The 101,739-nt window shown below is 41.5% G+C and carries 86 protein-coding genes, 1 tRNA gene, 1 other RNA gene and 1 riboswitch (1 of these 89 cut by a window edge); of the genes, 39 read left to right on the top strand and 49 right to left on the bottom strand.

Translation table 11 applies throughout. The features are described 5' to 3' along the window. Positions 1-43: 43 nt before the first annotated feature. Positions 44-610, top strand: a complete 567-nt coding sequence (locus G3T18_RS23680; RefSeq protein WP_224413060.1) for a Uma2 family endonuclease — start codon at positions 44-46, stop codon at positions 608-610. 24 nt (positions 611-634) lie between these two features. Here the strand turns inward: G3T18_RS23680 and ffs are convergent. Then, positions 635-731: signal recognition particle sRNA small type (ffs, locus tag G3T18_RS23675), an RNA gene on the bottom strand. Positions 732-1,148: 417 nt separating this feature from the next. Between ffs and G3T18_RS23670 the strand changes: the two genes are divergently transcribed. Continuing rightward, positions 1,149-1,787: a PFE-CTERM domain-containing protein gene (locus tag G3T18_RS23670; protein ID WP_224413059.1), complete on the top strand. Its 639-nt coding sequence runs from the start codon at positions 1,149-1,151 to the stop codon at positions 1,785-1,787. A 71-nt stretch (positions 1,788-1,858) separates the two neighbouring features. Here the strand turns inward: G3T18_RS23670 and G3T18_RS23665 are convergent, their stop codons facing one another. Then, positions 1,859-2,125, bottom strand: coding sequence for a YciI family protein (locus tag G3T18_RS23665; protein ID WP_224413058.1), 267 nt, complete (start codon positions 2,123-2,125; stop codon positions 1,859-1,861). Positions 2,126-2,381: 256 nt separating this feature from the next. On the opposite strand from G3T18_RS23665, the gene G3T18_RS23660 reads away from it, so the two are divergent. The 3 genes from G3T18_RS23660 to G3T18_RS23650 all read left to right on the top strand — a co-directional run bounded on the left by G3T18_RS23660 (position 2,382) and on the right by G3T18_RS23650 (position 6,137). Next, positions 2,382-3,995 carry a leucine-rich repeat domain-containing protein gene (locus G3T18_RS23660; protein WP_224413057.1) on the top strand — a complete coding sequence of 538 codons (1,614 nt, stop codon included), beginning with the start codon at positions 2,382-2,384 and terminating at the stop codon, positions 3,993-3,995. A gap of 171 nt (positions 3,996-4,166) precedes the next feature. After that, a complete protein-coding gene (locus G3T18_RS23655) occupies positions 4,167-5,273 on the top strand; it encodes a leucine-rich repeat domain-containing protein (RefSeq protein ID WP_224413056.1) in 1,107 nt (368 codons plus the stop codon). Between the two features lie 279 nt (positions 5,274-5,552). Then, on the top strand, positions 5,553-6,137 hold the full coding sequence (locus G3T18_RS23650; protein ID WP_224413055.1) for a 2'-5' RNA ligase family protein: 585 nt from the start codon (positions 5,553-5,555) through the stop codon (positions 6,135-6,137). A 47-nt stretch (positions 6,138-6,184) separates the two neighbouring features. Here G3T18_RS23650 and sppA read toward each other — a convergent pair whose 3' ends face one another. From sppA to G3T18_RS23610, 8 genes are all read right to left on the bottom strand, one after another. Then, positions 6,185-7,978: a signal peptide peptidase SppA gene (sppA, locus tag G3T18_RS23645; protein WP_224413054.1), complete on the bottom strand. Its 1,794-nt coding sequence runs from the start codon at positions 7,976-7,978 to the stop codon at positions 6,185-6,187. A 90-nt stretch (positions 7,979-8,068) separates the two neighbouring features. Continuing rightward, on the bottom strand, positions 8,069-9,097 hold the full coding sequence (fni, locus tag G3T18_RS23640; protein WP_224413053.1) for a type 2 isopentenyl-diphosphate Delta-isomerase: 1,029 nt from the start codon (positions 9,095-9,097) through the stop codon (positions 8,069-8,071). Positions 9,098-9,161: 64 nt separating this feature from the next. Continuing rightward, on the bottom strand, positions 9,162-9,701 hold the full coding sequence (pyrR, locus tag G3T18_RS23635; RefSeq protein ID WP_224413052.1) for a bifunctional pyr operon transcriptional regulator/uracil phosphoribosyltransferase PyrR: 540 nt from the start codon (positions 9,699-9,701) through the stop codon (positions 9,162-9,164). Between the two features lie 163 nt (positions 9,702-9,864). After that, positions 9,865-10,452 carry a peptidoglycan-binding protein gene (locus tag G3T18_RS25805; RefSeq protein ID WP_224413051.1) on the bottom strand — a complete coding sequence of 196 codons (588 nt, stop codon included), beginning with the start codon at positions 10,450-10,452 and terminating at the stop codon, positions 9,865-9,867. Positions 10,453-10,664: 212 nt separating this feature from the next. Then, on the bottom strand, positions 10,665-11,498 hold the full coding sequence (locus G3T18_RS23625; RefSeq protein ID WP_224413050.1) for a M23 family metallopeptidase: 834 nt from the start codon (positions 11,496-11,498) through the stop codon (positions 10,665-10,667). Between the two features lie 171 nt (positions 11,499-11,669). Further along, positions 11,670-12,677 (bottom strand): adenosylcobinamide-phosphate synthase CbiB, encoded by a 1,008-nt coding sequence (cbiB, locus tag G3T18_RS23620; RefSeq protein WP_224413049.1) that lies wholly within the window; start codon positions 12,675-12,677, stop codon positions 11,670-11,672. Between the two features lie 15 nt (positions 12,678-12,692). Continuing rightward, complete coding sequence (locus G3T18_RS23615) at positions 12,693-13,082, bottom strand: GFA family protein (protein ID WP_224413048.1); 390 nt, start codon at positions 13,080-13,082, stop codon at positions 12,693-12,695. An 83-nt stretch (positions 13,083-13,165) separates the two neighbouring features. Continuing rightward, on the bottom strand, positions 13,166-13,609 hold the full coding sequence (locus tag G3T18_RS23610; RefSeq protein WP_224413047.1) for an Rrf2 family transcriptional regulator: 444 nt from the start codon (positions 13,607-13,609) through the stop codon (positions 13,166-13,168). A 537-nt stretch (positions 13,610-14,146) separates the two neighbouring features. Here G3T18_RS23610 and G3T18_RS23605 point away from each other — a divergent pair. Then, entirely contained in the window at positions 14,147-14,551 is a 405-nt protein-coding gene (locus G3T18_RS23605; protein WP_224413046.1) for an AbrB family transcriptional regulator, read from the top strand. 342 nt (positions 14,552-14,893) lie between these two features. On the opposite strand, the gene G3T18_RS23600 is transcribed toward G3T18_RS23605, so the two are convergent. Then, entirely contained in the window at positions 14,894-16,570 is a 1,677-nt protein-coding gene (locus tag G3T18_RS23600) for an ArnT family glycosyltransferase (protein WP_224413045.1), read from the bottom strand. Between the two features lie 824 nt (positions 16,571-17,394). Between G3T18_RS23600 and G3T18_RS23595 the strand changes: the two genes are divergently transcribed. After that, a complete protein-coding gene (locus tag G3T18_RS23595; protein WP_224413044.1) occupies positions 17,395-19,329 on the top strand; it encodes a cation:proton antiporter in 1,935 nt (644 codons plus the stop codon). 312 nt (positions 19,330-19,641) lie between these two features. After that, on the top strand, positions 19,642-21,339 hold the full coding sequence (locus G3T18_RS23590) for an MBL fold metallo-hydrolase (RefSeq protein ID WP_224413043.1): 1,698 nt from the start codon (positions 19,642-19,644) through the stop codon (positions 21,337-21,339). 18 nt (positions 21,340-21,357) lie between these two features. Here G3T18_RS23590 and G3T18_RS23585 read toward each other — a convergent pair whose 3' ends face one another. From G3T18_RS23585 to G3T18_RS23570, 4 genes are all read right to left on the bottom strand, one after another. Then, positions 21,358-21,669 (bottom strand): DUF6679 family protein, encoded by a 312-nt coding sequence (locus G3T18_RS23585; protein ID WP_224413042.1) that lies wholly within the window; start codon positions 21,667-21,669, stop codon positions 21,358-21,360. 298 nt (positions 21,670-21,967) lie between these two features. After that, positions 21,968-22,126 carry a hypothetical protein gene (locus G3T18_RS23580; RefSeq protein ID WP_224413041.1) on the bottom strand — a complete coding sequence of 53 codons (159 nt, stop codon included), beginning with the start codon at positions 22,124-22,126 and terminating at the stop codon, positions 21,968-21,970. A 226-nt stretch (positions 22,127-22,352) separates the two neighbouring features. Next, positions 22,353-23,264, bottom strand: coding sequence for an alpha/beta fold hydrolase (locus G3T18_RS23575; RefSeq protein WP_224413068.1), 912 nt, complete (start codon positions 23,262-23,264; stop codon positions 22,353-22,355). Positions 23,265-23,346: 82 nt separating this feature from the next. Continuing rightward, the gene (locus G3T18_RS23570; RefSeq protein ID WP_224413067.1) at positions 23,347-24,072 is read right to left on the bottom strand and encodes a hypothetical protein; all 726 of its coding nucleotides are present in this window, start codon (positions 24,070-24,072) and stop codon (positions 23,347-23,349) included. A gap of 453 nt (positions 24,073-24,525) precedes the next feature. On the opposite strand from G3T18_RS23570, the gene G3T18_RS23565 reads away from it, so the two are divergent. From G3T18_RS23565 to cobJ, 7 genes are all read left to right on the top strand, one after another. Then, positions 24,526-25,047, top strand: a complete 522-nt coding sequence (locus G3T18_RS23565; protein WP_224413040.1) for a GNAT family N-acetyltransferase — start codon at positions 24,526-24,528, stop codon at positions 25,045-25,047. 47 nt (positions 25,048-25,094) lie between these two features. After that, positions 25,095-25,168, top strand: a tRNA-Pro gene (locus G3T18_RS23560). Between the two features lie 506 nt (positions 25,169-25,674). Beyond that, positions 25,675-26,412: a Tic22 family protein gene (locus tag G3T18_RS23555; RefSeq protein WP_224413039.1), complete on the top strand. Its 738-nt coding sequence runs from the start codon at positions 25,675-25,677 to the stop codon at positions 26,410-26,412. A 59-nt stretch (positions 26,413-26,471) separates the two neighbouring features. Continuing rightward, a complete protein-coding gene (locus tag G3T18_RS23550; protein WP_224413038.1) occupies positions 26,472-27,209 on the top strand; it encodes a Tic22 family protein in 738 nt (245 codons plus the stop codon). Between the two features lie 3 nt (positions 27,210-27,212). After that, positions 27,213-28,094, top strand: a complete 882-nt coding sequence (gene prmC / locus G3T18_RS23545) for a peptide chain release factor N(5)-glutamine methyltransferase (RefSeq protein ID WP_224413037.1) — start codon at positions 27,213-27,215, stop codon at positions 28,092-28,094. Between the two features lie 642 nt (positions 28,095-28,736). Next, positions 28,737-29,318 carry an L-threonylcarbamoyladenylate synthase gene (locus G3T18_RS23540; RefSeq protein WP_224413036.1) on the top strand — a complete coding sequence of 194 codons (582 nt, stop codon included), beginning with the start codon at positions 28,737-28,739 and terminating at the stop codon, positions 29,316-29,318. A gap of 336 nt (positions 29,319-29,654) precedes the next feature. Next, positions 29,655-31,541, top strand: coding sequence for a precorrin-3B C(17)-methyltransferase (gene cobJ / locus G3T18_RS23535; protein ID WP_224413035.1), 1,887 nt, complete (start codon positions 29,655-29,657; stop codon positions 31,539-31,541). 5 nt (positions 31,542-31,546) lie between these two features. Here cobJ and G3T18_RS23530 read toward each other — a convergent pair whose 3' ends face one another. Both G3T18_RS23530 and G3T18_RS23525 read right to left on the bottom strand, forming a co-directional pair. After that, positions 31,547-31,900: a phage holin family protein gene (locus G3T18_RS23530; RefSeq protein WP_224413034.1), complete on the bottom strand. Its 354-nt coding sequence runs from the start codon at positions 31,898-31,900 to the stop codon at positions 31,547-31,549. Between the two features lie 86 nt (positions 31,901-31,986). Beyond that, on the bottom strand, positions 31,987-33,807 hold the full coding sequence (locus G3T18_RS23525; protein WP_224413033.1) for an ABC transporter ATP-binding protein: 1,821 nt from the start codon (positions 33,805-33,807) through the stop codon (positions 31,987-31,989). Positions 33,808-34,187: 380 nt separating this feature from the next. Between G3T18_RS23525 and G3T18_RS23520 the strand changes: the two genes are divergently transcribed. Further along, positions 34,188-37,784, top strand: coding sequence for a WD40 domain-containing protein (locus G3T18_RS23520; RefSeq protein ID WP_224413032.1), 3,597 nt, complete (start codon positions 34,188-34,190; stop codon positions 37,782-37,784). A 62-nt stretch (positions 37,785-37,846) separates the two neighbouring features. On the opposite strand, the gene G3T18_RS23515 is transcribed toward G3T18_RS23520, so the two are convergent. From G3T18_RS23515 to G3T18_RS23505, 3 genes are all read right to left on the bottom strand, one after another. Then, positions 37,847-38,059: a DUF2997 domain-containing protein gene (locus G3T18_RS23515; RefSeq protein WP_224413031.1), complete on the bottom strand. Its 213-nt coding sequence runs from the start codon at positions 38,057-38,059 to the stop codon at positions 37,847-37,849. 182 nt (positions 38,060-38,241) lie between these two features. Then, positions 38,242-39,135, bottom strand: coding sequence for a succinate--CoA ligase subunit alpha (locus G3T18_RS23510; protein WP_224413030.1), 894 nt, complete (start codon positions 39,133-39,135; stop codon positions 38,242-38,244). A gap of 30 nt (positions 39,136-39,165) precedes the next feature. Continuing rightward, a complete protein-coding gene (locus tag G3T18_RS23505; RefSeq protein ID WP_224413029.1) occupies positions 39,166-40,431 on the bottom strand; it encodes an ATP-grasp domain-containing protein in 1,266 nt (421 codons plus the stop codon). Positions 40,432-40,576: 145 nt separating this feature from the next. Between G3T18_RS23505 and G3T18_RS23500 the strand changes: the two genes are divergently transcribed. Further along, positions 40,577-42,439, top strand: a complete 1,863-nt coding sequence (locus tag G3T18_RS23500) for a hypothetical protein (RefSeq protein ID WP_224413028.1) — start codon at positions 40,577-40,579, stop codon at positions 42,437-42,439. A gap of 46 nt (positions 42,440-42,485) precedes the next feature. Here the strand turns inward: G3T18_RS23500 and G3T18_RS23495 are convergent, their stop codons facing one another. Continuing rightward, positions 42,486-43,265, bottom strand: a complete 780-nt coding sequence (locus G3T18_RS23495) for an ABC transporter permease (protein ID WP_224413027.1) — start codon at positions 43,263-43,265, stop codon at positions 42,486-42,488. 111 nt (positions 43,266-43,376) lie between these two features. Between G3T18_RS23495 and G3T18_RS23490 the strand changes: the two genes are divergently transcribed. After that, positions 43,377-44,531 (top strand): DegT/DnrJ/EryC1/StrS family aminotransferase, encoded by a 1,155-nt coding sequence (locus G3T18_RS23490; protein WP_224413026.1) that lies wholly within the window; start codon positions 43,377-43,379, stop codon positions 44,529-44,531. Between the two features lie 182 nt (positions 44,532-44,713). Here G3T18_RS23490 and G3T18_RS23485 read toward each other — a convergent pair whose 3' ends face one another. Beyond that, positions 44,714-45,463, bottom strand: coding sequence for a DUF561 domain-containing protein (locus G3T18_RS23485; RefSeq protein ID WP_224413025.1), 750 nt, complete (start codon positions 45,461-45,463; stop codon positions 44,714-44,716). Positions 45,464-45,622: 159 nt separating this feature from the next. On the opposite strand from G3T18_RS23485, the gene G3T18_RS23480 reads away from it, so the two are divergent. From G3T18_RS23480 to G3T18_RS23470, 3 genes are all read left to right on the top strand, one after another. Next, complete coding sequence (locus G3T18_RS23480; protein WP_224413024.1) at positions 45,623-46,729, top strand: serine/threonine-protein kinase; 1,107 nt, start codon at positions 45,623-45,625, stop codon at positions 46,727-46,729. Positions 46,730-46,817: 88 nt separating this feature from the next. Beyond that, positions 46,818-48,836 (top strand): cation:proton antiporter domain-containing protein, encoded by a 2,019-nt coding sequence (locus G3T18_RS23475; RefSeq protein WP_224413023.1) that lies wholly within the window; start codon positions 46,818-46,820, stop codon positions 48,834-48,836. Between the two features lie 48 nt (positions 48,837-48,884). Beyond that, entirely contained in the window at positions 48,885-49,199 is a 315-nt protein-coding gene (locus G3T18_RS23470; RefSeq protein ID WP_224413022.1) for a DUF433 domain-containing protein, read from the top strand. Positions 49,200-49,469: 270 nt separating this feature from the next. Here the strand turns inward: G3T18_RS23470 and G3T18_RS23465 are convergent, their stop codons facing one another. After that, positions 49,470-52,538, bottom strand: a complete 3,069-nt coding sequence (locus G3T18_RS23465; protein ID WP_224413021.1) for a pentapeptide repeat-containing protein — start codon at positions 52,536-52,538, stop codon at positions 49,470-49,472. A 253-nt stretch (positions 52,539-52,791) separates the two neighbouring features. Here G3T18_RS23465 and G3T18_RS23460 point away from each other — a divergent pair, with 253 nt between their 5' ends. Next, the gene (locus tag G3T18_RS23460) at positions 52,792-53,028 is read left to right on the top strand and encodes a hypothetical protein (RefSeq protein WP_224413020.1); all 237 of its coding nucleotides are present in this window, start codon (positions 52,792-52,794) and stop codon (positions 53,026-53,028) included. Between the two features lie 167 nt (positions 53,029-53,195). Here the strand turns inward: G3T18_RS23460 and G3T18_RS23455 are convergent, their stop codons facing one another. The 10 genes from G3T18_RS23455 to hpsJ-B all read right to left on the bottom strand — a co-directional run bounded on the left by G3T18_RS23455 (position 53,196) and on the right by hpsJ-B (position 64,059). Further along, positions 53,196-53,774, bottom strand: coding sequence for a Uma2 family endonuclease (locus tag G3T18_RS23455; protein WP_224413019.1), 579 nt, complete (start codon positions 53,772-53,774; stop codon positions 53,196-53,198). 34 nt (positions 53,775-53,808) lie between these two features. Continuing rightward, a complete protein-coding gene (locus G3T18_RS23450) occupies positions 53,809-54,429 on the bottom strand; it encodes a Uma2 family endonuclease (protein ID WP_224413018.1) in 621 nt (206 codons plus the stop codon). A gap of 770 nt (positions 54,430-55,199) precedes the next feature. Next, positions 55,200-56,588: an argininosuccinate lyase gene (gene argH / locus G3T18_RS23445; RefSeq protein ID WP_224413017.1), complete on the bottom strand. Its 1,389-nt coding sequence runs from the start codon at positions 56,586-56,588 to the stop codon at positions 55,200-55,202. Positions 56,589-56,657: 69 nt separating this feature from the next. Further along, positions 56,658-56,864 (bottom strand): hypothetical protein, encoded by a 207-nt coding sequence (locus tag G3T18_RS23440; protein WP_224413016.1) that lies wholly within the window; start codon positions 56,862-56,864, stop codon positions 56,658-56,660. A 28-nt stretch (positions 56,865-56,892) separates the two neighbouring features. Next, positions 56,893-58,317 (bottom strand): PP2C family protein-serine/threonine phosphatase, encoded by a 1,425-nt coding sequence (locus tag G3T18_RS23435; protein WP_224413015.1) that lies wholly within the window; start codon positions 58,315-58,317, stop codon positions 56,893-56,895. A 403-nt stretch (positions 58,318-58,720) separates the two neighbouring features. Further along, entirely contained in the window at positions 58,721-60,478 is a 1,758-nt protein-coding gene (ftsY, locus tag G3T18_RS23430) for a signal recognition particle-docking protein FtsY (protein WP_224413014.1), read from the bottom strand. A gap of 81 nt (positions 60,479-60,559) precedes the next feature. Next, complete coding sequence (gene nusB, locus G3T18_RS23425; protein ID WP_224413013.1) at positions 60,560-61,201, bottom strand: transcription antitermination factor NusB; 642 nt, start codon at positions 61,199-61,201, stop codon at positions 60,560-60,562. A gap of 132 nt (positions 61,202-61,333) precedes the next feature. After that, a complete protein-coding gene (locus G3T18_RS23420; RefSeq protein ID WP_224413012.1) occupies positions 61,334-62,068 on the bottom strand; it encodes a DUF502 domain-containing protein in 735 nt (244 codons plus the stop codon). A 290-nt stretch (positions 62,069-62,358) separates the two neighbouring features. Further along, positions 62,359-63,237, bottom strand: a complete 879-nt coding sequence (locus G3T18_RS23415; RefSeq protein WP_224413011.1) for a glycosyltransferase family 2 protein — start codon at positions 63,235-63,237, stop codon at positions 62,359-62,361. 57 nt (positions 63,238-63,294) lie between these two features. Next, positions 63,295-64,059: a hormogonium polysaccharide biosynthesis protein HpsJ gene (gene hpsJ-B / locus G3T18_RS23410; RefSeq protein WP_224413010.1), complete on the bottom strand. Its 765-nt coding sequence runs from the start codon at positions 64,057-64,059 to the stop codon at positions 63,295-63,297. Between the two features lie 398 nt (positions 64,060-64,457). Between hpsJ-B and pgl the strand changes: the two genes are divergently transcribed. The 10 genes from pgl to G3T18_RS23360 all read left to right on the top strand — a co-directional run bounded on the left by pgl (position 64,458) and on the right by G3T18_RS23360 (position 71,752). Beyond that, complete coding sequence (pgl, locus tag G3T18_RS23405; RefSeq protein WP_224413009.1) at positions 64,458-65,180, top strand: 6-phosphogluconolactonase; 723 nt, start codon at positions 64,458-64,460, stop codon at positions 65,178-65,180. A 31-nt stretch (positions 65,181-65,211) separates the two neighbouring features. After that, the gene (locus G3T18_RS23400; RefSeq protein ID WP_224413008.1) at positions 65,212-65,988 is read left to right on the top strand and encodes an FHA domain-containing protein; all 777 of its coding nucleotides are present in this window, start codon (positions 65,212-65,214) and stop codon (positions 65,986-65,988) included. Between the two features lie 206 nt (positions 65,989-66,194). Beyond that, the gene (locus G3T18_RS23395) at positions 66,195-67,403 is read left to right on the top strand and encodes a site-2 protease family protein (protein ID WP_224413007.1); all 1,209 of its coding nucleotides are present in this window, start codon (positions 66,195-66,197) and stop codon (positions 67,401-67,403) included. Between the two features lie 432 nt (positions 67,404-67,835). Continuing rightward, a complete protein-coding gene (locus G3T18_RS23390) occupies positions 67,836-68,174 on the top strand; it encodes a cation:proton antiporter subunit C (RefSeq protein ID WP_224413006.1) in 339 nt (112 codons plus the stop codon). Further along, positions 68,171-69,607, top strand: a complete 1,437-nt coding sequence (locus G3T18_RS23385) for a cation:proton antiporter (protein WP_224413005.1) — start codon at positions 68,171-68,173, stop codon at positions 69,605-69,607. Before G3T18_RS23390 ends, G3T18_RS23385 begins: the two co-directional genes overlap by 4 nt. Next, positions 69,604-69,993, top strand: a complete 390-nt coding sequence (locus G3T18_RS23380) for a Na+/H+ antiporter subunit E (protein ID WP_224413004.1) — start codon at positions 69,604-69,606, stop codon at positions 69,991-69,993. The genes G3T18_RS23385 and G3T18_RS23380 overlap by 4 nt, the downstream gene beginning before the upstream one ends. Before the next feature lie 17 nt (positions 69,994-70,010). After that, positions 70,011-70,241: a hypothetical protein gene (locus tag G3T18_RS23375; RefSeq protein WP_263480564.1), complete on the top strand. Its 231-nt coding sequence runs from the start codon at positions 70,011-70,013 to the stop codon at positions 70,239-70,241. Continuing rightward, positions 70,238-70,519 carry a monovalent cation/H(+) antiporter subunit G gene (locus G3T18_RS23370; protein ID WP_224413002.1) on the top strand — a complete coding sequence of 94 codons (282 nt, stop codon included), beginning with the start codon at positions 70,238-70,240 and terminating at the stop codon, positions 70,517-70,519. Before G3T18_RS23375 ends, G3T18_RS23370 begins: the two co-directional genes overlap by 4 nt. Then, positions 70,509-71,093 (top strand): DUF4040 domain-containing protein, encoded by a 585-nt coding sequence (locus G3T18_RS23365; RefSeq protein ID WP_224413001.1) that lies wholly within the window; start codon positions 70,509-70,511, stop codon positions 71,091-71,093. Before G3T18_RS23370 ends, G3T18_RS23365 begins: the two co-directional genes overlap by 11 nt. Continuing rightward, a complete protein-coding gene (locus G3T18_RS23360) occupies positions 71,093-71,752 on the top strand; it encodes a Na(+)/H(+) antiporter subunit B (protein ID WP_224413000.1) in 660 nt (219 codons plus the stop codon). Before G3T18_RS23365 ends, G3T18_RS23360 begins: the two co-directional genes overlap by 1 nt. A 42-nt stretch (positions 71,753-71,794) precedes the next feature. On the opposite strand, the gene G3T18_RS23355 is transcribed toward G3T18_RS23360, so the two are convergent. The 9 genes from G3T18_RS23355 to G3T18_RS23315 form a co-directional block, all read right to left on the bottom strand. After that, positions 71,795-73,336, bottom strand: a complete 1,542-nt coding sequence (locus tag G3T18_RS23355) for a tetratricopeptide repeat-containing S1 family peptidase (protein ID WP_224412999.1) — start codon at positions 73,334-73,336, stop codon at positions 71,795-71,797. A gap of 2 nt (positions 73,337-73,338) precedes the next feature. Next, entirely contained in the window at positions 73,339-74,211 is an 873-nt protein-coding gene (locus tag G3T18_RS23350; protein WP_224412998.1) for a S1 family peptidase, read from the bottom strand. Then, positions 74,211-74,801, bottom strand: coding sequence for a COP23 domain-containing protein (locus tag G3T18_RS23345; protein WP_224412997.1), 591 nt, complete (start codon positions 74,799-74,801; stop codon positions 74,211-74,213). The genes G3T18_RS23350 and G3T18_RS23345 overlap by 1 nt, the downstream gene beginning before the upstream one ends. A 210-nt stretch (positions 74,802-75,011) precedes the next feature. Further along, entirely contained in the window at positions 75,012-76,700 is a 1,689-nt protein-coding gene (locus G3T18_RS23340; protein ID WP_224412996.1) for a serine/threonine-protein kinase, read from the bottom strand. A 233-nt stretch (positions 76,701-76,933) separates the two neighbouring features. Further along, positions 76,934-80,062 (bottom strand): SpoIIE family protein phosphatase, encoded by a 3,129-nt coding sequence (locus G3T18_RS23335; protein ID WP_224412995.1) that lies wholly within the window; start codon positions 80,060-80,062, stop codon positions 76,934-76,936. After that, positions 80,053-81,498 carry an ABC transporter substrate-binding protein gene (locus G3T18_RS23330; RefSeq protein ID WP_224412994.1) on the bottom strand — a complete coding sequence of 482 codons (1,446 nt, stop codon included), beginning with the start codon at positions 81,496-81,498 and terminating at the stop codon, positions 80,053-80,055. Before G3T18_RS23330 ends, G3T18_RS23335 begins: the two co-directional genes overlap by 10 nt. A gap of 48 nt (positions 81,499-81,546) precedes the next feature. Then, positions 81,547-81,762 carry a hypothetical protein gene (locus tag G3T18_RS23325; RefSeq protein ID WP_224412993.1) on the bottom strand — a complete coding sequence of 72 codons (216 nt, stop codon included), beginning with the start codon at positions 81,760-81,762 and terminating at the stop codon, positions 81,547-81,549. Between the two features lie 78 nt (positions 81,763-81,840). Continuing rightward, on the bottom strand, positions 81,841-82,254 hold the full coding sequence (locus G3T18_RS23320) for a peptide chain release factor 1 (RefSeq protein ID WP_224412992.1): 414 nt from the start codon (positions 82,252-82,254) through the stop codon (positions 81,841-81,843). A 269-nt stretch (positions 82,255-82,523) separates the two neighbouring features. Next, entirely contained in the window at positions 82,524-83,381 is an 858-nt protein-coding gene (locus G3T18_RS23315) for an Npun_R2479 family HD domain-containing metalloprotein (protein ID WP_224413066.1), read from the bottom strand. A 601-nt stretch (positions 83,382-83,982) separates the two neighbouring features. Here G3T18_RS23315 and clpP point away from each other — a divergent pair. Next, positions 83,983-84,588, top strand: coding sequence for an ATP-dependent Clp endopeptidase proteolytic subunit ClpP (clpP, locus tag G3T18_RS23310; RefSeq protein WP_224412991.1), 606 nt, complete (start codon positions 83,983-83,985; stop codon positions 84,586-84,588). A 79-nt stretch (positions 84,589-84,667) separates the two neighbouring features. On the opposite strand, the gene G3T18_RS23305 is transcribed toward clpP, so the two are convergent. Beyond that, positions 84,668-85,375 (bottom strand): hypothetical protein, encoded by a 708-nt coding sequence (locus G3T18_RS23305; protein WP_224412990.1) that lies wholly within the window; start codon positions 85,373-85,375, stop codon positions 84,668-84,670. 268 nt (positions 85,376-85,643) lie between these two features. On the opposite strand from G3T18_RS23305, the gene G3T18_RS23300 reads away from it, so the two are divergent. The 4 genes from G3T18_RS23300 (at position 85,644) to cobW (ending at position 90,415) form a co-directional block, all read left to right on the top strand. After that, positions 85,644-87,365, top strand: a complete 1,722-nt coding sequence (locus G3T18_RS23300) for an ABC transporter ATP-binding protein (protein ID WP_224412989.1) — start codon at positions 85,644-85,646, stop codon at positions 87,363-87,365. A 205-nt stretch (positions 87,366-87,570) separates the two neighbouring features. Next, positions 87,571-87,710, top strand: a riboswitch (cobalamin riboswitch). Positions 87,711-87,965: 255 nt separating this feature from the next. Further along, on the top strand, positions 87,966-88,646 hold the full coding sequence (locus G3T18_RS23295) for a HupE/UreJ family protein (protein WP_224412988.1): 681 nt from the start codon (positions 87,966-87,968) through the stop codon (positions 88,644-88,646). 141 nt (positions 88,647-88,787) lie between these two features. Then, entirely contained in the window at positions 88,788-89,348 is a 561-nt protein-coding gene (locus G3T18_RS23290) for a DUF2808 domain-containing protein (RefSeq protein ID WP_224412987.1), read from the top strand. A gap of 32 nt (positions 89,349-89,380) precedes the next feature. Continuing rightward, positions 89,381-90,415: a cobalamin biosynthesis protein CobW gene (gene cobW, locus G3T18_RS23285; RefSeq protein ID WP_224412986.1), complete on the top strand. Its 1,035-nt coding sequence runs from the start codon at positions 89,381-89,383 to the stop codon at positions 90,413-90,415. A gap of 20 nt (positions 90,416-90,435) precedes the next feature. On the opposite strand, the gene G3T18_RS23280 is transcribed toward cobW, so the two are convergent. The 6 genes from G3T18_RS23280 to G3T18_RS23255 form a co-directional block, all read right to left on the bottom strand. Further along, positions 90,436-92,124, bottom strand: a complete 1,689-nt coding sequence (locus G3T18_RS23280) for a mechanosensitive ion channel family protein (RefSeq protein WP_224412985.1) — start codon at positions 92,122-92,124, stop codon at positions 90,436-90,438. A gap of 176 nt (positions 92,125-92,300) precedes the next feature. After that, positions 92,301-93,134: an Rpn family recombination-promoting nuclease/putative transposase gene (locus G3T18_RS23275; RefSeq protein ID WP_224412984.1), complete on the bottom strand. Its 834-nt coding sequence runs from the start codon at positions 93,132-93,134 to the stop codon at positions 92,301-92,303. 93 nt (positions 93,135-93,227) lie between these two features. After that, entirely contained in the window at positions 93,228-96,716 is a 3,489-nt protein-coding gene (locus G3T18_RS23270) for an NACHT and WD repeat domain-containing protein (protein WP_224412983.1), read from the bottom strand. A gap of 3 nt (positions 96,717-96,719) precedes the next feature. Continuing rightward, positions 96,720-97,961, bottom strand: coding sequence for a CHAT domain-containing protein (locus tag G3T18_RS23265; RefSeq protein ID WP_224412982.1), 1,242 nt, complete (start codon positions 97,959-97,961; stop codon positions 96,720-96,722). 31 nt (positions 97,962-97,992) lie between these two features. After that, positions 97,993-98,949 carry a DUF1822 family protein gene (locus G3T18_RS23260; protein WP_224412981.1) on the bottom strand — a complete coding sequence of 319 codons (957 nt, stop codon included), beginning with the start codon at positions 98,947-98,949 and terminating at the stop codon, positions 97,993-97,995. 55 nt (positions 98,950-99,004) lie between these two features. Next, entirely contained in the window at positions 99,005-99,778 is a 774-nt protein-coding gene (locus tag G3T18_RS23255; protein WP_224412980.1) for a hypothetical protein, read from the bottom strand. A 235-nt stretch (positions 99,779-100,013) separates the two neighbouring features. On the opposite strand from G3T18_RS23255, the gene G3T18_RS23250 reads away from it, so the two are divergent. Both G3T18_RS23250 and G3T18_RS23245 read left to right on the top strand, forming a co-directional pair. Beyond that, positions 100,014-101,171, top strand: coding sequence for a glycosyltransferase (locus G3T18_RS23250; protein WP_224412979.1), 1,158 nt, complete (start codon positions 100,014-100,016; stop codon positions 101,169-101,171). Positions 101,172-101,241: 70 nt separating this feature from the next. After that, positions 101,242-101,739, top strand: the 5' portion of a protein-coding gene (locus tag G3T18_RS23245) for a sugar transferase (RefSeq protein WP_224412978.1). It continues 234 nt past the right edge of the window; the window shows 498 of its 732 coding nt (coding positions 1-498); its start codon is at positions 101,242-101,244; its stop codon lies beyond the right edge, outside the window.

Here is a 101,739-nt window from a genome sequence, read left to right as displayed (position 1 = left end):
ACTTGTGTGTACACCGTAGATCTACTAAATGAGGATGTAAGTGATGACAACTGTCTTGAATTTAGATCCAATTACGAAATTAACTGTCTCGCAATTTTACCAGTTATGTTTGGCAAATCCCGATCTTTTACTTGAACGTTCACCTACAGGAGAATTGATAATTGTGACACCACTTGGTGGCGAAAGTGGCAGCCAACAAGCCAATTTAATTGCTAGCGTGGTAATTTGGAATCGTCAGACAAAACTCGGTATCGCGTTCAGTTCTCAGACTATCTTTAGTTTACCTGGAAGTGGATCTCGCGCCCCCGATGCCTCTTGGGTAGAATTATCGCGCTGGGAAGCCTTGAGTGAAGAGGAAAGATCGGGTTTTCCGCCAATTTGTCCCGATTTTCTGATTGAATTGCGATCTAAGAGCGATCGCCTCCAACCCCTACAAGCTAAAATGCAGGAATATCTTCGCAGTGGTTTACGCTTAGGTTGGCTAATTAATCCCCAAGATCGGCAAGTAGAAATTTATCGCCAAATGCAGGATGTCGAAGTGGTAGAAACGCCTGTAATCTTGTCTGGAGAAGATGTACTACCTGGGTTTAGTTTAGAGATTGCTTTTTAATGTTGAACACCAATCCAGAAACGAGAAGACCCGGATTTCGCGCCTGCCACAAGCATCCCGTATTGCTGCTACCTTCCGGTTCTGACAAGGTTTGGGCGTTGTGACCGCACGAGTCCGGGTCATTTACTACCATAGCACATTAAGTCGTCATGTGTTGAGATTCGCTTCATCCAAACTGCCTGGGGCTTAAATCCCTGGCTAATAGCCTAAGTCGTCTCAAGACAACTCAACTGTTGATTTTTACTTTTCTGAAAAGAATTTTAGCTATTAGAAGTTTGGTTTTGCCTGGGTTGGATAATTGCTAAAAATAATCTGAAATATCGTTATGTTTGCTACGCATAATCACTTAGAATAGACCTTACATTTTAGTTTCTACACCACATTTATAACATTTTCTTTCCTATTTTATTAATCAATTGGTTATTTTCCGATCCTTTAATTAAATGTTTCAACTAAACCTAGACAAAGGGGATTTGCTCGTGCAAATAGTAGCACGAGCAAATCCCCTTTGAAACTGAAAATCTGGAGTTATTAAATAATGAAAGTTAATTTCCTTTCTCAAGGTTTGGGTGTAGTTAGTGCAGCACTTTGTCTGGTGAGTGCTTCTTTACCTGCACAAGCATTTAGTGTTACTTTTAGTTTTGATAACACTCCCAGTGGAGCAATCGATTCAACCATAGTTGGTACGGGTACTTTCAGTTATGATGGCGATCTAGGTAATGGTACATTTGGTTTAACTACCCTACCTAACTACAGTTTCAATTTCAATTTCGGCGGTACTAATTTCTTTGATAATGCCGATATTGCAACTCCTGTAGCTAATGTTTTAGTCCAAATCAGCGAAAGTAATGGAACTAGATTTGTTAATTTTGGCGGCTCAGGAGGAGGTCCGAATGGTGGTTCTATTGATTTTGCTACAAGCGGAAATCCCAACTTTAACAGGTTGAGTTTTCAACCAGGCTTTGGTGGTTTATATTTCACTGACAGTGGGTTTGGAGATTATGTAGCTAGTACCCCAGCTACGGCGGTTCCGTTTGAGTTTTCTCCAGGATTGGGTTTGTTGTTTTTAGGTGGTTTATGGGCAATGAATTTTTTCCGGATGAATAAGGCAGAAAACCAGCAAAAAAAGCTAGCTTCGTTAACTGAAAAGTCAGAAAAAGTTGTAGCTAAAGTTTGATTTGAAGCCGATATTTTCTTCAATAATGAAGAGGGGGTAGGCACGGGGGCGCTACCCCTACGGGATAAATTTTACTCAACAATAATGCACCATTCGTGCAATTCCCAAGAGACACAATTATTTTTAATTAAAGGATCTTCGCGGACGATTATTTCAGCTTCTTCTCTTGATTCTGCTTGAAATAATAACATTCCGCCGCCATATTCTCCCCAATAGCCAGTACGGGCTTGATGTCCTTTCGCGATTAATTCTTTGACGTAATTTACATGATCTGGAACATATTTGTCGAAGGTTGTTTTGTCAACAATTCCTTTTTCAATCTTTACAAACCAAGGCATATTTCTTCTTAGATAATTACAACTTGGGTAGACTGGTGTAGTGCGAGCATCTTGCTCGCTATTAATAACTTACCTTTTGATATTTTTTTTGATATCAGGGAGCGAGACGCTCCCACCACCAAAATATTCTTTCACAAATCGTCGAAAATTGCTAGATTTTTCGAGCTTCATTTCTCATCTGTAAATTCAAGTGTGCTAAAACATTACTTGTAGCACATTTTAATTCACATCAACGATGAAACAGCACAGTAAATTGATGAGCGCAGTAGCATTGGGAATCATTTCTTCTTCGCTAGTCATCACAAGTCAAATAGTCGTCGCGCAACCAAGACAATTCGACAGTTTTTCCGAATGGTGTAACAATCGAGATAGTTTAAACCCAGATGCTCAACATACCGTGAAAGTTTTGCTCAAAAAAGCTGAAAATTCAGATTGTTTAATGGCTGACTTGGAGTTACGTTTTCGCAACGAACTTGATTTAAAAGGTAATCAAATAGTAGATATCTCTCCTCTTTCTTCTCTAACTAATTTGACTTTGCTTAAACTGAATGACAATAAAATTACCGATATATCGCCTTTATCTTCTCTAAAAGATTTAACTGTACTTGACTTAAAAAATAACCAAATTGAAGATGTATCTTCTCTATCTTCTCTCAGTAATTTAACTTGGCTTGACCTAGAAAAAAATCAAATAAAGGATGTTTCTGGTCTTTCTTACTTAACCAAGTTAAACGTACTTTATTTGAGAAAAAATCAAATTAAGGATGTCTCTAGTTTCTCTTCTTTGACAAATTTAACTGTACTTGACCTATCCGCTAATCAAATAGTAGATGTATCCTCTTTGTCTGCTCTAAGTAATTTAACCTCGCTACGACTAGATAGTAACCAAATCCAAGAAATAGCCCCCCTTTCTTCTCTTAACAATTTGACTTTACTCGAACTTGGAGATAACCAAATTAGCGATTTATCTCCCCTCTCTTCTCTGAGTAATTTAAAGAAGCTTTTTGTATATAACAATTATCTAAGCGATATCTCACCCTTATCTTCTTTAACCAATTTGACTTGGCTTAGTCTGGGCTATAATTCGATAAGAGATATCTCGCCTCTATCTTCTCTGACTAATTTATCTTTGCTTGGGTTGAACAACAGTTCCCTAGTAGATATATCGCCTTTATCTTCTCTGAGAAATTTAACTTTGCTTAGTCTGGCAAATAATCGTTTAGTAGATATATCATCTTTATCTTCTCTAAGCGATTTAACTTGGCTAGACCTGAGAAACAATGAAATTATTGATATATCGTCTCTATCTTCTCTGACTAATTTGTCTTTGCTTGACTTGAGAAACAATAAAATCGTTGATATATCCTCTCTATCTTTTTTAACCGATTTGACTGGGCTTAAGCTGGAAGAAAATCAAATTAGGAATGTATCTAGTTTATCTTCTCTGAAAGGTTTGACTAATCTCGACCTAGGTAACAATCAAATAGTAGATGTATCTAGTTTATCTTCTCTTAGTGATTTGACTTGGCTTCGTCTGAGCGACAATCAAATAGTAGATATCTCTCCCCTATCTTCTTTGAGTAATTTAACTATTCTTTTTTTGGGACAAAATCAAATAGTTGATGTGTCTGGTTTATCTTCTCTAGTTAATTTGACTCGGCTTGATTTAACCAATAATGAAATAGTTGATGTGTCTGGTTTATCTTCTCTGACTAATTTAACTAATCTTTCTCTGCAAGAGAATGAAATTGTAGATATATCTTCTCTATCTTCTCTGAGTAACTTAACTCTTCTTAATCTGAAAGAAAATCAGCTTGCAGAGCCTATTTGTCCCCTCGAAGAAAGCTCTGTTTGTTGGTTTGAAGATTAAAATTAAGGTAGTTTTTTTTGAAAGTTTGGCTCTCGAACTCATCCTAATTTGTTTTATCTCTGCTAGACGAAATTGTGTAGAGACGTTGCATGCAACGTCTCTACAAAGTCTTGTTGATAAATTCAAATGTGTTAGAACATTATTTGTAGCACATTTTTATTCACATTAACCATGAAACAGTACGGTAAATTGATGAATGGGGTAGCTTTGGCTGTGGTTTCTGCTGCGACGATGTTGACAAGTCAAACAGTTGTCGCACAGGAGGGGGAATTTGAGAGTTTTGCTGATTGGTGCAACAATCAAGCTAGCTTAAACTCAGATGCTCAACATACGGTGAAGGTTTTGCTAGAAAAAGCTGAAACTTCAAATTGCCAGTTAGCTGAAGAAAAATTAAGTAGTTTGACTGAGCTTATTCTGGAAAGCAATGAAATTAGGGATGTTTCCCCCCTTTCGTCTTTAACTAATTTAACTGAGCTTAATTTATACAACAATCAAATAGTAGATGTTTCTCCTCTTTCTTCTCTAACTAATCTAACTGAGCTTCGTTTGAGTATCAATCAAATAGTGGATATCTCGCCCGTTTCTTCTTTAAGTAGTTTGACTGGACTCGATCTGAGTGATAATGAAGTAGTAGATGTCTCGCCTGTTTCTTCTTTGAGTAGTTTGACTTGGCTTAATCTGGGAGGTAATGAAATAGCAGATGTTTCTCCCTTATCTTCTTTGAGGAATTTGACTGAGCTTTATCTAAGTGACAATAAAATAGTAGATATCTCGCCTCTATCTTCTCTGAGTAGTTTAACTGAGCTTAATTTACAATTCAATGAATTAAGAGACATCTCCCCTCTTTCTTCTTTAAGTAGTTTGACTGAGCTTGATTTGGCTTACAATGAAATAAAAGATATCTCGCCCGTTTTTTCTTTGAGTAGTTTGATTGAGCTTAATTTGTTAGCTAATGAAATAGTGGATATATCGCCTCTTTCTTCTTTGAGTAGTTTGACTTGGCTTAATCTGGGAGGTAATGAAATAGTAGAGGTTTCTCCCTTATCTTCTTTGATTAATTTGATTTATCTCGATCTCGCAGGTAATGAAATAGTAGATGTTTCTCCCCTATCTTCTTTGATTAATTTGACTGAGCTTTATTTGGGATACAATCAAATAGTAGATATTTCCCCTCTCTCTTCTTTGAGTAGTTTGACTTGGCTTAACTTGGAAGAAAATCAGCTTACAAATCGTATTTGTCCGCTTCAAGAACAACAAATGTGTAAGTTTTCGGATTAATCTACTTGTGAGTGAATGTTAAAGGTTTCTTCCCTATACTTTTTCAGAAGCGAAAAGGGTGGGCAGGATCTGCTATACTTTCTAATACCATTTACCTAAAGCAAGGCTACAGATGCAGACTATTTAGAGACGTTGCATTTTAGTCTCTACACAATTTCGCGTCATCGCAACCCGAACAAACTAAATAATTACATCTAGACAGCTAATCTGATTCGGTTTGGCGATCGCCAAATAACTCCTCAGAAAGTGCTATCTTGGGAAAATAAATAATCCCTACTTTTGCTCAAAACAAAAGTTGTTGAAGCTGTGAGTGAAGAACGTCTCTTTTTTATTGCTTTGTTACCTCCAGAAGAGGTACAGCAAGTTGCGACTAAAATCAAGGAGCATTTTGCAGAAGTTTACAATTCTCGTCACGCGCTGAATTCTCCACCACATATTACTTTGCAAAGTCCTTTTAAATGGCTGTGGGAAAATTTACCGCTTCTGGAAAAAAGTTTAGCAGAGTTTGCGGCTCAAGAAGCGCCAATTCCGGTAACTCTTGAGGGTTTTGGGGCTTTTCCTCCGCGCGTAATTTATATTAATCCGCTTCGCACTCCGGAACTCATCGCTATTCAACAAAAGTTAACTGAACATCTGCGAAATACTTGTGGTATTGTCGATCCGAAAGCAAAATCTCGTCCCTTTGCACCTCACATGACAGTTGCTTTCAAGGACTTGACAAAAAGCAATTTTCGTGCTGCTTGGAAAGAATATCAAAACAACTCGCTAAACTATCATTTTACTGTTCCCAATCTTACCTTATTACTCCACAACAATAAACTTTGGGAAATCCAGCAAGAATTTCCCTTTGAGATTGGGGATTAGGGATTGGGGATTGGGGATTGGGGATTGGGTGATACCAATTACCAAAGTTACTTAATGCGTAAATCAAAAGGTAACAAAGTATAAATACCTCTAGGATCGTTGAGACTTTGCAAAATAGCCAAATCTTCTTTTAACTTGCGAAATTCCTGAGTTAAAGGGTCAACATTTTCCTGTTTAATCGAACTCCCCGTAAGTTTCTTCACCAGCCTTTCTTCAAAACTTTGAATATAAGGATACTCTTGCACTTCCCAATCGTCGCCTAATTTAGCTTCTTCAGCCGCGTAATTAATTGCTGCATCAATACCGCCAATTTGGTCAACTAAACCAATTTGTTTGGCATCTTCACCAGACCAAACTCGACCTTGGGCAATTTGGGCAACCCTTTCTGGGGGAAGGTTTCGGGCTTCGGCTACTAAGTTGAGAAACTGGTTATAAACCTGATTAACAAACCTTTGATAAATTGCTAGTTCTGCTTCAGTTTTCGGACGAGCAATTGTATCTAAATTTGCTAAATTATTAGTTCTGACGACATCCCAAGTAATTCCATTTTCGTTTGCCAATTCTTCCACATTTGGTAATAAGCCAAAAACGCCAATTGAACCAGTAATGGTATTCGGTTCGGCAAAAATTTGGCTGGCTGCGGTAGCAATCCAATAACCACCAGAAGCCGCTACATCGCCCATTGAAACAATTAAAGGTTTTTCGTCTTTAATTAACTTTAATTCTCGCAGAATAATGTCCGAAGCGGTGGCACTTCCACCGGGACTATTGACTCGCAAAACTACGGCTTTGACATCTTCATCTCGGCGTAGTTTTCGCAATTCTTGGGCGAAGCGATCGCTACCGACTTGCTGGACTCCACCTTGACCTGTAACAATAGCTCCTTCAGCGTATACTACCGCGATTTTGTTCTCGGAGGAGCGATCGCGCGAATTTCGCAACGCCACATCGCCGTAATTTTCCAAGGAAATTTGCTTAAATGACTTATCTTTCTCTTTCGCTTCAGTTAATTCTTTCAAATCAGCGACAACTTCGTCAAAATAAGCAACGCGATCGACTAAACCTTGTTGTTGGGCTTCTTCAGGAAGTAATAAACCTTTGGTATTCGCGATCGCCTGTAACTCTTGAGGCTTTAATTCCCGACTTTCGCCCACTGTCCCGACAAATTCTTGCCAAAGATCGGCTAACAAAGCTTGAGTTTGTTGGCGATTTTCTGGCGATAATTCCTGACGAATAAATGGTTCAACTGCGGCTTTGTAGTTTCCCACTCTTACCACTTGAACCCCAATCCCATAGCGATCTAAAGCACCAGCTAAGAACAATTGTTCGGAACTAAGACCATTTAATTCCATTGCTCCCATTGGATTTAAAACCACTGTATCAGCGATCGAAGCAACGTAATATTCTTTTTCGGAAAAATCTACATCGTAGGCGATAATTTCTTTTCCAGCATTTTGAAATTCTTCTAAAGCATTGCGAACTTCCCTCAGAGTCGCGTAACCACTTCCACCACCTTCACCGCTACCGTCGAGGAAAATAGCGATGATGCGATCGTCTTCAGTGGCTTTTTCAATCGCTTCGAGGACTTCGCGTAAAGCGATCGTCGCCGCAGCTTCTCCAGCGATCGCTTCTGTGAAAGTCGCTGGCGGTTCGGTATCGGCAATTTGAGTCGAAAGATCGAAAACTAAGACCGATTTATCTTTAACGTTGGGACCTTCTGCTTCTAAACTCGCAGAAACGATTAACAAAACTAATCCGCTAATGCCTAAAGTCGCAAAGAGAATTAATCCGGCGAGGGTTCCAATTATACTGGCAAAGGTTTGTTGAATAAATTGACGCATCTTGTTATGCGATCGACACGCATTAAAATAAACATTAATTTGTGGAGATTTTGGGTGCAAATTTTCCCATCCCAAAGACTCGTATATTTTCTATCGTAGCTTCTGAAGAGATTGAGAGTGTTGCAAATCGGCTAAAGTTCGGTTTCCGGTGCAAAATAAGACGGTACTGATTTCGGCGAGTAGCACTTCTACTAAAAATTCTAAGGCTTCGCTGCTTTCTGACGCAGCTTGTAAAAAGGGAAACGCCATTCCTGCTAAATTTGCTCCCAGGGCGATCGCTTTTGCCGCTTCTAGCCCGTTTCGTAATCCTCCCGACGCAATTAAGGGGATCTCTCGATTCAAATCGCGAATTTTGACAATACATTCTGCTGTCGGGATGCCCCAATTAGCAAAGGTTTTGCCTAGTCTACGCTGTAAAGGATTTTCCGCCCTTTCGCTTTCCACTTTTGCCCAAGAAGTCCCCCCAGCCCCGGCTACATCGATCGCGCTAACTCCCGCGTTAATCAATTTTTGCGCCATTTTCGCTGAGATCCCGTTACCTACCTCTTTCACCACCACTGGCACAGAAATTCTATCGCACAAATTTTCGATTTTGTCAAGAATTTTATGAAAATTAGTATCGCCCTGGGTTTGAATACATTCTTGGAGGGGATTGAGATGCAAAATTAAAGCATCAGCTTGCAAAATGTCAATCACTTGCAAACATTCTTTAATACCATAAGTATAATTAAGCTGAACCGCTCCCAGATTAGCAAATAAAAGAATATCCGGAGCGAGCGATCGCACCGCAAAAGTATGCTCGACATCGGGATTTTCCACCGCTACCCGTTGCGAACCAACCCCCATCGCCAGTTTATAAGTTTGGGCAACTTCCGCCAAGCGATAATTAATCATTTTTGCTTTTTCCGTACCGCCCGTCATCGAAGAAATTAATAGCGGCGCACCCAACTTTTTCGCTAAAAAGGTGGTACTCAGATCGATTTCGCTGTAATCTAACTCTGGTAAACAACAGTGAAGAAAGCGATAGTTATCTAACCCATTCGTTAAAGAATGAAACTGTACATCTTCTTCCAGACAAATCCGTAAATGATCGGCTTTGCGCGTCTGGGTATTACTCATAAATTTACCTATCGACGGCTGAACGAACAATTTTGATTTTCTCTCGCAACGGAACCACCAACACCTAAGTTAATTTGATTAATTCCACTGCATCCCTTCCATCTACATCTTGGAGATAAACTTTTACTTGTTCATCACTAGCAGTAGGAAGCATTTTACCAACAAAATCGGGATGAATAGGTAACTGACGATGTCCTCTGTCAACTAAAACTGCTAATCTAATTGCTTCGGGTCGTCCATATTCGGTAACGGCATTTAAAGCAGCGCGAACTGTTCGCCCTTTATAGATTACATCATCAACCAGGACAACAATTTTACCAGTTAAGTCGAAAGGAATCTCAGTTTTCGCAGGAGTGCGGATCTTAATGCGATCGAGATCGTCTCGATAAAAGGTAATATCTAACGCCCCCACAGCAACTTGCACTTGTTCGAGCATTTCGATTTGAGTTGCTAGCAATTGGGCTAAAGGTACTCCTCTGGTGCGAATACCTAACAATACGAGTTGAGAAATTTCACCCGCTTGTTCGACAATTTGCGAAGCAAGGCGAGTTAGAGTACGACGGATTTCTTCATGAGAAAGAATTTCAATAACTTGAGATACCATATCAGTTAGCACGTAGCCGCATTTATCAGTAAACAGTTATCAGTTTATCCTTCTTGTCTATCTACTCTCCGAATCCTCAATCATCAAAAAAGAATCCCCCTGTTGGAATGGAGTAACCTACCAAACCAACAGGGGAAACACAAATTGTTGAATTGAATCTTTCTTAGATTAGCCCTAAACCTTTCATCTTGGCGATCGTATTTGGTCCAGCAACACCATCGATCGCTAAACCGTATTTTGCCTGAAAATTAGCAACGGCTGCGGTTGTCCTCGGACCGTAAGCCCCATCTACAGCAATCCCATAACCACCACGGCGTAAACCTGCTTGTAAAGTTCTTACAGGTACACCCGAAGAACCAACTCCTGATTTCAGAACTGTACTACCACCTAATCGGTTGCCGCTAGTATATGGACCATAGACCCAATTCCCGCTAGAAAGCTTGTACCAACTGCCACTGGTAGCCACTACAGGTTTCAGCGAAGCGCCATTGCGGACACAAGTAACTCTCCCATAATTTGTGCCAGGACCAGTGCGTGCATTCAAACAACCACCGCTAGGAGTATTAACTACTAAGGCTGAGGCTGGAACTGCCGCACTCAGAGAACCTAATAAAACAGCAACTCCGAGTAAATTTAGCCAAGTAGAATTGGGTAATTTTGTCCAATTCAACTTCAATTCAGGAAGGTCGTACTCGATACCTGCTGCTTCTTCGTAAGCAGAGTAAGATTGAGCATAAGCGAGTGCTTCCACGCTTTCCTCCTTTTTTTATTTCTAAATATTAATTTTTGCTAATTTTTTCATCAATTAGCGTCAATTTAACGGAAATTAACTTGGTTATGCAACCATTATACTGCTAATTGACGATGTGACAAGTTTAAGGAGAAGAAAAAGGATCTCGCATCCTCCTTAAGTCTAGGTAGCTGTAGCGAAATCCTGATTTAAAGAAAAATAAAGCTTTTGCTTTAGTACAAAACTTCAGTACGAATTTGACGACCGTTACGCATAACTTCAACTCGTCCCGGACTGACATAATAAGAGTAACTGCCATTATCAGCGCGATATTGACCGCCACCGAGAGAATAAGCAGGTAAACGTACAAAAACCGTGGGATTTTGTTTAGATTGTCCGATATAAACTAACTGGTCATTTTGCTGACAAACGCTGACGCGAAAGTTATCAGTTTCCCCAGCAATAATCGCTTCACCAGCGCATTTTGCTGCTGAAGAAATACTGTTAGTTGCTGCTACTCTCGGCGCGACTGGTTGAGATGTAACTATTTGGGGTGAGGGAATTTTACCTGCAACTAAAGGCGGTAGAAAAGGTAGAGGATTAATAAGATTACCGTTGCGATGAAGTTCAAAATGGACGTGAGGTGCGATACTGTTACCCGTACTACCCATATAAGCGATCGCTTGACCTTGGCGCACAAAGTCACCTTTCTTCACTAATAAGGTTTGATTGTGACCGTAAACTGTCAAACTACCATCAGAATGTTTAATCCGGATTTCGTTACCTAAACCAAAGTCATCCCAACCAGAAGTTACCACTTCACCATCTGCCGCCGCCATAACTGTCATTCCCATCGGTCCAGCGATATCGATTCCTGGATGATCGCTGCGGTAGCCATAAGCAAAAGTACCTTGGGCGGGCCATATATATTGAGTAGAAGCTTGATTTTGAGTTGAATCTTGGGCTACTGCGGCGGGTAAAGACGGAACGAGATGTTTAATTAGTGTCGGGAAAGAAAAGGCAACGGTCAAAAGAGCAAGTAACTTGAGAATTTGCGATCGTTTCATGTTGTTTATCGAAATAACAATTTTTGCTGGTATTTCTCCCAGCAGTAGCTACATTCGGGATAATTTCAGAACTCACATCCCGAATGTTGCGATATCTACTTTCCAGTTCAGTTTAATTTATCTTGACTTATCTTGACTTTTGGGTAATAACGCGCGCCAAAAATAGCAAAATTAACCCGGAAACCAAATTGATTCGGCTAAAAAAATTACCAAAGCGAACCCCAGCCACAGCAAAAAACAAAAGCGCATCAACTGCAACCCTTGCTGAATTTTCGCTGGAGTAATTGATTCTTTGGGTTCTCCCAAAAGCGGTTTGTACTTAAGAACCCCACCATAGAAATTTGTTCCTCCCAACTGTACATTGAGAGCCGCCGCAAAAGCGCATTCACTCCAACCCGAATTAGGACTAGGATCGGCTTTCGCATCTCGCAGACAAAGTTTCCAGACCTGAAAAAATTTTGGCGATCGCCAAGCAATAGTTAACACCGTCAGCCGACAGGGAAACCAAGTTAATAAATCTTCTAATTTCGCACTCGACCAACCGAGATCTAGATATGGTTCTTTGGTATAACCTACCATCGAATCCAAGGTACTCGCTGCTTTATAAGCAAGTGCAAAAGGAACGCTACCAATTCCCGGTAAAAATGCACCAACAATAGCATAAAATAGCGGTGCTGTCACCCCATCAGTTGTATTTTCAGCGATCGTTTCTAAAACAGCCCGTAGCACTTCCCCTTCGTCAAGATTTTCTGTATCTCGACCCACATATCGGCTTAATTTACTTCGAGCTTCAGTTAAGTTTCCTGTTATTAATGGTTGGAGAACATCCTCAGCCGCAGCGCGTAAACTGCGAGTTGCAAAACAGCTAGCTAAAAGAATAGTTTGAGCAAGAAGACCCCAGATCGGATGCAGCCAAATTGCACCTCGAACGATCGACCAACCAGCGATCGCACTACCAAAGATTAGCGCGATCGTTAAGCCGATTCCCGCTATTCGTCTTGCCAGTTTACTGCTAAACTTTTGTAGGACAAACTGCGTGTAGCGAGAAATTATCCAGCCCATAAATTGCACCGGATGAGGTAAAGCCCAAGGATCTCCAACCAGATAATCTAAAGTTGCAGCGAGAACTAAAATTAGTGAATAATTGAGCGAGTTAAGGGTAATGTAATCTGGGTTCATCACGATCGCGATCGCTTATTGGCGGATTTTCTCAACATTTGCTTCCCAATGTGCACCATCGAAAAATTCGATCTCAAATCGAGACAGCAAATCCCCATCTAGACAGCGAATGTTGACATCATAAGCATCCGGATGAGAACGAGGACGATAAAACGGATGAATACCACAAACACGGCAAAATGTATGTCGAGCAGTTCCCGTGTTAAAGGTGTAGGTAGATAAACAATCAGCCCCCTTAAGTAACTCAAATTGTGCGGGGGGAACAATCAAGTGTAAAAAACCTTTCTTGCGACAAATCGAGCAGTTACACTCCAAACCCTCGTGTTTGTCAACCACCACTTGGAAGCGAATTGCACCGCAGTGACAGCCACCTTGATAAGTTACAGATTCGTTAGTTTTTGTCATAATCGATAAAGTTTAGGCTCGATAAGTAAATAAAAAGTAACATTTAGGCGATCGCCAGTTTATTTTAGTTTTGCTCGCTTCGTTTAAACCACAAAGCTAGTTTCTTCTCCCAGAGCAGCTTGCCAACTACGAGCATCATAGTATAGGTCTGCCAAGGTAATACTGTAAAGAGCTTCTTGGAGTTTTTCGTGTAATCTTTGCCACAAACAAAATGTTACCCAATCTTCAGTAGCAGAAGTATCAGGAGTATGATGAGAAAGTGGCATAACAGTTTCCCCCACTGCGGCTAAGATTTCTCCGAGAGAAATTTGTGCAGGTTGACGAGCAAGTTTATAGCCTCCATAAGCTCCTCTCACTGACTTTACCAAACCAGCACGACGCATTTCGATCAGTAACTTTTCTAAATAAGCCGCAGGAATATCTTGTCGAGACGAAATCTCCTTCACTGAAGTAGGTTTTTGCTTCGGCTGCAAACTAATATCTAATAACGCTTTGACGCTGTAATGTCCGCGAGTAGTTAATTTCATCTTTAAAAGAGGTTTCTAGCTTCTCTCTAACGATTATCTCAAACTGATTAATTGAATCAAAGCGCGAGCGCACTTTGGTTCTCATAGTGGTAAGCTATTCTTTTAGCATCGTGGTGCAAAAATCTAACTCGTACCAGTGTTAATACCTAGAACTTCAATAGTTATTTTTTTAGCTCTTCATCTCTCAACCACTGTAACTGGTAAATAATTACTAATTACTAAGCTTCAGCATAGTCGCCGATTAAACATCAACCCAAACACTTTGGTTGAATGCTTCACTATTCTGTCTGTATTCTCCCAAAAATCCTCTGCTGTCGCTACCTTCATCCATAGGCATTGTAGATGTTCTTTTGAAAATCGCAGATTGAACCCTAAGAGATTTTTCTTGACTCGACCAATTCCTTGCATCGAGTTGACCTGATGCGTGTAATATATAATTATCTACTGATAACAGACAAAGATTTTATTATCTTTGTTACTGTATAATTAGGCAAAGAACTTGTAAACTATACAAGTCATTAGTTTGAGATCGAGTTGATGGCTAATAAAAAGAAAAAACCAGAACCCTTAACCGGGGAAGCATTGGTCAGGAAAGTTAAAGACTTAGGAAACCTCAGTAAAGAGGAAAAAGCTAGAGAATGTGGTTACTATACCGTCACCAAAAACGGTATCGAGCGCGTTAATATGATGAAGTTCCTCAATGCTCTTATTGATGCAGAGGGAATTGAATTAGATAGCACTTCTAACGGGAACGGTCGTGGCGGACGCTCTGCTAGTTATAAAATTAGCGTGCAGTCTAACCATAATCTCTTGATCGGCTCCGCTTACACAAGAAAGATGGGCTTGAAACCAGGAGATGAATTTGAGATTACTCTAGGACGAAAACATATTCATCTTAAGCAAATTAATGCTGATGATGATGATGAATTTGATGAAGAATAAGCTTGCTAGCTACCCTAGCTACTGTTGAAAGGAAGTTAGCAGGGGAAAACAGCTCGAACAGCTAAAAAAACAACCTCATCGTTGCTGGGGTTAACATTCTTTAAAAAAAACTTGCCTGGAATCGAATCTGAGTCAGAGATTCGCTAACCTAAAAGTTGAAAATTAGCGATTGCACTTTGAGCATTAATCCCTCTACCCACCTAATTGCGGGTTGAGGGTAACTTAGGTTGTTTTTCGTCTTGTTATTCAGAACGGTTGGACGCGAGATTCGAGTAAAAAAATAAATTTCTCAAGCTGGTACGATTGTTAGCTTGAGAAATTGTTTGTTTCTTTCGATCGAACTTATTTTTCAGTTTCGCTTTTACCAATCAGGACAAAGTTAGGAGGTGCAGTACCTAACTCTTGGACTGATTCTAAATTCAACTGACTTAAAGTATCAGCCGAGAGCAACAGGTAAGGTGTTGCTTGGTTTTGCCAATATTGTTGGAACCACTCTAATTTAAGTTCTTCTGGGGAACTAATATTTGTTGCTGCTCGATTTTGTTGTAGCTGTTCTAACTCAGCTTCAGGAGGCGGTAAAATAGGTTTCTCGCTATAAAAATCTAGCGAAGGACGGCGATAGTCGAAAGAAGTGTAAACAGTTTCATTTCTCGACGTAGTTAGTTTAACTATTCCCGCCACTGGTTGAACGGGAAAAGCCTCATTTAGCTCCCAAATCCAGTGGGGAGAACTAACAAAGAGCAACAACGAGACATACATTCCCCAAACCAACATCGAAATAAATTGCTCGTCCTTTCTTTCAATTAAAACTGCCGCCGTGACTGCGGTTAAAGCAACTGCTCCCAAAATAATAATTAAAGAGCGATCGCTCTGAGCCGTAATGCCAAAATAAATACTAGCCACAGTAGCTACCAGTGCGAGGAAAGCTAAAATAATCGTCCACCAACGAGGATAAGCACGAAAACTCGGCAAAGCACGAACTTCCGCTAATTCCGCTCCAGCAGCCAAAGCTAAAGCAGGATAAAGAGGCAGAATGTACCAAGGCAGTTTCGTCGCCATTAACGACACAGAGACTAAATAAACACCACTCCAAATCAAAACTAATTTTGCCCAACCCCAGTTACGATTTTCCCAAGCCAAGCGCCAACCATAAACAGCAAACAAAAGCCAAGGCCAAGGATACTTGACAATTTCCAACAAGTAGTACCAAAACGGGCCGTCGTGATTTTCCACAGTCGTCCAAATACGGCTTAGGGACTGATCCAAGATCCCAGTGCTGAGAAAATCACCAGCATACTGCTGCCATTGAGCAACATACCAAGCGATCGCCGGAACGCTCCCCAAAAACAAACCAGTCCAAAAATAAACCGAAAACAGCAATCGTGGCGTATCCCAAGCCAAAAAAGACAAAGCGATCGCCGCAATTAACAAAGCCATAATCCCCTTAGTCAAAGCAATTAAAGCTAAACCAATCCCCGTACCCAAAGCCCAACGCAAATCGCGACGCGATCGCAAAGTACACCAGATAGTCAAGATTGTAAAACAAAGAATCGGTCCATCAAGCATTGCCAAACGTCCGTGACGTAAAACAGGCAATAAAGTTAAATAAACTAAACTCGAAAAAACCGCAGGAGTGCGAACCGGAAAAAGTTCTCTCCCCAAACAGTAAAGTAACGGTACAGAAACCGCACTCAGCAAAGCACTAGGTAAGCGCGTCGTCCACTCCGACACACCTGCAAACGAATACAGAGACGCGATCGCCCAATGAATCAAAGGAGGTTTATTCAGATAAGGCTCTCCCCACAAAGTCGGAAACAGCCAATCTCCCTGCCAGATTTCCTTAGCCACTTGAGCGATCGTCCCTTCATCCCAATCTCGCAGTGGCAAACTACCCAAATTAGTCAAATAGAGAATCAAAGCAGCTAGCAGTAAACCTAAAATCCACAGCCATTCAATACCTCGATCGTGGCGACGAATCGTCTTTCCTAAACGACCCCAAGCAAAAGTTTGACGCTCCATAAGTTACATATAATTGAGATTACTTTTTTTGATTTCTCAGTTAAAACACTTAACCTATTTCTATAGTCTCTCAGCGACAGCCAGATCGGAGTTAAGATCTGCGCGATCGCCTCCTTAAATTTTTCCCAAATTGTTTTTAGGTAAAATTTTTTCCTGCTTAATCCAACTTGAGACAGGAAATTAAGCTCTACTTCTCTTCAAATCAAAAGCTGCAAGTGAAATCTCCATTTCCAGACAGCATAACGATCTTAACTTTCCCAGTAAAATATCTAAACTAACCACAATCGAACTCAGCCAAAACAAATTTCACCAACCTTGGCGCGATCGCCGGATACTATCGCCGAACTTTTTCCAGAATGCAGATGTTAAAATACCCAGAATGAACCAAAATACACAAACGTAACTTCCTAACGGGAAAACTTTTGTTAAAATTACTCATCAGCACCCAGAGGATAATCAAAGCTTATTAATGTATTTACCTTAGTACCTACCAAATCCAAACCAACTCACCTCTACAACTAGAGTAAGAAAAAATTCCCTCACCGACATTAGCAACAATCCAACTTACGCAAGTGCGTGTAAAAACCTAAAGATCGATAAAATAAAGTGTCCGCTACTTAACTGTCAAACTCAAGCCTGGTAAATATTGCTCATCAAAGGCAATTTTTAACCAAGGTAGATGGAAAAAAACCATATTGGTAGAAAATCCTGGTTGAAATCTCTCAAGCAATTGTCAAAGGAATTTATTAAACTAAGCTAATGCTTTGTCAAAGTACAAAGCCATCGATCGAAACCTGAGTTGCTCGCCTGCGAAAATAAAGCCTATGGAAGGATCTTTTGAACTTACCCTACAAATAGTAATCGCAGTCCTTGCAGGCATTAGTGCCCAGGTTGTGGCTGAATATCTGAAAGTGCCAAGCATCGTCTTCTTACTGCTATTCGGCATCATGCTGGGTAGCGACGGTTTAGACTTGCTGCACCCTCACGAGTTGGGTGTTGGTCTGGAAGTGATTGTAGCTCTCTCAGTAGCCGTGATTCTGTTTGAGGGAGGACTGAATTTAGAATTACGAGCTTTAGGTAGAGTTTCTGGTAGTTTGCGTAACTTAGTTACCTTTGGAACCCTACTTACTTTGCTTGGGGGCGGGATGGCAGCCCATTGGCTGGCAGAATTCCCTTGGCCCCTGGCATTTCTTTATGCTTCTTTAGTGGTAGTTACCGGACCGACGGTAATTAGTCCCTTGCTCAAATATGTGGAAGTAGACCGACAAGTAGCTACTTTACTAGAGGGCGAAGGAGTTTTAATCGACCCAGTAGGCGCAATTTTAGCTGTCGTCGTTTTAGACACGATTTTTAATAGCGATGCTGGTGCTGTCGAAATAGTTAGCGGTCTCTTGCTCCGTTTGGGCATTGGAGCCATTATCGGTGCTGTTGGGGGCTGGTTGTTGAATTTAATTCTCAAGCTAGGCAGTTTTATCTCTGAAGACCTGAAAAATTTAGTAGTTTTGGCAGGGGTTTGGGGCTTATTTGGATTAGCTCAAACTGTCCGTTCGGAATCGGGGCTGATGGCTACTGTGGTGGCTGGAATTGTCTTGAGAGCTTCTTCTATTCCTGAAGAAAGGCTTCTCCGCCGCTTTAAAGGACAATTAACTGTCCTTGGTGTGTCGGTTCTGTTTATTCTGCTAGCAGCCGATTTATCGATCGCCAGTATTTTTGCTTTGGGTTGGGGAAGTCTGTTTACAGTTCTCTTGCTGATGTTGGTAGTACGTCCGGTGAGTGTTACTTTGTGTACCTGGAAAAGCGGACTGAACTGGCGGCAAAAGTTATTTTTAGGTTGGGTCGGACCGAGAGGAATTGTTTCGGCTTCAGTGGCTTCTTTATTCGCTATTTTGCTGACTCAAAGAGGTTTTAATGGCGGAGATTCGATTAAAGCTCTGGTTTTCCTGACGATTATGATGACAGTTTTAGTCCAAGGGCTGACTGCTCGTTGGGTTGCTCACTGGCTGAAAATTACTTCTTCGGAAGCAACTGGGGCGGTAATTATTGGCTGTAATCCTTTGGGGCGTTTGGTTGGACGATTGTTTCAAGAACAGGGAGAATCAGTGGTGCTAATTGACACTGACCCCGAAGCTTGTCAAAAAGCCGAAGAGGAAAATCTGCGCGTCTTTCAAAGTAGCGGACTCGATCCTGATGCTTTAGAAGAAGCAGGAATTGAATCAATCGGGACTTTTCTGGCGCTCACCAGTAATGGAGAAGTGAATTTAGTTTTAGGACAGCGCGCGATCGAGGAATTTCAGCCTCCTCGTGTCTTAGCCGTTTTTCCCAAAAATAGCCAAACTAATAATCCGACCAATAAAGCCAAGGTTAACCAAGCTTTTATTGCTCAACTACCGATAAAAACTTGGAACCAATATTTAAGCGAAGGACAAGTTAAGTTGGGTAGAACTGTACTCAAAGAGCCAGGTTTTACTTTCCAACAAGCGCATTTGAAAGCTTTGATTCGTTCGGGCGAACTATTACCGTTATTGGTGAAACGAGAAAGACGTTTACAAGTAGTGAAAGCTTCTGAAGAATGGCGTGCAGGTGACGAAATTATTTATCTGCTTCACGATCCCAGACCGAAATTACTCAAACGTCTCTCTGGTGGTAGTTCTAGTTCTCGTTTGGCTTTGGAAAAACTTCCGGAAGTTGAGGAAGTGCCTATTGCTGCTCCGGTGCCTGAATCTACCGAGGAGAAAGTTACTGAGCCAGTTAATCAGTAAAATATTGGCTCAGCCGATTCTCTTGGTTAATCGTTCCGAAGATGTCAATATGTATTTAGAAGATTTGGAGAAGGTAAGGGAAATTTATGGATGTCAAAGTTGTGCTGCTAGTCTTAACGGCTCTTTTTATTCTTTCTAGCTTGTTCTTTGGCACTAAAAACGGATTTTATGATTCTGATAACTATCACGGCAATGGTTCGGCTCACTGAGAATTTTCTATTTTGCATTTCCTAGACAATTTCTAAGACTAGGCTTTGGTCATGATATAATGACAATTTATGCAAAATAGATGGTTTTGCCGTGGCACGGAGTATGAATCAACATCGCTCCACCACTTTTGACGAGTTGGTTACGTTATCCTGTCTTCCCTATGGCGTTGCTCATGGGGAAGAAGGTGTTTGTTTGTTGGTACGGATGGGACCTCACCGCATTCTCCTTGATTGTGGTTTGAGTGATATTTCTGAGCTAGAAAGTTTGAGCGCTCCTCCGGCAGATTTGTTGTTGTGTTCTCACGCTCATACAGATCACGCACAAGGTTTACTCGCACTGCATCAAGCTTTTCCGCAAATGCCAATTTATGCTTCAGAAGTAACTACGGAGTTATTGCCTCTGAATTGGCAAGAGTTAAACAGAGCAGAAATACCACAATTTTGTCAAGCTTTGCCTTGGCGATCGCCTGTAGAATTTTGTGATGGTTTGAGTGCAGAATTGTTCCCGGCAGGTCATTTACCTGGTGCCGCAGCGATTTTGCTGACGTATAAGAATCCCGAACAGGAGCGATCGCGTGCTTATAAATTGCTTTATACGGGCGATTTTTCTGTTTCTAATTCGCGTTTGGTAGATGGTTTATCAATCGAGTCTCTACGCGGGTTAGCGCCCGATGTCCTAATTATTGAAGGCAGTTACGGTACAGCGCGACATCCTCGGCGCAGACAACAAGAAAAACAACTGATGGAACGGATCGATCGCGCGATCGCCAATTCTCAAAGTGTTCTCTTACCCGTACCTTCTTTGGGTTTAGGTCAAGAAATTTTGATGCTTTTGCGCTCTCATCATCAGTTTACAGGTCGGGATTTGGATATTTGGGTTGATGCCACTGTCGCCATAGGTTGCGATGCTTATCTAGAACTTTTGCCTCATTTTCCGGCATCAGTACAAAATTTTGCCCGACATCAGCCTTTGTTTTGGGATGACCGAGTACGCCCGCGAGTGCGTCGCTTAAGTCCAGAGAATCGCAGTAACATCGGTCAATCTCCCTGTATCGTGCTGACCGATTATGCTACTCAACTAAGAGAATTTTGTCATCCGGAGTCGGGATCTTGGCTGATTTTACTCCACGAACATCCTCGGTTGAAAATGCAACCCGATCCCAGGCAAATTTTCAGCCTTGCCAGCGAGATTCGGACTCTTGGTTCTCCCAACTCGAATCGGCTGCGGATCGAAACTTATTTACTTGCCCAACATAGTGATGGTTTGAATACTACTCAGCTCATCCACAATTTACGTCCCCAGCACGTAATTTTTGTCCACGGTTCCCCTGCTTACTTGGCAGATTTAACCAGCTTAGAAGAACTGCAAAATCGCTATCAATTACATTCTCCTAGGGCAGGAACCCTTGTCGAATTGCCAATTGGGGACAACTTTATTCAACCTGCGGCACCTCTAGAAACTCATTACGAAGGAGAGTTGAATGAATTAGCTGATGGCGTCAAAATTAATTTACCTGATTCCCTCACTACCGATCCCCGTTGGAATAACTTTGCTGATACAGGTTTAGTCGAAGCCCGTTGGCAAGGAGAAGAATTAGTCTTAAGAGGTTTATCGCAACGGGAACTTTTAACTCAAACCAGCAACGCCAAAATGCCTATTGATATTGATTGTTGTGGCAACTGCCGTCACCAAAGGGGTCAGCGCTGCTGTAACCAAGCTTCTCCTCTGTACGGTTTCAAAGTAACCCCAGAAGGATACTGCCCAGTGTACGAACCTGCTGACCCCCAAAACGAAACATAACTTCAGTCACTGGCGAGATTACTCGCGATCGCTTTCTGGATAGTGGGGTCTGATTTGTTCCGCTTCGGGACAATCATCAGAAACTTGAATTTCTGCGTTTCCTCTGGGAACTGAAGCCAGTTTTTGGGTTACAGAACCAATACTTTCTAGACGAACCATTTCTTCCCAAGAACTAACTTCGTCATCTTCTTCAGTTTCATAACGAATAGTCACTAAATCGCCTTCTAAATCGACGATCCGAGCGTTTTCAATCCAACGTTGCTGGTCCCGCAAGAACAAGCAAACTTCACGACCATCTGCACAGAGTTGATAAATCTTGCGGTGTAGCATAGTTAGCTTCTCCTAGGCTGATACTTTCTTACTAGCTTTGTTCTTGTTTGTGCTTTGCCGCTCTCAAAAACTTACTTAAACTTACCTATCCAATCAAGAAAGTTGTCTCTAGGTAGGTTCAAAGTTTTTTTGGTGCTACCTTTGGGAAAGCTTTTCTTAGATCGAATCCTTGACAGCAATACTATCAAGTTGCTTTGACCCGATTCCAGCAATCCCCATCGAGCGAGCTAACGGTTTAAGGATAATATCTGAATACCAGCGCTCTAAATTAATGCTGGTCTTGGATTACAATCTAATTCTACGCCACAGCTACCACATTTAAAGACTCATGAAGATAATGGTATTTTTGGGCGATCTTTGACAATCGATTTTTCATCATCCCTAGTCTAACAGGATAATCCTGATTACCTTTAGGCAAAATAGCTTTGATTTTTTGGGGTAACAAGTAAATTTTCATTAATCAGTGATTAGTTGGCTTGCTCGCGAGCAAAAATTTTTTCTTGGTTATTTGTTGGTTATGCTTAACCTTGCTCTATCCTAACAAAATTCTCACAAGCAAATTTTTCAGGTCGAGCCGAGGTTTGTTAAGCCAGTTGTACTCATTCTTACCTAACCTATTATTCCCAGTTTTAACTTGCTTTATTGCTGGAAATTTTTTCAGACCAATTTTATTTTGTCAAGAGCTAATCTAGCCATTCGTGCTTGCTGAGAATTTCTTTAATCCTCAGCGCTACCAAATCGGGTTGTTCGATCATCGACATATGTCCGCAATCAGCAATTTCAATCACATTAGAGCCACAATCGCCAAACAATTGGTGAAAGCTGGCTAAATGACGAACATACTTAGGTTCCATAATTGTATCTTGCGCCCCAGCTAAAAAATAAACTGGTTGTTGAAGTCGCGCCACAATTCGTGGTAACTGGTGAACTTCAGATTCTGTGGTCGAATCAAGCAAAGCACCCAAAGCTGCCTGAGTTTCCGCCTTGACAAAATCCAAAACGCGCTGACGCGCCCAATGACGAGACAAGGGACGAGCCACCATTGCTCGCGCAAAGACTAAATCGATCAAAGGCACGTATTTAAGCCAACTAAAACGTCTTTTGACCAATTGCTGACCCGCAGAGCGAAAGCGTTCAAATTCCTCTTTAACATAAATACCGCCCCCAGAATTAAGACAAATAACTCCCTTAACAATTTCGCTAAACAAATCAGCACCCCAAAGAGCGATACTACCACCCAAAGAGTGACCGAGCAGCCAAGCTTTCTCAATGCCTAACTTTTCGAGCAAAATACCTAAATCTCGGGCATAAGCAGCCAAAGTATAACTAGAAGCCAAATTAGCTTGAACAGAGAGAGAATTTGAGATAGCGATCGCGCGATCGCTTGCTGCCTTGTTGAGTTGAGAATCGCCAAATCCCCGTAAGTCATAACAAAGGCACTGATAATCTTGTGCTAATAACTCTACTACGGGTTGCCAATACCTATAGCTTAAGAGCCAGCCATGAATGAAAACTAGCACCACAGAAGATGAATTTGGGGGGCGAGGTGTTAGTTCGTAAGCGTGAGGTACTCCCAGAAGATCGATGCTTGCCATGTCTTCATAGTATCCTGAATTGAGGAAGTGGCGGTCACGCTTGTTGATTTGTTGGTTGATTGACAAAAGTAGGTTCTCACCACTAAAATCTCTCCCCAAGTAACCTTTGGCGAACGCTTTCGGCAATTTTTTGACCGAGATATTCTGGAATCAAGTTTTCATTAGGTCCAAGTAGATAGAGAATCAAGCGCGTGCGTCCTCGCCAGACTAACAAATTCGCATTTACTACCAGTAAATCCTCTTGCCAAATGGCGTACATTACCTTATAGAATAATCCCGGTTGATTATCTGCCTCAATTAACAGTGCGGGCAGGTGAAAAACTGGATCGACATAAAACTCAGTTTCTACTTGCTCTAAACCAGCATCAAGGTTAAATTCCACAGCGAGCATCTCTTCGACTTCAAATCGACCCGCTAAAGCTTCGCGAATAGCGCGACAAACATTATCAGCAGTTTTGTCAGTGAGTGCTTTGCTGCCGCGAGATACAACCAATTTAATAAAAACCAGCATCGGTGGTTTGATTTGACCATAGAGACTAAGACTGTGAATTGTCAGTCCGTAAGCAGCGAGAACACCAAAAATATCGCTTAACAAAAAAGATTGATTGCGGTAAGCAAAGTGTAAGGCACTTTTAGAGCCTTCAGGTTTCAGTTCGATTACTGCTCGCTTGCTCTTATAGAGCCGATGTGCTAAACGCAGGTTTTGCAGTTGAATTTCACTACTGACAAACTGTTCGTAGAACTGAGGGAACGCTCGATTAAAGCGCTTCAAAAGCTCTAGGGTAGAAGATTTTAAACCCGCAGCCATAGAAGAAGGTACAAGTGTGTTTTTCAAGCCCGGTGAAGGTGAAATAGTCACAGCCGATGCTGTTATTCGTTGTTAATTAACTGTAATTGTCTTTAACAGACGACTGCCAGTAATGGTTTTGGTAAGTCTTATCTATCTTTTGGAATAGAAAAGAATTGCCCAATGAATCTGGAAGCCCTGTCTGTCTTACGCTAGGGTAGTTTACTAGCCCCAGTTTAATCCAAAGAATGTCAAGGCTAAACTGATAGGCGAAGATTAATCTCGAATCAATATACTCTCTAGTTGTGCTATTATCTATTTCGTGCGGTCGCGGCTAGAACGTTTTTTGCTTGGATCGATTCCAATGTCAAAGTCTAGCTCTGATTGCTTGCTTTCTTCAACAAGAAAGCTGCCTTCGGGCAAATTCCGTCGCTTTTGGCGGTGTAAACAAATCTAATGACTTAGCCATCAGGCATGGGTTTTTGGAAAAGCTTGTTTAGCAATTCTGACGCAGCAGCGTCTCAGACGATCGATCCTGAAAGGGAGACCGTGGTAAAAACCGGCGATCGCGCTGGGGATTCTCGAATTTTTTTTAGCACTGAACGAGAAATTGACCTTTACGAACTTGAAGAACTTTGTGATGCTGTCGGTTGGTCTCGCCGTCCCCTGCGTAAAGTAAAAAAGGCTCTTCAACACAGCTTTCTCGTAGTTTCTATGTGGGAGGTACGCGGGAGTAGCAACCGTTTGGTTGGCTTTGCTAGGGCTACTTCAGACCACGCTTTTAATGCCACAATTTGGGATGTGGTTGTTCATCCTGATTTCCAAAATAAGGGGTTGGGTAAGGCTTTGATGAAGTACACGATTAAAAAACTCCGTAGCGAGGATATTAGTAATATCACTCTTTTTGCCGATCCCCAAGTGGTCGATTTCTATCGCCGACTTGGTTTTATCCTCGATCCGGAAGGAATTAAAGGTATGTTTTGGTATCCAGATTGAAATTTTCGCTTGTGAGTTACAAAATTGGGTTATAATGGATAAGGTCTCGGGATGTAGCGCAGCTTGGTAGCGCGCCTGCTTTGGGAGCAGGATGTCGCAGGTTCAAATCCTGTCATCCCGATCGCAAACTAGAATCTCTCAACCCTCCTAAAAATAACAGGGGGGTTATTATTTGTGGGAGTGCAGAATTGACTTTGGGCATCGGTTATGTCTATCATGACCAGCAAAATCAGTAGGAACCGGCGAGCGCTAATTCTTATAAGTATTGGTTAATTGGAACCCTTGATGAGTAAATTGAGTCATGGAGTCCGGATGGAGATAGTAGTTTCAAATCTGGGAAAATTAGCTAAAAAAGTGAATATTTTGGCAAGAAAAGCAATCTAAGGTGAGGGAGAAAATAATTTTACTTGCACGTCAAATTCAAGGGAGGTAACTTTTATCTAAAATATTCTTTAATTAGATAGAGGTAGAATAAGCTTTTTTGGCTACCGTTACTAAATTTTGCCGATTGGCTAATATCTTGAATTCTTGCTTAAGATTGAAATTGAAAAGTTGTCGCGATTAATCTCTCTGTAAAATAGCAAGCAGAAAAATATTTTGGGAAAAAGTTTTTGAGGTAAGTGAAGCATGAAATCTTTGGTTCGCTCTTGGGCAACTTTTAGTTTAGTTGCTGCTACGTCACTGGGTTCGGTATTCGCTTCTGGGCTTTCGGCGTTGGCTTTACCAGAAGCTCAAGTTATGGAAAAATTACGCACTATACCAGTTTTTACGATCGCCGATCGCGATGGTTCGCCGCTAGTTGCTTCGGTGGAAGATCAAAGAGTATCAGGTGTCTTTATTAGCCAAAGTGATGCTGAGGCTTTTGTGAATAAACTGAAAAGAGAAAACCCCGAACTGGGCAATCAAGTGCGCGTTTTTCCGGTATCTCTGGGTGAAATTTATCAACTCAATCAGTCGCGGGAAAATCAAAATAATGGTTTAGGTTTTGCCTTTTTGCCAATGCAAAATCAAGTCCAGACGGCGGTGACAGTTCTCCGTCAGCAGGGACAAAATATTGAGAATTTTCAAGGAGTTCCTTTGTTTGTTGCTCGTGGAGGACAGGATCGAGGCTATTTGACGATTCAACGAGATGGCGAGCAAGTAATTCCTTTCTTTTTTGAAAAAGAGCAGTTACAAAATGTGATCGATCGCTTTAAGCAACAACAACCGAGTTTGGCTTCCACGGTACAAGTTCAGGTGGTGCCGCTAGAGGGTGTGATTCGGACTTTGCAAACCAGTAATGATGCCCAATTGAATAAGATTGTTCTGGTTCCTTCCCGGGAGTCGCTACAATTCTTGCAGTCTCTACCCCAAGGTCAAAATTAGTAGCGACGCAATCAGTATTTTGGGCTCAATAAGACAACAATATTTGAGGTTTTTTGGTAATGAAATCTTTGTTTCGGAAAAGTTTTTTGTTTAGTTCGCTGGCAACGGGTTTGTTGACTTTGGGTTTGATTTCACCAGCTTTGGCTTTACCTGAAGCAGAAGTGGTGGAAAAATTACGCTCGGTTCCGGTTTTTACGGTGACAGATGCTCAAGGTGCGCCTTTGGTTATCAATGACGATCGCCAAAACGATCGCGCAGTGGCTGGTGTGTTTATCTCTCAAGAGGATGCTAATGCTTTCCTCGAACGGTTGAAAAGAGAAAATCCCGATCTGGGGAATCAAGTTCGGGTAACTCCGGTTTCTCTGGGAGCAGTTTATCAACTCGGTCAAGAAAATCGCGATCGCTCTGATGGTTTGAGTTTTGCTTTTGTTCCGATTGATGAACAAGTGGAATCGGCGGAAACTTTGATTCGTCAAGGTGGTCAGGAAATTGATGAGTTTCGTGGGGTTCCTTTGTTTGTTGCGAAAGCTGGAAATGAGCAACGTTATTTGACTTTGCAACAAGGAGATCGCCAAATGGTTCCTTTCTTTTTTGAGCGGGAACAGTTACAAACAATGGTCGATACTTTTAAGCAACAAAATCCGGAATTGGCTGCTACGGTTAAAGTTCAAGTGGTCAATCTTGAAGGTGTGATTGAAACTCTCCGTACTAGTGAGAATCAGCAGCTTAATCAAATTTTGTTGGTTCCTTCTCAGGAGTCGATGGAGTTTTTGCGATCGCTTCCTCGTGAAAATTAGTAGATGGTAGCTGGTAATTTACTCGCTCAATGGAGACGAGATGCTCAAAGTAAGGCGATCGCGGCTGGTATTTCTCCGGCTGAGGTTGATTGGTTGCTCCAAGAGGTGGCTGGTTTAGATCGTCTTGCTTTGCGTTTGGAGTCTTTCTCAACTACCTCTCTACCAGTTTCTTTGGCTGAGTTAAATACTCTTTGGGAAAAACGTTTGCTCTCTCGCGTCCCGGTTCAGTATTTGGTTGGGAGGTGTCACTGGCGGCGTTTTTCCCTGGAAGTGTCTCCCGATGTGTTGATTCCGCGACCCGAAACTGAGGAAATTGTTGAACTGGCTTTCGCCGCCGCGCAAAATAGTCCTACTCCCCATCTCGATACTGGGATTTGGGTGGATTTGGGTACTGGTAGTGGCGCGATCGCGATTGGTTTGGCAGATATCTTGACAAATGCACAAATTTATGCAGTAGATTTGAGTGCCTCAGCTTTAAATCTTGCGAAGAAAAATGCCACTAATCTTGGCTTTGAAGAGAGGATAAACTTTTCTCAAGGTTCCTGGTGGGAACCTCTCTCTCATCTCCAGGGTAAAGTCGCCGGAATAGTCTCTAATCCTCCTTATATTCCTACCTTGACGCTGCCACAATTGCAACCAGAAGTAGTTCAACACGAACCTCACTTAGCTTTAGATGGGGGAAAAGATGGTTTAGCTAGTATTCGTTATTTAGTTCAATCTTCCCCTCAATATTTAGTTTCTGGTGGTGTGTGGTTAATTGAAATGATGGCTGGACAAGCTGAGGAAGTTACTCATTTGTTACAACAACAAGGTAGTTATTCTAATATGCAAATTTTCCCTGATTTAGCGGGAATAGAACGTTTTGCTTTGGCTTATCGTTGTTAAGGGAAAAAGCAAAATTAATTTTTGTTAAAAGAATGATTTTCTCTTGACTTTTTAAACTATTATTCTTTTAAGGGTCAGTATAACCTTTTATCCTTAAAAATGCACAGATTTCCATTATGAAGAAGATATTCTCAAAGTATCACGAAAAACAAAATAAAGCAAGTACCTTACCAAAAAAAAATTGACCTTTTGGAACAAAACCCCTTAGCGAGCTTTCTTGGCGACTTGGCGTCTTTGCGCGAGACAAAAACTCTTAAATCAAGCTTAGGTAAAGAATTATTAACTAGCACTCGATTTTGAGATTTTTTCAGCTTATTATTCTTTAAGGGGGAGTATAGCCTCTCATCCTTAAAAATGCACAGATTTCCATTATGAAGAAGATATTCTCAAAATATCACGAAAACCCAAATAAAGCAAGTAGAACCCAAAAAATTCAACTTTTAGCTATTAACAAGAGTCGAGAAAGCCAAAAATCGAACTTGCGCCAGAAACTAACTTAAATGAAGAAAGAAAAGAGACTTGACTGAGCTAGGAAACTGCACCTAAACTAAGGAAAAATCAGAGATTCAAATTTCATCAGCAAATCTCAATCAACTAGAATTAGAAAAAGATCGACTGAAAAACAAACCTGTCAGCGAAAAAATGCCCACAGTTTCCCAAGAACAACTAATTATCGGTGCAAAATCGGGAAAACTAGTTAGCTTTCCCACAGATACAGTACCAGCATTAGCCGCCCAACCACAAGCATCGCCGCTCATTTTCGCAGTTAAAAAACGTCCCTTAAAAAAACCCTTAATTCTCATGGCAGCAACTTGGGAAGACTTTTTACCTTATCTGCAAGGTACAGCAAGAGAAATGGAAATTTGGCAGCAAGTTGCGGCAGAATATTTACCAGGACAACTGACGCTAGTATTACCAGCTTCGGAACTTGTTCCTAGAGAAATGAACCCCGAAGATCCAACGACCATTGGAGTTAGGATACCCAAGCTAAAAATTGCCCAGGAAATCTTAGCCCAGACACAACCTTTAGCTACCACCAGCGCAAATCGTTCCGGCGAACCACCATTAGAAAAAATGAGTGCGATCGCGGCATCCTTTCCCGAAGTATTAACCCTAGATTATGAGGAAACAGAAACAGCTAGCGGCATTCCTTCTACCGTTGCTAAATGGACTGGAAAAGCATGGTCAATTTTGCGCCAAGGAAGTGTAAAATTAGATAGCTGAAAACTGCCCCATACTAACTCTTGACTGATAAAGTCACTCAAATAATTAAGTGTTTTTGTTTCGTGCAAAGACGCATTCGGCGTTAGCCGTTCCCGTAAGAGTAGACGCAAAGAAAGTTTGCTAAGGGGTTTTGGTTTGCAATTTGGGTTGAGTGGGTGATGGACTTTCTTTTTTTCTCACGGAAAGGCGCAAAGAAGGTTTACAAAAATGTTTGAGAAATTTTAGCTTTCTGTGCTTGAATGGACTGGAAAAGGATGAGCGATTTTTCGTCAAGGAAGTGTAAAATTAGATAGGTGGAAACTGTTCCATACTAAGTTTTGACTGATAAATTAACGAATGTTCGAGGAAGATTGGTCGATAGCAGCGATCGCAACTAATCCTAAAGCTGCCAAAATTTTACAACCTCTATGTCACCATCGGGGAATAACTCTTTGGCTACCCGAAAAAATCGCTAATTATATAGATATAGATAGTGCCCAATTTTATCAAGTTTCCCTGAAAGAACATCTTGCCTCAATTTGGCAGGAAAATCAGGGTTTCATCTTTTGTTTAGCGGCTGGGGCAGTAGTAAGATTAATTGCGCCTTTGTTAAGAGATAAAGCTAGCGATCCAGCCGTGGTAGTCTTAGATAATGAAGGTAAGTTCGTCATTAGTTTAGCTAGCGGACATCAAGGTGGGGCAGATAAATTAACTCAGTTAGTTGCTGGTGAAATTGGCGCAAAACCAGTAATAACTGGGGCTTCAATGAGTTTAGAATTACCAGGAATTGATGTTTTAGGAAATCCCTTTGGGTGGCGGAAAGGTGAAGGAAATTGGACTGGGGTTAGTGCGGCGATCGCGCGTCAAGATGTGGTACAAGTTATTCAAGATGCGGGTTCGCGTTTGTGGCAAAATTGTCTTCCCGAAAGACATTCTTTTTACTTTGGCTTTCCGGAATATACAGCTACCCAAAAAGAAGCCTCAATTACTCCAAAAGCGAGAGTTTGGATTTCAGCAACTAAGCGTAAATTTGCTAGCGATGGCGAAGTTCCCAAAGTACAATGGCATCCGCGAGTATTATGGGTAGGAATTGGTTGCGAGAGAGGAACTTCTTTAGAGGTAATTGCCCAAGGAATTAAGCAAGTATTACAAAAATATCATTTAGCGGAAGCTGCGATCGCGGGAATTTCTACTATCGATGTGAAAGCCGATGAAACAGCTATTTTAGAGTTATGTGCAGATTGTAATTTACCCTTATTTACTTTCGGTGCGGAAACTTTACGGAAAATCAAAGTTCCTACGCCTTCAGCAGTAGTAGCCAAAGAAGTTGGCACACCAAGCGTAGCCGAAGCCGCAGCTTTATATGTAGCTGAAAGTTACTGCGAAAAGCAACTACCCAATTTATTAGTTGATAAACAAATATTTCGCCTGGAAAATGAACCAGGGGCTTGCACGATCGCGGTTGCGGAAGCAGAATTAGAATATACCGGACGCCTCGGCAAATTATTTTTAGTGGGGATGGGACCTGGTAATTTAGCCCAAATGACTTTTGCTGCCCAAACTGCGATTACCCAAGCTGATGTAGTTATCGGCTACGAACTTTACCTGAAATTAATTGCCTCTTTGCGTCGTCCCGGACAAATAATTGAGGCTTTTCCCATTACCCAAGAAAAACAACGCGCCGAAAGAGCGAGATCCCTGGCACAATGGGGTTTAAAGGTAGCCGTAGTATCTTCGGGCGACTGTGGTATCTACGGTATGGCAGGATTAGTCTTAGAACAACTTCAGGTGAGTGGTTGGGATGGGAAAACGCCCCAAGTCGAAGTTTTTCCCGGAATTAGTGCTTTACAAGCCGCAGCCGCGAAAGTTGGGGCGCCGCTCATGCACGATTTTTGTGCTATAAGTTTAAGTGACCTATTAACACCTTGGGACGTAATTGTCAAGCGTTTGGCAGCAGCAGCCCAAGCAGATTTTGTCACAGCTTTGTACAATCCGCGATCGCGCAATCGTACCCAACAAATTATCGCCGCCCGCGACATTTTTCTGCAATACCGAGATCCGGAAACTCCGGTGGCGATCGTTCATTCTGCTTATCGAGACGACGAAAAAATCTTTCTGACAACCCTTGACAAAATGCTGCAATTACCCATCGATATGCTCACTACAGTGATAATTGGTAATTGCAGCAGTTGTCAGTATGGTGACTGGATGATTACACCCAGAGGTTATTTAGGATTTGAGTAAGGCGATCAATTTTGGTATTCTTCAGGCAAGAACTGATTAATTAAACCCGAAACGAAAGATAGTACAAAAGAACCAATTAGCGCTGGAAAGAAACCAGCAACCACAAACCCAGGAGAGAGATAGCCCACCAAACCCAAAGCGATCGCATTAACTACTAACAAAAACAAACCTAAAGTTAGAATTGTTAGAGGTAGAGTAAACAGCACCAAAATCGGTTTCACAAAAGCATTGACAAAACCCAAAACTGCTGCTGCAACAATTGCCGCAGTAATGTTAGTAATTGTCAAACCTGGAACAATCCAAGCCGTAATCAACAGCGAAGCCGCCGTAGCTAACCAAGTAAGTATAAATTGTGGCATAATTTGTTTCCCCAACCACTTATCTTTATTTTCATCTTACTTCACTGGGGAAAAAAGCAGGTAGGGAATCCCCCACCTACTAGCAATCAATTACCCAACATTTGTAACTGATACAAACTCGCGTACATTCCCTGTTGTGTTAATAACTCATCGTGGCTTCCCGACTCAACTAATCTACCTTTTTTCAGGACAAAAATGCGATCCACATTGCGAATTGTAGACAAACGATGAGCAATAATAATTGCCGTCCTTTCCTCTAACAAACGTGACAAAGCATCTTGAATTAAAGCCTCCGTACCCACATCCAAATTAGCCGTTGCTTCATCTAAAACCAAAATTCGAGGATCGCGAATTGCCACCCGTGCAAAAGCCAATAACTGCTTTTCACCACCAGACAAATTAGCGCCTCGTTCGCGTAATTGAGTATGATAATTATCCGGTAAACGTTCAATAAAGCGATCGATATTAGTTAACTCAGCCGCCCTTTTCACCTCATCAAGCGAGTAATTTTCACCCAAAGTGATATTCCTAATTACATCACCAGCAAACAAAAAACTTTCTTGTAAAATTACGCCCACATGACGACGTAATTCAGCTTGAGGAAGGTCGCGAATATCAATTCCATCAACAGTAATTCTGCCTTTTGTCGGTTCATAAAGACGACAAAGCAAGCGAATTACCGAACTTTTTCCCGCCCCCGTTGGACCGACAAAAGCAATTTTTTCTCCAGGATGAATTATAAAATCTAAATCTTTGAGAACATAATCATCATCCTTATAAGCAAACCAGACATTTTCAAACTTAATTTCCCCAGTCGTAGCTAAACTTTGTTGAGGTTGAAATTTGCTAGTTTTTTCAGCTTCAGGATCGCGAATTGCAATTGGTTCATCTAATAACTCACCAATCCGTTCTACAGCCGTAAAACCTGCTTGGAGCATGGTAAACTTTTCCGCAAAACGACGTAGGGGATCGAAAAGTCGTTGAGCGTAAAGAATAAAAGCAGATAAAGTTCCAAAAGTCAAGGCATCGCGCAGAATAAAAAAGCCACCCAACCATAATACCCCAGCGATCGCCACCAAAGAAATCCACTCTATAGTTGCCGAAACCGCCGAATCATAGAAAATAGTTTTATCAATTTCATTGCGATAAGCAGCATTCACCTTGCGAAACATTTGACTATTAAATTGTTCGCGACGAAATAGCTGTACCACATTGATTCCAGTAACATTTTCCTGCAAAATCGAATTAAGTTGAGAAAGTTCTTCCCTAGCCCGATAATTTGCCTGACGATAGCGTCCCTGAAAATAAACAATTACCGCCGTAATCGGGATTAACATTAGCACTAGCATTAAAGCCAACTGCCATTGCATAACAAACATGATTATTAGCGTCACTAGAATATAAATTAGATCGCTAACAATGCCAATTGCCCCAGTTGAAAAAACATCACCCAAAGCTTCCACATCGCTAGTCAAACGAGTTACCAAACGTCCCACAGGAGTGCGGTTAAAAAAGCCCATTGCGAGGGAAGTTACATGAGTAAATAAATCTTCTCGAATTCTGGCAGTAATTTCCTGCCCAACTTTTTGAACTAAAAATCCTTGCAGCGAGACAAAAACCAAGCGTAAAAGAATCGTCCCCATTAGCAAAACGATGAGAAAATCTATTCCTTCAGAAACCGAACGTTCTGCCAGAAAAAACCAGACTTCTTCATCGCGCAGTAAGGATACCGCCTGTCCAATAATTAATGGCTGGATTGCCCCTGCTAGCGCCATTGGGACTAGCAAAATCAAAGAAATGAAAAAAGTGCGCTGACTACCGCGAGCGTAGGGTACAAGTCGCAGAAATAGCCGCCAATCATTTTCCTGGCGTGGTTGAGTTCTCGATCGCGGAGATGATACAGACATTAAATCAGTTACCAGTTATCAGTTAACAGTTACCAGTTATCAGTTACCAGTTTACTCTCCCGATTTACTGAAATGAGTTAGTAGGTATCTGCATTCACCAGTTGACATTTACTCATTTATGTGGTTTTAGTGAAAGCGATATCATTGGGGACTGGGGATTAGGGATTGGGGACTGGGGATTGGGGATTAGGGATTAGGGATTAGGGATTGGAGATTGGGAATTAATTATTACTACTGATTTGGCTAGGAGTAAGATTGTTTCCAGTGAACAGTCAACAGTGACCAGTTTATACTCTAATTCCCCCTTGTCTCCCCAGTCACCAGTCCCCAGTCACCAGTCACCAGTCACCAGTCCCCAGTCCCCAAACCCCAAAAAAAACATGACAATTAACACTTATCAAGTTGGTGGTAGTCTAAGACAAGACGATCCCAGTTATGTAGTACGTGGCGCTGATGCAGAACTTTACGAAGCCTTAAAAGCAGGGGAATTTTGTTATATTCTCAACTCCAGACAAACAGGAAAATCCTCGCTGTTGGTGCGAACAATGTTTCGTTTAGAACAAGTAGGATTTCTTTGTGCTGCTGTTGATATGACCAATATTGGTAGCGAAAATATTACACCTGCTCAATGGTATAAAGGGATTGTCGCCGATATTTGGTCAGGCTTTAATTTAGTTGGCGAACTAAACTTAAAAGTCTGGTGGCGCGAACAAGAAGAACTGTCTTTGTTACAAAGATTAAGTCGCTTTATTCACGAACTTTTATCCGTTCATTTTCCTGAAGAAAGACTATTTATTTTTATTGACGAGATTGACAGTATTCTCAGTTTAGATTTTCCCGTTGATGACTTTTTCGCCTTAATTCGTTTTTGTTATAATCAGCGTGCAATTAATCCCGCTTATAACCGGATTAGCTTTGCCATTTTCGGTGTGGCAACACCTTCAGATTTAATTGTTGATAAAAATCGCACTCCTTTTAATATTGGTAAAGCCATAGAATTACATGGTTTTTCTTTACAAGAAGCGCAACCCTTAGTCAAGGGATTAGCTCCCAAAATTAACAATGCTCGATCGGTATTGGTCGAGATTTTAAAATGGACGGGAGGACAGCCATTTTTAACGCAAAAATTGTGCCAATTAGCTTTCAAAGCAAGCCAAGAAACAGCGAGTGGAGTGCTGACAATTCCTCCAGGAAATGAAGGATTTTGGGTAGAAAGTATTGTTAAGTCTCTGATTATTGAAAACTGGGAATCCCAAGATGAACCAGAACATTTCCGTACGATTCGTTCTCGGTTACTTTATAGCGAGGAAAGAGCGGGGAGAATGCTGGGAATTTATCAGCAAATTTTACAAGAAGTTGAAATTTCAGCCGATGATTCACGAGAACAAATTGAACTGTTGCTTTCGGGATTAATAATTAAAAAACAAGGCTTATTGAGAGTAAGAAACCTACTTTATCAAGAAATTTTTAATCGGGAATGGGTAGAAAAACAATTAAATAATCTACGTCCGTACTCGCAAGGAATAGAAGCTTGGATCGCCTCAAAAAAAACCGATCCCTCGCGACTTTTACGGGGAAAAGCATTACAAGAAGCTCAAGTTTGGGCGCAGGGAAAAAGCTTAAGTAATCTCGATTATCAATTCCTCGCAGCTTCTCAAGAATTAGACCGTCAGGAAGTCCAACAATCTTTAGAAGCAGAAAGAGCAAAAGAAATAGCAGCCAGATTAGCGGAGGAACAAAAAAGATTAATTCAAGAACAAAAAGCAGCTAGATTACAAAGATATTTATTAGTTGCAGTAAGTGTCGCTTTAGTAATTGTTTCCGTATTAGGAGGATTAGCCTTTTCCGAATATAATCGAGCCGTAGCGATCGATCGCCAAGTGAAAATCAAAGCAATTAGCGCGATCGCCACTTCCTCGGATGCCTTTTTTGCTTCTCATCAACGTTTAGACGCACTTATCCAAGCAATCAAAGCCACAAGATCCCTAGAAAAACTAGGAGGAACCGATCTAGAAACCGAAACCAAAGTAGAAACCGTCCTCAGACAAGCAGTTTACGAAGTAGTCGAGTCAAACCGTCTTTCCGATTTTGAAGCCGAAGCTTGGACAATTGATATCAGTCCCGACAGTAATTTGATCGTCACTGGTAGTACCGACGGTAGCATTAAACTTTGGCGACGAGATGGAACCTTATTAAAAACTCTGGAAAAACATTTAACTCCAGTTTGGACGATCGAATTTAGCCCTGATGGAAATTATCTCGCAGCAGGTAGTGACGATGGGATAATTCAATTATGGCAACGAGATGCGATCGGGAAATTTCCCAAATCACCTTATCAAACTCTGCAAGCACATGATAGTGCAGTAATGACCCTTAATTTTAGTCCCGACGGTCAAATTCTTGCTTCTGGAAGTGCCGATCGCACGGTTAAACTTTGGCAATGGGATTATACTAATAAACTGCAAATTTTACCTTACAAAATTCTCCAAGGACATAGCGCTTTGGTGGGTAGTATCGCTTTTAGCCCCGATGGGAAAATGCTGGCATCAGAAAGCGAAAAAACGATTAAATTGTGGCAGCGAGATGGTACGTTACTCAAAAGTTGGCAAGCCCATGCTACGGGGATTTCCCAAGTAATTTTTAGCTTAGACGGGCAAACTTTAATTAGTTCCAGTATGGACAAAACGATTAAATTCTGGGACATTAGCAACTTGGAAGAATTTAGTGGTCGTCCAGAAAAAATTCTCAACGGACATAGTAACGGTATTGGTAGCATTGCTTTAAGTGCTGACGGTCAAAGGCTTGTTTCCGGCAGTCTAGACAAAACAATTAAAATTTGGAACTTTAACGCCAAAACTGAAGTAAACACGCTCAGAGGAGCTAATACGGGCATTTGGCGAGTTGCTTTGAGTCCGGATGGTACTTATATTGCTTCTGCCGGAACCGAAAAAATGGTCAGAATATGGAAACGAAAAGGGAGATTAAAAAGTAGTCTCCAAGCGGCGGATGCAGCAATTTGGGGAGTGGCGATCGCGCCAGACTCTCAGGCGATCGCCACAGCAAGTTTGGACCATACGGTGAAAATTTGGAACCGCGAAGGTAAGTTACTGACAAATTTAGTCGGACATGAAGCTTCGGTTTTTGGTGTAGACATTAGCCCAGATAATCAAACTATTGCCACCGCGAGTAATGACGGTACTGTTAAACTTTGGCGGCGAGATGGTAGGCTACTGAAAACGTTAACTTATGGTGCTGAAGTTTGGGATGTAGAATTTAGCCCCGATGGTCAATTAATCGCTGCCGCAGGTGCGGATAATACGGTGAAAATTTGGCAAGAAGATGGTACTTTTTTAAGAAGTTTGAGTGGTTTTGGGGCGACGTTACGGCGAATTACCTTTAGTCCCGACAGCCAAATTATTGCTGTTACCAGTGGTGATAATACGATTAAACTTTGGCAGCCAGATGGCAGTTTTTTAAGAACTTTAGCGGGACATCACTCATTAGTTTGTGGAGTTGCTTTTAGCCCCGACGGTCAATTTTTGGCTTCTGCAAGTGGAGACGGTACGATCCGACTTTGGCATCGAGATGGCACTTTAGTCAAAAGTTTTGAGCATGGTGCGGCAGTTTGTGGGGTTGCTTTTGGTCCCAAAGGTCAGAAAATTGTTACTGGAGGTTCGGATAAGACGGTTAAGATTTGGAATTTGTCAGGTAGACTCCAGAAAATTTTGGTTGGACATCGAGATGCGGTTCGCGCGATCGCTGTTAGCCCCGATGATAGTTTTATTGCTTCGGGAAGCGAAGATAATCGACTAATTTTGTGGAATTTAGACCAAGTGGTGAAACTCGATCCCTTAACTTATGCTTGTCACTGGGTAGAAGATTATTTGCGGACAAATTCCCACCTTAGCGAGGACGAACGTCATTTATGCGACGGTGTTTTATTTTCGGGAAAGAAAAGGGATCGAGTTAAAATTTAGTGCAAGAAAACCAGCGAGAGACGCATTTGACTGCGTCTCTCAATTAAAGGTTTATGGTAAGTCTAAAATTGGTCTAAATTTTGAGTTTGGATGTCAAATAAGTTAGAATCTTGTTGGTAGTATTCCGGCAACAATTCTTGAGATTCTAAATCACCAAGAGCCTTTTCAATGTTTTTGGTAGTTTCAGTGCAGCTTTGTCCACTAGCATTAATTACCCTTTCGGTGATTTTGCCATCTTTGCCAATGCGATATTCAATCTTTCTGTATTCAGCCATAAAAATTTTCCTCAGAAAATTTGTGCTTATTTTTTCATAATAGCTTAGAGATTGGGGATTAGCAGTAAACAGTTATCAGTTACCAGCGAACAGGAAACAGTTTACTATCTACTTCCTCCAAGTCTTCCTTGTCTCCAAGATCTACTGATAACTGATAAGTGATAACTAAACCCAGTAGCCAATCACTTTTTTTTGAGTAATTTTTTAACTAGAGAAGGAATTTGGGAAGGACGTTTAGCGAGGGGAATTTTTGCCTTTTCAAAAGTAGAAAGTTGGCGATCGCTAATGCGGGAACCTTCGGGAGTTTGAGTAAGCTGAGTAGCGATAATCGCCGCCGAATCTCCCAAAGGAAGATTAACTGGGGTGTGAGTACCAGCGAGATAAACAACCACTGGTTTAGCGATCGCGCTTTTGATATACTCAACTGTAGCTTTTTCCTGAGAAGCGATCGCTTGTCCGAGTAAGACAATTGCTTGAGTTGTTTTATCTTGGGCTAAAATTCCCAACCAGTGCTGAAAATCACTAGCGATAATTCCCTCACTACCCAAACTCACAGCAATAGACTGTCCTAATTTTGCCTGAGTTAATTCTAAAGCAACTTCGTAAATCAAAGAGTCAGTGCGGCTAATAATTCCTACCTTACCGGGAGTAAAAAATTGAGGTTCGCTAATTCCCAGGAAAAATTTTTCTGGGATAATAATTCCCGCATTACCAGGACCTAAAAGTAAAGTATCAGTTTCGCGAACTTTTTTCAGCAAGCGAACCATATCTAAAGGTGGGACACCAGCAGTAGCGAGAATTATTTGGCGAATACCTGCGGCGATCGCCTCAGAAACAGCATCGAGTGCAGCATAAGAGGGGACAAAAATCAAGGAAAAATCGATTTCTCCTAATGCGGATCTTGCTTCTTCGACCAAATCAAAAATAGGAATATCAGATAATTTTGTACCGCCTTGACCAGCACTAACTCCGGCAACAATATTAGTACCATAATCTTTCATTTTAAGCGTGTAATGTACCCCGATTGGTTCGGTAATGCCCTGAACCAAAATTTTGCTGTCTGGTGTCCAATTCATATTTAATTTGCTCTCAAGACAAGCAGTTGATTAATCTGTAGTTTCCGGATTACTCAGAGAAACAGTAAGATTTACTGCTTCTTCCAAGCTATCTGTCCAGTGTACAGGCATCGCTGTTAAACGTTCTCGAATCGAATCGAGTTCTCCACCCACAACGCGAATTACAAACTGAGGTGGTTGATTTTCCGGCTGTGGTTTAATTTGAGGTTCGCGGTTCTCGCGACGAGAACGAGAAACCACAGCAGTTGGTCTTTCTAAGCGATCTTCGCTGCGGCTAGCACGCGTTTCGTTAAAATCGGGTAGTAAATAATCAGCGATCGCTTCACCTACTTTCGTCGCTGTAACTGAATCGCTAAGAATATTAACCAACACAACTTGTAACTCTTCAATATCTTCACTCAACTGTGCGATCGCTAATTCAAGCTGAGTAGCGATTTCGCCATCATCAACGATCGCGCAACAATTAGGTACAGATCCATCTTGACAAAGTAAGTCCCAAGTAGCTAAAGCCAAACCGACACTATTACTGATAATTCCAACATTACCTGCTTTATTCACCCATTTGCTTTTTAATGATAATGGTAGAGATTGAGCAGGTTGAAATAAGATTTTTTCGGAAGTTAAGGCAGAAATCTGTTCGGAATCGGCAAGGGAAATCAGATCTGGATGTCGTCCCAAGGAATAATCGTTAACAGTAATTTTCCCATCCAATGCCATCAACTCACCATCTTTACTCACCCCAAGCGGATTAATTTCGACTAAATCTAAATCCTTAAAAACAAACAGATCGTACATTTTCTGGATGATTTCACTTACCGACTGAAGTAACTCACCCTGAAGTCCCATCCGGGAAGCCAAACGTCGAGCATAAAAAGGAGAAAATTCATCCTCGATCGCTACTTTTGTCATTTTTTCGACCACCGCATCCACATCGATCCCACCTTGAATCGAACCCAGAAGCACCGGACGCTTTAACTGATAATCTAAGACTACCGCCAAAAAAAACTCTCTTTGAGCATCATAACGAGCCTCAGCCAACAAAACTTGCGGATACTCACCCGCGATCGCCAAATTCAAAATCGTGCGTGCAGCCGCGATCGCGTCGATGGTATTCTCTACAAATCGGATTCCACCTGCTTTTCCTCGTCCTCCCACTCGCACTTGGGATTTAAGTACGATAGGATAGTCTAACTGTAACCTTCTAATATCCCTAGGGTTGTCAATGCGTTGGCTTGGTAAGACAGGAATGCCTACACCACGAAATAATTCTTTTGCTTGATACTCTAGTAATTCCATTGTTTTTGCAAATAAAAGGTTAAATAGGAGAAGGTGAACAGCCTGTCAGTGGGATAGTAATCACCAGAGTAACAATTAAACCAACAATTTACCCAAAAAGCACCTAAACTAACAAATACGCTTATATCATCGCGTTCTATCTACTATGGAAACAGCGACTCGCCCAACTACTTTAGAAACGTTAGAGGATCGATTACAAAAGCGCCTCAACTCAGAATCACTACAAATCGTACCTTTACAGGTGCGCTGTCTTTTCCGAGATGAGACACTGACAATTTTAGTGGAACATCCAGAGCCAGTTACTCCTTATAAAAAACGTACCTTTAACTTGATTGAGGCAACTCTCAAAGATTGGAAAACGGATCTTGTCGATCCTGATAGCCAAGTTCCTGAATTAGCAGGAGGCTATCGAGTGTTAATGTATTTGAGAGTGTTAGGGCAAGAGCAACCCTATGCTTTTCATACGGTGACAATTTCTACACCTAGCTCAGAAAATGCTGAGGAAGCAGTTGCCGAAACTGATGCTGCTTCGACAGATGCACCTGTTGTCAATGAGGAAATGGCTGAGTTAGAAGAGTTGCTGAAACTCGATGACGAAGAAGATTCCTCTAACGAAACTACCGCAGTTGAACCAGAAAAAACCAATTTCCATTCCTCATATTTTCCGGAAAATGATGAATTAGAAACTGCCGGAGAAGAAGATGAAGAAAATGAAATTTCTCAGACAAATTGGCTGCCGATAATTTTAGCTGGATTGGGGATTGGTTTAGTCTTTTTCTTGACGAGTTTATCTTTTCTCAATCGTCCCTGTGTGGTTGGCAAATGTGAAGTTTTAGGTGTGGCTAAACAGTTAGCTGATGGTTCAGAAGAAATTCTCCAAGGTCCCACTTCAGGACAAGCAATTCTCAATGCACAAAAACATTTAGATCGGGCGATCGATATTTTACAGGCTATCCCTTCTTGGTCGCGACATCACTCAGAGGCAGCAAATCTGTTACAAGTTTATCAGCCTCGTTCGGAAAATTTAGATCGCTTAGTTTTGGGTTTACAAGCAGGAGCAAAAACTGCTTATCTGACGCAAAATCCGCCTTTACCTGCTGCTAAATGGGAAGAAGTTCAAACAGGATGGCGCGAGGCGATCGCGCTTTTAGAGGAAGTTTCTCCTGAGAGTGATTTTTACGATTTTGCTCGAACTAAGGTTGAAGAATATCAAGAAAATTTAGCGGTAATTAATCGTCGCTTGCAGCAAGAAAAAGAGGCTACAGTTAACTTGGAAGCAGCTAAAAATGCGGCGGAAATTGCCGAAGTGCGTCAAGGAGTTGCCCAAACTTTAGCTAATTGGCAGTTAGTTTATTCTACTTGGCAAACGGTGCAAGAACGTTTGGCAGCAATTCCTCAAGGTACGACAGTTTACGAAGAAGCACAACAGTTACAAAAACTTTATTCACCTAAGTTAGCTAAAGCACGCGATCGCCAAACTCAAGAACAATTTGGCGATAATACTTATAATCAAGGTGTTCGTCTGGGTGAGTTAGCTCAAGAAGCAGAAAAAAACGGTCAATGGGCTGTGGCTTCTGAGCGTTGGCGTAATGGTCTTGCTTACATTCAACAAGTTCCTAATAATACTTTTTACCACAGTAAAGCTCAGTCTTTAATTCCTACTTATTCGGCAGCTTACAAAAATGCTCAAGCGCAATTGCGCATTGCTCTGAAATTGCAACAAATTAAGGAGGATTTAGAACGCATTTGTTCGGCAACGAGTTCGATTTGTAACTATACAATTACTAATAATGTGGTTAAAGTTAGCTTGAGTTCTAGTTATATGCAAAAGTTACGACAAACGGCAATTAATGCTCAAACTAAAGGCGATTATCAAACTCAGGTTAATCTCTTTAATCATGTAAAATCTCTGGAGGTGGCTTTGGAAGCTATTAGTAATAAGTCGGGAACTCGTGTAGAAGTTTATACTCCGGATAATGTTTTGATTCAAACTTATTTGCCGGATTAGTAATCTCAAGTTGAATTATGCCAATTGGGAATTATTTAAGGAAAATTTACGGCGAGATAAGCTGTTGGCGATCGTTGAAAAATTGACGATAAACGCCGTTGGTTACTAATAAAGTGGCGATCAAATTAGCAAAGGCGATCGCGAATAAAATTAATAACTGATAGGAAACGGCATTTAAGGGATCGATCCCGCTTAAAACTTGTCCTGTAAACATTCCTGGTAAAGTAACTAAACCGACAACCATCATTTGATTTAAAGTGGGAATTAAGCCAGCACGAATGGCTTCTTGACGATAATTGGCGATCGCTTGTTGGGGTTTGGCTCCTAAACTGAGATAGGTTTCGATTTCAATTTGGCTATTGTCGATCTTACTAGCTAGTCGTTCTCCGGCGATCGCGGCTCCGTTCATCGCGTTACCGATAATCATACCTGCTAGGGGAATTAAATATTGTGGCTCATACCACAAATTGGGTTGAATAATCAAAAAAATTACATAACTTAAAGTAATCGCCGTACTAACGACTAGCGAACCCCAGACTAACGGTAAGAGACGCTGGAGTTTTTTCCCGATCCGGTTGCGGGTAACAATTGCCGCAATTGAGATCATTGTCGCGATCGCTGCTAAGACAAGCCAAGGATTGGCGATCGCGAAGACGAATTCTAAAATGTATCCTACCACCGTCAACTGAAGTAGCGATCGCACTGTGGCGAAAAAAAGTTGATTTTCTAATCCTAGTTTCTCCCAACTAGATAAGCCGATCGCGATCGCCATCAGAGCTAAAGCCAAAGCTAAATCTGTATATTCTAATTCAATTAAGTTGTCCATTGAAACAATCTCGTCCTGGAAGCATTCTCTAAAAAATAAGACAATGTTGTGCTAATATTCCCTTTTTAGGCAAAATTTGCTTTTATAGGTAAAACCTGTTGGTGAGAGCGAGTGAATAAAATACCTCCTGTTGATTTAACAAGACAATACAAACTTATTAGAGAGGAAGTCGGGACGGCAGTTCTCGATATCCTTTATTCTGGTCGTTATATCGGTGGTACTGCGGTAACAGATTTTGAGCAACAATTTGCTGCTTATTTAGGCGTAGATCGTGCTGTTTCCTGCAATTCTGGCACAGATGCGCTTTATCTTGCCCTGAGAGCCTTAAAAATCGGCGCAGGAGATGAAGTAATTACCACACCCTTTACTTTTATTGCAACGGCTGAAGCGATCGCGGCTGTGGGTGCTAAACCCGTATTTGTCGATATCGATCCCCAGACGTTTAATCTCGATATTAATCATCTCACTGCCGCTATTACTAAGCAAACAAAGGCAATTATTCCGGTTCATTTGTTCGGACAACCTGCGAATATGACTGAATTAATGCAGGTTGCGAAAGCAAACCATCTCTTTGTCATCGAAGATTGCGCTCAAGCAACCGGGGCGGAATGGGCAGGTGCTAAAGTGGGTACGATCGGCGATATCGGTTGTTTTAGCTTCTATCCGACGAAAAATTTAGCTGCTTGTGGTGATGGGGGAATAGCAACCACCAATAATCCCGAAATTGCGGCACAAATGCGCATTGTCGCCGATCATGGTAGAAGCGATCGCTATTATCACCAAGTTAATGGCATTAATTCTCGTCTCGACAGCATTCAAGCAGCGATCCTACAAGTTAAACTAGCTTATCTCGATCGCTGGAATCAACAACGAAATCAGTTAGCTCAACAGTATCAAAAGCTTCTGGAAAACCTTCCCGGAATTAAACTTCCCCAAGTGCTACCCGCAGCTAAATCGGTTTGGAACCAGTACACAATTCGGGTAAATTGTCAAGAAAAATCTCCCAAATTGCGCGACAAAATCCGCCAGCAACTCGGAGAATTAGGAATTACGACAATGGTTTATTATCCTTTACCCTTACACTTACAACCTGTGTATCAACAATTAGGATATCAGCAAGGAAACTTCCCCATTGCCGAACAAGCCGCGAACGAAGTTTTGTCTTTACCAATGTTCCCCGAACTTTCCTTTGCAGAACAACAACAAGTAGTTTACGCGCTGAAAGATTGTTTGGTAGAAGTTAAAAGCTATGCTTCTTTGTCTTAGGGATTGGGGATTGGGTTCAGTTATCAGTGAACAGTTATCAGTGAACAGTGAACAGTGACCAGTGAACAGTGAACAGTTATCCGTTTATCCCTTAACTCCTCCTTGTCTCCCCCTTCTCCCTTGTCCTCCCCCTCTTCCTTGTCTCCCCCTTCCCTAGGAGGAAAGGGGGTTAGGGGGTTAGGTTAGGAAAGAACTCGATTAGTTTTCGCAGTAGCCAAAGCATCCACCAAACCGCGAACCACAGCCACCATAGCTACTTCATTATCGAGTTGATTAATCGCCGAACCAACTCCAACACCACTAGCACCAGCAGCGATCGCCATTGGTGCAGTAACATTAGACAAACCAGAAGCACATAAAACAGGCACATCAACAGCCTGAGAAATGCTATAAGCCGCCGCTAAAGTAGGTGCAGCTTTTTCGATCAAACCCAGAGTACCAGGATGTTGAGGACTGCTACTCGTACCGCCTTCAGTTTGAATAATATCAGCACCCGCAGCAACCAACTCCTCAGCCAATTGTACTTGGCGATCGAGTTCCAGAATATGAGGAACCGTCACCGAAAGAGTAACATCCCGAAGCAGCGATCGCGTTTCTTTCGTTAACTGCAAAACTTCAGCCGCTTCAAAACGTCTTCCTTGGGCGTAAAAACTATCAAAATTACCAATTTCAATCAAATCCGCACCAGCAGCGATCGCTTCTACAAATAACTGCGGTTCCACAGCCGAAACACAAATTGGTAAATCAGTCAACTGACGCGCCATGCGGACAAGATCGGGATCTGCCGCCAAATCGACAAAAGTTGCACCACCTGCGGTAGCCGCCTTAACCACCGCAGCCACGCTCTGAGAGTCAAAATTATTCAAGCCGCTAATAACTTTGAGAGCATTCTTTTGGGCAAAAGCCTTTACTAGTTGAGGATGTAAACTCATCTTGTTACTTTATAACTTCCCATCAGATCGGTATTATAGTCAAATCCTGTCCCCAGTTTACCTTTCCCTCAAAAGATTAATAGTAGTCGGTGAAAATTTTGCCTAAACTAAGAGCAGAACTAAGCTTGCGACTCTAAACTCTCCCGTCAAGAACAGGCTATGAATTTTCCTCGCCCTAACCTATCTTCGTTTCATTCCGACATTCTCCAGGATACTCTTCTCGGTCAGCTTTGTGGTCAAGAAAAATTATTTCGCGATCGCTACCTAATTTTACGGATGCTAGGTAGAGGTGGCTTCGGCGTAACTTTTTTAGCCCGGAATACAGTTTTACCTGGTAATCCCTTATGCGTCATTAAGCAACTCTGTCCCAAAATTAATAATACATCTGCCTTAGCCACTGCCCGTCAACGCTTCAAGCGAGAGGCGAAAACCCTTTCTTTATTAGGAAGTCACTCGCAAATTCCTTTACTATTAGACTATTTTGTCTTGGAAGAGGATTTTTTTCTCGTTCAAGAATACGTCCGGGGTATAACTCTGGCAAGATTAGTTAGGCGCTACGGTTGTCAGTCAGAAAATGCCGTCAAACAATTTTTACGGCAAATGCTTCCTGCACTGCAATACATTCACAGTAAAGGCGTAATTCACCGAGATATTAAACCACAAAATATCATTCGCTGCCAAGACGATGGGAGATTAGTTTTGATTGACTTTGGTGCAGTAAAAGAACAATTAACCAACGTCGGAGATACCAGTTTTAAGTCAGTAACCACCAACTTTATCGGGACAGTAGGATTTGCACCCCCCGAACAATTTTGCTTGCGTCCTGTTTATGCTAGCGATCTTTATGCACTCGGTGTCACTTGTTTATACTTACTCACAGCCAAAGCACCCTTAGATTTCGACAGCGATCGCCGCACCGGAGAAATTATTTGGCGTGATACTGTGGAAGTAAGTCCTTCCTTTGGGCAAATTTTAGACAAAATGCTCAAAGTTAATGTTCAACAGCGCTATCAAAACGCAGCCGCTATTATCCGAGATTTAGAACCTCAACCATCTCAACCAGACTTAACTCATTGCATGACTGTGAAAAATCAACCGACATCAGAACCCGAACCCGAAACTGAAACCCCATCTCATTCTCTTTCTTATGCACAAAGAACTGGTAAAGCTATCCGAGAATGGAAAAGCCGTTTCCAAAAAAGACAACAAGCACGCAAAATTCGCGAAATTAGAAATCAGTTATATAACCAGAATAACTCCATCTAATCTCCTTTTTACTAATCCCAGAAATTAATTCAGCTTGAATAATAATTAATTTAACCTTACTTAGCAAACTTCCCCAGAGCAAAAAAATATGGCAGCCGGACACAATTTTATTTTGGATCTTACTATCGTTCTGGGAGCTTCTGCACTAGGAGGTTATTGTGCAAATCGCTTGCGTCAACCTGTACTTTTAGGTTATCTCCTCAGTGGAGTAGTTGTCGGACCTTTTGGACTTAAATTATTAAATGAAGTCGAACAAATTGAACCTTTAGCCGAAATTGGCGTAGCTTTATTATTATTCGCCCTCGGTGTAGAATTTTCCCTCGCGGAACTCAAACGAGTTAAAGATATCGCCCTTAAAGGTAGTGTTTTACAAATTGGTTTAACTGTCGCTTTAGTAGCAATTTTAGCTACTTTAGTTGGTTGGGTAGAAGGAATCGTTCAAGGTATCTTTCTCGGTGCGATTCTTTCTCTTTCTTCCACTGCTGTAGTGCTAAAAACGCTCACTGAACGAGGTGAAGTCAATACTTTACACGGTCAAGTTATGCTTGGTATTTTAATTGCTCAAGATTTAGCTTTAGGGCTAATGTTAGCAATTTTACCAGCACTGAATCAACCAGCCGATTTAGGAACAGCATTATTAGCAGCTTTCCTCAAGATTAGTTTATTTTTAGCTGCGGCGATCGCAGTTGGGCGTTGGATTGTTCCAAAAGTAATTAAAAATATTGCTTCTACTGAAAGTAGCGAGTTATTTCTGCTTACTGTAATTGCGCTTTGTTTGGGTGTGGCTTTAATTACTGCTAGTCTGGGAATTTCCATTGAAATGGGGGCTTTTGTCGCTGGTTTAATGATTGCCGAAATTGATTATGCTGACCAAGCTTTAGCGAAAATATTGCCTTTGCGCGACACTTTTGCCAGCTTATTTTTTGCTTCGATTGGAATGCTAATTGATCCAAGTATTTTACTTGATAATTTAGGGATAATTATCAGTTTAGTAACAATTGTTATGCTAGGCAAAGCAATAATTATTTTACCCATTGTTTTAAAGTTTGGTTACTCATTTAAAACGGCAGTAATTTCTGCTTTTGGCTTAAATCAAATTGGGGAATTTTCCTTTGTTTTAGCTTTAGTGGGGCTAGAACAAGGGTTTATTTCTCAGGAAAAATACTTGCTGATTTTAGGAACTACAGCTATTACATTAGTCCTAACTCCCATAGGTTTAAAATTATCGCCTCGTCTTGCTGAAAAAATAGCTAATCTCCCTATTTTAGCAAATTATCTCCGCAAGTTTCGCGATCTCAAAGACTTATCAATCCCCGAAAAAATTAATAACCATGTCGTTGTTGCAGGTTATGGAAGAGTCGGACAAGTAGTAGTTAATATTCTCAAATCTCAAGGATATCAAGTATTAGTAATCGAAAATAGCGAAGCAGCAATTAAACGCTTAAAAACCGAACAAATTCCTTACTTATTTGGTGACGGAGACTCAGAATTAGTCTTAGAAAAAGCTCATTTAGAGAAAGCCAAGGCATTAGCGATCGCACTTCCCGATCCTAATAGTACCAGACTACTCCTCAAACGCGCCCTCAAACTAGCCCCAGAGCTTGATATCGTCGCCCGTTCTCACGAAAACAGCGAAATTGACCTCCTCACGCAACTAGGAGCCCGTGAAGTCGTCCAACCCGAATTTGAAGCCGCCCTCGAAATGGGCGCACATATGCTTTCCACCCTCGGTGTAACCCAAAACCAAATTCAGTCAGTAATTAGCGCTATTCGTCGCGGCAGATACTTGACAATTCGCCCCGAACGTGCTGATGAATTATTACAAAAAGACTTAAGAGAAGTCGCCCCCGAATTGAAAAACGAATGGCTAACTTTACCTGCGAATTCTCCCTTAGATAATCGTACCTTAGCCGCAGCCAATATTCGCAATTTGACCGGAGCCACAGTCATGACAATTCAACAACACCAACAAACAATTTATTATCCCAAAGGCGAGACAATTTTGCGTTCCGGGGATAAATTAATGGTCGTCGGTAACGCCGCCGAATTAGCAGCTTTCCGGGATTTAATTCAAGGCAAACTCGATAACAACAGCGAACCCGTTTAATAAAATTTATTCTGACTATAATTGACACCAAGAGAGCTTGTAAACGCTATGACCTCCGAAGTTATTTATCCTCATCTCGAAAAACCAGAAAACCAATCTGCGAGATTAAAACGCATACCCCGCATCCGCGTTGCTCAAATTGTTATGGACTATCTTGCTTACGGTTGGTCTGTCGAAGAAATGTGTCGCCAACACCCCTATCTCAAATTATCAGAAGCTCACGCAGCAATGGCTTATTATTTTGACTTTCAAGATGAAATCGAGGCAGAAATTCGTCGCGAATGGGAAGAAGTAAAGCAAGAAAAATCTACAGCATCTCCTTCTCCTTTCGTAGTAAGAATGCGTATGAAAGGACTAATTTAAGTGGCAATTTCACTTTACAACATCGCCAACAATTGTCATTCTGAGCGTAGACGCGCTAGCGGCTTCTCGCAGAGTAGCGTACCGCTAAAGCGGAACCCGTAGGGTAGAATCTCGATACAACTTTGTCTAGAGATGCTACTCTTTGAGAACGCTACGCGAACATTCAATCCTTCACTTCGTTCAGGATTTCATTCAGCATGACATTCTGAGACAATAGACCAAAATCGCTGAAACATTAGAAAACAATTATAAATTGTCATCAGCGATTAACTACAGAAGACCCTCTGGTACGTTCTCAGCTTCGTGCAAGTTGATTGCATTTGACCATATTGTGTAACTATCCCATAGCACACCACTGAGGTCTGCGCCACTGAGGTTTGCGCCACTGAGGTCTGCGCCACTGAGGTCTGCGCCACTGAGGTTTGCGCTTCTGAGGTCTGCGCCACTGAGGTTTGCGTTTCTGAGGTTTGCGCTTCTGAGGTTTGCGCCACTGAGGTTTGAGTCACTGAGGTTTGAGTCACTGAGGTTTGCACCTGTGAGGTTTGCGTCACTGAGGACTGCACTTCTGAGGTTTGCGCCACTGAGGTTTGCCTCACTGAAATCTGCACTTCTGAGGATTGTCTCACTGAAATCTGCACTTCTAAGGTCTGCGCTTCTAAGGATTGCCTCACTGAGGTCTGCGCTTCTGAGGTCTGCACCTGTGAGGTTTGCGTCACTGAGGTCTGCACTTCTGAGGACTGCACTTCTGAGGACTGCACTTCTGAGGATTGCGTCACTGAGGTCTGCGCTTCTGAGGTCTGCGCTTCTGAGGTCTGCACCTGTGAGATCTGCGCCCGTGAGGTCTGCACCTCTGAGGTCTGCGCGACGGAAAAACTTACCTAGTATTTCCAAATAAGCAAAAGCGCCTAAACACTGACTGTAACCAAAAATGCGTAGTAGTCGCGTCTCATCAAAATCATCTGTACCTGGTTTACCGCAAGGATGAAAATCAATCTGCCCTTTGTCACCAGACTTAGCGTAGCGATGCAACTCAAGCAACAAAATTAAAACATTCAACCCGGCATAAATATCAACTTCTCGCTGTCCACGCTCAATTTGTAAATGTCTCGCCTTTTTCTGCGGTAACGTCTCGTTGGTAGCTTCAATAAACTCGCCATCACTCCAGCGCAAATAAAAATCATTGAGACGCTCAAATAGCACTGCTAAATCAGTCTGTTCTTTCTCCAATAATGCCATCACATACTCGACAATTTCCTGCGTCAAGTTACCATAACCAAATAAATCGTAAACTTGCCAATCTAATACTGAGGTCAAAGTTTCGTAAGTTTTGCGCCGCTTACCAGTTTTAGTCGTCCACTCCTGCAAACTTTCCACCATCCGTTCGGCGCACAAAAACTCACCGAAACTCTTATGGAAAAACTCAACGGAATTTTCTGCCCCCGCTACCGACTTCAGATAAAAAGCAGCCAAAGCATTTTTCAGAGGTTCTTCACTTTCCTGGGCTGCTGTCAGCAATTTTTTTGCGGCTTCGTCTTCTTTTTCTTCCAAACGGCTTTTAATCGCGGCAATAGCAGCATATTCCCGTCCCGACTGCACTACACACAACCCCGCTTCGGCGAGAATACTGCGTAAATCTTCTGGTTCTAAATTAGTCAAATCAAGATTAAGATTTCTTCCTGCTTCTGTAGTGCGCTGCTTGTTCAGTACCCAGTCCAAAGCTGACTCATAAATCAGCACTTTTGCCCCACCTTGGCTAGCTTCAGCGAAATCTTGCGCCTTAATCTGATTGTCACGATACATAGCTGCTAGGAGGTAAAGCAACAAAGGTTCTTGGGCTAGTTCCTTTACTTGTGCGGGACAATTTGCATCTGCTAAAAATTGCTGAAATTGCTTAGTTTTCTCTTCCGCAAGATCGGGGTTTTCTGCAACAACATTTTGCCATTTCTCCAACCACTGTTGTTGAATTTCCTCACTCATCGGAACAATACTCACTCGCGCCAAATTTCCCGGCATCAAGCGCTCAATTCCATACAAAGCCAGGGGTCTACCCGTCACCAAAACACGATGTCCGCGTTCGTTATTTTCGTTGCAGTGTCGCTGAAACTGCTCAATTTGGTCTAAAAACTGTTTCAGGGCATTACTCGCGCCTCGTTCTAAAAGTAACTCATCAAAGCCATCTAAGAAAAACAAAAAGCGCGTATTTCTTTCTGTCAACCAACCTTTGTCATTCTTCACAAAATCCCAACCAACAGCCGCACTGAGAGTCTCATCAAAATCTTGTTTCAAATCGCGTACATCTCGCAAACGAATTAAAATTGGTGTATAAATTGGGTGTAATTCGCGCCTTACCCAGTCGGCAAACATTCGACAAAAAACACTTTTTCCCCGTCCGGGACCTCCTTGAATGAATAAAATTTTTCTTTGTTTAGTTTCATCTAGAAGTAAATTTTTTGCCCAAGCTTCGATATTCTCGGCAGCAGCATCTTCGTCTACTTCACCACTTTTTACAGGTTTCACCTCCAAGGGTACATAAATGTCTTGGAAAGTAAACTTTTCATCAAATACAGTTTCTAAAGGTTTCTTGGCAATGACATCTTGTAAATAGTTATCCAAACTAGAGTAAATTTCTAAATCTCGCTGCCAACCTTCGCCATAAACTGCGGCTAAACGCGGCACTTTATCTTTAATTTCCGCAACCGTTGCTTTCAAATAGCGATGAGTGTTTCGCGAAACTCTTTCGGTAACAATTTTTGCCTCGTTTTCCGTCAGCCCTGACTCTTGCAACCGCGCCGCGAGCAGAGGATTAAATACTTTCGCTAAAGGCGACTCATGAAAACAAATCAAGGTTTCTTTAGCGTATTTTTCGTTAAATTCAATTTCTTGACCGTTTACTTCTAAGTTTTGTCCTAATTGTCTCAGTTTTCGAGCAACTTCTTGGGAAGCGGGAGTATTTTCTAACTGATTTTTAACTTCTGGATGTTCACCAAGAAACTGCCGGAAACTCTCCAAATATGCCGCCTGACTAACTAAGGCGATGCTCGTTTCTAAACTTGGCTCTTTGTGGCTTTTCTCAACAATAAATTTGATTGTTCCCGTAGCGATGGAAACGAAAGGTAAAGCCGCACCCGCAACTTCTACTAAGGGTGAGTCTAACACATCGAGCAGCGAGTCAAGGCGACCAACTAAGGGGGCTAAGGCTTCCGCATCTTGATTTTCTCGCAACGCTTTTGCTAATTCTAAGACGTTTTTTCCAGCTTCGACACTACCTTGAATTGTTTCGTCCCAAGGAATAGTAATTTCGGTGTTGAGTGTTTCCCAAAGTTTTCGCCAAAGTTTCATAACGCTGATGATTTCACGGAAGCTAAGTTTATTTTTCTTCTGTTTTAACTTAAATCAGGATAGTTTTGGCAAATTTCTCAGCCAGTAAGCAGAAAATTTTTTTACAATCTTTTTCTTAAAAGTTAAAATACATCATGAATCTATTTTGTTTTATTGCCGACGGTAAATTTCTACTTGACGCGATAAAATATAGAGAATTATTTCTTTAATAACTCTCCTCCTGAGAAGAGGATACCTTTTGGGAGAATATCAAATGATTGCGCTGAAAGATTTTCTTAGCCGAGAACTAGAAAACCTTAACGAAGAACAACTTCAAGAAATTAGAGAGTTTATCGCTTTTCTTAAATTTCGCGATCGCAAAACTAACTTGACGATTAATGAAGACAAAATAGCTAGTCTTTATCAGGAATCTGCTGAGGAAGACCGCCAGTTAGCGGAATTAGGAATAGATGGGTATCAAGAACTTCTCAAACAAGCAGAGGAAAAATGACTTTTAAATGAGGAGAGGTTTGGTTAGCAAATTTGAATCCAACTAGAGGTTCTGAAACCAGTTTAGAAGATATTGTTTTATTGACTTTTGGTTATCAGTTCTGATGCACTACAACGTTTGTTTGCGCGTAATAATTTGCATGAATTTATAACTATTTTCCGAATCTATCAATCAAAAATCTGCTGCAAGTCAAGTTTGAAACCAGGTAAAATATCTTCACTAGAAATATTGGTCGGGGAAACTAATACTTCTTTGTTTTGTTGGGGACGATAAATTTCTACTTCGCGCTGTTGAGGATTAATTAACCAACCAAGACGACAACCGTTATCCATGTATTCTTGCATCTTTTCTTGCAGCTTTTTTAAGGAGTCTGTTTTTGAGCGTAATTCAATAATAAAATCAGGACATAAAGGGGGAAATGTATCTTGTTCTTCTGCTGTTAAAGCTGACCATCTTGCTTGGGTTATCCAAGCAACATCGGGAGAACGTTCTGCGCCGTTAGGTAATTGAAATACCGTGGAAGAATCAAATACTTCGCCAAGTAAGTTTCGTCTGTTCCATGCTTCTAATTGATAGGTTAATTTGCTGTTTCTCCTACCTGTGTTACCGCCAGTAGGTGGCATAATAATTAATTCTCCGTTTGCAGTTAATTCTAAGCGCAAATCTCGGTTAGCTGCTGCTAGTTGCTCAAATCGTTCGTGAGTGAGTTTTAAGGTATTGGGTAAGTTAAGAATTAGCGCGTTCATGGTTCGATAAGGGTAATTTTATGATATTATTTAGTTACCTAGTTTGTTTACGGGCAAAAATTTGGGTAATTGGCATTGCAAATTCTGGAAGTAAAGGCGATTGGGCAAAGCCCAGCGCCGCTTGCGGCGATCGCAAAACATCTCCAGCGAAAAGAGTTTCTACTAATATTAATCTAGCTTCTTCGCGACGGTAGACTTCTAGTTTCTCAGTTCGCCAGTCCACAATCCAGTATTCTTTTACACCTCTTACTGAATAAAGTCTTAGCTTTAATTCTTTATCTCGACGCTGATTTTTGCTTCCCGCAGATAAGGATTCAATCACTAAATCGGGTGCTTGTGTTAGGTGTCCCGCTTGGTCTAAAATTTGATTGAGTCGTTCTAAATCGGCAATCCAAACTGCATCGGGTTCGACTGCATTTTCTTCGTCGAAAACGATACCAGGAAAGGGTACTGCTTCGCCAAAACCTGATGTTAATGTCCAATTATCTAAGGCGGAATAAAGTCGTCCTACTGCTTTATTATGATTCCAATGAGGCGATTTGGTCACGAATAATTCTCCGTTGATAATTTCGTAATGTTTTCCTTCATCGGTGATTAGTTCTAAATCTTTGGTGGTAAAGCGAATTGGTGTATTTATATTCGATTTCTGAACCACTTTTTTTTCTCCCTAACTGTGGTTTTTAAGTTGAGTGTAGGTTGGCTGAAGTAATTATGTTTTTTGATAAAAAATGAATTATTTTTTAGGATATTTGTGGTAAGTTGAGGATCAAAGATGTTTAAAGTATAGCACTATTGTTTTAGACGGTTGTAGCTGGACTTGAGAATAACTGGTATTATTGGAATTGTTAGCGACAAGGTTAGAAAATATCTTCGATCTATCTGGTATTGCTATAATTGTTCCTATTAGATTTCTAAGTGTAGAAGTACGATCGCGTAAAGTTCAATACTTTTTTAAGTAAAGGCGATCGCTGCTAAAGCGGTGACTCTGAATAAGTTTTTGACGCGATCGCGTAAATCTCATGTTTCTCTTTTTAAGAAAAATAATCACCGCTAAAGCGGTGACTACGAACCTAGATTGAGCGGGTTTTAACCTTTTTTTTAAGAAAAATAATCGCTGCTAAAGCGGTGACTCTGAATAAGTTTTTGACGCGATCGCGTAAATCTCATGTTTCTCTTTTCAAGAAAAATAATCACCGCTAAAGCGGTGACTACGAACCTAGATTGAGCGGGTTTTAACCTTTTTTTTTAAGAAAAATAATCACCGCTAAAGCGGTGACTACGAACCTAGATTGAGCGGGTTTTAACCTTTTTTTAAGAAAAATAATCACCGCTAAAGCGGTGACTACGAACCTAGATTGAGCGGGTTTTAACCTTTTTTTTTAAGAAAAATAATCGCTGCTAAAGCGGTGACTGCGAACCTCAATTTTAATCGCTACTAAGCGTATTTTGGGCTTTGACTAGGGCTTCCCTAACTTGGTCAAAACCTGTCCCACCATAACTATTTCTGGCGGCTACAACTTGACGAGGTGCGATCGCGTCATAGATATCTTCTTCAAAGCTAGGATGCAATTCTTTCCATTGACTAATTGTCAAGTCTTTTAACAATTTACCTGCGGCTAAACTGGTTTTAACTACTTTTCCGACTAAGTTATAAGCTTCCCTAAAAGGTACTCCTTTGGTGGCTAAATAATCGGCAACGTCGGTAGCATTAGAAAAGTCTTCGGCGACTGCTTCGGCTAGTCTTTCTTTTCTAAATTCGATACCTTCTCCTAACAAAATTGTCATTGCTTCTAGACAAGCTTTAACGGTTTTTACGCTGTCAAAAATTGCTTCTTTGTCGTCTTGCAAGTCTTTGTTATAAGCGAGAGGTAAACCTTTCATCAAGACTAACATTCCTTGCAAATGTCCGAAAACTCGCCCGGATTTTCCCCTAATTAATTCTGGCACGTCGGGGTTCTTTTTCTGAGGCATAATACTCGAACCTGTCGCGCAGCTATCTTTGAGGGTGACGAAGTTAAATTCTTGAGATGACCAGAGAATAACTTCTTCTGATAAGCGACTCAAATGCACCATAATTATACTAGCGGCGCAGAGAAATTCGATGGCAAAGTCGCGATCGCTGACTCCATCTAAACTATTCTGGTAAATGCCGTCGAAACCTAACTGGGCGGCGCTATAATGTCTGTCGATGGGAAATGTCGTTCCGGCTAATGCACCGCATCCTAAGGGCGATGTATTGGTTCTGACTCGAATTTCCCCTAAACGCTGCCAGTCGCGCTGTGCCATTTGGAAATATGCTAGCAGATGATGGGCTAAACTCAATGGTTGCGCCCGTTGCAAATGCGTGTAACCGGGAATCAAGGTTTCCACATTCTCTTCCGCTAATTCCACTAATATTTGCTGAAATTCCCGCAATTTTTCCCGAATTTCGTCAATTTCCGCACGCAAATACAAACGGATGTCTGTCCCAACTTGATCGTTACGCGATCGCGCGGTGTGCAATTTTTTTCCCACATCCCCGACTAACTCGGTCAACCTGCGTTCGACAGCAAAATGCACGTCTTCCGCATCTATCCCAGGAGTGAAATTACCTTCTTGATATTCGCGGCGAATTTGCTCCAAACCCGTCACTAACTGCTGTCCCTCTTCTTTCGAGATAATCCCTGTATGGGCTAACATTTTCGCATGGGCGATCGATCCCGTCAGGTCGTATTCAATTAACTCAATATCGAAACCGATGCTAGCATTAAATCTAGCGATCGCCGGATGCAAAGCGGTTTCAAAGCGATCGCTCCAAGTTTTTTTCTCTGTCACTTCTACCCTGAGTTAGTAATTTTGTCAACGTTACAAGCCAAGCTTGAAATAAATCGTAACTTTAATTAATCAAGAAAAAAAAGTCTTGAAAAGATAACCAATAACTAAACCAATAATTAAAGCCCACAACTGACCAGACTCAACAAACTGACCAAAAGCCTCACGCATTTGGTCTAGTACATTGGGTTCAGTTACTGTTTGAGCCAAAACCGTTCCACTCAAAGCCAAAAAATCGCTCAACCCAGAGTTAACTAAGGCTACGACTGAATCCAGCATCAAAAACATCTCCTGTGGAAAAAATAGATTATCGAGTAGATTGTATCTGCATAATCACCAAAGTCATATCATCACCATTAGTATTCCCAGCACCAATAAAATCTTGTACCGAATCAAACAAATGTTCGAGAATTGCTTGAGGATGATGGCAATGCTGACAGCCCCACTCAAAAGCGCGAAGCAAATTTTCCTCATCAAAACGAGAACCATTTTGATTAACCGCATCAGTAAAGCCATCAGTATAGTACATCACCACATCTCCTGGAGCTAACTGAGTTTGAGCATCTTCATACTCAGAATCAGTATCCAAACCGATCAACATTCCCCAACTATCAAGTTTTTCAATGGCGCGATCGCTAGCCTTCCATAACAAAGGAGGATTGTGAGCAGCATTACTATAAGAAAGGATACCTGTATTCGGGTCATACTCCGAATAAAACAAAGTGACAAACCGATTATTATTTTCTAAATCGGCATACATTACCCGATTCAAATGTTGTAAAATTCGCGCCGGAGTGTGACGGTTAAGAACTTCCGCACGCAGCATTCCTCTAGTCATCGTCATGATCAAACCAGCCGGAACACCTTTTCCCATCACATCACCAATCACGATACTCCAAGGAACAGAAGTTACCTCTTCTTCCTCATTTTCTTGTTGAAACTTAAGCTGGTCGTAATTAGCAGGAATAAAATCATAATAATCACCCCCAACCCGATTAGCCGTTTTACAAGCGGCTGCCAATTCTACACCTTTAATTTTCGGGCATTTGCGGGGTAAAAGTTGAAGCTGAATTTCCGAAGCAATTTCCAACTCGCGATCGAGACGTTCTTTTTTGCGTAACTCAACAGTTAACTCATGGTTAGCGATCGCCACAGCCGTTTGATCTGCCACCAATTGAACCAACTTTTGTCTGGTGGGAGTCCAAAGATAATCGCGATCGCCGCTAAAAATATATAAACGTCCTCTTTCCACACTCTTCACCAAAATTGGCGTACCAAAACTGTGTACTTGAGAACCAAGAATTTCTTTTAATTGCTCGTCGAGGCGATCGGTAAAAGACTCATTTTGGCTAGCTTGGCGATCCACCGTCGCCGCTTTAATTGCTTGCTCTAAAGCTTGACGAATATCTTGACAAGTATTACCTTCTACGCAGTGCAATCTTTCCAGACGAATTTGACCATTTGGTTTAAACAAAATTAAAGCACCGCCATCAGCATCAGTTACCCTAGTTGCCATCAAAGGAATTAACTCCAAAAACTGATTTAAGTTATTGAAGCTACGCAGAGCAAACCCTAGAGAACTTAATAAATTTTGGACTTTACGCTGTTCGCGGTGTAAATTTGCCACCAATTCTTTTAGTGCCAAAATTGGCGTACCTTCAGCGATGAGATTACCATCGCTATGATTAAGATCCGGGGATAACTGGTGGCGTGGGAGAGGAGCAGCAGTCATTGCATCAGATTTTGATAGCATCAAGTGGGCAGAGAATCAATTACAAAACGGTACTTGAGAACTTTAGCTGTCTTTGGTCAAGAGATTAAGATACTACGTCTCTCAATGGCGATCGCTTTGTTGAGAATGTCATCTAGCTGTTCTTCGACTGGCAATAAAATTGTCAATACTGCCGCAGCCATCGCGTTAAAGCTATTTTATCGGTAATCACACTGTGCTAGTTGCTCTACTTCAACAATCAACCTAGTAGTAATGAACTACTAATTTACCTAGAGTTGGTCAATAATACCGTTAAATGGCGATTCTGCCAATCTATCAGCAGAATTTTTTTTGCTAGTAAGCAAAAGCGATCGTACTCAACCTCACACCACCAAAGCACTCGACTTACCTACTACCTAATTTTTTAACCATTTAGTAAGGCTTCGACAAACTCATAACTGGAAAAAGGACGTAAATCTTCAATTCCTTCTCCTGCCCCAATAAAACGAATTGGTAAATTCATTTGTTGGGTAACAGCTAAGGCAACACCACCTTTAGCAGTTCCATCAAGTTTTGTCAAGACCACCCCACTCAATTTAGCTGCTTCCGAAAAGACTTGTGCTTGACGCAAGCCGTTTTGACCGAGAGTAGCATCCAAAACTAAAAGTGATTCGATTCTCGCCTGGGGAGCTTTGCGGTCGATCACGCGACGAATTTTTGCCAATTCCTCCATCAAGTTTTTCTTGTTTTGTAACCGTCCGGCAGTATCCACAAGCAGTAACTCAATGTTACGAGATTGGGCGGCGGTAATCGCATCAAAAACCACTGCTGCTGGGTCAGTATTTTTACCGGGATTAGCAATTACAGGTGTATTTGAGCGATCGCCCCAAGCTTTCACCTGTTCGACAGCCGCAGCGCGGAAAGTATCAGCCGCCGCGATCGTGGTGGTGTAGCCAGATTTATTGGCTAAATGAGCTAATTTACCAATAGTAGTAGTTTTCCCTGCCCCATTGACACCCGTAATCAGCCAAATATTCAGGATATCCTTTTCGGGGACAAAAACAGTAGTTTCGGTATCTTGGAGAGGGCGATCGAGCAAATCGCGTAAAATTTGTTTTAAATAGGCGATCGCCTGTTCTGGAGGTAAAGCTTCCTCTCGTAGTTTGTCTTGTAAGGTTTCGATAATGTAATCTGTCGCTTCAACCCCTACATCCGCTTGTAACAGTAAGGCTTCAATTTCCATTACTGCATCTTGATTGAGCGGACCTTGACCAACGATTGATTTTAACTGATTAATCAAACCTCGGCGAGTTTTACCAAGCCCCTGTCGCAGTCGCTTCAGCCAGCTAATTTCTTCTTCCGAAACATCTTCCGGCGATCGCCCTTGACTTGCTAAAACTTGTGCTGACCAAATAAACTCTTCATCAAAGTCAACACCTGTTTCTGTTTCTGCTGTTGCAGCTACGGGAGTTGCTGGTTCTTCTTCAATCGCAGTTTCCCGCAAGCGTTCTAAACCATCTGATTTCCGCATCCACGCGGGAACTGGTTTGGCTGGTTGAGTCGTAGTTTCTTCTACCACTGAGGCTGATTCAGGAGCTGTTTCCTCAACCTTTGTTTCCTCTTCAGTTACGGATACTGGTTGAGTCGTAGTTTCTTCTCCCACTGAGGCTGATTCAGGAGCTGTTTCCTCAACCTTTGTTTCCTCTTCAGTTAAAGATACTGGTTGAGTTGTAGTTTCCGTTTTTACTTCAGGAGCTGTTTCCTCAACCTTTGTTTCCTCTTCAGTTAAAGATACTGGTTGAGTCGTAGTTTCCGTTTTTACTTCAGGAGCTGTTTCCTCAACCTTCGTTTCTGTTTCTGCTTCTGTAGTTACTTTCTCAACAGTTTCCGTTTCTGCTGTGGTAATAGTTTCCGTTTCTGGTTTGCTAGCAGCAACTTCAGAGGTTTGAGACTGACTTGCTTCTAACTCAGCTTTTTCCTTAAGTTTGCGCTGCTGAATACTTTTATAAGCAGCTTTCGCCCAATTAAGAGCCTCTTCACTTTCTTGAGTGGAAGTAGTCTCAGCTTGCTCATCAACAGCAGATTCTGCCTCTGTCTGAGGAGGCTGAGTTTGTGATTGTTTTTCTTCGTCTTGTTCTGTTTTAGCGCGATCGCTGAACTGTCGGCGAAACCAATTAAACACAGTTGCACCTATTTTACTGGCGGCAAGAAAATCTCGAATCTATAAATCCGAGCATTTTTATCAAGATAATCATTTTCGGACTCAAACGCCCGCTTTAGTTTCGATTTTATTACTAACTCGGCGCAAAACACCATTAATCAAGCGTCGTCCTTCGTCATCAGAATAAGATTTGGCGAGTTCCACGGCTTCATTAATCGCCACTTGTTCCTCAGTATTGAGAAATAAAATTTCTGCTACAGCAATGCGGAGAATATCGCGATCGATTTTCGGGAGGCGATTAAGTTGCCAGTTCACTATTGCTTCAGAGAGAATAACATCAATTTCTTCTCGTCTCCGGTAGACAGTACTGATTATTTCTACAGCATAAGAGCGTACTTGAGTACGTTCCTCAGCCAATTGAATAAATACTGGTAAGTCGATAGCTGTTCCCAAACGGTTAATCGCACTTTGAGTCAGTTCAATTGCTTCTGTCACCATTGCCCTAGCACTGCTAAGTGTAGCAGCATTCGTTTCGCTATTTTTCAGGCGATCGCTGCCTCGAATCACTTCGGCGACTGCGGTTTCCAGAGCTTCTTGCATTTCGCCTCTGAGAGTACGCAGCGCTGCAACTACCAAATCATTTAGTTGTCGCTCTGCTAATTTTTCTGGTTTACCGCTAATTTGACTTAAGCTTAACAAAGCTAACTCGCGGGCGATGCGGCGAGGTCTTTTTTGACTTTTCATAATTTTATATTTGGCAATCTATTGAGTATCAATAAGCAAGCCTATAACAATATTGCTCGTTCTTTGAGAGAAATTGTCTAAAAGTTAGTGAGAAGCCTACACCGTACTCAAATGAGTCGGCGTAGGAGTAGATCACCTTTCTTCTTCCAGGGGTATAGCTTGACGTTTTTCTTCAGACAACTGAGAGAGGGGAGTTTTGGCGTGATTTTGGTAATTATCGGGGAGAGAAATCGGCATTGTGTTAGTAGGAGTAACAATTCCACCAGAGATTAACACTTTAAAAGCATCTTCGATTGAGAGCGAGAGATTAATCACGTCTGATTCAGGAACGATCGCATACCAACCTGTGGTTGGATTCGGTGTAGTCGGGATAAACAGACTAATCATCTCATCAGACAAATCTGGCTGAAGTTCGTTACTGACTCCACCCGTCACAAAGGCGATCGCCCACATTCCTCGGCGCGGATATTCTACCAACACCACTCGACGAAACTTATTATTAGAATCTTTGAGCAGTGTTTCTAGCAATTGTTTGAGAGTTTTGTATATTGACCCGGCAAAAGGGATCGCTTGCAAAACTCGCTCGCCTACATCCAATAACCATCGCCCGACAATATTCCGAGCCATTAAGCCAATTAACAAAATAAACGTTAATGGCACAGCTAAACCTACCACTAAATTGAGTAGATTGGTTAAAATCGGGTGCAGACTGTCAAAAGGATTAAGTTGCTTTGGTATCCGGGTGAGAAAATCGATTACCCAGGTAGAAATGGTATAAGTTAGCCAAATGGTTGTGGCTAGTGGGATTACTACCAGCAGACCCGCAATTAGGTCATTTTTTAAATTTTGTTTTAAGCGTTGGATCACAGAGCGCTGACTCTCCGTCTAAAATAGTGAATCCTTCCTTTTTTATTTGTAAAACTTGTAAAGAATTGTTGCAAGTCTTCAGATATTTCTCGTTCGTGGAAGCTATACCTCAATTTTTACCGATCTGCCTTACTCTCAAAGGATCTAACTGCTTTTCTATGAACCCGAACAGGACACAAAAAAGCAGTTTAACTGGTCTTGAGCGAAAAAACTTGTGGCTTCACGACCGAGAAAGTGAATAATGGTATTGCAAATTACATTTTAGCATTTGCAGGAGTATTATCTTTTGACTACGACGAAGAACCGATTGAGGTTTCTCGCGAAACAGTTTCTTCTTCAAAAGAATCATTAGGAGGATCTTGTTGCTGAAGTTCCCAAACTTTGAGAACAATCAGATATTCGTAGAAAGCCTGCAAAGTACACCAAGTAAAGCCCGCACGCCCGTCGAGAAACCCTCCCAGAAAAAAGTACATATAGACAAAACGCACCAAAGGTCGAAAAGGCAAACGCAAAGAGAAGTCTTTTAAAGCACGTCTTCTTTCAACCTCCGAACTGCCAAAGAACAATTTTTGCCAATCGACCTGACCTTCTTTTAACTGACGCAGGGTTTCTTTAGCTTCATCAGTGGAATAGCGATTGTGTTTGTCAATCCAACGGCTAAAACCTTTACCACTGGTGTAGTGAGGATAAGTTTGTTTGAGAAAATCCGTGGCACCGTCGCAAACTTCCCGTTCAGTGTGACCGTAATCATCAAACCAAACCTTGTCTTTACGGAACAAACGCATTTGGTAGCGGGGATACTGAGTACAATGAGGAATCCAGCGATTCATAAACATCACCCGTTCGGCAACGTAGTAACCGACATAAGTATCCGACTTGAGTGCTTGGAGACATTCAGCAAACAACTCCTTAGTCATCCGTTCATCAGCCTCAAGGATATAAACCCAATCGTGTTGAGTGGGAACCTCACGCAGCATCCAAGTTCGCTGTTTACCATGACTTTCAAAAGCGTGCTGCACTATCCGAACCGGATAGCGACTAGCAATTTCCACAGTGCGATCGCTACTGTAGGAATCGACAACTACCACATCATCAGACAGTAGGGCTGATTCAAGACAAGGGGCTATTTCTAACTCCTCGTTATAGGTCAGGATATAAATCGAAAACATTGATTCTCGTTGCGGTGTATTTGCTCAAATTCTGGAAAATTCCTCACCAAAAATTACTTACCTCATCGAAGCTTTACGACGAGGAGCTTGGGTTCCCCCCATACTTTTCAAGCCACTCCAGCCAATAGCAATATAGCCGATCGCCAAAAGTAAGCTGCTTACGCCTGTACTTACACCAGATTCGATAACTTGGTTTTTTGCTTGCGATTCCAATTCCAGCCTCCGTTCGCCGAGTTGATTTTGAGCCTGAGAAACTCGTTGTTCTAAAGCGGCGGGATCTTGCTGTAAATCTTCAATTTGTTGTCTGATTTGTTCAAGCTGCTCTCGCTGCGGTCCTTGTAATCGATCGCTAGCTAAAGCTTGGTCTAATTGTTGTAACCTTTGAGGGTCTTCTAGTAAAGCATTAATTTGGGCGGATTGAGCTTCAAGTTGAGTTTCCGCTTGGGCGGCTCTTTGTTCAATTTGTTGCAAAGCTTCCCCTCTTTGGACGCGCAAATTATTCAAATGTACGGGAATAACCAGGAGAAAAAATAATCCTAAGAGACTGGCAAGAATAAATGTTACCAATCTTAAACCTAATTTGCCATCACCACCACTGAGGCGATCTTCCATCCAATACCCGGCGAGGAGGAAAGCCATCCCGACCATAGGAATAATACCGCGATCGACAATTTGGCTAATAAATTGTATTTGCCAACCGCGATTCTGCATTTGAAAAGGAATCGCTAACAAAGTCCAGTCGAGCAAAGAGGAGATAATCAAAATTGCTCCGACTATTTTAAGGGCAAATGCAGTAGGTGAAGCAGCACCAGCGTTATTCATCGATTTACTCCAAAAATAATTTACCAAGAAGCAGTCAAAACTACCGATCCGTAATTGTCTGAGAATGCTAAGTCAGTTATCGATCCGATCGAGCAAGTTTTTCTGACTCCTTTCATGTTTTAACTTAACTGTTTTTTTAGCCTGTTTGGTGACTTATGTCCGCAAAAGTTCAGCTATAGGTTTATTTGCCATAATTTGTAAATTGATCAGCTAGGAAAGAATATTTGACTTAGCTCAGGGAACAAACCAGAGCGAACAAGTTCTAAACTTGACTATCTTAGCTCAACGGTAGGAAATCGAGCTGATGAGGATCGCTTTTACCGTTAATGAGCAACGCAACTGCCATAAAGGGCGATTGGTAGGTAAGCTGTTACTAAAGTCTCCATCCAGCTAATCTAATGAAAAAAGTTGTTGAAGTTTTACCAGATAAGCAAGGTTTAATTGAGCGATCGCTCTCACTGATTTTGGCAAAAATTCAAGCGGCGATCGCTGAACGCGGGATTTGTACGATCGCTTTGGCTGGTGGTAGTACGCCAAAACCAATTTATCAAGCGATCGCGACGCAAAATTTGCCTTGGGACAAGATTCACGTTTTTTGGGGTGATGAACGTTATGTTCCCCCAGATCGTCCTGATAGTAATCAAAAGATGACTCGTGAAGCTTGGTTAAACACAGTGAAGATCCCCGCCGCGAATATTCATCCGATGCCTACTTTAGGGGCAGATCCCCAGGCTGATGCGGCGAAACATGATACAGAATTACGTGAATTTTTTGGAATTGAACCTGGAGACTATCCCATTTTCGATCTAATCTTATTGGGAATGGGAGATGATGGACATACAGCAAGTTTGTTTCCACACACTGAGGCTCTTTCAGTTAGCGATCGCTTGGTGACGGTGGGTAACAAAGATGGTGAACCTCGTTTGAGTTTTACTGTTCCCCTGATTAACCATGCCCGTTGTGTAATATTTATTGTTGCGGGAGCAAATAAGCAAACTGCCCTGGAACGAGTTTTCGCCCCAGAAGCTTCGGAACTGACTTATCCTGCCCGTTTAATTGCCCCTACAGGCGAACTTTGGTGGCTTTTGGATGAATCAGCCGGAGCGAATCTAAAAAACTAGCTTAGTAATAATTTCAGATTGATAAGTGCTTATGATTGTTTGTCCTAATTGCAATCACTCAAACCCAGATGGAGCAATGCAATGCGAAGCTTGTTACACTCCTTTACCTAGTCAAACCACGAACTGTCCTAACTGTGGCACTGATGTCCTCCCAGATGCGACTTTCTGCGGTCAGTGTGGTTACAATTTGCAAGGTAATGCAGAAACGGAAACAGGTATTTCACCCGAGCCCTTACCACCGACACAAATTGGCGGTAGTTCCCCAGATCCAGAAGCTGCACCTACGCCTCCACCGACGATCGCCAGCGCTCCCGATCCGGTATCCTCAACGCCCACACCACCCCCAGTACCCGATCCGGTATCCTCAACGCCCACACCACCCCCAGTACCCGATCCTCCCGATCCGGTCACACCAACTCCGACACCGCCACCTTCTCCTGTTCGTTCTAGTGGTGGTGCGGCTACTCAGCTACAGTTACAGACGGCTAGTTTGCTGCACGTCCAAACTGACCAAACTTTTGAATTACCTCAAAATCTCTCGGTCATTCATATTGGTAAACCTAACGATAAAGTACCGCCGGATATTGATGTAGCAGGGCTTCCTGATTCGGATATTGTTTCCCGCATTCACGCCGATCTTCGTGTTGAAGGGGATAATTATTATCTTGAAGATGTGGGTAGTTCTAACGGTACTTACGTTAATCACACTCCTTTACTCCCAGGTAATAGACATAAGTTGCGTCCAGGCGATCGCCTTGCTTTGGGTAAGGGTGATAAGGTTACTTTCATCTTTCAACTTTCTTCTTAACTTTGATAATTCGTCTCACGGCTGAATTTTTGCTCTCGCCTGAGATGAATTATCAAAAGTCTATATTCTTTAACATATTAAGTTGAATTTGTCAAAAAAAATTTTCCCAGTTTCAGAAAAGAATAATTGGGGATAGTGTTATGGCGATCGCTGCCTTGCTATTCTAGAAGTTAGAGGTATTGGGCGTATCAAGGCAGGAAACTTTCATGCAAGGAAATTGGCAAATTGGCTCTTTATTTGGCATCCCTCTTTATATAGATTCTTCGTGGTTTTTAATTTTAGCTTTTGTAACAATTATTAATGCTGGCGAAGTAAATGCCAATAATTTATCTCAGGGTAATCTATTTTTGGGTTGGGTAACTGGTTTAATCATGGCTTTGTTGCTTTTTGGTTCGGTGTTGCTACACGAACTCGGTCATAGTTTGGTAGCCAAAGCTCAAGGAATTCCAGTAAAATCAATTACGTTATTTTTGTTTGGGGGTATAGCTTCGATCGATCGAGAATCAAAAACTCCCGGTCAAGCATTTCAAGTAGCGATCGCGGGTCCTGCGGTTAGTGTAGCTTTATTTGGTTTATTTTTAGGATTACATCAGCTTTGGACTACAGGAATTCTGGAATACTTAACTTTAGATTTAGCAAGAATTAATTTAGTTTTAGCAATTTTCAATTTAATTCCTGGTTTACCTTTAGATGGAGGTCAGGTCTTAAAAGCTGCGGTTTGGAAAGTAACAGGATCTCGCTTTACCGGAATGCGTTTTGCTTCTTCATCTGGCAAATTAATTGGTTTATTAGGAATTGGCTTAGGTTTATTTTTAATTCTCTTAACAGGTGCTTTTAGCGCAATCTGGATTACTTTTATTGCTTGGTTTGTTTTCCGCAATGCAAACGCTTACGATCGCCTCACTAAACTGCAAGAAAGTTTAATTGAGATGGTAGCTTCCGAAGCAATGACTCGGGAATTTCGGGTGGTTAATGCTAACTTAAGTTTACGCGAGTTTGCTCAAGAATATATCCTCGGAGAAAGTTTCAATCCCATCCCTTATTTTGCTGCTTCTGACGGTCGCTATCGGGGAATGATTTCTCTCCAAGAGTTGCAGTTGGTAGAACGCAGTCAATGGGAAATTCTTACATTACAAAATATTGCTCGTCCCTTGACAGAAATACCTTCTGTAGAAGAAAAAACTTGTTTAGTCGAGGTAATTGAAAAACTGGAAGTAGAAAACTTAACTCGGATTACAGTTCTTTCTCCCGCAGGTGCTGTAGCAGGAATAATCGATCGCGGGGATATTGTCAAAGCAGTAGCTGAGAAAGAACATTTACCGATTCCCGAAGCCGAAATTAAACGAGTGAAAGCTGAAGGAACGTATCCGCAAAACTTTCAGTTACAAGCGATCGCCAAAATGATTAAAGATTAGCGATCGGTAATTAACGATTAAATTCTTGGACATTACTATTCCCTGTTGCTGGGAAAAAGTACAGGGAATTACTGCCGAGGAGCGATCTTACCCCTTGGGATAGATGTCGCAGCGAGCATTAACCGTTTGGGAAAATTAAAGGATTTATTATCTTGGGTTTAGCGATCGTTGTAGTAACAAGTTTATCCTAGCTAAGAACAAATATCCCTACTGGAACGCTTTAGTTAAACGGAGAGTGAAGATCTAATACCGCAAGTTAACTGCTACGGCAACATTGAAGTGGCTTTAGTTGACTGAGCAATAAGTTACAAATTGTGAATGTTGATAGAACTAAAAAGAAGTTTTAATCTATCCTCAGCTACAAGCGATCGCCAATAGTGTATTCTTGACTAAAGATTATTAATAATCCCCTTTATCAAAAAAACGACTTCCGTGTTAGAAGCCTGCGTACTTGCAACGATATTAATCGGATTTTTTGGCATAATTTTCAAAAAGAACCTGCTCATGAAGATTGTCTCAATGGATATCATGAGTACAGGAGTTATCGCCTACTACGTCGCGGTGGCATCGCGCGAAGGCTTATTTGCACCAATTATTGCCACAACTGGGGATTTTCCCCAATACTCAGATCCCGTTCCCCAAGCGGTCATTTTGACAGCAATTGTCATCGGCTTTTCCATTCAGGCGCTCATGCTCGTCGGTGTGATGAAATTAGCGCGGGATAATCCAACTTTAGAAAGCGAAGAAATAGAAAAAAACAACACGCCATGAGTTCGATAACTATCGTTTTGATGGCACTGCCATTTTTCTTAGGTTTTGCCATCTACCTCCTTCCTAAACTCGACCGCTATCTCGCACTAATTGGAGCTATTGCTTCCCTGGGATACGCATTGCTCGTTTTTATCCAACCGTCACCCCTAACCCTGCAATTTCTAGATAACTTTGGCGTAACTTTAACCATCGATTCCTTAAGCGGCTACTTTATTCTCACCAATGCCTTAGTCACACTTGCCGTTCTCTTCTATTGTTGGGCTAGCGATAAAACCGCTTTTTTTTACGCCCAAATCTTGATGCTACACGGTAGCGTTAATGCTACTTTCATCTGTAGCGACTTCATTAGTTTATACGTCGCTCTCGAAGTAAGTGGAATTGCCGCATTTCTGTTGATTGCCTATCCTCGTAACGATCGCTCGATTTGGGTCGCCTTACGCTATCTCTTCATCAGCAACACGGCAATGCTATTTTACCTGGTCGGAGCCGTACTGGTCTATAAAGCCAACCACTCTTTTAGCTTTGCTGGTTTAGAGCAAGTCCCACCAGAAGCGATCGCTCTACTCTTTGTCGGACTCCTTGTTAAAGGTGGCATCTTTGTTTCCGGCTTGTGGTTGCCACTTACTCATTCCGAATCAGAAACCCCCGTATCAGCACTGCTATCCGGTGCCGTCGTTAAAGCAGGCGTATATCCCCTGGTGCGCTGCGCCTTAATGGTGGAAGAGGTAGAACCCATCGTGCGCATTTTCGGAGTCGCAACGGCGCTGTTAGGCGTGTGCTATGCCGTTTTTGAAAAGGATACCAAGCGAGTTTTAGCATCAAGTACGACTTCCCAACTAGGCTTGATTCTAGCCGCACCGGAAGTTGGGGGTTTTTATGCGCTAACTCACGGCTTAGTCAAAGCACTACTATTTCTGATCGCGGGTAACTTACCTAGTCGCGACCTCAAGGAACTACAAAACCAACCACTTCGTACTTCGATCTGGATTACCTTAGTCGTCGCTAGTTTTTCGATTTCTGGCTTTCCCCTCTTAGCAGGCTTTGGCGCAAAGATGTTAACTCTGAAAAATCTGGTATCTTGGCAAGTAATTCTGATGAATATCGCGATCGTGGGAACGGCAACGGTATATGCCAAATTTATCTTTTTGCCCCATCAAAAACCAGAAAATTCAGACAGAATCAAGCTTGGTTTTTGGCTAGCAGCGATCCTTTTGCTGGGCGGGTTAATTGTCGCTAATGCTGTTTACGTTGAAGCTTATACCGTAGTAAATATTACAAAAGCTTTGGTAAAAATTGCTCTAGGCTGGTTAGCATATTTCTTCATCATTCGACGCATTACCCTTAAATTGCCCCGGGCTTTAGAAAATTTTGACCATTTAATCGGTGCGATGAGTTTGATGTCGATTTTACTATTTTGGATGGTGTTGGCATGATTGGGCATTTGAATCTAATATTGCGACTGACAATTTGGTTTCTGCTCACGGCAAATTTTAGTATTGCTAATATTATTATCGGCGTTGCCGTAGCATTTTTATTACCCGGTCGGAATAAAGCCCCGGAGTCTTTACAGGATTGGCTGCGGGTTTTGGGTGAGGTGATTGTGGCGATTCCCCAAGCTTATGCTGAGGCTTTTGAAATCATCTTTCGCCCGCATAAATACGAAGATGTTGTGATGGAACGGGTTAAACCCCAACGAACTCCCGGACTGATTTTTCTCGATATTTTTCTGATTACCTTTACACCAAAGACGATTGTTCTGAAATACCACGAAGACGGTTGGTACCAAGTCCACCGAGTACGACGGAGGAGAAGGTTGTGAATTTAGTTTTGATTGCGATGATTTTGGCTTTGTTGATTCCTATCGATGAAGCTTGGCAGGATAATGATATTTGGCAGAAAATGTTAGCCTTTGCCAGTATTGCGAGCAAAACATCGATCGCGATTTTAGTGGTTTCTGTCTTGCGCGACGATTGGACGATTGGCGTTGTCGGAGTCATCATCCTCAGTGTGGGAAATGCGGGATTAATGTTGCTGGCACACATAATTAGGCGATTGAATGAATTATGATTGACGGATTAAGTTATCTGTGTATGGGCATTGGCATCTTTTTCTGGTTTTGGGGAACTTTTCCCTTGGTTGGCGATCGCTCGGTATTATTTAAGCTGCACAGTCTTTCGGTGGCGGATACGTTGGGTTCGATGATTATTGTTTTCGGGTTGCTGTTGAAGATTCCCCGTGAGTGGCCGTTGTTAGTTCTGGCGATTATTACTCTGGCGATTTGGAATACAGTTCTGGGGTATGTCTTAGCTTACTGTTCCAGCAGTGGGGGCAAGAATGAACGATAACTCGATCAACATCATCATAACTGCTTTGCTGCCCTTGACTGCTTGTATACTGGTTGTGCAAGTGAATCCGTACCATGCGTTAGTGATTCGAGGAGTTCTCGGTGCGATCGCGGCTTTGGTTTACGCAGTTTTGGGGGCGGCGGATGTGGCTTTGACTGAAGCTTTGATGGGAACGCTGCTTTCGATTACGTTGTATGCGGTGGCGGTGCGATCGTCGTTGGTATTGCGTCTGGGAGTACTCGAAGAGGGGACAGACACCAAAGGTACAAAAGGATCTCGCCTGATGGCTGATTTACGAACTCTGCTCGATAAGCATTATATGCGGCTGGAAGTCGTTCCCTACAATGACTTGCAAGCTTTAGATCGGGCGTTGATGGACAAAGAAGTTCATGCGACTTGTTTGCGAAAAGTGTTGCCTGAAGAGGGTGATTTGGAAACTCCCCATCCTGAATCCCAAACCGATCTCTTAGCCATTCGAGTCCAACGCATTTACGAGATTCTGCAAGCCGAACTTTCGTCTCCCAAGACGGTTCTAACCTACGTCAAAGTACCCAACTTAGAGGAGAAGCACTGATGAAATGGATTTACATTGTCGCCGGAATCGCGCTGTTTGTCCAAATGCTGTTTGTGCCAAATCCAGAACCGGACTTATTAGTTTCGATTGTCGAAACTGTAGTTGAGGATAGTGGCGTTCCCAATGCTGTTTCGGGGATTATTTTCCGCAATCGCCTCTATGATACGATTTTTGAGGTGGTGGTTTTTACGATCGCGATCGTTGGGGCTAAATTTTTATTAGCTAATGAAAAACCGTTCTGTGCAATCTATCATTTTGACGATCGCCCTTCGATTGTTTTAGCCCGGTTAGGGGCTACTATTTCCGCGTTGGTGGGAATCGAACTAGCGATTCGGGGACATCTCAGTCCCGGTGGAGGATTTGCGGCTGGAGTTGCGGGGGGAACGGCAATTGGGCTAGTGGCGATTACCTCATCGCCAGAGTGGATGCAGGCTATTTACCAACGCTGGCGTGCGGCTACTTGGGAGAAAGTATCAGTTCTACTGTTTATTGTTCTGTCTGCAATGACGCTGTGCGGGTTAGAATTGCCTCACGGAGATTTAGGCGCATTGGTTAGCGGCGGCATTCTGCCTATACTCAATATTTTAGTGGCGATTAAGGTTGCGTTAGGTTCGTGGGCTGTGGTTTTGGTTTTTATCCACTATCGGGGATTGTTATAATCGAGCATTTTTCCGAAGAACGATCGCTGATTTAATTTTAGATTACAGTTCTCTTAAACCGCCTGGATTAGATTCAGGTTGAGTGGGAACTACTGGTTGATTTTCAGTAACAGGTTGCGATGTATTTTGAGGTGGAGTGACTGGTTGGGGTGTCACTTGTTGTTGATTTTGGATTTGTTGTTGCCGTTGGGAGTTGCGACGAACTTGTCTTTGTATTTGATTAAGATTTTCTACCGCCGTGTTGTAACAATCAAGATCTCCTTGTTCAAAACAAAGTTCTGAGGCTTTTTCCATGTCTTCCAGGGCAGCTTCAAACTCTCTTTGATAGTAGCGAATGATGCCTCGATTATGATATGCCAAACCGTATTTGGGCGCAACTTGAACGGCGCGATCGTAGTCTTGAAATGCTCCTTGTCGATCGCCTAAATCTTCGCGAAGTACGCCACGATTAAGATAAGTATAAGCATCGCTGGGATTGAGTTGTAAAGCTTGGTTATAATCGGCTAGTGCTTTTTGTTTGTCTCCGAGGCGATAATAAGCTAATCCTCTTTTTGAGTAAGCTTCGGAGAAGTTGGCTTGGACTTGGATAGCTTGAGTATAATCGGCGATCGCGCCTTGTCTGTCTCCTCTGGTGTAGCGGGTTAAACCGCGATATAACCAAGCTATGGCTGAGTCTCGATCTCGTTCGACGATCCGATTAAAAGCTTGACTTGCTTCGGAAACTTTACCTTCGTCGGCATAATTTAAAGCTTCAACTAATTCTTGTCTTTCGGGAGACTTAGCTTGTTCGAGATTGTCGGGGGAGCGATCGTCAAAAGTTAATTGGGAACGATTTATACCTGCTCTGGCGATTAAACTGGTAAAGGTATTAACTGGAATCGCTGCATTAAATCCGGTTTTCAATTCGGCAACGGTGACACCATTTGCTGATTCACTTCTAACTACACCTTCGCGATCGCCTTCACCGTGGACGCCAATAATTCTCCCACTAGGATCGAAAACTGGTCCCCCACTCATTCCGCGACGAGTTAAAGCGTTGTAGCGAAGAGAATAACCTCGCTCGCGATCGGATTGGATCGAGGTGATAATTCCTGTGGTAAATTCATGAAAGCGATCGCTTCCACCATCAATACCGAGGGGAAAACCGGAAACGTAGATATCTAAACCTTGTTCTGCTTGGTTGGAATTCCCGATCGTAGCAATTTTGTAGGTTTGCGAACTTTGAAATTCGACGATCGCTAAATCGGGGTCTTGTTTACTCTGCTGTAAACTCTTGACAGCGATAACGGGATATTCTCTGCCATCGTGAGTGCGAACTACATATTCTATTGCTTGACTTTCAACAACGTGATTAGCAGTTAAAACGGTATAAACATTTCCTTCTTGGGCAATAATTGCGCCCGAACCGCCTGGAGTTCCCAAAGTATTATTAATTTGTACGGTTACGCTAGTAGCTATTTGCGCGATTTCTGTTTTACTTAAAGCTGTAGCTGCGCTTGTGGTACAAATAACGATCGCTGCTGTGGCTGCACTTCCGCTAAGAATATTCGCCAGCAAATCGAAACGAGAATAACCCCAACTCATAATTAATTACCTGGTGAAACAAACTGTAAATAAGTAGTAATCGGTATTCCCCAGCTAGAAGCTACCATACGATCTAACATTGTTGCTGGTGGTTCTGTACCGTCTTCAAATTCGTATACGCCAAAATCAGGATCGCGATATTTAGTACGACCGTTAATGCCAATTAATTGACCTTGAAGATTAAAAATTGGACCGCCACTCATTCCCACTTCAATGTTGTTAGTATAGCCGAGACGATATCCTTGAGAAAATGATTTGGCAGGTAGCAAGGATACTTCTCCTTGGGTAAAGCGAAAGGCTTCGATTCCTTCATCAAAAGTTGTGGCTAAGGTTCCTTGATGATACATGGGAAACCCAGAAGCAAATACTGGTTCTCCGACGATAATTGGTTGTTGACTAATTTGTGCTATTTGGTAGGGAAAATTACTTTGAAATTTTAGGATCGCCATGTCCGTGTTACCCAGTCGTTGTGGCGGTTGGATAGGTTGATATTGTTGACCGTCTGGGGTAAGAATTAAGAAGCGATCGCTGAAGGAAACGACGTGCCAATTGGTTAAGATGGTGTAAATTTGTCCTTGTCGAGCGACAATTACCCCCGATCCTGAAGCTTTCGCGGCGAGAATCCTGACAGTGGTTAATTGGGTAAGATATTGAATGCGGGAGATCGCCCCATTGGCTGGTGGGTAGTTAATCGAAATTGGTTGCGCTAATAAATCCGATGAATTTGAGATCGCCACCAGGGTTGCTGGGCTTTGTATTAGCGCGCAACTTAGGAAAAGAGAAAATGGTAAAAGCCCTTTTCTGAGGGTTGCACCCACTTTCCTGGTTGGATTTTGAGTAGTTTTGGCTTGATTTTCCCACCAGCTTTGAGGCATTATAACTCCCGGCGATCGCCTTGGTTTGATGTTCCTGGTGTTGGTTGAGGTGTAACTGGAGAATTGAGGTTATTGCTATCTTCTTCAATTCTTCCTCTCACATCAATGTAAGGAATTGTTGCACTTTCCGATAGTGATGGTGTTCCTGCTACTCCTGTACGCCAAGCGATAAATTGATTTAAGGTTGTAATTACATTTTGACCGGGTTTGAGGGTATAAATCAATCCGGTACAAGGACCATTTTCGTACTGCGCGGTACAAATTACTGGTTGTCCGTTCATTGTCCCGGCGGTAATATAACGTAGTTGTTTGTTGCGTCGATAACTTTCGAGGCGGTTGCTAACTTCTTGACAGCGTTGTAAGGGGTTGTAACCTACTCTTTCACCAAAGTTAGAAGTCCAGCGTATCCAAGGCTCTAAGCCACCTTGACGATTTTGGTACATGGAGATCGGTATGCCGGAATTGGTGTCACAATAGAAACCAGATTGACCGGGTGCGGGTTGGCTGCGAGTTGGGGATGGGGCGATCGCGATACTTCCTGCGGCGATCGCTCCTGCTGCTACTATTTTTGCTATTAATGGTAATTTCATTAGCCTCACCGGAACTTTTTGCTCTCGGAGTGAATTTTTTAGTTTTTCCTAATTTAATCTTGCTGAAATTTTTTTGTGGTTTTTCACCCTACTTTTTGACTAATCTTTATTCAATCTTTACTTACTCTGCTCTTGGCTTCATCTTAACTTCATATTTTTGGCTTTTCTTGCCAGTAAAGTTTGCCAACCAGTAGTTTTTCCAAGGGCAATTTAACAAAAATCTGGACAGCCGTTTGGTCTTGTTTCTACTGGTTCGGATGGGGGTGGGACTGGTAACTCAGGTGGTTCTTTAAATCGCGGCGGTTGTGGCGTTTCTTGGGGGCTAAAGGGTCGATCGAGTAGTGGTTTAGGTGTCGGTTGTTCCGGTACTAATTTTTCGACGCTAGGAGCGCTTTGTAACTGTTTTTGTCTTACTAAATCGGCAAGTTTGGCGATTTTTTCTTGGTATTCAGCATTTTTACTCTTGACATTTTCTCTAATATATGTATCTGAGTCAATTTCGTCTAGTTTGGTTTGCGCTGCTTCCCAGATCCTTTGCGCTGCTTCTAACTCGGAAATAGTTGTCGCTACATTAGTTTGTCGATCGGCTTCAACGGCAAGAGCTTCGGCTGCTGAAAATTTTTTTTCGGCTTCTTGCTCTTTTGTCAAGCGATCGCCAATTTCTTGTAATTTATTTTGATAAGAAATTAACAATTCTTCATCTTGGGCGGGAAGATTTTCTAACTGATTAATTGCATCATCTAATTGCGAATGAATTTCTGCTAATTCGGCGATACTTTGAGGAGTTTCGGCAAGGGCGGCGTTTGCTTGAGCGACAGCTTGGTTATATACTTCGGTAAAATTCAAATCATTTACTTGCGCGATCTCCTCGTTATTTTCCACCGGACAATTGTTAAAAATATTACATAGCCCGCCCAAATTTTTCGCGAAAACGACGACTCCAGCAATCAAAATTGTCGCTAAACAAGTAAAAGCTATCGGTTTTCCCGGTATTTTTGCTGCTGGCTGTAGAATTGTCCCAGATGTTTTGATTACTGGTAAATCGGGTGATAAAGTAGGCGTTAGATTCAGTTTTTCTAAGGCAGAAATAACTTCTCGAGCAGACTGATAGCGATCTTCGGGCGCATTTGCTAACATTTTCTGAATAATTTGGGCAAAATTATTGTTAACATTGACATAATTTTGCCAATTCCAGGTAAAATTAGATGTATCGAAGAGTATACTTGGGTCTTTTCTGGTGAAAAGAACGAGGGCAGTTACTGCCAGAGAATAAAGATCGTTAGTCGCATTAGATTGACCGTGATAAAGTTGTTCTGGTGGAGAATAACCCGGTTTACCAACGCGAGTTAATGGCGAACTAGGAAGATGAGTTACACTAGCGATCGCTTCTTTGACTACACCAAAATCGATCAAAACTGGTTTTTGGCGATCGCTGCACCAAATGATATTATCAGGCGAGATATCCCGGTGAATAATGCCGCGATCGTGAATATAATCTAAAACTGGTAATAAATCTAACAACCATTGCTTAATCTCGGCTTCAGAAAAAGTCTTTCCTTCTACCAAAAATTCCGAATAACTTTTACCCTGAATATATTCCTGGACTAAAAATAATTTTCCCTCTTCCTCAAACCAAGCCAAAAACTGAGGGATTTGCTGATGTTTTAACTGATGTAAAACTTTCGCTTCTCTCTCAAACAATTCCCGAAACTTAGCCATAGCTTTCGTATTCGTATGACTATGTAAAAACTCTTTGAGGACAAACTTTTCCTCAAAACGTTGTCGATCGCTAATTAAATAAGTTCTCCCAAAACCGCCTTGACCAATTACTTTGATAATCTCGTAGCGGTCATTGACTTTCTTTCCTGGAGGTATTTCTCCGGCTTGGGTTGAGATCATTTTCCAAACACTCTTCCTCAAAAAATGTATCCTTTGTTACTTAATCATTAAGTAATTTCTGGGAGTGTCACCAAAGTAAAAATTTTTCCGAGCATTCATAAGTTAAATTATAAAGCTAAATCCACTTTTTTTCCAGTCAACTTAAAAAAAATCAGCAAGCAAGCGCTACTTCATTGAAAAAATCAAACAATTTCACTCTCAACTAGTGACTAAACTAAATCCTCAACTCCTAACTATCTCCGCTTAATTATCAATAAAGTTAAATCATCATAAACAATTTGTTTACCGATGTGCTTTTTCACATCTTCAACTACCGCATCTTTAATTTTTTCGGCAGACAAATAACAATTATGACAAAGAACTTGACAAAGACGTTTCAAGCCATATCTTACTTTTTGAATATTTTCAGCTTCAGTAATCCCATCCGTATAAACCACGATCGAATCGCCACTATTTAAATGCAAATATTTCTTGTCAATAAACTGAGTAATATTTTCCTCCAAGCCAAGAGGAAAGCCCAAATCAATTGTCTCAATAATTTCCACGAAACCATCACCACGAAGAACAATAATTTCTTCATGTTGTCCGCTCAAACAAAATTTCCCATTTGCGTAATAATCAAGAATTGCCAAGGTCATATTTTTATCAGAATTCATCCGCACAATATTCTGATAAATGGTACGATTAATAATATCCAAAAATTTAATAGCATCAGTTTCCTGTGTGTTTTGCAAAGTTCTAATTGCCGCTTGTACCATTAACATTAAAACCCCACTTTCTAACCCATGTCCGGTAACATCACCAATACTAATTTTTACGCCCCCTTCATGTTGCAAAACATCATAATAATCGCCACCCACTTCTTTAACTGGTTCCATATATCCAGCAATTTCTAAATCTTTAATTGCACTTATTTCTTCAGGTTTAGGTAAAAGTATCTTTTGCAAACGCTGAGTAATTGCTAACTCGGCATTGAGACGAAAATTTTCATTGCGGAGACGAGATAAGTTGAGATGAGTTTGAATTCGCGCTAGTAATTCATCTTTAGAAATAGGTTTATTTAAATAATCATTTGCACCTACCTCCAACCCAGTTACCAAATCTTGAATTTGATTTTTAGCAGTTAGTAATAAAATTGGTAATTCTGAAGCAGAAAAACGCTGGCGCAATTTTTCAGTAACTTCGTAACCTGTCATTTTGGGCATCATGACATCTAGCAAAATCAAATCTGGTTTGAAACCATTTTCGATAGCAGACAAGGCTTCTTCGCCGTTATTTGCTTCAGTGACGTTATAGTTAGCAAGAGATAAATGATTGAGTAATACTTGTAGGTTTACTGGTTCGTCATCAACAATCAAAATTTTGATCTTGCGAGCGTTTTCGCTAGTAATTACTAGTTGAGATTTTGAATCTAATAATGGTAAAACTTGGTTGGTTACGCTTCTTGGGGGCAAATTATTAAAATTTCCTGGAATTTCAGAGAATGATGGTTGTTTATCTAGTTTATTTTGATAAATAGGTAAAGTAAAAGTAAAACAAGAACCACGTCCCACAGTAGATTTAACTGCGATCTCACCTTGGTGTAATTCAACTAACTTTTTAGTAATTGCTAATCCCAAACCCGTACCTCCATATTCTCTAGCAGTAGAGCCATCTGCTTGTTCAAAAGATTCAAAAATTCGTATTTGTTTATCTTCGGGAATACCGATGCCGGTGTCACTAACAGAAATAGCAATCTTGTGGTTAATTATGGCTGCGGAAATTTCTATTTTCCCAGCAGCCGTGAATTTAATTGCATTGCCAACTAAGTTGTAAAGAATTTGTTGCAAGCGGTTTTCATCGGCGGTAGCGTCAGGTAAATCTGAGTCAACATTGTTGATTAGTTGTAAGTTTTTTTTTCCTAATAAACTGCGACTGAGAGTTAAAACAACTTCGACAATTTCTCGCACTCCCACAGCTTTAATTTGTAGTTCGATATCTTGGTGGCGTAGTTTAGAAAAGTCGAGAATATCATTAACTAAATTGGCTAATCTTCTGCCACTTGCGACGATAGTTAACAAATTTTGGCGTTGAATTTCAGTTAATTCTCCAGTTGCACCGTCTAACATAGATTCAGCGATCCCGATCGCGCCGTAAAGTGGGGTACGCAATTCGTGGGATGTATTGGCGAGAAATTCGTCTTTAAGGCGATCTAAACGCTGTAATTCGCTGTTTTTCGCTTCTAAGCTAGCAAAAGATTCTTTGAGTTGCTTTGCCATTTGGTTAAAATTACGAGCGAGAAGTCCAACTTCATCTTCAGTTAAAACAGGTGCAATTTGTTCTAAATCTCCGGCAGCTAGTTGAGTTGCGGTATCGGCGATCGCTAAAATTGGTCTGGTAATCTGACGGGCTAGTAAGTATGCACCTAGTGATAGCACTCCGGCTGCTACTAATCCCACTAATAAAATTGTCGCTGCTAATTGACGTGCTGGCGCAAAAGCTTCTGCTTGTTCCATTTCCACCAGCAAGGCAATTCCTAAGTCATCTAGCCAACGATACACTCCAATGACAGGTATTTGTTGATAATTCCGATACAAGCCAAAACCCCTAAATCCTTGCATTGCGGCATCGATTCCGGGACTATTGACTCCAGAAATAAGTTCCTCAGTGCGATTTTCATTTCCGGAGATAAAGCTATTTTCGGTTACTAAGGACCCAATCAAGTAAGTTTCGCCACTTTCACCTAACCCCGTGCGTTCCCGAATAATCTGGTCGATCCGATCTAAGTTAAGATGAGCTAAAACGACTCCTATACGAGATCCTGACCTATCTTGGATCGGTGCAGCAAGTGTTACTGCTGGTTTCCCGGTAACTGGTGAAACATAGAAAATAGGCGTAAAACCTTGTCCTAAGTCAATTTGGGCGAAATCGAAATAAGTGAAATTTCCCGCAACTTCGTATTCCCCTTCATTAGCTGAGTTAGTTGAAATCGCAATGCGGTTGCGGCGATCGAGAATAAAAATTTCGCTAAAATTAGGCTTAACTTGAACAAAATCGTGGAGATATTGGGAAAGAATTTGGTATGCTTTTTGAGATTCTTGTTGCGAAGCTTCCCCATTCAACAAGCTTTGTAGCTGTAGTTTCACCTCGGGAAACTGAGTTACCAAGAAAAAATCTTGTTCTCGATCGATAAACCAACGGCTAATTTCTTCTTCTTTTAAGGTAGCAGCAACACTCAAGCGATCGAAAGCAGCTTTTTTCAAAGCTTCTCTCGCTCGAAAAAAAGCAACTCCCCCGACTATACTGACGGTCAGGAGAGATAACATTAAAAAATTACTAGCAACTCTCGCGGTCAAATATCGCTGATAAAATTTTATTCCCATTGCTCGAAAATTTCCTCAATCCGAGCGATCGCTTCTTGAGTAGCTTCTTCTGGAGAAAGATCGTCGATCAGGATGCGATTAATTGCTTTACCCCAAATATGTTCCTCTAGCACTTGAGTGTAGGCGGGATTGCGGGTGTAGTAAAGCGGGCGCGTCGGACGTTCTGTTAACATTTTAGTCGCGATCGCGATGTGGCGATCGCGGCGATCGTGCCAAAATTCATCTTCCCAAGCAGGAGTCATCACGGGGAAATAACGCCCTGTGGCTGCTTTGAGATATGCTGTTAAAGTTTCTGGCTGGACTAAATAAGCTAAAAATTCTTGGGCTGCTTCCTGGTTTTTCGACTCGCGGAAAACTACTGCTTGTCTCACAGAAACGATGTAGCGCATTGGTTCGCCATTCGGCTTGTTCGGAAACTCTAACGTCCCTAATTGATTAAAGTATACCTCTTCGTCTTCGCGCTGGGCAGCCGGAATCGAAAGTGTGGGATTAGGAGTCATCACTACTTTTCGATTCAGCATATTAAAATTATTATCTGGGTTTAACCATTGAGGTGCATTTGGTGGTATATACCCTTGTTTATATAGTGCGGTTATCCAGTCTAAACTCTGACTAATTCCTGACTGAACTTCCGGTTTATCTACTTGTAAATTACCTTCGCGATCGACAATTTCTACATTATAAGCTTCTAAAACTTGTTCAAAAAAGTAGTAACTATCGGAAGCTTTGTCAGAAAGAGTAATTCCTAAGCTATAAATATCTGAATTTTGCTCAGAGCGCAATTCTTCTTGCACGTTTTCCCAAAATTGCCAAAAACCCGTCCAATCTTGAGGAATATCATTAACATTTTTGCCTATTTTTTCGATTAAATCTTGCCAATAATGAATATAAATTGTCGCTTGATAAATTGGGACTGCGTAGTAACTGCGTTGCTTTTCTTTTTGATTATAAAGATAAACCGATTCTAATACGGCTGGTGAATATAAATTTTCTACTGGGGCAATTACTTTTGCTAAATTTGTGAGTTTTCCTTCCCAAGCTAAACGGGGAATAAGTTCGTATTCAGCACGAGTAGAAAATAAAAGATCGGGAAGATTACCAGTAGTCAAAGCTCTAGCACTTTTTTGTGGTAATTCGTCTTCAGTTTCAAAAAAAAGTTTAACTTGTTTTCCACTGATTTTTCCCCAATCTCGAACAATTTTTTGTAGTGCTTCATCTTCTTCTAAAAGATAGCCTTTATTCCACCAAATTGTCAGGGAATCGCTTGGGGGCTGAGAGTTACTAACCGAAGTTTGATTTAATTGTGAGTCACCGTTACAAGCAACTATAATTAAACTGAAAGTCAGCGCGATCGCGGAATATTTAATCGACAATAACCAACAGCGATGAGCTAGTTTTTGCTGACAAAAATTTAAACATCTCTGAAATAGAAACATTTGTTAATCGATTACTTCTCATATTTATCTAATGATTCTCTTGCAGTTCTAAACCATTTTTTGCTTTTCGATCCCCAATTTGTTAAAAATCTTGACATAATTGCGAAAAAGCTTTGAGACTACATTTCCATAAACGATCGAAATGCCATTACCGACAAGCTTAACAATCGAAGTTTTTCTTAATCTTGCCTTCACATCAGGAGAGGAATAAATTGGTACAAATGATTTAAGATAACCGCCTCTACCTGCTTCTAGATCTGCCAATTATTGATTAGCAAACTATCCACTCTGTCATCTGAGCAAAGTGGATAAAAATCCCCTGATCGTTTGTTCTCGAAATTATTAACGCCAATAGGGACGACCTTTCCAAAAGACTCCCACCATCAGAAAAATCACCGTCTCATAAGAAAATCCCACCAGTAAAGGAGGAAGAGGTAACAGCGACTTGAGCAAGATTCCCACAGCCAAACAAAGAACCAAAGCCCATAAACTACCTGAATTCAAGATTACCTGACGTTGCCACTGCTCGCAAAGATAAACTCCTAGCACACCCACACCCACAGCAGCCGCCAAAGATAAAATTATCCCTAAAGGTGGAGAAAACAGGAAATTGAGAAAGCTGTGTAAAACCGATGATTGAGTATAGCCCCAAATTAACAGACCTTCTCCAATCATCGCGATCGCTATTGTCACCCCAGTTACCAGACTAAGCGATCGCCAAGGCTGTAATTTAAAACTACGCAAAGGATCGTTCATTTTTTGTTCCTAATAGCGCTTTAGCCTCTATAGTACAATCTACTCGAACTAGTCAAAACCAATTTGGCAAGTTCAGAATTCCCTAGAGATAAAGATTGCCAGTAAAAATGACAAATGAGAGAAAGCCAAACTTATCTGCTTCCTCTCATCTAGCAATGTTGACACTCCGCAGCATAAATGCGCCAGGATTCTCATTTCATCGGGAGAACCTAAACAATGCTGCTTTAAAGAGGCAGGGTTTTAAACCCAAAACTTTTGGTAAAGTCTCTTTATGCCACAAAAACCAAAGCTTCTTGTTCCTCGTGTTCCACACGAAAAACATTTGCATAAAGACTAGCCATAACTTGCTTACCTGCTTGAGTCAATTCCAAATAAGATAAAGCCGTCTTCACATAAGGATAAACAACCTTCCAGTAGAAACTAGGGTAGTTACGGCGAAGTTCACCCGGACTTTCGTAACCTAAATTTTTATTAGCACCAATTTCTTCAAACTCGTAGAACAACGCCGGAATCTTTTGTAAATAGCGGGGATCGCTCAATTGACCGATTAAATCTGCCGCTCTTACCAAACCCGGATAATTTTCCGTATTTTTATGATCGTCATCAGCCGGAACCGGAAAACGAGTCAACTCAATATTTGCCTTAAGAATTTCCGCATCAATCAGAGTATGACCGCCAAAACGTTCTTGAACAAATAACTTACCTCGATCGACATGATAAGGAGCCATACTCGCATCAGTCGAACCAGGAGGTACAGAAATCATCACATCACCCACTCCTGTAGCATACAAATTTTCTTGTGGGCGATCGGGACGACAAACCCCTCTAACATAGCCAATATCGTGACATAACAAAGACAGGTGGAAGTGTAACCAATCTTCGCAGCTTACGCCACCAACTTTAATATGTTTACCTCGGAGAATTTCCTGTCCAACAAGAGTAACAAAAACTGTATGCTCGACATTGTGATAGAGAGCATCGCTATTAGCAATATTTTCCAGAGCCATAGCAGCACCCCAGGAAATAATTTCAGCATATTCACTCTTCCAGCCTCCGTAGGTACGGTGGTAGCCTTCTGTAAGTTGTGCGATCAAGGTGTCAATTAGTAAGTTTGTCGGGTTAAAAATCATCGGTGGTTAGTCCTGAGTTGGTAATTATCAACGTGAGTTAACTAGAGAGTAGTTAGGAAATAGGGATTTTAGGTAGATTTGCCTGTTAATAAGAGTTACTAGCAAATCCATCAACTGATAACTACTTAAGGTTATCAGTGATTTTCGAGAAAGACTATTAACGAAAATTACAAGTGAGGGTATAAAGATTTCTACTCACTTAGTATCTATGATGAATCTTTTCTGGTTAATTGGAGGCGATCTAGGTACAGTTTCTCTTGATTGATAACTTAGCTTGAGATACTATAACTGGGAAGCTCGCTAGCAACTGTGGTTGAGACGCCTGTCAAATAAGTGAAAGCTTGTTGGATAAGTTTGGTGGTTGAGTTGGGAGGATGTCAGTCACCCAGATGCCAGCTATCCTAATCGAGTATTGGTTGAAACCCTCGAAAATCCTTCTTAGGGATTGAAACTAGGCTGAATCCTCCTTCCGCGATGCGAAATGGGTTGAAACCCTCGAAAATCCCTCAGAGGGATTGAAACGTTGCGATCGCCACCTCACTAAAGAAACGACAATCGCTACAATCAAAGAAATACTGGATAATACTGAGACAGCTCGATGATTCCTACAGTAATCGAAACTTCTGGTCGTGGCGAACGCGCCTTCGACATTTATTCTCGACTCTTGCGAGAAAGAATCGTTTTCCTCGGACAAGCTGTAACTGATGAGTTGGCGAATTTAATTGTCGCTCAATTCCTCTTTCTGGAAGCAGAAGATCCTGAAAAAGATATCTACCTTTACATCAACTCTCCCGGTGGTTCTGTGTCGGCAGGATTTGGGATCTTTGATACTATGAATCAAATTCGTCCTGATGTTTGTACCATTTGCTTGGGACTAGCAGCAAGTATGGGCGCTTTCCTGCTTAGTGCTGGGGAAAAAGGTAAGCGGATGAGTCTTCCTCACTCGCGGATTATGATTCACCAACCTTTGGGTGGCGCTCAAGGACAAGCGGCGGATATTGAAATTCAGGCGAAGGAAATTTTGTATCTGAAGAAACAGCTTAATCACCATCTCGCCAATCATACAGGTCAACCTTTAGAGAAAATCGAAGAAGATACCGAACGTGACTTTTATATGTCTGCGGAAGATGCGAAGGAATACGGTTTGATTGACTCAGTAATCGATCGCCGTCCTTCAGCTAGTAATCCTCCGGAAGTTGGTTAACGTTTTCTAACAGGATGAAGGCTGCACTTTTCTTGACAAATTAACTTTTTTGTGCATTGTCCTTCATCCTGAATTTCAGCTATTGAGGACTAGGTTGTTGAAGTAAATATTGATGAAATTCGCTTAATTCTTCATCAGTAAGACTGTGACGCGATCGCTTCCCATAACGTTCGTTGAGAAAGTCTCGTCCTTGAGTTTCACTCCAACCTAAGCGTTTAATTTCCACACTGGTTCCTTCCATCAGCAGATCTCGATCCATTTCCGGACTACGCTGAGAAGCCTTAGTTGATTTTTGCGCTGACTTTGCCGGGTAAACTGGTTCTGGTTCAGGAGTGAGATCGGCTATTTCTTCAGAAGATCCCCCAAAAGATCCAGGTGGAGAAAATTCCGGTTCGCCAGCAAAATTAGGAGTAACTGTTGTGGGTTTCTCAGGTGGAGAAAAAGTTTCCCTAGGTGTAACAGGAGGAGTAACCCGCTCAGAAACGATTGTTGCTGGTTGAGTTCGATCTAAACTAGGAGAAACCGCAGTTTCCGATTCAGAAGCTGTAGTAACTGGTTGATTAGCCATCTGAGGAATCTGACCGTTAGTGATACCCAAAAAAGCTAAAAGTCTTTTTCTAGCTTCATCTTCAGCTTCTTCCACCGAAAAAGCAGCAGCCAAACTCGTAGCCAAAGTTACACCATCATCAACCGCGATCGCCCGGACCACATACTGACCGCGATCCACAGTCACAAACTCACTAATCAAACTACCATTGGGATAACGTTTTTGGAATAGTGCAAACATAAGCTAGGACAAGAAAACAGATTATTAACGGCAAGACGCGGCGTAGCCCCAAATGGGTACTTTCACCGAGAGGAAAAATCAGCTAACTAGCTGTAATTAACCTTTGGAGTCCGCGCTGCCCTAGAAGTGACATACTCCCACTCTAAATCAAAGATTACAGAGTGGGCTTCTGGTTCGTTTAAGCTAAGGTAATTGAGTAACAGCTGAGGAAAATAGCTTTGAATAAAGCTTGTAAAAACTAGAAGCTATACGGAATAAGGATTAGAGGATGAAATTACTAAGTCCCCATTGGCGACAGGTATCTGTAGGCATTTTTGCCTTATCGCTTGTTAATGCGATCGGGGCTTACATTCCCCGATTGATCGGTAATAGTGTGGATGAGTTGAGGGGAACTCTCAGCTTTGAGGTGCTATTGCGTTTTGTGTTCTTAATTGCAGTTCTCGCCTCGATCATGTGGGTAATTCGGATGGTGTCCCGGATTACGATTTTTGGTATTGGACGACAGGTAGAATTCGATCTTAAACAAAAGATTTTTCAACATTTGTTAGGGTTGGAACCTGCTTATTTTTCGAGTAATACGACTGGGGATTTAATTAATCGGGCAACTTCTGATGTTGATAATATCCGGCGTTTGCTTGGATTTGCAGTTCTGAGTTTAATTAATACAGTTTTTGCTTACGGTTTGACGCTACCGTTTATGCTGGCAATTAATGTGCGGCTGACTTTAGCGACGATCGCGATTTATCCTCTGATGTTGATTGCGGTACAGTTGTTTAGTGCTAAGTTACAATCTGAACAACGCACGGTGCAGGAGAGGCTTTCGGATCTTTCTCAGTTGATCCAAGAGGATATGAGTGGGATTTCGTTGATTAAAATATATGCTCAGGAGATTAACGAACGTCTTGCTTTTCGTCGGAAAAATGAGCAGTTATTGTTGGCAAATCTGAGTTTGGCGAGAACGAGAAATGTTTTGTTTCCAGTGGTAGAGGCTCTTTCTTATGTTAGTTTGCTGATTTTGCTGTGGTTGGGTAGTAGCGCGATCGCTAATAAGACAATTTCAGTTGGCGATTTTGTCGCGCTGATTACTTATGTGGAACGTTTGGTTTTCCCGACGGCTTTATTAGGTTTTACAATTACTACTTATCAACGGGGTGAGGTTAGTATTGACCGCATTAAGGCAATTTTTGCGGTTGAACCACAAATTCAGGATCGACCCGATAATCTGACGCTTCCTCTGGAGAGTGTGAAAGGTTCAATAATGGCGCGAGGTTTGAGTTATACCTATCCTGGGGCGAAATCTCCGGCTTTGAAGCAGCTTAATTTTACCATTAAACCAGGGGAAAAAGTGGCGATCGTCGGTTCGATTGGTTCTGGTAAATCAACTTTGGCGAATGCTATTCCTCGTTTGTTAGATATTGAATCGGGACAGTTATTTCTCGATGAATATGATATCACCAAAGTTAAGTTGGCCGATCTGCGTCGCGCGATCGCTTATGTCCCTCAAGATAGTTTTCTCTTTAGTACCACTATTCAAAATAACATTCGTTATGGCGAACCCTTGACGGAACAACCGGAGGTAGAATCGGCGGCAAAAATAGCCCAAATTCACCCAGAAATTCTTAATTTTCCGAAAGAATATGATACTTTGGTCGGAGAACGTGGTATTACCCTTTCTGGTGGACAGCGACAACGTACTTCTTTAGCTAGGGCTTTGTTAATAGATGCGCCAGTTTTGATTCTTGATGATGCGCTTTCCAGTGTTGATAATCAAACTGCTACGCAAATTTTAGACAATCTTTCTGAAGGTGTAAAGCGTAAAACAGTGATTTTTATCTCTCATCAATTGTCGGCTGCGGCGACTGCTGACCGAATTTTTGTCATGGATGCTGGCGAAATTGTCCAAATCGGAACTCATGCTGAGTTGAGCGAATCTCCTGGATTATACCAATCTCTTTGGCAACAACATCAGTTAGAAGAAGTTTTGCAATAAGTTGATAGGATTTGGGCATCATTTGACGGTTAAAAATTAACAAACACCTATGTAGATTATTCCTGTTTCAACAGTCACCCCATAAGGGTGTAGGGGTGCAGATTTTTTGGCACCCCCTTACTTTTTTCTGAGGAATTTTTGGGGATTTATTCTTACTAAATTGAAAATTGGCGATCGCGTCTGTCGCTTCTCATCCCAAATGTGGTAATATCTGTACTGAATCGGTTTTGCTGGGGAACAGCCAGCAAACATAAGGGGGAAAGTTCGGTGCAAGTCCGGCGCTGTCCCGCAACTGTGATGAGTCGATCTCTTAGTCAGGATGCCCGCCGATTGTCTAATTTTAGTCGTACAGTTGCATCTGCGAGGTACAGATGATCTCTAATATGCTCTTGTTAATTTTATCTGGCTGGATTTTGTCGCCGTCGCTACAATTAAAGCAGCCACGAGCCGCCACAATACACAGAAATTAATTTTTGTCAAGCTTTTTTGGCAAAAAAAGCAGAATTGTTTGTTTCTAGTCAAGGCTTTAAACCTTGACTCTCTTCACTTTCAGCAACCATAACCAGTTAATACTTAAAACCAATTTTAAGTCAAGCAGAAATGTCAAAAATAAAGCTTTTCTTTAACACAAAGAGTGTCTTACAAATTGCTGGGTTAGTAACTCTTACCGGGTTATTTTTCCTTAGTAATTCCAATCAAGTAATGGCTCACCACGCCTTTGGTGGTCAAACTCCAGATAATTTTTTTGAAGGATTTTTATCGGGATTAGCACACCCAATTATCGGCTTAGATCATTTCGCTTTTGTAGTTGCAGTAGGCTTACTTGCAGCCACAGTAAATAAAGGAATTTTTAGCTTAATTTCGTTTGTTTTAGCGACAATAGCGGGCACAGGAATTCATCTTTTAGAGTGGAATTTACCTGCGGTAGAAATCTTAATTGCGCTGTCAGTAATTGGTTTTGGAGTGTTGCTAGCGAAGAATAATACTGAACCACAGAAATCGGGAGGATATAAGATTATTTTGGCAATTCTGGCGGCGATCGCCGGAATTTTTCATGGCTACGCTTACGGAGAAGCGATCGTTGGTGCAGAAATGACACCCTTAGTCGCTTATTTAGCAGGTTTTGCGGTAATTCAATTAACAGTTGCCCTCGCTGCATCTATCTTAGGTAAGATTATTTTGGAAAAATTGCCCCAACAGCCATTTCCGATTTTACGGTTTTTAGGATTAGCGATCGCTGGTATGGGAATTGTTTTTCTCACCTCGGCGGCAATTGGTTAACCTAGAATTAGGGAACGTTTAAGCGTGAGGGGATAAAAAGATTTTTTTGACAACTAATTTCAACTCAGAAAAATTGCTTTTCGCGAGCCAACTTTATCCCCTCCCAAACCGCTCTCTACCCTTAGATTTCTAGGTAAAAAAATGCGTATTTCCAGCTTACTAGCTTTAACTTTAACCACCGCTAGCATCATGGGAATTAACCTTCCACCAACACCAGCAATTCAAAGAAGAGATGGTAGCGTTTCCTTTGAAAGTGCGCCCCGTTTATTAGATGCCGTTACTACCTACAATAACACCGGAGTTTGGGCAGCAAAATATTATTTTACGATCGATTTACCCGCAGACGCAGGCGAACCTTTAGGAAAAGTAACGATCGCTCAAAGGGAGGGATTTGAAGACATTAACTTTGAACTAGAAGATACATTTGCCTTTGTAGGAACCCATCGCGATAAAGGCAAAAGATTGAACGTAAGTCAAGTAAACAAAAATGAAGAAACAGGTGCAATTACAGTTAATTTTGAGCCAGCAATTCCCCCCGGAACCACCTTTACAGTTGGCTTAAAACCCAAGCAAAATCCTCTTTATGGCGGAGTTTATTTATTTGGCGTAACCGTATTTCCTGCCGCCGAAATTCCTTACCCACTTTATATTGGTGTCGGACGAATGCACTTTTATGGTGACTGGTACGACTCATTCTATTAAGATATAAATTCAACAACTCAACCCGATCTAATATGGCTGCAAAAATACCCGTAACTGTTATCACTGGCTTTCTCGGTGCTGGTAAAACTACTCTCGTTCGTCATTTATTGCAAAACAATCAAGGACGAAAAATTGCTGTCCTCGTTAACGAATTTGGCGAAGTAGGAATTGACGGCGAACTACTACGTGATTGTCAAATTTGCGAAACTGATGAAAACCCAACTGATAACATTATTGAATTGACAAATGGCTGCCTTTGTTGTACCGTTCAAGAAGAATTTTTTCCCACCATGCAAAAACTCTTAGAACGGCGAGAACAAATTGATTGTATGTTGGTAGAAACTTCCGGTTTAGCATTACCAAAACCCTTAGTACAAGCTTTTCGCTGGCAAGAAATTCGTAACGGTGCTACAGTGGATGGCGTAATCACAGTAGTGGATTGTCAAGCTTTAGCTGCTGGTACTTTAGTTGGCGATTTAGATGCTTTAGAAGCCCAAAGAAAAGCCGACCCTAATTTAGAACATGAAACGCCCATAGAAGAGTTATTTGAAGACCAATTAGCTTGCGCCGATTTAGTATTGCTAACCAAAGCCGATTTAGTAGACGAAGAAACGCGAATTAAAGTTGAGAATTGGTTGGAAAAAGAATTACCTAGTGGAGTTAAAATTGTTCCTTGTTACCAAGGAGAAATTGCCCCAGAGATTTTATTAGGATTTAATGCAGCAGTTGAAGATAACTTAGACAGTCGTCCTTCTCATCACGACACTGAAGAAGAACACGAACATGATGATGAGATCGACTCAGTGGAACTGATTTTAGAACAAACATTTGAACCGAAAAAATTAGTTAACCAGTTACAAAAATTGGTGGAAAAAGAGGAAATTTACCGAGTCAAAGGTTTCGTCAACGTTGAAAACAAACCAATGCGGATGGTATTACAAGGAGTCGGATCTCGCTTTGACTTTTTCTACGATCGCCTTTGGAAACCCGACGAACTTCGTCAAACCAAACTGGTACTGATCGGTCGTTCCTTAGAAAAAGAGAAAATCTTAGCCGCAATCAACTAAAATAATTTTAGCTCCTAAGATTATTTTTGACCGTCAAAAATTGGAGGATAATTTTCCCAGGATAGTGACTGACGCGGAATACCAAAAGCGATATTTTCTGCGTCAAAAGCTAACTTCAAACGGCGGCGAAATTCCCGTCCCACAGACCAATGTTGTAACGGTTTTGTCTTAATCCACATCAAAATTTGGACGCCATGATGATCCAGATCGTTAACTCCTAAAAGATTAACTGGATCGACAATTTTTTCTTGCCATTCAGGGTCTTTTTGCATCGTTTCCGCCGTTTCGCTAATGACTGATAAAGCTTTAGTTAAATCAGCATTGTAACTGATTTCAAAAGTAAATTCGATTCGCGCCCAATCTTTAGAAACATTGTGGACGGTGGTAATATTACTATTAGGAATGGTACTCAATCTCCCGTTTAAACCACGCAGTTGAGTAATGCGTAAATTCATTTCTTCTACTAAACCACTCGCACTACCAACGTCAATAAAATCACCGATCGCGTACTGATCCTCAAGCAAAATCAAACTACCGTTAATGATATCTCTAATTAAATTTTGCGAACCAAAAGAAATCGCAAAACCAATAATTCCCGCACCAGCTAAGAGGGGTGCGATCGGAATATCAAGATGGTCTAATGCTAAAATAATGCCAATAGCACCTAAAATGTAAACAATAAGTCCCTGCAAAACGCGGGAGAAAGTAACTAAGCGCAAAGCCCGTCTTTGGGAAGGTGTAGGTGTCAGCGAAAGTCGATCTAGCCAAGTTTTAAACAAGCGATCGATTAAAACTGTACTAACTCGAATAGCTAAATAAATACCAAGCAAAGTTCCTACTAATTCCCATTTCGTAATTAACCATAAATTCAACCAAGTTGTCCAGGGGAAAAATCCTGAAACGATTGTCAAAGCTACCAACCAAATTAAGATTTGGACAATATGCAGTATTCCTCTTTGCAATCGATTTAAATTTTGCTTTTGCTCTAGAGAAAGTTTTTGCTCGGTTAAATTACCGATTTGCTCTTGTTTGTTAGCAGGAATTTCTGACTCATTATTAAAGTTTTTCAGAGATTCTTGTGCTGGCAAAGCTTCAATTTTTTCACATCGCCGTACAAATTTATTTTGCAAGCGTTTTTGGAAATAAGCAATAAATAAGGTTATGAGAAAGCAAAGTAATGCTATTCCCCCAGAAACCAAGCTTTGGCGAATTAAATAAGTTGGTTGTCGTCGTTGCTGTGCTTGTAGCAAACCCAAGCGAATATCAGTGGTTAATTCGCTGACAAAATCAGGCAACGAAAGCCCGTGAATGCGAGCATCCATTTCGGTAATTACGGCAATTTTTTGCTCTTTTAATTGCTTACCATCCCTAGCAATAATTATCGTTTGCTCGCCTCGATCTTGAGCAACAATTTCTAGAGTTTGTGGGTTAAAACCCGTGCGAATTATCTGATTAAGTTTCTTCTCATAGCTTTCCACTCGCATCTGCACTGGTGCGAGGAGTTTGGTTGATTCACCGCTACTTGCGGCGGCGGCGACATGAAAAAGTATGCGCCCGTCGAGTTGGATCGGAGCTTGAATAAGTGGTGTTTCTGCTAAAGTTGGATTAGGAGATTTTTTTGCTGGCGCGATCGCTACAAAGTTAATTGTTAAGAAAAATGTCAGCAAGCAAAGAGCCACCCAACGGCGAAGTAATTGAGAAGTCTGCATAAGCTACCAAAAATGTGCCGATCGATTGTCAGAATACTCAAAATTTAACATTAAATCAGGGCAATAACTTATCTAAAATTGTCTTCAAGCTTGGCGAGCAACTTATTTTTAAATAATGGGAGACAGGAGCGAATAATTTACTTAATTTAATTCCTGCCTAACCCACCCCAAAAACGCTAATTTTTTTCTAGCCAAGAAATTAAGTCATCCTCACTACTAAAATCAAGCAAAGCTTCTCCCAATTCTTCTAATTGCTCAACAGATAACTCCTGAATTTGTGCTTGTAATTCGGGCTTAACTTCTCCTATTCGCCGTTTCAGCAAGCGTAAGGCGAAAGATACAGCTTCTCGCTGAATACCTTGCTGAATACCTTTTTGAGTTGCTTCAGCTTCAATGTCTTGATAAATCACTGACTCACGCATAATTTGCTGCCTTAAAACACTTTTAACAAAGTTCTTCTCTAATACTAACCCCGCTAGAAGTGCTACGGATGCGGATACGTTACTTTGCTGTCTGTTATCGCTAATTTTTTCAATTTCTCCAGCTACTTGTCGGAGAGTGTTATTAGGATTATTGGTTTGACTCAAGACAGCAAAAGGGAACAATCCTGGCGATCGCAAAAACACTTCTGTTGGTTGCTCCCATAGTCGAATTACCTCGAAATTCGCGCAAAAATTGTCAATTTCAAACTTATTTTGGTAAACCAAATCCGAACCACTGCGTCGCAGATAAATTACTACTTGACGCATAGGCTTTTCCGGATAGCGACGATAGGTTCGCAAGCGGTAGTCAGCCATGCGAAAAGCGATATCTGAACTAGGTTCGGTTTGGAATTCTGCATGAAGAATAATTTCCTCCGATTGCAGTAAAATTAATGAATCAGCCCGAATTGGTTCAACTGACAATTCCGATGGTTCTATTTTAGTTAAAGTAATTGGTTCGCCGAGTAACCAACTAGCAATATCGGCTGAAAACATTTCCGCAATAAACTTACAAGTATTATCGTACATTATTTTATAGCCAAGAAATTTTCCAATAACTTCTTAATTTACCCTTTATCTTATCCGCGTTTATCTGTGTTTATCTGTGGTTTAAATCCAAGATTAATTACCTCGAAGACGAGTGGGAGAAACCAGATAAGGTATCTGGTCATTACTATGAAGATTATGGCAAACTGTGCGTAGCTGTGCTGATTCGCCAATGTGAGGATCGCGAAAATTAATATTAGTTTCTAAATAATCCTTAATCCAATCGCATCCCTGCATTAATAAATCATCAAGGTTTAGATTCCAAATAATCACAGTTTGGTCAACACTTGCAGTGGCGATCGCGCGACCGTTACCTTTCCATGCTAAATTTAAAACACTAGCTTTGTGACCTTTTAGGGTTGTCAGTAGTGTCCCATCTAGGCTCCATAGTTTCACTTTGCCGTCAGCAGTAGCAGATGCTAAGGTTTGATGATGGTAAGAATTATAGTTATTTTGCGGGTTGAAAGCTACGCTATAAACTGGGTTATCGTGTTTTTTTAATGTTCTTAATAACCGACCATTACTCCGCCACAATTTCACTGTACTATCAGCAGAAGCCGAAGCTAAAAAGCGACCATCGGGCGACCAAGATACGTCCCAAACTCTGCTTCCATGTCCTTTTAAAGTGTGGATTAAAGTTAGTTTACCGGAACTTTGACGCGACCAAAGTTTTACGGTATCATCATCGCTAGTAGTAGCTAAAACTTGACTATTTGGCGACCAAGCAATCCCTGTTACAGCAGCTTCGTGCTTGTTTAAAGTTTGCAATAAACTGCCATTGGCTTGCCAAATTTTAATCGTACCATCTTCGCTAACTGTAGCGATCGCGGTTCCGTCTGGCGACCAACTCACACCTAAAACTGCACCCAAATGTCCGCTTAAAGTTTTCTTAAGTTTACCTTCTAATGTCCATAATTTTACCGTACCGTCAACACTGGCAGTAGCTAAGGTTTTACCATCAGGCGATCGGGATAAGTCGGTTACTGAATTATAGTGTCCCAAAAAAGTCTTAACTAAACTACCCTCTGAATCCCAAATTTTCACAGTGCCATTATTACTAGCTGTAATAATTTTTTTATTACTATCTGAATTAAAAATTACGCTCGTTACTGTTGCTTCATGTCCAACTAATTGAACTAATTTCCGGTTATTTAGATACCAAAACTTAATTGTTGTATCGGCACTTGCGGAGGCGACTGTTTTACTATCCGGCGACCAAGAAATACTGTGAATAGAAGAGTTATGACCGCGCAAACTGGTTATTAATTCTAATTCTTGGTTATTTTGCCAAATTTTTACAGTTTTATCTACACTAGCAGTTGCAATTTTTTTGCCATCAGGACTAAAGATAATATCTAAAATCGGATAATCGCTGGCATCAATATTTTTAATTAAACTACCGTTGCTTTGCCAAACATTAATTGTTCCATCTTTATTCCCTGATAAAATAGTTTTACCATCGGGATTGAAAGCCAGGCTGTAAATAGAATTATTCTGCTTGTTGATGGTGGTAATTAAACTACCATCTCGGCGCCAAAACTTAATTGTTTTATCTGTCGATCCAGAAGCGAAAATGTTACCATTGGGATGCCACGCTAAAGCATTTACCCAAGAACTATGTCCATTCAAAGTAGTAATTAATGTACCATCTCGGCGCCAAAACTTAATTGTTTTATCTGCTGATGCCGAAGCTAAAATTTGCCCATCAGGACTAAAAACTACTTTAATAACCTTATCTTCATGTTCTGCTAAAGTTGTAATCAAAGTACCATTTCGCTGCCAAAGTTTAATTGTTTTGTCGTAACTTGCCGAAGCTAAAATTTGCCCGTCGGGACTCCAAGCCACACTTTTAACTGGTTCTTGATGTTCGGTTAAAGTGGCAATTAATTTGCCGTTTTTTTGCCAAAGTTTGACTGTGCGATCGTCACCACCGGAAGCAAGTATTTCTCCATCGGGACTAAACGCCACGCTAATAACTGTTCTCTCGTGTCCTTCGAGTCGGTTATATTCTCTAACTCCGTAAACAGCTTGCTGCAAAACCGCAGTTACTCGCAGTTTTGTATCGGGTTTGGCATCTGGCGATAACTTTAACTTTTTGGCAGCTTTTAAACTTTCTAGTAGGGCTTCTAAGTCTTTTCCTGAATCCAAAAATTCTTTGCTGGAATCACTCAAATTACTTAAAATTATTCCAGCTTCACCTAATTCGGCACGCTGCCATTGCCAAACAGCTACGCCGCCAAAAGTTAGGGAACCTAATAAACCGCAAGTGAGTAAAAAAATTACTCGACGGCGCGTAGTTGCACGAATCTTTTTTTGGCGCTGTTGATGGGTTAAACTCGTGCGAATAAAATTTTGTTCTTTTTCGCTTAATTCTTGTTCTCTTTCTGTTAGCCAACGCTGGGCTTCTAATAATAATGTACCGCGCAACAAAGTTTCTGGATCGCGATCGCCAATTTCCCACTGATTCATTGCTACTCGCAAACGTTCTTGCCAAATGCGAAAGCTGCGATCGTCTTCTAACCACGATCGCAAACGTTTCCACTCCCGAATCAAGGCTTCGTGAACGATTTCTACTGTTTCTTCACCTGTGGCTTCGTCTCGTCCGGTCACGACTAAACGAGTATTCGCTAAGTGCATAACTAAGCCCCATTTGTCAACCCCTATTTCCAGGCGCGTCGCTACTCGGCGCGTGTCGGCTGTTCCTTCTCCAGGACGCACCAACTGCGTGAAAATTTGCCTTGCTTGGGGTTGTTGTTCCTGGTTGAGGGCAGTATAAACGCGATCGGCATAACTCGCTAAAGCTTGTTCTACGCCCCCGATCGCGTCATAAGCTGCATGAGTGAGGGTAAAATCGGAGTTGCTAGCAATGGATTCTTCCCAGAGTAACGTCAGGGCAAATTCAAGTAAAGGAAGATTACCAGGTTCTTGACTTAAAGCATCTAATATGCGTTCACTCAAACCATCAGCGATCGCCACACCTAATTTAGCAGCAGGTTTAGCGATCGCCGCCTGCAATTCCTCACGACTCATAGGTGCAAGAAACTCTGGGTGATACTGCCATAATGCCTGAGCAAAGACGCGAGATCCAAGGGCTTGTTCGAGAAAGTCAGCGCGAAGGGTAAGTACCAGGGTTTTCAGGAAATAGTTAGATGTGTTTTTTTCCTCCTCTAAGTTAATAAGAACTTCCAGAAAAGTTTGACGTTCTTGAATATTTTGACAAAGCGTATAAACTTCTTCAAATTGGTCGGCAACCAGCAGCAAACGACCTTGACTTTCTTGTTTAGATAAAATTCGCTCAACCACATCATTTAAACTAATACTTTTCTCGCATAAAGCACCAGCTAATTTATGAATTTCAATCAGTTGTTCCGTTTCACTCAACTCTGGTTCGAGCCAAAAAATCAACTGTTCGGCTAACTTAAAAAACGGACGATTACCTGGACGAAAAGAGACAATCAACCAATTATTTTGTTTGCGCAAATGAGGAATCAAACCCGCAAAAACCAACGAAGATTTTCCACTTCCCGAAGCGCCAACAATTGCCACAAAAGGTTTATTACCCACAGTTTAAACTAACTTTTCGGTGCGTTCTTCTCTGCCAAAAAAGAAAGGCGCATCTGCTTCAGTAAAAGCTGCTAATCCGCGATATGGAGACTGAAGAGAAATTGCCCTAAACCCGTCTATTTCAATAGAGAAATTATCTCCAACTGATGACTGAGCTAATTGTTGCCAAGTAAAAGGAATCACACTCGGATTTTGGCAAATCACAGGCAACCAAGTAGCACAAGGATAGCGATTTTCTAAAGCTTGTAATTGTTCTCTTGCTTCTCGCACAGCCAGATAAAGAGATTTTCCTCTCGCAAAAGCTGTTAAAAAGTATTTGAGAAATTCTTGAGCAACTAAATCTGGTACTTGTTCCCGCATCACAATCATTTGCGGGATAGAAAGAGATTCCAATTTTCTCGCTAAACCCAAACCCTCGCAAGAGTTAAAAATTGCCAATTTCAATCCATTACTAATAGCTTTTCTCAGCCCATGAGTCAACTCATCTAGAGATAAACTTTCCTGGCGATTAATCTCAATTTGTCCGCTTTCTCCATCATGATGAGAACTACTATGTCCCGCAAAAAAGAGAATATCCCAACCTTTTCCATCCCACAACCATTGAGATAATTCTTGTCGTTGGGGTTCGACCAAAAAAACTATTTCTGCCTCAGACGATAAATTAGTTAATAATTGACGATCTGCTTCAATATCAATTCCCGCTCGATTGCCTAAAATCGCCAGAATTCTGACTTGCGAACGAGGTAATAAATCCGTTGAAGCGCGCTCGTAAGCAGGAGCGCTAAGGGCAATTTCTGCTTTCGGGTAACGCTCGCAAAAATCCCACAAATGCCAAGGTAATTGTCTGAGAGAAATCACTTCAACTTGCACAATCACCCTAATAGATTCACTAGTTTGCAACTTCTCTAATAATTTCTCGCGAATCAAACGAAAAGAGTCAGCCAATAACCAGTTATTAAAAGCATCTGCCAAATTTTGGGCAGCTTGACGACAAGCATTAATTACTTCAGTTTGTTTGCCACTAATAATCGTTTGAGTTCGCTCTTCAAGCCGAAATAATAAACTTAAATTACGATAAAAAGATTGCCAATGTTGGTATTGAACAATAATTTCCGGTGCTGGTGGTAATCTACCTTTAGCACGACTTTGGATTAGGGAAAAATTATCTTCTTCCCTAATTTCTAAAGTTACTTTGGCACCCTGCTGCAAATCTCCATCAAGATCGAGGATGACTAATTTACTCATTTTGGTTTGTAGTCAGTTTGTTAGCGCTACTTTAAATAACGAACGCTTCGCTAAAGCTAGCATTTAACAACGTTACCTTTATACTGAATTCTTCACCCAATTGTCCAGCGAACTCGTATTGGAGAAAAGTATCTCCCTCACAAGGAGTTATTTCGCGAAAAACTTCACCAGATGCTGTCAAGACGAGCAACTTTAGTTCGGTTGGTAGTGTTTGGGCTTGGTTTTTGGCGATCGCTGTGGTAGCTTCAGCAAATTTTGTGGCTCTTGCGGGATACAATTGTAAATTAATTCCTACTTTATCGTTAGTTTCTGGCACTAGCGTCAGTACCAAAATTAACTGACATTCACTACCCAACTCAATTAATTTTCCCATTCTCATACAGGTTCTACGAAAGGCTAAATTCGGCGCAGATAATGTGAATAACCCTTCAACTGCTTGCCAACCTGACTCAAAAACACCTTCCCACCACTGACTTAAATTATTTCGCTTTTGTTCTTGACTTGGAGCCGAAAATGTTAAAGAAACTTGTTCCAGATGTTCGATTAAAGCGTCAAGAGGCTGTAACTCAGTCAGGGAAATAGTTTCGCTATTAACTTCGGGAACAAATCCGAGCAATTGTGCTTGTTGGGGATGTCGATTAAATCCTACCGCCAGATAACCGATGCGATTAGAAACTACTTCTGGCGGTAATCTCAAAACTGTCTCCTCAGCCAAAACTGGACGACATTCTAGCCTTCCCAGATTAGGAATAACTAAATCTGCAATATCGAAGATTGCACGCATCCCCGGATGCCAACTATCGCTAGCTTCCAAATCAGAATCTATTTGCAACCATTGTAAATAGCGGCGAACAGCCCACACTGCCAAGGTGTTCAGATAAACTCGCAAACCTTTTTCTGGTGTTGCTTGTTGGGCGGCAAATTCTCGCGCTTGGTTATGGGCATAATTAACCAAGGGAATAGTTAGACAAGTTTCAGTATTATTCATCAGTAATAAGTAATGGTTCCTTTGTGGTTAAGGCAAAAATGCACCACAGCACATCTTACATATCTCTTTCAGGTTGATAGCCAAAATTTTTGGCAATATTTTGCAGCAAAGGTAGTCCTTTATTTTTCCAATGCCAGTTGAGAGTGTGATAGTTAATATTTAAATCTTTAGCAATATCGACAAGCTTGTCTGGCGGATATTTCAACAGCAATCGCCAAGCGAGAACTTGGCAGTTACATTGAGGATGGGCGCGAGGATGACAACTGGCGAGAATATTATCTGGATCTGCTTCAATATATGCTTGGAGTCGAATGCCAATTCTCGTATGGCGTCGTTTTTCTTGTTCGCGGGCAATTTCTTCGTACTGTTCCCAAATTGTACTTGGTGTCTCATCTGGGAGTTGAGCGGCAAAAGTTTCTTGAGTAATTGCATCGAGAGGTACATCCAAAGAAAGAGGCGGTTTCCTAGCTTGTTCTTTAAATTCCTGTCTGATACTTTTATTCGTAGTTCTAGTTCTAGCGCGATCGCCTGTTCCCGCGTACAAATCTCGCACTTGATACTTTAAGCGTAATTTAAGATTAATCCAAGCTACGAGACTACTGGTAATTGAAGCTTGTTGAGGTTCAAATTCTTCTATTTCCTCACCCACCCGCATTAAAGTATCATCCAAAGCTTGTAAATAATCTGGATGGTTAGACCTCGCCAAACCCGGAAGTTGCTGAATTTCGAGCAATAAACCATTTAAAGCTTTGCGCCAACTTAAACTTCCCTTTGATTGCTGGCGTAGCGTGGCAATTAATTTCCTTAGCCTTTCGTCGCGTTCTTCCATGCTTTTTGATAATCCTGAAACAATCTTACACGCTACTAGCTTGCTACAAAGGCAAAGTTAAGTGGGGAAGTAGTACAGGCAAAAGCCTGCTATCCAATCTAGACAGGGAAAGGCTCAAGCGCAACGCCCATTCTCGTCCGAAAAAAGTAGAGTTTGACTACGCCAAATTTTTGATAAGGTAACAAAATAGTAAATCTGTCAATCGAGACTTGTTTGTCTGGCGAGATCCTTCAAGATGAGATATGCTTTGGTTCACGAGTGGTTAACCCCGAAAGCTACTGGCGGTTCTGAGTTGGTGGTCAAAGAAATTTTACAGCATGTGGAGGCGGATTTATATGCTCTAATTGATTTTGAATCAATCAATCCGGAAAGTTACCTTTTTGGACGCCAAATCGGGACAACTTTCCTACAAAAGTTTCCTTTTGCTCGTAATGGCGTACAAAAATATCTACCTCTGTTACCTTTAGCGATCGAACAGCTTGATTTGCGGGCTTATGATGTCATTCTTTCTTCTTCCCATGCAGTAGCCAAAGGAGTCTTGACTAGCCCCCAACAGCTTCATATTTGCTATTGCCATACTCCCATGCGCTATGCGTGGGATTTGACATTTGATTACTTGAATAATAGCCATCTGGGACGAGGTGTAGCGGGAATCTTAACTCGCTACTTGCTTCATCGTTTGCGTCAGTGGGACGCGATCGCCGCTAATCGAGTTGATTACTTTATCGCTAACTCCTATCATACGGCTCGCCGCATTTGGCGCTGTTATCGCCGTAAAGCAGAAGTAATTTATCCTCCAGTCCAAATTGACCGTTTTCCTTTCCAAGCTCAGAAAGAAGATTATTACTTAACCGTTTCCCGATTAGTAAGTTACAAACAAGTCTCTCTCATCGTCAAAGCTTTCAATCAGCTAGGACGAAATTTAGTCATCATCGGCGACGGAAAAGAATTACCGGCAATTCGCCAACTAGCAAAACCAAACGTACAAATCCTCGGAGCACAACCTGATGCGATCGTCGAAAAATACATGGCTGGAGCAAAAGCCTTTGTTTATGCAGCTTGTGAAGATTTTGGCATCGCCTTAGTCGAAGCACAAGCCTGCGGTACCCCAGTAATTGCCTATGGTAGCGGTGGAGCTACAGAAACTGTCAGGGATATTAGACAATTTCCCGAAACAGGGACGGGTTTACTTTTTTCTCCCCAAACTCCCGCCGCCTTAGTCGCTGCTGTGGAAACTTTTGAACAATTTACAGGAAAATTTAATCCGGAAGTTAGTCGCGCTCAAGCAATTAACTTTAGCCCGAAAATCTTTACCCAGCGCTATTTAGACTTTCTTGAAGTTTCTCGACAAGAGTATCAGTTGGCAACAAAAATTCCGACTCATGAAACTTGATTAACTATAATCGGGGTCTTGTGGCTTTATGATCGGGACTGTGTGGTGTGATGTGATGTGAAGGAGTAAGATGACTGCTAATAGCCAACTTATCTCCGTGAAGCTGTTGCAGGGGTTGATGAAACAACGTTTTCAGCCCCTCCCTGCCAAAGCAAAACCTCAGCGTTTATCTTGGCGAGCTACAAACGGAGTATTTTGCAAACGTTTGTTCGATGTTGTTTTTTCCTTATCGGTTCTGATTTTGTTTTCCCCAGTTTACTTAGTGCTGGCTTTACTGATTGCGATTAGCTCTCCAGGACCGATTTTTTACGTTCAACAACGAGTAGGTAAAAACTACAAGCCTTTTGGTTGTATTAAATTCCGCACGATGGTGAATAATGCTGAGGATGTACTGGCGGAAATGATGGATAAATCTCCCCAAATGCGACAAGAGTTTGAGGATAACTTCAAGCTCAAAGACGATCCTCGGATTACGGCGATTGGGAAATTTCTCCGCCTGACCAGTCTAGATGAGTTTCCTCAGTTCTGGAATGTTTTAATGGGAGATATGAGCGTGGTCGGTCCCAGA

Origin of the sequence: Oscillatoria salina IIICB1 (genome assembly GCF_020144665.1) — a bacterium.
Taxonomy (GTDB): Bacteria; Cyanobacteriota; Cyanobacteriia; order Cyanobacteriales; family SIO1D9; genus IIICB1.
This window is presented reverse-complemented; position numbering and strand designations above follow the sequence as displayed.

What these genes read in the sequence shown, in the direction of transcription:
- G3T18_RS23680 (WP_224413060.1), top strand. Translation starts at nt 44, where the DNA reads ATGACAACTGTCTTGAATTTAGATCCAATTACGAAATTAACTGTCTCG.
- G3T18_RS23670 (WP_224413059.1), top strand. Translation starts at nt 1,149, where the DNA reads ATGAAAGTTAATTTCCTTTCTCAAGGTTTGGGTGTAGTTAGTGCAGCA.
- G3T18_RS23665 (WP_224413058.1), bottom strand. Translation starts at nt 2,125, where the DNA reads ATGCCTTGGTTTGTAAAGATTGAAAAAGGAATTGTTGACAAAACAACC.
- G3T18_RS23660 (WP_224413057.1), top strand. Translation starts at nt 2,382, where the DNA reads ATGAGCGCAGTAGCATTGGGAATCATTTCTTCTTCGCTAGTCATCACA.
- G3T18_RS23655 (WP_224413056.1), top strand. Translation starts at nt 4,167, where the DNA reads ATGAAACAGTACGGTAAATTGATGAATGGGGTAGCTTTGGCTGTGGTT.
- sppA (WP_224413054.1), bottom strand. Translation starts at nt 7,978, where the DNA reads ATGCGTCAATTTATTCAACAAACCTTTGCCAGTATAATTGGAACCCTC.
- fni (WP_224413053.1), bottom strand. Translation starts at nt 9,097, where the DNA reads ATGAGTAATACCCAGACGCGCAAAGCCGATCATTTACGGATTTGTCTG.
- pyrR (WP_224413052.1), bottom strand. Translation starts at nt 9,701, where the DNA reads ATGGTATCTCAAGTTATTGAAATTCTTTCTCATGAAGAAATCCGTCGT.
- G3T18_RS23625 (WP_224413050.1), bottom strand. Translation starts at nt 11,498, where the DNA reads ATGAAACGATCGCAAATTCTCAAGTTACTTGCTCTTTTGACCGTTGCC.
- cbiB (WP_224413049.1), bottom strand. Translation starts at nt 12,677, where the DNA reads ATGAACCCAGATTACATTACCCTTAACTCGCTCAATTATTCACTAATT.
- G3T18_RS23615 (WP_224413048.1), bottom strand. Translation starts at nt 13,082, where the DNA reads ATGACAAAAACTAACGAATCTGTAACTTATCAAGGTGGCTGTCACTGC.
- G3T18_RS23610 (WP_224413047.1), bottom strand. Translation starts at nt 13,609, where the DNA reads ATGAAATTAACTACTCGCGGACATTACAGCGTCAAAGCGTTATTAGAT.
- G3T18_RS23605 (WP_224413046.1), top strand. Translation starts at nt 14,147, where the DNA reads ATGGCTAATAAAAAGAAAAAACCAGAACCCTTAACCGGGGAAGCATTG.
- G3T18_RS23600 (WP_224413045.1), bottom strand. Translation starts at nt 16,570, where the DNA reads ATGGAGCGTCAAACTTTTGCTTGGGGTCGTTTAGGAAAGACGATTCGT.
- G3T18_RS23595 (WP_224413044.1), top strand. Translation starts at nt 17,395, where the DNA reads ATGGAAGGATCTTTTGAACTTACCCTACAAATAGTAATCGCAGTCCTT.
- G3T18_RS23590 (WP_224413043.1), top strand. Translation starts at nt 19,642, where the DNA reads ATGAATCAACATCGCTCCACCACTTTTGACGAGTTGGTTACGTTATCC.
- G3T18_RS23585 (WP_224413042.1), bottom strand. Translation starts at nt 21,669, where the DNA reads ATGCTACACCGCAAGATTTATCAACTCTGTGCAGATGGTCGTGAAGTT.
- G3T18_RS23580 (WP_224413041.1), bottom strand. Translation starts at nt 22,126, where the DNA reads ATGAAAATTTACTTGTTACCCCAAAAAATCAAAGCTATTTTGCCTAAA.
- G3T18_RS23575 (WP_224413068.1), bottom strand. Translation starts at nt 23,264, where the DNA reads ATGGCAAGCATCGATCTTCTGGGAGTACCTCACGCTTACGAACTAACA.
- G3T18_RS23570 (WP_224413067.1), bottom strand. Translation starts at nt 24,072, where the DNA reads ATGGCTGCGGGTTTAAAATCTTCTACCCTAGAGCTTTTGAAGCGCTTT.
- G3T18_RS23565 (WP_224413040.1), top strand. Translation starts at nt 24,526, where the DNA reads ATGGGTTTTTGGAAAAGCTTGTTTAGCAATTCTGACGCAGCAGCGTCT.
- G3T18_RS23555 (WP_224413039.1), top strand. Translation starts at nt 25,675, where the DNA reads ATGAAATCTTTGGTTCGCTCTTGGGCAACTTTTAGTTTAGTTGCTGCT.
- G3T18_RS23550 (WP_224413038.1), top strand. Translation starts at nt 26,472, where the DNA reads ATGAAATCTTTGTTTCGGAAAAGTTTTTTGTTTAGTTCGCTGGCAACG.
- prmC (WP_224413037.1), top strand. Translation starts at nt 27,213, where the DNA reads ATGGTAGCTGGTAATTTACTCGCTCAATGGAGACGAGATGCTCAAAGT.
- G3T18_RS23540 (WP_224413036.1), top strand. Translation starts at nt 28,737, where the DNA reads ATGCCCACAGTTTCCCAAGAACAACTAATTATCGGTGCAAAATCGGGA.
- cobJ (WP_224413035.1), top strand. Translation starts at nt 29,655, where the DNA reads ATGTTCGAGGAAGATTGGTCGATAGCAGCGATCGCAACTAATCCTAAA.
- G3T18_RS23530 (WP_224413034.1), bottom strand. Translation starts at nt 31,900, where the DNA reads ATGCCACAATTTATACTTACTTGGTTAGCTACGGCGGCTTCGCTGTTG.
- G3T18_RS23525 (WP_224413033.1), bottom strand. Translation starts at nt 33,807, where the DNA reads ATGTCTGTATCATCTCCGCGATCGAGAACTCAACCACGCCAGGAAAAT.
- G3T18_RS23520 (WP_224413032.1), top strand. Translation starts at nt 34,188, where the DNA reads ATGACAATTAACACTTATCAAGTTGGTGGTAGTCTAAGACAAGACGAT.
- G3T18_RS23515 (WP_224413031.1), bottom strand. Translation starts at nt 38,059, where the DNA reads ATGGCTGAATACAGAAAGATTGAATATCGCATTGGCAAAGATGGCAAA.
- G3T18_RS23510 (WP_224413030.1), bottom strand. Translation starts at nt 39,135, where the DNA reads ATGAATTGGACACCAGACAGCAAAATTTTGGTTCAGGGCATTACCGAA.
- G3T18_RS23505 (WP_224413029.1), bottom strand. Translation starts at nt 40,431, where the DNA reads ATGGAATTACTAGAGTATCAAGCAAAAGAATTATTTCGTGGTGTAGGC.
- G3T18_RS23500 (WP_224413028.1), top strand. Translation starts at nt 40,577, where the DNA reads ATGGAAACAGCGACTCGCCCAACTACTTTAGAAACGTTAGAGGATCGA.
- G3T18_RS23495 (WP_224413027.1), bottom strand. Translation starts at nt 43,265, where the DNA reads ATGGACAACTTAATTGAATTAGAATATACAGATTTAGCTTTGGCTTTA.
- G3T18_RS23485 (WP_224413025.1), bottom strand. Translation starts at nt 45,463, where the DNA reads ATGAGTTTACATCCTCAACTAGTAAAGGCTTTTGCCCAAAAGAATGCT.
- G3T18_RS23480 (WP_224413024.1), top strand. Translation starts at nt 45,623, where the DNA reads ATGAATTTTCCTCGCCCTAACCTATCTTCGTTTCATTCCGACATTCTC.
- G3T18_RS23475 (WP_224413023.1), top strand. Translation starts at nt 46,818, where the DNA reads ATGGCAGCCGGACACAATTTTATTTTGGATCTTACTATCGTTCTGGGA.
- G3T18_RS23470 (WP_224413022.1), top strand. Translation starts at nt 48,885, where the DNA reads ATGACCTCCGAAGTTATTTATCCTCATCTCGAAAAACCAGAAAACCAA.
- G3T18_RS23465 (WP_224413021.1), bottom strand. Translation starts at nt 52,538, where the DNA reads ATGAAACTTTGGCGAAAACTTTGGGAAACACTCAACACCGAAATTACT.
- G3T18_RS23460 (WP_224413020.1), top strand. Translation starts at nt 52,792, where the DNA reads ATGATTGCGCTGAAAGATTTTCTTAGCCGAGAACTAGAAAACCTTAAC.
- G3T18_RS23455 (WP_224413019.1), bottom strand. Translation starts at nt 53,774, where the DNA reads ATGAACGCGCTAATTCTTAACTTACCCAATACCTTAAAACTCACTCAC.
- G3T18_RS23440 (WP_224413016.1), bottom strand. Translation starts at nt 56,864, where the DNA reads ATGCTGGATTCAGTCGTAGCCTTAGTTAACTCTGGGTTGAGCGATTTT.
- G3T18_RS23435 (WP_224413015.1), bottom strand. Translation starts at nt 58,317, where the DNA reads ATGACTGCTGCTCCTCTCCCACGCCACCAGTTATCCCCGGATCTTAAT.
- nusB (WP_224413013.1), bottom strand. Translation starts at nt 61,201, where the DNA reads ATGAAAAGTCAAAAAAGACCTCGCCGCATCGCCCGCGAGTTAGCTTTG.
- G3T18_RS23415 (WP_224413011.1), bottom strand. Translation starts at nt 63,237, where the DNA reads ATGTTTTCGATTTATATCCTGACCTATAACGAGGAGTTAGAAATAGCC.
- hpsJ-B (WP_224413010.1), bottom strand. Translation starts at nt 64,059, where the DNA reads ATGAATAACGCTGGTGCTGCTTCACCTACTGCATTTGCCCTTAAAATA.
- pgl (WP_224413009.1), top strand. Translation starts at nt 64,458, where the DNA reads ATGAAAAAAGTTGTTGAAGTTTTACCAGATAAGCAAGGTTTAATTGAG.
- G3T18_RS23400 (WP_224413008.1), top strand. Translation starts at nt 65,212, where the DNA reads ATGATTGTTTGTCCTAATTGCAATCACTCAAACCCAGATGGAGCAATG.
- G3T18_RS23395 (WP_224413007.1), top strand. Translation starts at nt 66,195, where the DNA reads ATGCAAGGAAATTGGCAAATTGGCTCTTTATTTGGCATCCCTCTTTAT.
- G3T18_RS23385 (WP_224413005.1), top strand. Translation starts at nt 68,171, where the DNA reads ATGAGTTCGATAACTATCGTTTTGATGGCACTGCCATTTTTCTTAGGT.
- G3T18_RS23380 (WP_224413004.1), top strand. Translation starts at nt 69,604, where the DNA reads ATGATTGGGCATTTGAATCTAATATTGCGACTGACAATTTGGTTTCTG.
- G3T18_RS23375 (WP_263480564.1), top strand. Translation starts at nt 70,011, where the DNA reads ATGATTTTGGCTTTGTTGATTCCTATCGATGAAGCTTGGCAGGATAAT.
- G3T18_RS23370 (WP_224413002.1), top strand. Translation starts at nt 70,238, where the DNA reads ATGATTGACGGATTAAGTTATCTGTGTATGGGCATTGGCATCTTTTTC.
- G3T18_RS23365 (WP_224413001.1), top strand. Translation starts at nt 70,509, where the DNA reads ATGAACGATAACTCGATCAACATCATCATAACTGCTTTGCTGCCCTTG.
- G3T18_RS23360 (WP_224413000.1), top strand. Translation starts at nt 71,093, where the DNA reads ATGAAATGGATTTACATTGTCGCCGGAATCGCGCTGTTTGTCCAAATG.
- G3T18_RS23355 (WP_224412999.1), bottom strand. Translation starts at nt 73,336, where the DNA reads ATGAGTTGGGGTTATTCTCGTTTCGATTTGCTGGCGAATATTCTTAGC.
- G3T18_RS23350 (WP_224412998.1), bottom strand. Translation starts at nt 74,211, where the DNA reads ATGCCTCAAAGCTGGTGGGAAAATCAAGCCAAAACTACTCAAAATCCA.
- G3T18_RS23345 (WP_224412997.1), bottom strand. Translation starts at nt 74,801, where the DNA reads ATGAAATTACCATTAATAGCAAAAATAGTAGCAGCAGGAGCGATCGCC.
- G3T18_RS23340 (WP_224412996.1), bottom strand. Translation starts at nt 76,700, where the DNA reads ATGATCTCAACCCAAGCCGGAGAAATACCTCCAGGAAAGAAAGTCAAT.
- G3T18_RS23335 (WP_224412995.1), bottom strand. Translation starts at nt 80,062, where the DNA reads ATGGGAATAAAATTTTATCAGCGATATTTGACCGCGAGAGTTGCTAGT.
- G3T18_RS23330 (WP_224412994.1), bottom strand. Translation starts at nt 81,498, where the DNA reads ATGTTTCTATTTCAGAGATGTTTAAATTTTTGTCAGCAAAAACTAGCT.
- G3T18_RS23320 (WP_224412992.1), bottom strand. Translation starts at nt 82,254, where the DNA reads ATGAACGATCCTTTGCGTAGTTTTAAATTACAGCCTTGGCGATCGCTT.
- clpP (WP_224412991.1), top strand. Translation starts at nt 83,983, where the DNA reads ATGATTCCTACAGTAATCGAAACTTCTGGTCGTGGCGAACGCGCCTTC.
- G3T18_RS23305 (WP_224412990.1), bottom strand. Translation starts at nt 85,375, where the DNA reads ATGTTTGCACTATTCCAAAAACGTTATCCCAATGGTAGTTTGATTAGT.
- G3T18_RS23300 (WP_224412989.1), top strand. Translation starts at nt 85,644, where the DNA reads ATGAAATTACTAAGTCCCCATTGGCGACAGGTATCTGTAGGCATTTTT.
- G3T18_RS23295 (WP_224412988.1), top strand. Translation starts at nt 87,966, where the DNA reads ATGTCAAAAATAAAGCTTTTCTTTAACACAAAGAGTGTCTTACAAATT.
- G3T18_RS23290 (WP_224412987.1), top strand. Translation starts at nt 88,788, where the DNA reads ATGCGTATTTCCAGCTTACTAGCTTTAACTTTAACCACCGCTAGCATC.
- cobW (WP_224412986.1), top strand. Translation starts at nt 89,381, where the DNA reads ATGGCTGCAAAAATACCCGTAACTGTTATCACTGGCTTTCTCGGTGCT.
- G3T18_RS23280 (WP_224412985.1), bottom strand. Translation starts at nt 92,124, where the DNA reads ATGCAGACTTCTCAATTACTTCGCCGTTGGGTGGCTCTTTGCTTGCTG.
- G3T18_RS23275 (WP_224412984.1), bottom strand. Translation starts at nt 93,134, where the DNA reads ATGTACGATAATACTTGTAAGTTTATTGCGGAAATGTTTTCAGCCGAT.
- G3T18_RS23265 (WP_224412982.1), bottom strand. Translation starts at nt 97,961, where the DNA reads ATGAGTAAATTAGTCATCCTCGATCTTGATGGAGATTTGCAGCAGGGT.
- G3T18_RS23260 (WP_224412981.1), bottom strand. Translation starts at nt 98,949, where the DNA reads ATGAATAATACTGAAACTTGTCTAACTATTCCCTTGGTTAATTATGCC.
- G3T18_RS23255 (WP_224412980.1), bottom strand. Translation starts at nt 99,778, where the DNA reads ATGGAAGAACGCGACGAAAGGCTAAGGAAATTAATTGCCACGCTACGC.
- G3T18_RS23250 (WP_224412979.1), top strand. Translation starts at nt 100,014, where the DNA reads ATGAGATATGCTTTGGTTCACGAGTGGTTAACCCCGAAAGCTACTGGC.